The 106533-nt window shown below is 68.0% G+C and carries 139 protein-coding genes and 1 tRNA gene (1 of these 140 only partly in view); 62 read left to right on the top strand and 78 right to left on the bottom strand.

What is annotated here, in order from left to right:
• A protein-coding gene (locus ABZX37_RS20665; RefSeq protein WP_354741722.1) for a pyridoxal-phosphate dependent enzyme crosses the window boundary here: on the top strand, nt 1–374 show its final stretch. It extends 514 nt beyond the left edge of the window; 374 of the gene's 888 nt are visible here — the last part of the coding sequence; its start codon lies off the left edge, out of view; the stop codon is at nt 372–374.
• Nucleotide 375: 1 nt separating this feature from the next.
• Here ABZX37_RS20665 and ABZX37_RS20660 read toward each other — a convergent pair whose 3' ends face one another.
• Nucleotides 376–1392, bottom strand: coding sequence for a hypothetical protein (locus ABZX37_RS20660; RefSeq protein ID WP_354741720.1), 1017 nt, complete (start codon nt 1390–1392; stop codon nt 376–378).
• A 279-nt stretch (nt 1393–1671) separates the two neighbouring features.
• On the opposite strand from ABZX37_RS20660, the gene ABZX37_RS20655 reads away from it, so the two are divergent.
• From ABZX37_RS20655 to ABZX37_RS20610, 10 genes are all read left to right on the top strand, one after another.
• Nucleotides 1672–2697, top strand: a complete 1026-nt coding sequence (locus ABZX37_RS20655; RefSeq protein ID WP_354741718.1) for a Gfo/Idh/MocA family oxidoreductase — start codon at nt 1672–1674, stop codon at nt 2695–2697.
• On the top strand, nt 2694–3950 hold the full coding sequence (locus ABZX37_RS20650) for a DegT/DnrJ/EryC1/StrS family aminotransferase (RefSeq protein WP_354741716.1): 1257 nt from the start codon (nt 2694–2696) through the stop codon (nt 3948–3950). Before ABZX37_RS20655 ends, ABZX37_RS20650 begins: the two co-directional genes overlap by 4 nt.
• Before the next feature lie 6 nt (nt 3951–3956).
• Nucleotides 3957–4412: an NUDIX hydrolase gene (locus tag ABZX37_RS20645; protein WP_354741714.1), complete on the top strand. Its 456-nt coding sequence runs from the start codon at nt 3957–3959 to the stop codon at nt 4410–4412.
• 424 nt (nt 4413–4836) lie between these two features.
• On the top strand, nt 4837–5208 hold the full coding sequence (locus ABZX37_RS20640; protein ID WP_354741712.1) for a hypothetical protein: 372 nt from the start codon (nt 4837–4839) through the stop codon (nt 5206–5208).
• Between the two features lie 215 nt (nt 5209–5423).
• Complete coding sequence (locus tag ABZX37_RS20635; RefSeq protein ID WP_354741710.1) at nt 5424–6317, top strand: phosphotransferase; 894 nt, start codon at nt 5424–5426, stop codon at nt 6315–6317.
• 6 nt (nt 6318–6323) lie between these two features.
• Nucleotides 6324–6731: a hypothetical protein gene (locus ABZX37_RS20630; RefSeq protein WP_354741708.1), complete on the top strand. Its 408-nt coding sequence runs from the start codon at nt 6324–6326 to the stop codon at nt 6729–6731.
• Entirely contained in the window at nt 6718–7275 is a 558-nt protein-coding gene (locus ABZX37_RS20625) for a helix-turn-helix transcriptional regulator (RefSeq protein ID WP_354741706.1), read from the top strand. The genes ABZX37_RS20630 and ABZX37_RS20625 overlap by 14 nt, the downstream gene beginning before the upstream one ends.
• Before the next feature lie 133 nt (nt 7276–7408).
• Nucleotides 7409–7479: transfer RNA gene (locus ABZX37_RS20620), tRNA-Cys, on the top strand.
• A gap of 411 nt (nt 7480–7890) precedes the next feature.
• Nucleotides 7891–8751 (top strand): trypsin-like serine protease, encoded by an 861-nt coding sequence (locus tag ABZX37_RS20615; protein WP_354741704.1) that lies wholly within the window; start codon nt 7891–7893, stop codon nt 8749–8751.
• A 65-nt stretch (nt 8752–8816) separates the two neighbouring features.
• On the top strand, nt 8817–9323 hold the full coding sequence (locus ABZX37_RS20610) for a hypothetical protein (protein ID WP_354741702.1): 507 nt from the start codon (nt 8817–8819) through the stop codon (nt 9321–9323).
• Nucleotides 9324–9482: 159 nt separating this feature from the next.
• Here ABZX37_RS20610 and ABZX37_RS20605 read toward each other — a convergent pair whose 3' ends face one another.
• The 23 genes from ABZX37_RS20605 to ABZX37_RS20495 all read right to left on the bottom strand — a co-directional run bounded on the left by ABZX37_RS20605 (nt 9483) and on the right by ABZX37_RS20495 (nt 30378).
• The gene (locus tag ABZX37_RS20605; protein WP_354741700.1) at nt 9483–9818 is read right to left on the bottom strand and encodes a hypothetical protein; all 336 of its coding nucleotides are present in this window, start codon (nt 9816–9818) and stop codon (nt 9483–9485) included.
• A gap of 5 nt (nt 9819–9823) precedes the next feature.
• Nucleotides 9824–10768 (bottom strand): GH25 family lysozyme, encoded by a 945-nt coding sequence (locus tag ABZX37_RS20600; protein ID WP_354741698.1) that lies wholly within the window; start codon nt 10766–10768, stop codon nt 9824–9826.
• Between the two features lie 3 nt (nt 10769–10771).
• Nucleotides 10772–11191, bottom strand: a complete 420-nt coding sequence (locus ABZX37_RS20595; RefSeq protein ID WP_354741696.1) for a hypothetical protein — start codon at nt 11189–11191, stop codon at nt 10772–10774.
• Entirely contained in the window at nt 11184–11342 is a 159-nt protein-coding gene (locus ABZX37_RS20590; protein ID WP_354741694.1) for a hypothetical protein, read from the bottom strand. The genes ABZX37_RS20595 and ABZX37_RS20590 overlap by 8 nt, the downstream gene beginning before the upstream one ends.
• A 141-nt stretch (nt 11343–11483) precedes the next feature.
• Entirely contained in the window at nt 11484–11864 is a 381-nt protein-coding gene (locus tag ABZX37_RS20585) for a hypothetical protein (RefSeq protein ID WP_354741692.1), read from the bottom strand.
• Nucleotides 11861–12400: a hypothetical protein gene (locus ABZX37_RS20580; RefSeq protein ID WP_354741690.1), complete on the bottom strand. Its 540-nt coding sequence runs from the start codon at nt 12398–12400 to the stop codon at nt 11861–11863. The genes ABZX37_RS20585 and ABZX37_RS20580 overlap by 4 nt, the downstream gene beginning before the upstream one ends.
• A complete protein-coding gene (locus tag ABZX37_RS20575; protein WP_354741688.1) occupies nt 12400–13539 on the bottom strand; it encodes a hypothetical protein in 1140 nt (379 codons plus the stop codon). Before ABZX37_RS20575 ends, ABZX37_RS20580 begins: the two co-directional genes overlap by 1 nt.
• Nucleotides 13540–14724, bottom strand: a complete 1185-nt coding sequence (locus ABZX37_RS20570; protein WP_354741686.1) for a hypothetical protein — start codon at nt 14722–14724, stop codon at nt 13540–13542. It lies immediately after the preceding gene.
• A gap of 3 nt (nt 14725–14727) precedes the next feature.
• Nucleotides 14728–15024: a hypothetical protein gene (locus ABZX37_RS20565; RefSeq protein ID WP_354741684.1), complete on the bottom strand. Its 297-nt coding sequence runs from the start codon at nt 15022–15024 to the stop codon at nt 14728–14730.
• 29 nt (nt 15025–15053) lie between these two features.
• Nucleotides 15054–15998 (bottom strand): hypothetical protein, encoded by a 945-nt coding sequence (locus tag ABZX37_RS20560; RefSeq protein WP_354741682.1) that lies wholly within the window; start codon nt 15996–15998, stop codon nt 15054–15056.
• A 9-nt stretch (nt 15999–16007) separates the two neighbouring features.
• Entirely contained in the window at nt 16008–23084 is a 7077-nt protein-coding gene (locus ABZX37_RS20555) for a hypothetical protein (RefSeq protein ID WP_354741788.1), read from the bottom strand.
• A 6-nt stretch (nt 23085–23090) separates the two neighbouring features.
• Entirely contained in the window at nt 23091–23288 is a 198-nt protein-coding gene (locus ABZX37_RS20550; protein ID WP_354741680.1) for a hypothetical protein, read from the bottom strand.
• Nucleotides 23289–23536: 248 nt separating this feature from the next.
• Entirely contained in the window at nt 23537–23944 is a 408-nt protein-coding gene (locus ABZX37_RS20545) for a hypothetical protein (protein WP_354741678.1), read from the bottom strand.
• 35 nt (nt 23945–23979) lie between these two features.
• Nucleotides 23980–24183, bottom strand: a complete 204-nt coding sequence (locus ABZX37_RS20540; RefSeq protein ID WP_354741676.1) for a hypothetical protein — start codon at nt 24181–24183, stop codon at nt 23980–23982.
• An 89-nt stretch (nt 24184–24272) separates the two neighbouring features.
• Entirely contained in the window at nt 24273–24938 is a 666-nt protein-coding gene (locus ABZX37_RS20535; protein ID WP_354741675.1) for a hypothetical protein, read from the bottom strand.
• Between the two features lie 67 nt (nt 24939–25005).
• Nucleotides 25006–25383, bottom strand: coding sequence for a hypothetical protein (locus tag ABZX37_RS20530; RefSeq protein WP_354741673.1), 378 nt, complete (start codon nt 25381–25383; stop codon nt 25006–25008).
• A 3-nt stretch (nt 25384–25386) separates the two neighbouring features.
• Entirely contained in the window at nt 25387–25743 is a 357-nt protein-coding gene (locus tag ABZX37_RS20525; protein WP_354741671.1) for a hypothetical protein, read from the bottom strand.
• A gap of 6 nt (nt 25744–25749) precedes the next feature.
• The gene (locus ABZX37_RS20520) at nt 25750–26067 is read right to left on the bottom strand and encodes a hypothetical protein (RefSeq protein WP_354741669.1); all 318 of its coding nucleotides are present in this window, start codon (nt 26065–26067) and stop codon (nt 25750–25752) included.
• Complete coding sequence (locus ABZX37_RS20515) at nt 26058–26528, bottom strand: hypothetical protein (RefSeq protein ID WP_354741668.1); 471 nt, start codon at nt 26526–26528, stop codon at nt 26058–26060. The genes ABZX37_RS20520 and ABZX37_RS20515 overlap by 10 nt, the downstream gene beginning before the upstream one ends.
• A 9-nt stretch (nt 26529–26537) precedes the next feature.
• Complete coding sequence (locus ABZX37_RS20510) at nt 26538–27470, bottom strand: P22 phage major capsid protein family protein (RefSeq protein ID WP_354741666.1); 933 nt, start codon at nt 27468–27470, stop codon at nt 26538–26540.
• A gap of 75 nt (nt 27471–27545) precedes the next feature.
• Entirely contained in the window at nt 27546–28124 is a 579-nt protein-coding gene (locus ABZX37_RS20505) for a hypothetical protein (RefSeq protein WP_354741664.1), read from the bottom strand.
• A 67-nt stretch (nt 28125–28191) separates the two neighbouring features.
• Nucleotides 28192–29010, bottom strand: coding sequence for a hypothetical protein (locus tag ABZX37_RS20500; protein WP_354741662.1), 819 nt, complete (start codon nt 29008–29010; stop codon nt 28192–28194).
• A 3-nt stretch (nt 29011–29013) separates the two neighbouring features.
• Nucleotides 29014–30378, bottom strand: a complete 1365-nt coding sequence (locus ABZX37_RS20495; RefSeq protein ID WP_354741660.1) for a phage portal protein — start codon at nt 30376–30378, stop codon at nt 29014–29016.
• A 73-nt stretch (nt 30379–30451) separates the two neighbouring features.
• On the opposite strand from ABZX37_RS20495, the gene ABZX37_RS20490 reads away from it, so the two are divergent.
• Complete coding sequence (locus ABZX37_RS20490; protein ID WP_354741658.1) at nt 30452–31084, top strand: hypothetical protein; 633 nt, start codon at nt 30452–30454, stop codon at nt 31082–31084.
• Here the strand turns inward: ABZX37_RS20490 and ABZX37_RS20485 are convergent.
• Complete coding sequence (locus ABZX37_RS20485; protein WP_354741656.1) at nt 31067–32746, bottom strand: hypothetical protein; 1680 nt, start codon at nt 32744–32746, stop codon at nt 31067–31069. The genes ABZX37_RS20490 and ABZX37_RS20485 overlap by 18 nt on opposite strands.
• A gap of 166 nt (nt 32747–32912) precedes the next feature.
• Here ABZX37_RS20485 and ABZX37_RS20480 point away from each other — a divergent pair, with 166 nt between their 5' ends.
• Nucleotides 32913–33152, top strand: coding sequence for a hypothetical protein (locus tag ABZX37_RS20480; protein WP_354741654.1), 240 nt, complete (start codon nt 32913–32915; stop codon nt 33150–33152).
• 120 nt (nt 33153–33272) lie between these two features.
• Nucleotides 33273–33755 (top strand): hypothetical protein, encoded by a 483-nt coding sequence (locus ABZX37_RS20475; protein ID WP_354741652.1) that lies wholly within the window; start codon nt 33273–33275, stop codon nt 33753–33755.
• A 33-nt stretch (nt 33756–33788) separates the two neighbouring features.
• On the opposite strand, the gene ABZX37_RS20470 is transcribed toward ABZX37_RS20475, so the two are convergent.
• From ABZX37_RS20470 to ABZX37_RS20450, 5 genes are all read right to left on the bottom strand, one after another.
• Complete coding sequence (locus ABZX37_RS20470) at nt 33789–34004, bottom strand: hypothetical protein (RefSeq protein ID WP_354741651.1); 216 nt, start codon at nt 34002–34004, stop codon at nt 33789–33791.
• Nucleotides 34001–34222, bottom strand: a complete 222-nt coding sequence (locus tag ABZX37_RS20465; RefSeq protein ID WP_354741649.1) for a hypothetical protein — start codon at nt 34220–34222, stop codon at nt 34001–34003. The genes ABZX37_RS20470 and ABZX37_RS20465 overlap by 4 nt, the downstream gene beginning before the upstream one ends.
• Nucleotides 34219–34653, bottom strand: a complete 435-nt coding sequence (locus tag ABZX37_RS20460; RefSeq protein WP_354741647.1) for a hypothetical protein — start codon at nt 34651–34653, stop codon at nt 34219–34221. The genes ABZX37_RS20465 and ABZX37_RS20460 overlap by 4 nt, the downstream gene beginning before the upstream one ends.
• Before the next feature lie 63 nt (nt 34654–34716).
• A complete protein-coding gene (locus ABZX37_RS20455) occupies nt 34717–34938 on the bottom strand; it encodes a hypothetical protein (protein ID WP_354741646.1) in 222 nt (73 codons plus the stop codon).
• Nucleotides 34939–34956: 18 nt separating this feature from the next.
• Nucleotides 34957–35163 (bottom strand): hypothetical protein, encoded by a 207-nt coding sequence (locus ABZX37_RS20450; protein ID WP_354741644.1) that lies wholly within the window; start codon nt 35161–35163, stop codon nt 34957–34959.
• A 71-nt stretch (nt 35164–35234) separates the two neighbouring features.
• On the opposite strand from ABZX37_RS20450, the gene ABZX37_RS20445 reads away from it, so the two are divergent.
• Together ABZX37_RS20445 and ABZX37_RS20440 are read left to right on the top strand one after the other, a co-directional pair.
• Nucleotides 35235–35621 carry a hypothetical protein gene (locus ABZX37_RS20445; RefSeq protein WP_354741643.1) on the top strand — a complete coding sequence of 129 codons (387 nt, stop codon included), beginning with the start codon at nt 35235–35237 and terminating at the stop codon, nt 35619–35621.
• A gap of 291 nt (nt 35622–35912) precedes the next feature.
• Complete coding sequence (locus ABZX37_RS20440; RefSeq protein ID WP_354741641.1) at nt 35913–36230, top strand: hypothetical protein; 318 nt, start codon at nt 35913–35915, stop codon at nt 36228–36230.
• Nucleotides 36231–36578: 348 nt separating this feature from the next.
• Here ABZX37_RS20440 and ABZX37_RS20435 read toward each other — a convergent pair whose 3' ends face one another.
• Nucleotides 36579–36776: a hypothetical protein gene (locus ABZX37_RS20435; RefSeq protein WP_354741639.1), complete on the bottom strand. Its 198-nt coding sequence runs from the start codon at nt 36774–36776 to the stop codon at nt 36579–36581.
• A gap of 301 nt (nt 36777–37077) precedes the next feature.
• Nucleotides 37078–37356, bottom strand: coding sequence for an SAP domain-containing protein (locus tag ABZX37_RS20430; RefSeq protein WP_354741637.1), 279 nt, complete (start codon nt 37354–37356; stop codon nt 37078–37080).
• Between the two features lie 1265 nt (nt 37357–38621).
• Here ABZX37_RS20430 and ABZX37_RS20425 point away from each other — a divergent pair.
• The 17 genes from ABZX37_RS20425 (at nt 38622) to ABZX37_RS20345 (ending at nt 47837) form a co-directional block, all read left to right on the top strand.
• On the top strand, nt 38622–38765 hold the full coding sequence (locus ABZX37_RS20425) for a hypothetical protein (RefSeq protein ID WP_354741635.1): 144 nt from the start codon (nt 38622–38624) through the stop codon (nt 38763–38765).
• 77 nt (nt 38766–38842) lie between these two features.
• Nucleotides 38843–39154, top strand: a complete 312-nt coding sequence (locus ABZX37_RS20420; RefSeq protein ID WP_354741634.1) for a hypothetical protein — start codon at nt 38843–38845, stop codon at nt 39152–39154.
• A gap of 83 nt (nt 39155–39237) precedes the next feature.
• A complete protein-coding gene (locus tag ABZX37_RS20415; RefSeq protein ID WP_354741632.1) occupies nt 39238–39420 on the top strand; it encodes a hypothetical protein in 183 nt (60 codons plus the stop codon).
• An 86-nt stretch (nt 39421–39506) separates the two neighbouring features.
• Nucleotides 39507–39875 (top strand): hypothetical protein, encoded by a 369-nt coding sequence (locus ABZX37_RS20410; RefSeq protein WP_354741630.1) that lies wholly within the window; start codon nt 39507–39509, stop codon nt 39873–39875.
• A gap of 72 nt (nt 39876–39947) precedes the next feature.
• Entirely contained in the window at nt 39948–40262 is a 315-nt protein-coding gene (locus ABZX37_RS20405; RefSeq protein ID WP_354741629.1) for a hypothetical protein, read from the top strand.
• Nucleotides 40263–40347: 85 nt separating this feature from the next.
• Nucleotides 40348–40758, top strand: a complete 411-nt coding sequence (locus tag ABZX37_RS20400; protein ID WP_354741627.1) for a hypothetical protein — start codon at nt 40348–40350, stop codon at nt 40756–40758.
• A gap of 269 nt (nt 40759–41027) precedes the next feature.
• The gene (locus ABZX37_RS20395; RefSeq protein WP_354741625.1) at nt 41028–41588 is read left to right on the top strand and encodes a hypothetical protein; all 561 of its coding nucleotides are present in this window, start codon (nt 41028–41030) and stop codon (nt 41586–41588) included.
• Nucleotides 41589–41680: 92 nt separating this feature from the next.
• Nucleotides 41681–42700 (top strand): DUF932 domain-containing protein, encoded by a 1020-nt coding sequence (locus ABZX37_RS20390; protein ID WP_354741623.1) that lies wholly within the window; start codon nt 41681–41683, stop codon nt 42698–42700.
• 91 nt (nt 42701–42791) lie between these two features.
• Nucleotides 42792–43379, top strand: a complete 588-nt coding sequence (locus tag ABZX37_RS20385; RefSeq protein ID WP_354741621.1) for a hypothetical protein — start codon at nt 42792–42794, stop codon at nt 43377–43379.
• A gap of 85 nt (nt 43380–43464) precedes the next feature.
• Nucleotides 43465–44136, top strand: a complete 672-nt coding sequence (locus ABZX37_RS20380) for a hypothetical protein (RefSeq protein WP_354741619.1) — start codon at nt 43465–43467, stop codon at nt 44134–44136.
• Complete coding sequence (locus ABZX37_RS20375) at nt 44136–44654, top strand: hypothetical protein (RefSeq protein ID WP_354741617.1); 519 nt, start codon at nt 44136–44138, stop codon at nt 44652–44654. Before ABZX37_RS20380 ends, ABZX37_RS20375 begins: the two co-directional genes overlap by 1 nt.
• Nucleotides 44651–44896: a hypothetical protein gene (locus tag ABZX37_RS20370; protein ID WP_354741615.1), complete on the top strand. Its 246-nt coding sequence runs from the start codon at nt 44651–44653 to the stop codon at nt 44894–44896. The genes ABZX37_RS20375 and ABZX37_RS20370 overlap by 4 nt, the downstream gene beginning before the upstream one ends.
• 389 nt (nt 44897–45285) lie before the next feature.
• Nucleotides 45286–45570: a hypothetical protein gene (locus ABZX37_RS20365; RefSeq protein WP_354741614.1), complete on the top strand. Its 285-nt coding sequence runs from the start codon at nt 45286–45288 to the stop codon at nt 45568–45570.
• Between the two features lie 147 nt (nt 45571–45717).
• The gene (locus tag ABZX37_RS20360) at nt 45718–45927 is read left to right on the top strand and encodes a hypothetical protein (protein ID WP_354741612.1); all 210 of its coding nucleotides are present in this window, start codon (nt 45718–45720) and stop codon (nt 45925–45927) included.
• Between the two features lie 98 nt (nt 45928–46025).
• A complete protein-coding gene (locus ABZX37_RS20355; protein WP_354741610.1) occupies nt 46026–46646 on the top strand; it encodes a hypothetical protein in 621 nt (206 codons plus the stop codon).
• 270 nt (nt 46647–46916) lie between these two features.
• Nucleotides 46917–47495 (top strand): hypothetical protein, encoded by a 579-nt coding sequence (locus ABZX37_RS20350; protein WP_354741608.1) that lies wholly within the window; start codon nt 46917–46919, stop codon nt 47493–47495.
• A gap of 6 nt (nt 47496–47501) precedes the next feature.
• Nucleotides 47502–47837: a hypothetical protein gene (locus ABZX37_RS20345; RefSeq protein WP_354741606.1), complete on the top strand. Its 336-nt coding sequence runs from the start codon at nt 47502–47504 to the stop codon at nt 47835–47837.
• Between the two features lies 1 nt (nt 47838).
• On the opposite strand, the gene ABZX37_RS20340 is transcribed toward ABZX37_RS20345, so the two are convergent.
• A complete protein-coding gene (locus ABZX37_RS20340; RefSeq protein ID WP_354741605.1) occupies nt 47839–48012 on the bottom strand; it encodes a hypothetical protein in 174 nt (57 codons plus the stop codon).
• Nucleotides 48013–48054: 42 nt separating this feature from the next.
• Between ABZX37_RS20340 and ABZX37_RS20335 the strand changes: the two genes are divergently transcribed.
• The 4 genes from ABZX37_RS20335 to ABZX37_RS20320 all read left to right on the top strand — a co-directional run bounded on the left by ABZX37_RS20335 (nt 48055) and on the right by ABZX37_RS20320 (nt 49899).
• Nucleotides 48055–48471, top strand: coding sequence for a hypothetical protein (locus tag ABZX37_RS20335; RefSeq protein WP_354741604.1), 417 nt, complete (start codon nt 48055–48057; stop codon nt 48469–48471).
• A gap of 230 nt (nt 48472–48701) precedes the next feature.
• Nucleotides 48702–48998 carry a hypothetical protein gene (locus ABZX37_RS20330; protein WP_354741603.1) on the top strand — a complete coding sequence of 99 codons (297 nt, stop codon included), beginning with the start codon at nt 48702–48704 and terminating at the stop codon, nt 48996–48998.
• 84 nt (nt 48999–49082) lie between these two features.
• Nucleotides 49083–49553, top strand: a complete 471-nt coding sequence (locus tag ABZX37_RS20325) for a hypothetical protein (protein ID WP_354741602.1) — start codon at nt 49083–49085, stop codon at nt 49551–49553.
• The gene (locus ABZX37_RS20320) at nt 49546–49899 is read left to right on the top strand and encodes a hypothetical protein (RefSeq protein WP_354741600.1); all 354 of its coding nucleotides are present in this window, start codon (nt 49546–49548) and stop codon (nt 49897–49899) included. Before ABZX37_RS20325 ends, ABZX37_RS20320 begins: the two co-directional genes overlap by 8 nt.
• Here ABZX37_RS20320 and ABZX37_RS20315 read toward each other — a convergent pair.
• The 23 genes from ABZX37_RS20315 to ABZX37_RS20205 all read right to left on the bottom strand — a co-directional run bounded on the left by ABZX37_RS20315 (nt 49863) and on the right by ABZX37_RS20205 (nt 61156).
• Entirely contained in the window at nt 49863–50237 is a 375-nt protein-coding gene (locus ABZX37_RS20315; protein WP_354741598.1) for a hypothetical protein, read from the bottom strand. The two genes, ABZX37_RS20320 and ABZX37_RS20315, sit on opposite strands and share 37 nt — an antisense overlap.
• Nucleotides 50234–50941 carry a hypothetical protein gene (locus tag ABZX37_RS20310; protein ID WP_354741596.1) on the bottom strand — a complete coding sequence of 236 codons (708 nt, stop codon included), beginning with the start codon at nt 50939–50941 and terminating at the stop codon, nt 50234–50236. Before ABZX37_RS20310 ends, ABZX37_RS20315 begins: the two co-directional genes overlap by 4 nt.
• A gap of 106 nt (nt 50942–51047) precedes the next feature.
• Entirely contained in the window at nt 51048–51188 is a 141-nt protein-coding gene (locus tag ABZX37_RS20305; protein WP_354741594.1) for a hypothetical protein, read from the bottom strand.
• A gap of 11 nt (nt 51189–51199) precedes the next feature.
• Nucleotides 51200–51700, bottom strand: coding sequence for a hypothetical protein (locus ABZX37_RS20300; protein WP_354741592.1), 501 nt, complete (start codon nt 51698–51700; stop codon nt 51200–51202).
• On the bottom strand, nt 51678–51923 hold the full coding sequence (locus tag ABZX37_RS20295) for a hypothetical protein (RefSeq protein ID WP_354741590.1): 246 nt from the start codon (nt 51921–51923) through the stop codon (nt 51678–51680). Before ABZX37_RS20295 ends, ABZX37_RS20300 begins: the two co-directional genes overlap by 23 nt.
• Nucleotides 51924–51935: 12 nt before the next feature.
• Nucleotides 51936–52352, bottom strand: coding sequence for a single-stranded DNA-binding protein (locus ABZX37_RS20290; protein ID WP_354741588.1), 417 nt, complete (start codon nt 52350–52352; stop codon nt 51936–51938).
• Nucleotides 52353–52526, bottom strand: coding sequence for a hypothetical protein (locus tag ABZX37_RS20285; RefSeq protein ID WP_354741586.1), 174 nt, complete (start codon nt 52524–52526; stop codon nt 52353–52355).
• Entirely contained in the window at nt 52523–53047 is a 525-nt protein-coding gene (locus ABZX37_RS20280) for a hypothetical protein (protein ID WP_354741585.1), read from the bottom strand. The genes ABZX37_RS20285 and ABZX37_RS20280 overlap by 4 nt, the downstream gene beginning before the upstream one ends.
• The gene (locus tag ABZX37_RS20275) at nt 53044–53892 is read right to left on the bottom strand and encodes a hypothetical protein (protein WP_354741583.1); all 849 of its coding nucleotides are present in this window, start codon (nt 53890–53892) and stop codon (nt 53044–53046) included. The genes ABZX37_RS20280 and ABZX37_RS20275 overlap by 4 nt, the downstream gene beginning before the upstream one ends.
• Before the next feature lie 52 nt (nt 53893–53944).
• The gene (locus tag ABZX37_RS20270) at nt 53945–54766 is read right to left on the bottom strand and encodes a DUF6551 family protein (RefSeq protein WP_354741581.1); all 822 of its coding nucleotides are present in this window, start codon (nt 54764–54766) and stop codon (nt 53945–53947) included.
• A 14-nt stretch (nt 54767–54780) separates the two neighbouring features.
• On the bottom strand, nt 54781–55653 hold the full coding sequence (locus ABZX37_RS20265; protein ID WP_354741580.1) for a hypothetical protein: 873 nt from the start codon (nt 55651–55653) through the stop codon (nt 54781–54783).
• Nucleotides 55650–56042, bottom strand: a complete 393-nt coding sequence (locus ABZX37_RS20260; RefSeq protein ID WP_354741578.1) for an HNH endonuclease signature motif containing protein — start codon at nt 56040–56042, stop codon at nt 55650–55652. Before ABZX37_RS20260 ends, ABZX37_RS20265 begins: the two co-directional genes overlap by 4 nt.
• On the bottom strand, nt 56039–56425 hold the full coding sequence (locus tag ABZX37_RS20255; protein WP_354741576.1) for a hypothetical protein: 387 nt from the start codon (nt 56423–56425) through the stop codon (nt 56039–56041). The genes ABZX37_RS20260 and ABZX37_RS20255 overlap by 4 nt, the downstream gene beginning before the upstream one ends.
• Before the next feature lie 19 nt (nt 56426–56444).
• Complete coding sequence (locus tag ABZX37_RS20250) at nt 56445–56810, bottom strand: hypothetical protein (protein ID WP_354741574.1); 366 nt, start codon at nt 56808–56810, stop codon at nt 56445–56447.
• The gene (locus tag ABZX37_RS20245; protein ID WP_354741572.1) at nt 56807–57031 is read right to left on the bottom strand and encodes a helix-turn-helix domain-containing protein; all 225 of its coding nucleotides are present in this window, start codon (nt 57029–57031) and stop codon (nt 56807–56809) included. Before ABZX37_RS20245 ends, ABZX37_RS20250 begins: the two co-directional genes overlap by 4 nt.
• Nucleotides 57028–57666: an ERF family protein gene (locus tag ABZX37_RS20240; protein WP_354741570.1), complete on the bottom strand. Its 639-nt coding sequence runs from the start codon at nt 57664–57666 to the stop codon at nt 57028–57030. The genes ABZX37_RS20245 and ABZX37_RS20240 overlap by 4 nt, the downstream gene beginning before the upstream one ends.
• Entirely contained in the window at nt 57663–57908 is a 246-nt protein-coding gene (locus ABZX37_RS20235; protein ID WP_354741568.1) for a hypothetical protein, read from the bottom strand. Before ABZX37_RS20235 ends, ABZX37_RS20240 begins: the two co-directional genes overlap by 4 nt.
• A gap of 369 nt (nt 57909–58277) precedes the next feature.
• Nucleotides 58278–58571: a hypothetical protein gene (locus ABZX37_RS20230; protein WP_354741566.1), complete on the bottom strand. Its 294-nt coding sequence runs from the start codon at nt 58569–58571 to the stop codon at nt 58278–58280.
• A gap of 76 nt (nt 58572–58647) precedes the next feature.
• Nucleotides 58648–59037 (bottom strand): hypothetical protein, encoded by a 390-nt coding sequence (locus ABZX37_RS20225; protein WP_354741564.1) that lies wholly within the window; start codon nt 59035–59037, stop codon nt 58648–58650.
• Nucleotides 59034–59867, bottom strand: coding sequence for a hypothetical protein (locus tag ABZX37_RS20220; RefSeq protein WP_354741562.1), 834 nt, complete (start codon nt 59865–59867; stop codon nt 59034–59036). Before ABZX37_RS20220 ends, ABZX37_RS20225 begins: the two co-directional genes overlap by 4 nt.
• Nucleotides 59868–60100: 233 nt before the next feature.
• Nucleotides 60101–60397: a hypothetical protein gene (locus ABZX37_RS20215; RefSeq protein WP_354741560.1), complete on the bottom strand. Its 297-nt coding sequence runs from the start codon at nt 60395–60397 to the stop codon at nt 60101–60103.
• Nucleotides 60398–60408: 11 nt separating this feature from the next.
• Nucleotides 60409–60594, bottom strand: a complete 186-nt coding sequence (locus tag ABZX37_RS20210; RefSeq protein WP_354741558.1) for a hypothetical protein — start codon at nt 60592–60594, stop codon at nt 60409–60411.
• Between the two features lie 256 nt (nt 60595–60850).
• Entirely contained in the window at nt 60851–61156 is a 306-nt protein-coding gene (locus ABZX37_RS20205; RefSeq protein ID WP_354741556.1) for a helix-turn-helix domain-containing protein, read from the bottom strand.
• A gap of 415 nt (nt 61157–61571) precedes the next feature.
• Here ABZX37_RS20205 and ABZX37_RS20200 point away from each other — a divergent pair, with 415 nt between their 5' ends.
• Nucleotides 61572–62003 (top strand): hypothetical protein, encoded by a 432-nt coding sequence (locus ABZX37_RS20200; protein ID WP_354741554.1) that lies wholly within the window; start codon nt 61572–61574, stop codon nt 62001–62003.
• Nucleotides 62004–62135: 132 nt separating this feature from the next.
• A complete protein-coding gene (locus ABZX37_RS20195; RefSeq protein ID WP_354741552.1) occupies nt 62136–62378 on the top strand; it encodes a hypothetical protein in 243 nt (80 codons plus the stop codon).
• A 75-nt stretch (nt 62379–62453) separates the two neighbouring features.
• Here the strand turns inward: ABZX37_RS20195 and ABZX37_RS20190 are convergent, their stop codons facing one another.
• The 5 genes from ABZX37_RS20190 to ABZX37_RS20170 all read right to left on the bottom strand — a co-directional run bounded on the left by ABZX37_RS20190 (nt 62454) and on the right by ABZX37_RS20170 (nt 67044).
• The gene (locus tag ABZX37_RS20190; protein ID WP_354741550.1) at nt 62454–63827 is read right to left on the bottom strand and encodes a site-specific integrase; all 1374 of its coding nucleotides are present in this window, start codon (nt 63825–63827) and stop codon (nt 62454–62456) included.
• 353 nt (nt 63828–64180) lie between these two features.
• A complete protein-coding gene (pip, locus tag ABZX37_RS20185; RefSeq protein ID WP_354741548.1) occupies nt 64181–65128 on the bottom strand; it encodes a prolyl aminopeptidase in 948 nt (315 codons plus the stop codon).
• 10 nt (nt 65129–65138) lie between these two features.
• Nucleotides 65139–65867, bottom strand: coding sequence for an ESX secretion-associated protein EspG (locus ABZX37_RS20180; RefSeq protein ID WP_354741780.1), 729 nt, complete (start codon nt 65865–65867; stop codon nt 65139–65141).
• A 24-nt stretch (nt 65868–65891) separates the two neighbouring features.
• Nucleotides 65892–66677 (bottom strand): WXG100 family type VII secretion target, encoded by a 786-nt coding sequence (locus tag ABZX37_RS20175; RefSeq protein ID WP_354741547.1) that lies wholly within the window; start codon nt 66675–66677, stop codon nt 65892–65894.
• Between the two features lie 34 nt (nt 66678–66711).
• Nucleotides 66712–67044 (bottom strand): hypothetical protein, encoded by a 333-nt coding sequence (locus ABZX37_RS20170; RefSeq protein ID WP_354741545.1) that lies wholly within the window; start codon nt 67042–67044, stop codon nt 66712–66714.
• A gap of 184 nt (nt 67045–67228) precedes the next feature.
• Between ABZX37_RS20170 and ABZX37_RS20165 the strand changes: the two genes are divergently transcribed.
• The 6 genes from ABZX37_RS20165 (at nt 67229) to ABZX37_RS20140 (ending at nt 72880) form a co-directional block, all read left to right on the top strand.
• Nucleotides 67229–67816 carry a helix-turn-helix domain-containing protein gene (locus tag ABZX37_RS20165; protein WP_354741543.1) on the top strand — a complete coding sequence of 196 codons (588 nt, stop codon included), beginning with the start codon at nt 67229–67231 and terminating at the stop codon, nt 67814–67816.
• A 40-nt stretch (nt 67817–67856) separates the two neighbouring features.
• Entirely contained in the window at nt 67857–68423 is a 567-nt protein-coding gene (locus tag ABZX37_RS20160; RefSeq protein ID WP_354741541.1) for a TIGR03086 family metal-binding protein, read from the top strand.
• A gap of 395 nt (nt 68424–68818) precedes the next feature.
• Nucleotides 68819–70144 carry a hemolysin family protein gene (locus ABZX37_RS20155; RefSeq protein ID WP_354741539.1) on the top strand — a complete coding sequence of 442 codons (1326 nt, stop codon included), beginning with the start codon at nt 68819–68821 and terminating at the stop codon, nt 70142–70144.
• A complete protein-coding gene (locus ABZX37_RS20150; protein WP_354741537.1) occupies nt 70141–71184 on the top strand; it encodes a hemolysin family protein in 1044 nt (347 codons plus the stop codon). The genes ABZX37_RS20155 and ABZX37_RS20150 overlap by 4 nt, the downstream gene beginning before the upstream one ends.
• On the top strand, nt 71181–72086 hold the full coding sequence (locus tag ABZX37_RS20145; protein WP_354741535.1) for a 3-methyladenine DNA glycosylase: 906 nt from the start codon (nt 71181–71183) through the stop codon (nt 72084–72086). The genes ABZX37_RS20150 and ABZX37_RS20145 overlap by 4 nt, the downstream gene beginning before the upstream one ends.
• Before the next feature lie 107 nt (nt 72087–72193).
• Nucleotides 72194–72880 (top strand): hypothetical protein, encoded by a 687-nt coding sequence (locus tag ABZX37_RS20140; protein ID WP_354741533.1) that lies wholly within the window; start codon nt 72194–72196, stop codon nt 72878–72880.
• 256 nt (nt 72881–73136) lie between these two features.
• Here the strand turns inward: ABZX37_RS20140 and ABZX37_RS20135 are convergent, their stop codons facing one another.
• From ABZX37_RS20135 to ABZX37_RS20100, 8 genes are all read right to left on the bottom strand, one after another.
• A complete protein-coding gene (locus tag ABZX37_RS20135) occupies nt 73137–73925 on the bottom strand; it encodes an aldo/keto reductase (RefSeq protein WP_354741531.1) in 789 nt (262 codons plus the stop codon).
• A gap of 93 nt (nt 73926–74018) precedes the next feature.
• Entirely contained in the window at nt 74019–74489 is a 471-nt protein-coding gene (locus ABZX37_RS20130) for a hypothetical protein (RefSeq protein ID WP_354741529.1), read from the bottom strand.
• A gap of 17 nt (nt 74490–74506) precedes the next feature.
• Nucleotides 74507–76930 carry an FAD-dependent oxidoreductase gene (locus ABZX37_RS20125; RefSeq protein ID WP_354741527.1) on the bottom strand — a complete coding sequence of 808 codons (2424 nt, stop codon included), beginning with the start codon at nt 76928–76930 and terminating at the stop codon, nt 74507–74509.
• A gap of 19 nt (nt 76931–76949) precedes the next feature.
• Nucleotides 76950–77795, bottom strand: coding sequence for a formyltetrahydrofolate deformylase (purU, locus tag ABZX37_RS20120; protein WP_354741525.1), 846 nt, complete (start codon nt 77793–77795; stop codon nt 76950–76952).
• A complete protein-coding gene (locus tag ABZX37_RS20115) occupies nt 77792–78343 on the bottom strand; it encodes a sarcosine oxidase subunit gamma family protein (protein WP_354741524.1) in 552 nt (183 codons plus the stop codon). The genes purU and ABZX37_RS20115 overlap by 4 nt, the downstream gene beginning before the upstream one ends.
• Nucleotides 78333–81098 carry an FAD-dependent oxidoreductase gene (locus ABZX37_RS20110; RefSeq protein ID WP_354741522.1) on the bottom strand — a complete coding sequence of 922 codons (2766 nt, stop codon included), beginning with the start codon at nt 81096–81098 and terminating at the stop codon, nt 78333–78335. The genes ABZX37_RS20115 and ABZX37_RS20110 overlap by 11 nt, the downstream gene beginning before the upstream one ends.
• Complete coding sequence (locus ABZX37_RS20105) at nt 81095–81373, bottom strand: sarcosine oxidase subunit delta (RefSeq protein WP_354741520.1); 279 nt, start codon at nt 81371–81373, stop codon at nt 81095–81097. The genes ABZX37_RS20110 and ABZX37_RS20105 overlap by 4 nt, the downstream gene beginning before the upstream one ends.
• Before the next feature lie 8 nt (nt 81374–81381).
• Nucleotides 81382–82626, bottom strand: coding sequence for a sarcosine oxidase subunit beta family protein (locus tag ABZX37_RS20100; RefSeq protein ID WP_354741518.1), 1245 nt, complete (start codon nt 82624–82626; stop codon nt 81382–81384).
• A 71-nt stretch (nt 82627–82697) separates the two neighbouring features.
• Between ABZX37_RS20100 and ABZX37_RS20095 the strand changes: the two genes are divergently transcribed.
• The gene (locus ABZX37_RS20095) at nt 82698–83360 is read left to right on the top strand and encodes a GntR family transcriptional regulator (RefSeq protein ID WP_354741516.1); all 663 of its coding nucleotides are present in this window, start codon (nt 82698–82700) and stop codon (nt 83358–83360) included.
• Here the strand turns inward: ABZX37_RS20095 and ABZX37_RS20090 are convergent.
• The gene (locus ABZX37_RS20090) at nt 83357–84478 is read right to left on the bottom strand and encodes an aromatic ring-hydroxylating dioxygenase subunit alpha (RefSeq protein ID WP_354741514.1); all 1122 of its coding nucleotides are present in this window, start codon (nt 84476–84478) and stop codon (nt 83357–83359) included. The two genes, ABZX37_RS20095 and ABZX37_RS20090, sit on opposite strands and share 4 nt — an antisense overlap.
• Nucleotides 84479–84758: 280 nt before the next feature.
• Between ABZX37_RS20090 and ABZX37_RS20085 the strand changes: the two genes are divergently transcribed.
• Both ABZX37_RS20085 and ABZX37_RS20080 read left to right on the top strand, forming a co-directional pair.
• On the top strand, nt 84759–85076 hold the full coding sequence (locus tag ABZX37_RS20085) for a bifunctional 3-phenylpropionate/cinnamic acid dioxygenase ferredoxin subunit (protein WP_344273947.1): 318 nt from the start codon (nt 84759–84761) through the stop codon (nt 85074–85076).
• Nucleotides 85073–86230 (top strand): FAD-dependent oxidoreductase, encoded by a 1158-nt coding sequence (locus tag ABZX37_RS20080; RefSeq protein WP_354741512.1) that lies wholly within the window; start codon nt 85073–85075, stop codon nt 86228–86230. The genes ABZX37_RS20085 and ABZX37_RS20080 overlap by 4 nt, the downstream gene beginning before the upstream one ends.
• Nucleotides 86231–86355: 125 nt before the next feature.
• Here ABZX37_RS20080 and ABZX37_RS20075 read toward each other — a convergent pair whose 3' ends face one another.
• Both ABZX37_RS20075 and ABZX37_RS20070 read right to left on the bottom strand, forming a co-directional pair.
• Entirely contained in the window at nt 86356–86790 is a 435-nt protein-coding gene (locus ABZX37_RS20075; protein WP_354741510.1) for a L,D-transpeptidase, read from the bottom strand.
• An 85-nt stretch (nt 86791–86875) separates the two neighbouring features.
• Nucleotides 86876–87430 (bottom strand): HD domain-containing protein, encoded by a 555-nt coding sequence (locus ABZX37_RS20070; RefSeq protein ID WP_354741508.1) that lies wholly within the window; start codon nt 87428–87430, stop codon nt 86876–86878.
• A 93-nt stretch (nt 87431–87523) separates the two neighbouring features.
• Between ABZX37_RS20070 and ABZX37_RS20065 the strand changes: the two genes are divergently transcribed.
• The 10 genes from ABZX37_RS20065 (at nt 87524) to ABZX37_RS20020 (ending at nt 99944) form a co-directional block, all read left to right on the top strand.
• Nucleotides 87524–88288, top strand: coding sequence for a crotonase/enoyl-CoA hydratase family protein (locus tag ABZX37_RS20065; protein WP_354741506.1), 765 nt, complete (start codon nt 87524–87526; stop codon nt 88286–88288).
• Between the two features lie 537 nt (nt 88289–88825).
• Nucleotides 88826–89695, top strand: coding sequence for a glycosyltransferase family 2 protein (locus tag ABZX37_RS20060; RefSeq protein WP_354741504.1), 870 nt, complete (start codon nt 88826–88828; stop codon nt 89693–89695).
• Nucleotides 89696–89697: 2 nt separating this feature from the next.
• A complete protein-coding gene (locus ABZX37_RS20055) occupies nt 89698–90174 on the top strand; it encodes a hypothetical protein (RefSeq protein WP_354741502.1) in 477 nt (158 codons plus the stop codon).
• Entirely contained in the window at nt 90171–91268 is a 1098-nt protein-coding gene (locus tag ABZX37_RS20050) for a glycosyltransferase family 4 protein (protein WP_354741500.1), read from the top strand. Before ABZX37_RS20055 ends, ABZX37_RS20050 begins: the two co-directional genes overlap by 4 nt.
• Complete coding sequence (locus ABZX37_RS20045) at nt 91265–93532, top strand: DUF2206 domain-containing protein (RefSeq protein WP_354741498.1); 2268 nt, start codon at nt 91265–91267, stop codon at nt 93530–93532. Before ABZX37_RS20050 ends, ABZX37_RS20045 begins: the two co-directional genes overlap by 4 nt.
• Entirely contained in the window at nt 93529–94668 is a 1140-nt protein-coding gene (locus ABZX37_RS20040) for a glycosyltransferase family 4 protein (protein WP_354741496.1), read from the top strand. Before ABZX37_RS20045 ends, ABZX37_RS20040 begins: the two co-directional genes overlap by 4 nt.
• A complete protein-coding gene (locus tag ABZX37_RS20035) occupies nt 94665–96011 on the top strand; it encodes an oligosaccharide flippase family protein (protein ID WP_354741494.1) in 1347 nt (448 codons plus the stop codon). Before ABZX37_RS20040 ends, ABZX37_RS20035 begins: the two co-directional genes overlap by 4 nt.
• Nucleotides 95956–97134: a glycosyltransferase family 4 protein gene (locus ABZX37_RS20030; RefSeq protein ID WP_354741492.1), complete on the top strand. Its 1179-nt coding sequence runs from the start codon at nt 95956–95958 to the stop codon at nt 97132–97134. The genes ABZX37_RS20035 and ABZX37_RS20030 overlap by 56 nt, the downstream gene beginning before the upstream one ends.
• Before the next feature lie 110 nt (nt 97135–97244).
• Nucleotides 97245–98498 carry a polysaccharide pyruvyl transferase family protein gene (locus ABZX37_RS20025; RefSeq protein ID WP_354741490.1) on the top strand — a complete coding sequence of 418 codons (1254 nt, stop codon included), beginning with the start codon at nt 97245–97247 and terminating at the stop codon, nt 98496–98498.
• Nucleotides 98499–98738: 240 nt separating this feature from the next.
• Entirely contained in the window at nt 98739–99944 is a 1206-nt protein-coding gene (locus tag ABZX37_RS20020) for a glycosyltransferase family 4 protein (protein ID WP_354741488.1), read from the top strand.
• Between the two features lie 51 nt (nt 99945–99995).
• On the opposite strand, the gene ABZX37_RS20015 is transcribed toward ABZX37_RS20020, so the two are convergent.
• The 3 genes from ABZX37_RS20015 to ABZX37_RS20005 all read right to left on the bottom strand — a co-directional run bounded on the left by ABZX37_RS20015 (nt 99996) and on the right by ABZX37_RS20005 (nt 100858).
• A complete protein-coding gene (locus tag ABZX37_RS20015; protein ID WP_354741486.1) occupies nt 99996–100139 on the bottom strand; it encodes a hypothetical protein in 144 nt (47 codons plus the stop codon).
• 66 nt (nt 100140–100205) lie between these two features.
• Nucleotides 100206–100472: a hypothetical protein gene (locus ABZX37_RS20010; RefSeq protein ID WP_354741484.1), complete on the bottom strand. Its 267-nt coding sequence runs from the start codon at nt 100470–100472 to the stop codon at nt 100206–100208.
• A gap of 86 nt (nt 100473–100558) precedes the next feature.
• Nucleotides 100559–100858, bottom strand: coding sequence for a DUF4157 domain-containing protein (locus tag ABZX37_RS20005; RefSeq protein ID WP_354741482.1), 300 nt, complete (start codon nt 100856–100858; stop codon nt 100559–100561).
• Between the two features lie 422 nt (nt 100859–101280).
• On the opposite strand from ABZX37_RS20005, the gene lepB reads away from it, so the two are divergent.
• Nucleotides 101281–102165 carry a signal peptidase I gene (lepB, locus tag ABZX37_RS20000; RefSeq protein ID WP_354741480.1) on the top strand — a complete coding sequence of 295 codons (885 nt, stop codon included), beginning with the start codon at nt 101281–101283 and terminating at the stop codon, nt 102163–102165.
• Between the two features lie 336 nt (nt 102166–102501).
• Here the strand turns inward: lepB and ABZX37_RS19995 are convergent, their stop codons facing one another.
• Complete coding sequence (locus tag ABZX37_RS19995; RefSeq protein ID WP_354741478.1) at nt 102502–102957, bottom strand: nuclear transport factor 2 family protein; 456 nt, start codon at nt 102955–102957, stop codon at nt 102502–102504.
• A gap of 194 nt (nt 102958–103151) precedes the next feature.
• On the opposite strand from ABZX37_RS19995, the gene ABZX37_RS19990 reads away from it, so the two are divergent.
• Nucleotides 103152–103643 carry a hypothetical protein gene (locus tag ABZX37_RS19990; RefSeq protein WP_037814340.1) on the top strand — a complete coding sequence of 164 codons (492 nt, stop codon included), beginning with the start codon at nt 103152–103154 and terminating at the stop codon, nt 103641–103643.
• An 81-nt stretch (nt 103644–103724) separates the two neighbouring features.
• Here the strand turns inward: ABZX37_RS19990 and ABZX37_RS19985 are convergent, their stop codons facing one another.
• Together ABZX37_RS19985 and ABZX37_RS19980 are read right to left on the bottom strand one after the other, a co-directional pair.
• Complete coding sequence (locus tag ABZX37_RS19985) at nt 103725–104354, bottom strand: DsbA family oxidoreductase (RefSeq protein WP_354741476.1); 630 nt, start codon at nt 104352–104354, stop codon at nt 103725–103727.
• A 197-nt stretch (nt 104355–104551) separates the two neighbouring features.
• The gene (locus ABZX37_RS19980) at nt 104552–105409 is read right to left on the bottom strand and encodes an EamA family transporter (RefSeq protein ID WP_354741474.1); all 858 of its coding nucleotides are present in this window, start codon (nt 105407–105409) and stop codon (nt 104552–104554) included.
• A gap of 84 nt (nt 105410–105493) precedes the next feature.
• Between ABZX37_RS19980 and ABZX37_RS19975 the strand changes: the two genes are divergently transcribed.
• A complete protein-coding gene (locus ABZX37_RS19975) occupies nt 105494–106381 on the top strand; it encodes a LysR family transcriptional regulator (protein WP_354741472.1) in 888 nt (295 codons plus the stop codon).
• A 39-nt stretch (nt 106382–106420) separates the two neighbouring features.
• A partial coding sequence (locus ABZX37_RS19970; RefSeq protein ID WP_354741778.1) for a peptide-methionine (S)-S-oxide reductase occupies nt 106421–106533 on the top strand: 113 nt, incomplete at its 3' end.

The following is a 106533-nucleotide window of genomic DNA, read 5'->3' as shown; positions in this document are numbered from 1 at the left end:
CGTTCAGTGTCATTTGTTGCGCCTGCGGAACAGGTTGCACCCTTGCCGGAATCTCAACCAAGCTTCAGTCAGGGCAGCGTGCGATTGGGTTTAGCGTCCTGAAAGGAGGCGGCTTCCTGGAAGGCGAAGTTAGACGATTCCACGCGGAGGCCGGCTATGTCGGCAACCCCAACTTCTCCGTGGATACGCGGTTTCATTTCGGCGGCTACGCCAAGCGCACTGCAAACCTCGACGCGTTCATCGCCGAATTCGAGACCCGCCACGGGATCACGCTCGACTGGGTCTACGAGGCCAAGATGATGCACGGACTGTTCGAACGTATCGCAGCTGGCGACTTTCCTGCCCCTACGACGATCATTGCAGTATTGTGCTGAATCAGACCTTCTCGTGGTAGAGCCGCTGAGCCTGCTTGGATGCCCCCGCCTCCTGCCAAGTGAGATGCCACTCGCCAGAGTTGATGGTGAAGTCACGGCCGAATCCGAGCCACATTCCCCGCATTCTTCGGCCCGCCGGGTCCACGACCATTTGAAGAGTGCCATGGTAGACCGCTCCCTGGTAGTAGCCGGTCCGGGAAGTCTGCTCCCTCCAAGTGCCAGTCGCGACAGCTGCATCCAGCGCGAGTTCTAGCCTCAGCCGCGAGCCTGTAGAATGCGGCAAACTTTGCCCGATCAGTCTCTGCCCTTGCTGGCGCAAAACGACGTAATGTTCTCCGGTAAAAGTCTTTCCTCGCCCGGAACTCGGATAGATGTACCTGCTGTGCCAAATTCCCGAGAACGTGCCTCCCTCGGGAATCGGAGCCGTGACCGCGTGATCCGACTCCTCCGCTAGGGAAGGGCTCGCCGCGGCGAGAGACAATGCCGCACTAAGCTTGACCAGCAACGAACGTCGACTGACCTCGCTACCATTGGCTTTTGCCCAACTTGCGGCGATCTCGGCGACCTCGTGAACGTCGGATGACTGAAGACGCTCAACGAAGTTATCCAGTGACGCAGCTGGGCGTTCGAGCACCGCCAACTGCTGCTGACGCTGGTGCACCGCGTCTGCGGGGCGGTGATCCGCCACGTCCGCGAGGAGATCGGCGACACTGCATTCGTACAGTTCGGCGAGTCGGCAGAGAGCGTCCAAAGGCGGCGCATGACCGGTCGGCAAGGGCCAGAGTTCCCAGTACGAGAAGACCTTGTCCGTCTTCGCATCGGCCGGCCAGCGCGAATTCCACTGGTTCGCGGCCTCTCGCTGACTCCATCCTCGAACGAGACGAAGAGCAGTGCGCATGTTGACGCGGTAGCGCTCGGCGAACACCTGCGCGATCTCTGCCCACGTCTTGGAGTCTGCGCGGAGCCGCGCGGACAATGCTCGCTGCTCGCTCCGCACGCTGCGCGTCGCTGACGGCATGGACGGGCCTCCCCTTCTCAAAGCGTGTGGGGAACATACGCTCCCGCCAGCATAGGGGCGTTTCTCCCCGTTGAACAGGGAGAAGATGCACGGCAAGATCATGGTCTGGCGGGGTGGTATGCGGCCTTGACCTGCGGTTTCGTTAGGAGCTGCACCGCGGGAGCTTGGTCCCTGCCGAACCTCGACAGCCTAAGCCACCTTTGGTGCTCAGTCCTGAGGAACGCGAACCGGGTCCGGTAACGGAGCGCTGAACCCGGAGATGGCGACAGGGAGGTTGCGGTGATCAGACCAGACACAGGTAGCCGTGGGGGAAGGACGCTGCGCGCGGGCGTGATCGGCCTGGGCAAGCAGGCATTGGAGGACCACATTCCGGGCCTGCGTGCCGCGGACAGCGTCGAGTTGACTGCCGTGTGCGACGAAGATCCGCAGATCGCTGAGGAGCAAGGTCGCGCGCTTGAAGTGCCTTGGTATGCCGACGCCGGACTGATGCTCGCTGGCGAGAACCTGGACTTCGTGGTGATCTGCGTGCCGCACGATGCCGGCGCTCGGCTCATCGAGATGTCGGCCAAGCACGGCGTGCATGTGCTGAAAGAGAAGCCGTTCGCTACTTCTCTTGAGCAGGCCGAGTGGCTGACTGATCAAGTCGAGCAGGCTGGAATTCACTTGATGGTGACGATGCAACGTCGGTTCAACCCGATCTACACGAGCTTCCTCCAGCTTGTGGACCAGATCGGCCAGCCGTTCGTGATGGACGCGGCCTACACACTGCACATCGCGGACCCGTCGGAGGGATGGCGCGGGCACTCGGACCGCGCCGGAGGCGGCTGCCTGATCGACATGGGCTACCACATGGTGGACATGCTGCTTTGGTACTTCGGACTGCCCGACCGCGTGATGGCTGACGTATCGGTCGCCGCACGCCCCGACCTCGACTACGACGCTGAGGACACTGCGCTCGTACAGATCGGATACGACAGCGGGTTGTACGGGTCGATGTTGCTGTCGCGCGCGATCGGCCCGAAAACCGAGCGAATCCGAGTCACTGGAAGCAAAGGCATCGTCAGCTTGGAGCGTGGGCGGATCAGTCGGCTCACCAGCGACGGCGAGATCGTCGAATCGCTCGTCCGCGAACAGGCTTGGCCTGCGGCTAGCGTCAGTCAGATCAACCACTTTTCCCATGTCATCAAAGGAGAGCGGCCGAATCCGAGCAGGCCGGCCGACCACATCTCGCACTTGCGGTTCATACACGCCTGCTACCAGTCAGCGCGCACACACGCCGCAGTCACACCGATGGCGCTGGCATGAGCGCCCTGGCCGTCAACGGCGGCACACCGATACTTCGCAGCACGGAGGCTCATTTCAGCTGGCCTCCGATCACCCAGGCGACGGTCACCGCTGTGGGCCGACAACTGGCCGCCTCCGTGTCCATTTACGACCGATCCGGCGTGGTCGCCGAACTGGAGGACCGCCTACAGGAGTACTTCGGTGTTCGCCACGCCGTGCTCACCAGCTCGGGTACTGCGGCGGTTCACTCCGCGTACGTCAGCGCCGGCATCGGGCCGGGCGATGAGGTAATCGTTCCTGCTTACACGTTCCTGGCAACCGCGACTCCGTTACTGCACCTCGGTGCGGTCCCAGTGCTTGCTGACAGCGACGAGACCGGCAACATCTCGGTTTCCGATGTGGAAGCCCGCATCACCGACAAAACGACAGCGATCATGGCTACCCACTTGTGGGGAATCCCCGCCGACGTCGGTGGACTGCGCGAAGTTGCAACCCGACACGGCCTCGCACTGCTGGAAGACGGATCGCACGCGCACGGCGCGGAGTTCGACGGCCGCCGAATCGGCGGGTTCGGCATGGCGGGGGCGTTCTCGATGAACGGGCCGAAGCCGCTGTCAGCGGGTGAGGGCGGGTTCGTGCTCACCGACGATGATGCGGTCTACCACCAGGTGCTTCTGCACGGGCACTACAACAAGCGCTGCCGCAACGAGATCCCCGCTGGCGATCCTGTCTATCCTTATGGGGTAAGCGGAATGGGACTGAAGTTCCGCATCCACCCTTTGGCCGCGGCGATCGCGCTAGAACAGCTCGACCACCTTGACGAATACCTGGCCGGGCGAGCCGAGATCGCGACGTACCTCTGCGATCAGCTCGGCTCCCTTCCTGGCATCTCTGTCCCCAAGCTGGCTGACAGGACGCAGTCAGCGTGGTACGGGCTCCCGTTGATCTACATTCCCGAAGAACTCAGCAACCTGCCCATCGACCGCTTCCACGGGGCCTTGCACGCCGAAGGTCTGCGCGAGGTAGACCGCCCCGGCTCCACGTGTCCGCTCAACCGCCTGCCGTTGTTCCAAAACCCGAGTCCGGTGCTTCCGCACTACCCGAACCCGGGGAAGGTCTCCTACCGATCCGGTCAGTTCCCAGTCGCGGAACAAGTGTGGCACCACACCTTGAAACTGCCGGTTTGGCACCGTGCCGAAGACCTGCCGCTGGTCGAGTCGTACATTTCCGGGTTCCGCAAAGTCATCGAGCACCACAACGAAATCCTAGGCTAGGACACCATGATCACTGATTCTGTTCTCGGGCGGCTAACCCACCAAGCCGCCGAAGACGGCGTGCAAAAACTGGTCGTCGGAGCTGTCGTCGTCCAGGACGACGCCGTGCTGCTGCTCAAGCGTCGTCCGGACGACTTCATGGGCGGAATTTATGAGTTGCCCAGCGGCAACGTCGAGAGTGAGGAAACCCTTGACGCCGCCACTGCACGCGAACTCTCCGAAGAGACCGGACTGACTCTGGTCGACATCGTGGACTACATCGGCAGCTTCGACTACGACAGCAGCAGCGGCCGTCGAAGCCGACAGTTCACGTTCCTCGTGACAGTCGACCGCACCGAACGGATCGCGCTGACCGAGCACGATGCCTATCTCTGGGCACCACTTGACGGCGAACTGCCTGTCACCGAGGAGGTCAAGAAGCTCCTCGTCACGTGGCGTAAATCGCCCAAGCCCGGTGCCTGATCCAGATCCCACCGCCTCTCCGTCTGGAATCGCCCGCGTCCCCATCCGCTACCCCGAAGGCGTTGCCGTGCGGCGCGGACGGCAGTTCGGGGATATCGGCGGCAGGCGGGAGAGGTCGAGCCCGACGGTATGCCGGTCTCGCCCGGCAAGTGCGCCATCTGTCGTCCCTCCGTCCTTTCCCACAGTAAGGGTTCGCGGGCCGTTCAGTGGAGGGTCAACGCGACCTATGGCATCAAATGGCACTGAGTGGCACCGCAATGTCACTTCTGTGCCGCACGGCCAGCGGCAATCGTCGTCGGCATGTCCGGTGAGCTGATCACGGGGCCGACGACCAGCCGGATAGAGGTCGTCACCGACTTAGCGCAGCGATCCGCATCGCGCACATGAGTTGTCCAGCGGCCGTCCAGATAGAGGGGTTCACCGCATGACCGACGTCAGCGGACCATTCATGGCATTCTCCGAGCTTCACCAGCTCGCCGCTCCTTTGGAACCGATTCGAGCGGGCCATCCAGGCGTCGTCGTTGTGTGCTGCCTGCTGGTGGTCATTGTCGCGGTGGTGGCGTGGCTGCGGCGCGCGATGCGGCCGATTCCTCCTCCGCGTGGACGCCTCACTGTGGGCGCGCTCCAATCGCGGCTGGACCACGAGGTGCTTGCCGAGATCGAGCGAGCGCGGTTGGCCGAGTTCCAACGGCTGGCCGAAAAGGAAGCGTCGGAGCGAGCCACGGCGGACACGGTGGTGATCCCCGCGGTGGAGGGCACGCAGCCGCGGAACGAAGCTGCGCAGCAAGCGCGGTAGGTCTCCTCGTGACTTTGGTGCGGCTTGAGCTTCCCGCATGTTGCTCGCCGCACCTCCATGCCTGCCCCGGCCCGGCGCGGCGGCCGTCTCTCCCCCGAGGGGCTGGGGCAGGCCCTGATTTTCAGCTCCGGATCTTCCTGAAGTTCGGCGCGACGTTTCGACAGCTATGGGAGGGACGGAAACCGATGCACATCGCAGTGGGGAGAGGTTGGCGCGTGGGCAAAAAACGGTGGGACGACCTCACGTTGGAAGTTCATGACGGCGTGGAACAGCAGCTCGGCGCGAAAGTCGAAGAGGTGCAGGACTGTCCTGGCACCGCGGACTTCTCCGGTGTTGTGCACACCAAGCACGGAGCTGTCTTCGTGAAGGCGGTCAGCCAGGACGAGCACAGCCAGACTACGGCGCGGGCCGAGGAGCAGCGGCTGAACAAATTTCTTCCCGGCACGGCCCCGCGTGTGCTGTGGCTCAGGCAGAACATGAACTGGGCGATCACCGGGTACGAGTTTGTTCCCGGGCGGTGTGCGCGTCTTCAGCCCGGTTCGGGCGACGTGCGCACGGTGGTGAAACTGCTCGCCGATCTGGCCGTGCCCGAGGTGAAGGGCAGCTTGTACTTTGATTCGCTGGGTGCCCGCTGGTCGATCGAGTCGTCGTGGCGAACCCTGTCCACGAATCATATGCACAGGCTGACGGCGTGGGATCGCGAGAATATTGCGCAGTCCGTCGACATGGAGCTTTACGTCTGCGACGTGTTGTCCGCTGGAACCGGCATCGCGCACGGGGACGTGTCAGAGTCCAACATTCTGATTGACCGCAACGGGTTTCCCAGGATCGTGGGGTGGACGTGGGCGGCTCGTTCGCCCGCATGGGTCGACGCCGCTATTATCGCCGTGCGGCTCGTGGAGGCGGGATACACGCCGGAAGAAGCCGAGAGCATCGTGTCGGCAGTGCCGGCGTGGGCGTATGCCAGCGCGACCTCGCTGGACGCGTTCGCCGTTGCGCTGCTGGGGCGGTGGATACTCAAGAGTCGGCAGCCGAGTCTTACTGACGCGGCACGGCAGTATGCCCAATATCGCCTCTACGATGCACCCGGCGCGAAACACCGTGCGTAGGGCGACATGACGAACGACGTTGACTACCATGCCCTCGCCGCGTCGGCGGCGATCTTGCTTCTACCCATCATCTCGACCGCGCTGTCCCTCGGCGGGGCGTGGTTCATCGCGCGCCGCACGGAAAAGCGGGCCCGCGCAATGCGCAATGACGCCAAGCATTGGCGCGATGAGGCTTACGCGATATGGCAGAAGATGAACGCGGACGACACCGTCCAATTCCGAAGGTTGGGCGAACTGGGAAATACCTTCACGGTTCAAGACAAAACGATCGGCGGGCCGCCGGAACGGCGGGGACGGGACAGTGCTCGCCACCGTGTGCCCGGAGCGACGGCACGGCAGTGGCCGGAAGGCGATCCGGAGTCCCCGGATCGACTGACAACCAGGGAGAATCACGTATCGAATGGCCACCATTGAGGAGAGCGCGAAGACGCTGCGTGCGCTCGCCGAATCCGCAGGCGAAGTTGCTGGGTCGAAACCGTACGGCGAGCCAGCTTTCACCACCAAGGTCGAGGACGAGTTCACCACGATTCTCGGTACCTGGCTGCGCACGGCGCGAAAAAGCAAAAATATCCGCCTGGAGGACATGGCGCACGCGACCGGGCAGGCGCTAAATACCATCTCATGGCACGAGCGCGCCATGACGGCAATGCCCGTCGCTCGCTTCGTCCATTACTGCATTACATATGGCCTGTCTCCCGGAGCCTTGCTCGATCGCGCACTCGAAGAAGCCACCGGAGTGCGGCCCGAGGACACGGTGACAGTGGACTTGCATAAGCTGGCCCAGAGCGGAAATCCGCTAGCGTCCTGGGCGGAAGCCTGGTTGAGAAACCTTCCCCCGAACATGAACGGCCGTCTGCGTCTTCCCCGGCCGGCGCAGGACCAGATAGCCGAACTGTGCGGGTGGAACCGGGAGCAGCTGCTAAAACTGCTGGAGGCAAACCCATTGCTTCCGCAATAGGTTTTGTAGCTGTGCGGCAACAGGGCTGGGTTCCCTCGGGCCGATGTCCCGTCATAATGGCTTGCCGTCCGAGCCTAGCGGGAAACATAGCCGCATGGCGAAAGCTCGGGATACGGGACAACCTCCCGAGTGATGCCCCATGGTGTAACTGGAAGCGCGAGGGACACAATCCTATCGGTCCGGGTTCGATTCCCGGTGGGGCAACATGACGGCATCTTGGCGGTTGGAAACAATCGGAGACGTGATCGCCGGGCAGGCGCTGGACGAGGGCCTTTCCGCAGATGCAGATTGGGTTGAGGGACCGGGTGACTGCATGGAAGGGCTGTTCATTCCTCGGCGTCCGAACAGGTTCGCGGCGTGGGAAGCGCTCGAATGGTATGCGCATGGTTTTACGGCGAGCGAGTGCGGCGAGAAGGTACGCGCTCCTGCTTGCACCGTCACTTCCTGGATGCGCCGCATCGGCGCGCCGACTCGCCCGCATCACGTCAGCCGGAAGCTGCGCCGGGACAGGCTCCAGTCCGACGCCGCGCACGCGATCAGCCAGGCGTGTCCTTGGTCCCCGCTCCGGTCACTCCCGACCGGATGCGGTTCGTGTACACGAAGAGAAGGGAAAACATGCGTTCTAGAAAGATCGCAGCAATCGGCGTTGCCGCCATCGTGGCGACCGCGGTACTCACCTCCACCGCTTCGGCGTCCGAGTCCGACGGGAGCCCCGGTCCCAGTGCGCGGCTCATCGGCGGCGAGCCCGCACCGGCCTCGGTCAAGTTCGTCGGGGCGTTCCTGTTCGACGCCGAGCACGAGGGCCTGCGGGACGCGTTGACGTGCGGATCGGTCGTGGTGGGACGCCAATGGATTCTCAGCGCCGCGCAATGCGTCGTGGATCTCGGCATCCCGGGTGAGATCCCGGTCAAGGACAAGCGATTTCATGTCCGGGTGGGGCTCGACCGCACCGTCGGCGGTGCCACGGCGAACGTCGACGGACTCTTCATCAATCCGCACTGGACCGGCGAGGTCAAGCCTCCCCGGAAGGTCGGCGACGTCGTCATGATTCACGTCGACCGGCCACTGAAGGCTCCGATCGTGCGGATGGCGTGGTGGTCGCCGGCACCGGGCAGCGTGCAGCGGACGTACAGCTGGGGTGCCACCGTGCCCACCGCGCATCCCGACCGTGACAAGCTACCGACGAAGCTCCAGCAGTTGGACCTGACCGTGCTGCCGAAGTCCGAATGCACGGACGCGGGGATCAGCGACGGCGAGTACTGCACGAACCACAAGAACAACACCGGTGCGGCGATCGGCCCCGCCTACGGCGACGCGGGCGGCCCGGCGATCTTTTACGACTGGCACGGCAGGCCGTGGGTGACCGGGATCGACTCGCGCGGGGGAAGCCCTGTGCCGGGGCAGTCGAACACCGCTTTCACCGACGTTTCCGCCTACAGGGACTGGGCCGAGGGCGTCATGGACGACCGTTCCTGATCGATAGCCGGTGCGGAGCCGCATGCGCGCGGCTTCGCACCGTCCCGGATGCTCGGAGCGGAATCTTGGCGAACCCAACCCCTATCGTCCTGGTGCCTTCGGCGGCGCGGTTCCTGAAGGACAACTCGATCGAGTTGCGCAGGGAGCTGGCCGTGCGCACTCCCTTGAATCTCCCGTGCGTCCGCGAGACCTGGGTCATGATCCTGGAGCGAACCTACGAGATCGGCTTCCCGGATCACCTGATGTGGCTCCACCTCGAAGTCCGCGAGGGCGGGGCCTTCCGCTGGGACGAGGCTGTGTACGACTTCGCCCGCTGCGCCCGGCTCGGGACACTGTCCTACGACGAGTACGTGGCCCGCGAGGCAGGCCGCTCTCCGGACGTTGTCCTCACGCTGGACCACCACGAGAAGTGGACTGAGTGCGTGAACCGGTTTCACGCAGTCCGGAAGTTCCTGAACTGGGACCCGGTGATGCTCGGACGATTCTTCGAGATGGCCCGGCCCCTGCGAGCCCCGGAGATCGGTCCGGCGGAGGAATCCAGCGGTGGGCCTCCGCCGGGCGAAGCCTCGTGAGTACGGCGAAAGGCGTCACGAGCGGTCCAGCGGGCCGCAAGCGCACAAAAAGGAGGCCCCCGGCACCGAAGTGCCGGGGGCCTCCTGCCCCACAGTTGTGGGGAATACGGCTCGCTCTGTATCGGGACGATCCACCCCCGCTGAAGCGGGGACCACAGGTCAGGCGGTCGTGAGACCGCGTTCGGGGGTGTTGCGGACCGCGTACACGAGGACGGCTCCGCCGAACGCGGAGAGGAGCTGCCACCAGCTGGTGGAGCTGTCCGCGGCGACGATGTTTGCGGCGGCGGTGAGGCCGGTCATGATCGCGGCGAGGGCGGCTTTGGTGACGGATGCGCCGGGGACGTTCGGCGCGGTGAACACGGCCGCGGCCGTGGCGATCGCGATCAGGATGTTCACCCATTCCAGGGGGCTGATCGTCTGGTCGCCGGTGAGGGCAGCGAGCGCGGCGGATGCTCCGGCGGCGAGGACTGCGGCGGCGGCTTTGGCGTACTGCATGGGGTTCACCGGACGCTCAGGCTGGCGCTGCGCTCGGGGTGGTCCGCGGCGTAGCTGTAGATGAGGCTGCCGTTGGTCGCGTCGGGTGCGACGGCGATCTTCCACGGGCGGAGCCGGTCAACCCGGTAATCCTGCTCGTAGCTCCATTTGTAGTCGAAGTCGGTGCCCTTCGGCAGTCCGTCTCCGGCCTGCCAGATTCCGTGGACGATCATGTAGTCCATCGGGCAGTTGATGCGGATCGTCTTGGCTCCGGCCGGGATGTCGAACGAGACTGACCGGCGGGTGCCGGGGTCGAGCTTCATGTGGGTCTCCTCGTCGTCGATGAGGCGGGCGGTGGCGGTCGGCGGTGGGCCGGAGGAGAGCTGGAGCGCGGGGAGGTTGTCCGTGTAGCTGAGGTCCACGGAGCCAGCGGTGCCGCCCGGGATGCGGCCGTTGCTGGTGTATTGGTGGAGGTCGACGCGTCCGCCGTAGTAGCGGACCGCGTGCCGGGTGCCGTCGTTGACGTTGTATTCCGCGGCCCAGGTGACGTCCCAGTCGTAGGGCCAGGTGTCGGGCCGCAGAGCGGTGAGCCAGCTCGTGGAGGCGTAGAGCGCGACGCGCGAGTAGCTCTGGTGCACGCGCTCCAGGAACGCGCGGGCGAAGCCGGCGCGCGCCGCGAGCGGGATGCCTCCGGATTCCAGATCGAGAGCGGGCAGCAGCTGCCCGCCGTAGCGGCGGTACATCGAGACGAGCACGTCGGCCTGGCGCACGGGGTCGCCGGGTTCGGCGAAGTGGTAGCCGCCCCAGGGGATTCCGGCGTTCTTGCATCCGCTGACGTAGGCGTCGGCGGTGACCTGGGCGGGGCCGTTGCCGTCGGAGTACTTGATGTATGCGCCGTCCACGGCTGCTTTCAGTGTGTTCCAGTGCGTGACGGCGTTGTACTTCTGGTAGAGGTCGACGATCAGGGCCATGGCTCACTTCCCGATCTGGGAGCAGTCGCGGTCCGCATAGGCGGTCTGCATGTAGGTGCGGAACTCTGCGATGTGCTGTTTCCGTTCTGCGGTAGCGTTTTCCGGGGATTTGGCGACGGTGTCCAGGACGTAGTTCCAGAGGTTCCGGCTGGCGTTGCGGGTGTCGTTGCTGGCGGTGCAGGTGTCGATCTGGGTCTGCCGGTTGGCGGCGGCGAGGTCTCCGGCCCGGTTCGCCGTGACGGCGGCGATGATGACGCCGATGGTCAGGAGCACGTCCAATGCAAGGGAAATCGCGAGTCCGACGATGAGGTGCCGGTTGCGTCGGCCGTAGGTGCGCAGGCCGCTGATCTCCTCCTTTAAGTCCACAACGGACTCTTGGAGGCGGGAGGCGGCGGCGATGGCGGGGTTCTGCGGTTCAGTCATCCTTGATCCCGTATGCGCTTTTGAGCATGGTGGACAGTTGCTTCACGACCACTTCGAGTTCCTCGACCACCAGGTCTGCCCGTGCGGTGAGTCGGGCTACCTCTGCGTCGTAGGAGGCGGCACGTTCGGGTGCCGTGTTGTTGTCGGGCACGCTTTTCCCCCACCTCATCCTCATCGGTTGTCGGCTCCGAGGCTTCGCAGGCGGTCCGACATCTCGGTCATGACCTGGTGGAGTTCTTCGAGCAGCTCGGCCGCTTTCGTCGTGAGGGCCTCAACTTCCTCGGGCGCGTACTCACGAGGTGCGTTTGCCGCGTCGTCGCTTTGCCTTGGGGTCACTCGAAACCTCGCTGGATCGGATCAGCTCCTGAAGGATGGGGATCATCTGCTGAAGCGCCTGGAGCTGTTGCAGGACAGGCATGAGCGCCCGTGTCGTGGTGATGAAGTCGCCGACGACGGGCAAGAGGCGTTCTTGCAGAACTTGCGCCATGGCGTCGCGCTGGGCGTCGGCCTTCTCGCGTTGCTTGATGGCGCGATCGCGCTCCTCGATCAGCTTGTCGACCGACGGCTTGGTCCAGATCCATCCCGTGATCAGGCTGAGGACCACCAGGCCGAGGACGCCGAAATTGACCCACGTCGTGACGTCGGTCAGCTGGTTGCTGTCTGCCAGGTTCATCGGGAGGAGAGGAATTGTGCGGTCATCTCAGTGGGGATGACGGCGACGCCCATTGCGGCGAGCGTTCCACCGGAGGCGGACGTGTAGTTGTTCCAGTAGATCTTGTCCCCGGCGGAGAGCTGGATTCGTGCCCGGAAGCAGTTCTGGACGGTGCCTTCGGTGCCGGTGCCGCTGGGGACCACGCGCAGATCCGTGGCAATCGAACTCGCAATTGCCGCGCCGTTCCGGAGGATCTTGCTCGCGGCGACCGCTCCGGCCGCGAGTCCGGTGGTGTTGCTGTGGTAGGTGAGCTGGTAGTAGCCGTCGAGGCCGACGGTGATGTAGCTCGGGGTCGCCGCGGTGAACCAGCCGAACGGGTCCTCCAATGCCTTCCACACGCCTGGCGCGAACGAGTCCCCGGACGGGAGGCCGACGTTGGCCGACAGCGCGACGCGGCACGCGGGCATGGCCGGCGCTTTCCGGCTGAGTTCGGCGACCTGGCGGCGGAGATCGGCGAGCTGCTCGACGAGCGAGCCCGTTCCCGGCGGCTGGGTCATCAGATCACCGCCAACGTCGTTTGGATGTCCAGGGCTACTGTGCTTTCGGATTCGTTGCTGAATCCGAGGATTCGCCGCCGGTACTGGCCGTCTTTGATCCACGGGTGGCCGGAGACGCCGAAGACCGGGGCGTCGCCGAGAGCCCAGCTGCCCAGCGTCGGCGACACGGCACGGCCGCGGCTGGTGGTGCCGTCCACCCGCACGGAGCATTTCCAGGCTTCCTCGGGCGCGCTGAACTGGGCGAGGTCGGCGGCGGCGTAGGCGTCCAATGTGGACTTGATGACCACGGACGTGTGTTCGTTGTCGACGTAATCGGTCGGCGGGTAGCCGAGAGAGATGAGGGTGTCGTTCGAGGCGTAGCCCGCGAGCATCGTCCGTTCGGTGCCGGACCCTTTCACCCATGCTTTGGTGCACGGCGAGGCCGCGCCGTTGACGTCCACGTCGATCTGCCCCAGCGCGGCTCCGTAGTCCCACACTCCCGTCGAGGTCTGGTTGCCCAGCGTGGGGGAACCGATGGCCAGTTCCCAGCGGATCTTGGTGCCCGCCGCGGTGATGTAGGGCCGGAAATCGAGTTCCGGTCCTTTGTCCACCTTGGACAGTTCGTCGAGCCGGTCCCACACGGTGGCGAGGTCGTAGCCGAAGTACGTCCTCGTGTTCGTGCCGGTTTCGGGTGCGGGCACGTCGATCGGCAGCCCGTAGCCGACCTGTGCGAGGTTCGCATTCACGATCTCGCGGGCGATGCCGCGCAGCGTGAAGTTGTTCAGCACCAGGTCGTTGCCGATGTGGACGATGTTGTTCGCCGGACCGGCGGGGTTGCGCAGGACCCGCCGGGCGAACAGCCCCTGGATGCCGGTGCCCGACACCGAGAGGTTTCTGGTGTTGTTGTCGTACTGGTAGGTGAAGACCGGCCCTGCTTGGCAGATGTAGTCGTCGGCCAGCACGATCCAGGTGTAGCGGCCGGCGTCCACATAGGCGTGGAGGTCTACGGCCGAGTTCGCGCGGTCCTCGGGCAGGACGTTGACGGTCCAGCTGCCCTTGTCCGTGAGGCGGCGACTGAACGAGGGCAGGTCGCGCGGGGTGACGTCGGACAGGAGCGTGCCGGTGACGGTGTCGGCGATGAGGACGCGCCAGGTCGCCATCTACACCGCCGGTGGCTGTGTGGTGGCCGGGAAGACGAGGCAGTTCAGCGTGTTCGCGCCGACGTCGTTGCCGCGGTAGCCGAAACCGGAGTTCTGGTTGACGTTGTCGCGCATCCCGACCGACAGCACGATGTCGACGTTCCCTGTGATCGGCCCCCAGTGCGTGGGCGCGACATTGGGGACGTTGAGCTTGTCCGCGGTGCTGCCGTAGGTGTGGAACCGGGTCCACTGGATGATCGCGCCGTCTATGGAGCCGGTGGTGACCCGGAGGTCGGCAGCGCACCCGCCGGTCATCGTGATGGACGCTTTTCCTGTCGGGAAAACGAAATACGGCACGCCCGGGTCCTGGATGGTGACGCGGCAGATCTCCCGGGTAACTCCGTATCCGGCGGTGAAGCTGTACTCGCCGGGCGGCGCGGCGGCGAAGTAGCGGACACAGTTGAACGCTCCGCGCCAGCCTTGCTGTGCGCCGTAGTAGACCTGGTGCTGAAAGCCGGGTGCGTGCACCCAGCGCTGGTCCCCGGGGTAGGCCCCGGGTTCCGCGAAGGCCGCGCTTGCGGTCTTGGCATCGTCGCCGTAGAGCGCGCGCATCCCGCCCCGCGCCACCAGTCCGGGGCCGCGGAGATCCTGGATGGTCGCGGCGGTCAGGGATGTCGCGTTTTTGCCGACGGTGACCGCCGCGAGCGGAGTCCATCCGTTGGTCGGCGTCGGCGTCGGCACGGTCGGCGTGCCGGAGGAGTAGTCGCCCTGCCACACCTCGACGGTGAATTTCCGGACGCCTGAGGCGCTTCCGATGGCGGTGTTCAGGTCGTCGTAGACCCTGGCCACGATGAGGTCGATCCGGTTCTGCGTCGAGCTGGCCGCTGCGAGGTTCAGCGTTTTCTGACCGTCGAGCGCGCACATGTACGCGCCCTGACCGGGGCTGTTGATGACGCAGTTGCCCATCTCGACCGTGACCGACAGGGCGTTGGCGACCGGCGCGACGCGCATCGCCATGTGAGTGGGGGTTCCGGTCGCGCCGCTGTCGCCGGAGGCCATGACGCCGCTGCGATAGTCGATATAGGACAGATTCGGTCGCGGCATGAGCACGCTGTCCAGAGCCAGCCGTGCATCGGCCAGCCCGACGCGGGACTGCACGGCCCAGGGGTCGAACGCGCTCTGGGCCACGGCTCCCTGGGAAACCATGAATTACGCTCCTGCCGTGGGGAAATTGTCGAGGACCGGTCGGAACTGGGATGCGCGCAGTACTTCGTCCGTCATCGGGGTGGTCCCGTTGAAAAGCCAGTCGCCGATGTTGAGCTGGTAGTAGCCGAACCAGCGGACGGTGGTGCCGTCGATCCGCGCGTCGGTGTCGCCGCCGAAAGCGAAGTTGATGCGGTCGATGAACCAGGCCGCTTGCGCCGGGTCGGTGTACTGGACGCAGTCGTGGGTGTCCACGACCTGGTAGTAGGACGGCGGATCGGGCTGGTTGGAATACACGCCCATTGCGCGTTTCTCCTTGCATTGCAGTGGTTTTAGAACCAGCTGGCGCGGTAGGTCGCGGTGACGTACCCGCCAGCGTTGGGCGTCCCGGAGTGGGACAGGCCGACGGTCAGCGATCCCGGCGTTCCCGCGGCGGACGGCGGGATGTTGAACGCCTCGAAATTGGCCGGGTACAGCAATTCGCGCCGCGTGGTCGATCCGTTGAGGATGACGGCGGGCGCGGCCGGGTCGATGGTTACCCAGTCCGTGGACGAGAGCGTTCCGTTGTACCGCAGCGAATATCCGGTGCTCGTGGTCAGCGTGGGCGTGGTGAGCGGCCCGTAGAGGGTGTAGACCGGCGTGGCCGGTGCGGTGCCCGGGTTGTTGAGCACCATGAAGCCCGAGCCGTTGAACGTGCCGAACGCCAGACCGGTGGTCGCGGAGCCGAGTCCGAAGAACAGGCCGGGGTTGGTGTCGGGGCTGACGACCTGGTTGAAATCGAGCCCGTCGCCGGTGTCCTGCGGAAGGCCGGCGTTCTGCGTCTGGGTTTCCGGGCTGTATTTGCGGGGGTCGGGTGCCACCAGTTGAAGGGAGAACTCGATGCCGGGTTCGGACACGATGTCCAGCGGGGTGCAGAGGATCGCGTCGTCGAGGTAGACGTCCAGGCTCAGGACGCCGATTTCGCTGTAGCAGGTGAGTTTCCCCGGCGTCGTGGGGTCCGACAGCAGGCCGAGGACGTTCGCCTCGGCCTGCCGCAGAACCGCGTAGTCGGGGTGGTAGCACCGTCCGGTCAAGGAGACGATGCGCTCCTTTTTCCATCCGGGGCCGCGGAACATGCCGTGTTTGTTGAGGCGCGGCGAGAGGGCGGCGTTGGTGCCCGGGGCACCCCAGAATCCTTCCTCTTTGGTCAGAATCCATTGCACGCCTTGGGGATCGCGAACCTGGTAGGAGTGGTGGAAGGTGAGCCAGTCGAGCGTCCACACCTGACCGCCGAGCATTGCGCCTCCCTAGAGCCTTGCGCCGATGGACAGGTGGCGGTCGATGACGTGGGCGATGTGCTCGGGGCTGGCGTCGGTGCGCGCGTTGACGGTGACCGACCGCCCGCCCCCGCCGCGCTGGAGCCCGGCCATGGACGTGAGGGAGTTCCACTGGTCCTGGGTCAAAACGGCTTCCGGTTTGCCCGTGTGGTTGGCCACAGTGGAGTAGCCGGGCGGGAGCCATCCGCCGTCGTCGTACCAGTGCGGGCTGCGCGAGAGCCATTGCGCGTAAGCGGCTGCGGGACTGCCGTAGTCGGGCCGGTCCCGGATGTAGCCCAGGCCCCACAGGATCTGGGTGGCGGCGTTGGTGCGCCAGTCCGGCGCGACGCTGCTCATTTTCTCCGGCGGCAATGCCTGTGGGATGCCGTACGCGCCTGAGGAGGCGTTGCGCGCCAGGTAGTTCCAGCCGGATTCGCCCTGCCACAGCGCGATCAGCGGGGCCATCTGCTCCGGCCCCCACCCGAACCGCGGCAGCGCGCTGCGGGCGAAGTTCTGCGCTGCGGCCACGGCAGGGCCGCCGCCGACTGTGTTCGCCGAGATCCGCTCCACGGCGAGCTTCTGGAGACGGTCCGCGCCGTAGGCGGCTTCCCCGGCACCGCTGCTCGCGGCGATGTTGCCGGGGAACTTTCCGCGCAGGGCCTGGATCATCCCGAGCGTCTCCGCGAACGCGGACGCGACCAACGCGGCCGGGTCCCAGGTCGCGCCGCCGCCGGAGACGAACTGCCCGCCCACGACGGGAAGCGAGGACTGGACGGTGAACTGCGGGTCGTCAGCGCCGTGCGCGTCGCCGCCGAACCGCACGTGCGTGCCGGTCGACTCGGCGTTGACACCGCCGAGCGTTCCGGCTGTGTGCACGGGGCTGGCCCCGAGCGCCCACGCCGAGCTGAGGCCGCGCACGAATCCGGGCCAGGGTTCCGACGCTGCGACGCCGAGGCGCTTGTACGGCGTCGGGGCGTCGAGAAGCACGTTGGTGATCGCCGACGCCAGGCCGGAGCAGTCGTAGCCGCCGGGACCTGTGCCTCCCCAGATATAGGGCTTTCCCTGTTGTGCGGCGGCGAACGCCTGCGCCTTCGCGACTTTCGCGTTCAGCGCGGAGCCGGTGTCGGCGACGATGCCGCCCTGGGCGTACCCGGCGGCCTGGAGCGCTTCGGCCTGCCCGGAGCGCAGCGCCTCCAGGAACGGGTAGATCCGCTTCGTCAGCCAGGCGGGCAGGACGTATTCCCCATTGGACAGTCGCGTCAGGATCGAGTCCGACGTTCCCGTCCCGGGTCCGCGGACCGGCCCGCCTTCGGCGAACGCGATCGGCACCGGCTGGAGGTGATGGTTCAGCCCGAACGATGAGTCCAGGTAGTTCCAGGCCGCAATCAAACCCGCGTTCATCGGGCCGGCGAGGGTGTCCACGACCGGCCCTCGGGTGTAGGCGCGGATGGCCGACCAGGAGGAATTGACCCATCCCGCGGTGTCGGCGAACGCCTGCCCGGTCTGCTGGAGACCGGTGCGCAGCGTGGCCAGGTAGCCGCCCATCTGCCCCACGGAGGCTGCGGTGGACGCGGTCATGCTCGCGGTCGAGCTGGCGACCGTGGCGGCCGTGGCCGTGAACGCGGCCCGCACCGGCGGATGCAGTGCCATGAGCGCGGTCAGGGCCGGGTTCACCGCACCGTTGATCTGCCCCACCAGCGGGACGAGCGCCGACGCGGTGCACGCAATCACTGCGGTCTGGAGCGCGGCAAGCCCGGCGGAGAGCACGGCGGCTTCCTCGGTGGCGGCCTCCATTGCGGCCGTGAGCGCGGCGAGCTGGTCCGCCGACATCGGCAGCGCCGACGCCGTGTCCGGGCTCGCCGCGGTGGCGGGCGCGGCCGGGGTCGTCACGGCCCCGCTGGCGAACCCCAGCACCCCGCCGAGCGCCATCTGCGCCAGCGGGGCGAGCAGGAATCCCATCCTCTGCGCGGTTTCGCGCAGGATCGCGACGGATCGCGGCGAGTCGTTGACGGGGATGTACGCCTCGTCGCCGTCGGGCCGGTCGCCGATGACACGCCAGGAGTTCGGCGGGACGATCGAGGCGACCTTGGCCGACATCGCCTGTACACGGCGGAAACCGCCCCCGGCGTAGAACTCCATCAGCGCACCGGATGCGTTGTGGAACGGCAACGGCGGCGCGCCTGGCGCATTCGGGTCCGATGTGGACGGTTTCGGCGTGAACACCCCGATGCCGGAGAGGTAGTCCTCCATCCACGTCCGGTACGCGGACAGGGCGTCCTTGGCGGGCTGGGTGTCCGCGTCCAGGATTGCGGTGCCCTTGGTGTGGTCGGCCGCGTCCTTCCAGACAAGGACCTTGCCGTCCGCCGGGTCCTTGTACGCGTCGAGGGTGGTTTCGGCCTTCGTGCCGTCCGCGTTGACCTTCCAAATCGTGACTTTGCCGGTGGCCGGGTCGGTGACGGCGTCGAGCTGCGCCTTGCCGATGGTGCCGTCCGCGTTGCGCTGCCAGAAGATCGTCTCGCCGGTCGCCGGGTCGCTGTCTGCGTACAGGGTCAGCGTGCCCTTCTGGCCGTTGGCGTAGATGACGGTCGTGTCGATCTTCGTGCGCGCAGGACGGTCGTCCGCGTCGATCTTTATTTCGGTGCCGTCCGGCAAACGGACGATCGCCTTGCCGAAGTCGTCGATCGTCGCCGTGAACCCGGCCGCCGACGCAGACGCGAGGTCCATGCCCTTGATGCTGTCCTTGATCGCGTCGGGCAACGGACCTTTGTACGTCCGCACCAGGTCCAGCAGGGCCTTGTTCCGTGCCTCGGTGGACTTCGCTTCGCGCTCAAGCTCGGGCAGAGCATGGTTGCGCGCTTCGGCTTCTCGCTGCGCAGCGTCCAAAAGGGACAGAATCGAGTGCTCTTCGGACCGGCGGGCGTTCGTCAGCTGGTCGGCCGCGTCCCGCGCCTCTTTGCTGTCGGCGCTGTGGTCTTTGACCGCCGCGTTGTAGTCGTCCTGCGCCTGAGCGATGGCCTTCTGACTCTGCTCAAGATCAGCTTGCGCATCGCGCAATGACAGGCTGGCCTCCGCCAATTCCTTGGTGGTGTCACGGAGTTTCTGCTGCGCCTCCCACTGCTTCACGGTCTGCGTGGTCACTTTGCTGGCAGCTGATTCGAGCAGCAAGTACGCGGCGCGGGCGTCGCGATTCGCCCTGATCTGCTCGCCGACCGCGCCGACGCCGTCGAGGATGGCCCGAACTTGCGCCGTTTGTTCCTTGTTCAGTCCGGAGACCGTGTTGCCCCAGTCGTCGAACGTCTTCGTCGAATTGCGGACGTCCGTCTCCAGCGAGCCGTAGTCCTTGCCCGCGTTGAGGGCTTCGTGTCCGAGCGCCGCGAGCTTGTCCGCCTGCTGGTCGGTCAGCCCGGCGCCGTGGACGATCGAACGGAGCGCGGCGTCGGACGCCTCGGCGACTTTGCCGAGAGCCGTGGTGTTGCCGTTCGCGGCTGCCGCGTACATCTCGAAGCTCGAACCGGCGACGCGCGCATTGTAGGCGGCGTTTTTGTCAGCAAGCGCTTTGTTGTTGGTGTTGATGATGTTCTGGTCGAAGATGCCGTTCGACTGCTTGTACGCCTCGGTCAGCGAATCGACGCCACGCCGGTAGTCTTCCGCTTTCCGGGCGGCCTCCTGCTGCTTGTCGATTAGTGCGCCGAGCAGCAGCGTGGCACCGGTGATCGCGATCCCCCACGGGCCGCCGAGCGCGCCGACCAGACCCGAAACCGCTCCCGTCAGTCCCTTGCCGATGGCGCGCGCGGTTCCGCCAGCTGCCCCGGCAAGCCGGTTCAGCCCGCCCTCGAACGCATCGGCCGCACGGGTCATCCCGCTGCGCACGGATTCGCTGGCGCTGGTGACCGCAGTGGACAGTCCCTCGCGGATGCGGGTTCCGATATTCGCGGTCGCTCCGGACACGACGCTAACGGCGTTAGTGAGTCCGTCCCGGACTGCGGGGCCGAGGCCGCGGACCGCGTTCCCGGCGACCGTGACCCCTGTCGACAGCCCCGTGCGGACGGCGTCGGCCATGCGGGCGGCGGCACCGGTGCCCTGGTCGAGCACGGCCGCGGTTTCGCGCACCGGCGGGTTGAACGCACCGCGCAGCTTCGCCCCGGCGCTCTCCATGCCGGTCGCGACCCGTGCCATGGCCCGGTCGAGCAGATCCGCCGGGTTGCGCGCGGCTTCGAGCCCGTTGACGAGCCGGATGCCGAGGGCCGAGGTCGTGCGCGAGACAGCCGCGCCGACGTCGTCCATGCGCTCCACGAGCGAGACGGACGCCGGGCCGATCCGGGTCAGGATCGAGTCGGCCGCCGACGACGCCGCCGCGCCGACCCGGACGGCCATGTTCTGGGCACCGGTGGCGAACTCGGCGATGCGGCTGCGCATCTGGTCGACCTGACGGGCCTGGGCAACCAGCGAAGCGCCGGAATTGCTCCCGCCGCCGGCTGGAGTCGCGTTTGCCGCGGCCTGCGTGCTCATCCACTGACGCGTGGCGCGGTCGCCTTCCCTGTAGGCGTCCGCCAGGCTCTGGGCAGCCTGGCGCAACTTGCCCGTGGGGTTGATGGCCGCCTCGGCGACGCCGGACCAGCGGCCGGTCCCGTCGGCAGCCTTCCTCAGCCCGATACCCAGCCGCTGGAGGCCGGTCTTGCCGGAATCGATCGCGCCGAAGACGCCGCTGACGGAGCGTCCGAGCAGGATGAGCGCCGTCGCAGCGAGGCCCGCGCCGGCGAAGAGATTGGTCAGCAGCGGGTGCGCGTCGGTGAAGGCACTGATCAGCTTCGCGAACTCGTCGACGATCTTGACCAGGCCCCCGCCGAGCGGAGCGAGCGCAATGGCGAGGTCGTAGACCGCCTTGCCCACGTCGAACAGGAACCGCCCGACGTCCTTCAGCTTCTCCCCGGCGTCCGACATGAATCGCGACAGCTCGCCGGTGGACCGCTTGCCCTGGATGAATTCGTCAAATGCCCTCGCGCCGGTCGCGGCGAGCTGCGCGAAATTCCGCATGACCGGACCGCCCGCGACCAGAATGGACCGGAAGGCGTCCGCAATGGACAGTCCAGCGCCGCCCAGGTCGTACATGACCTGGTTGTTGTCCCGCATGATCGTGGCGAAGTCTTTCCGCCACGGCCCGGACGTCATCATCCGCGAGCCGCGCAGCGCGAGGTCCCCGAGCACGTTGGCCGTGTCGGTCAGGCCCGCAGTCAGCTCCGGTGTCAGCTCCAGGAGGTTGCGCCACGCCACGGTCAGCTTCGGCAGGAGCGCTGTCTGCACCGCGTCGCCCATGTCCTGGAGCGCGGGCTTGGCTTCCTTCTGGAGAAACGACACGAACGACTGCCCGGCGGGGCTCAGCTTGGACATCGCCAGGGCGAACTTGTCCATGGCGGACGAGCCGTCCTGACCGGTTTTCTTTGCTGCCGCGGCGAGGTTGCGCTGTGCGTCGGCGAGTCCGCGCTGAGCGTCGGCTACTGCCTTCGTCGCTGATTGGTTGGCCCACGCGGCATGCTCTTGTGCCTGCGATACAGCTTTGGCCGCGCTTGCGGCCTGGGCCTGGGCCTGCGCGACTTCGCGCGCTCCGTCGGACCTGGCCTGTGTCAGGGACCGTTCCGCGTCCTGCGCGCGGGCCGTTGCCTGCTCGGATTGCTTGTGGGCGGCGATGACCGCCTTGTCGCCCTCGACACCGGTCGCTGCGGCGTGCTGGGACTGCTTCTGAAGGTCGGCGTAGCGCTGACGCACCTCGTCGAGAGACTGTGCGGCCTGGCGGGCGGCGATGTCCGCCTCGCGATAGTCCAAGGAGGACGGGCCGAGACCGGCGTTCTTCAGCGCCTGGAGCTTCGCCTGCGCCCGCTCCAAGGCGATCGAGGCGGATTCCTCGTCCAGCGCAGCGCCTTTGAGTGACAGCTTGAGGTCTTCGATGCGCTGCTTGGCGTCCTCGCGAGCCTGGTTGAGCGCGTCCTGTGCGTCGCGGGCACTGGCCTGCGCAGCGGTCAGCGTGCGTTCGGCGTCCTGCACGCGACGCAACGACGTCTCCTGCGCCCGTGCAAGGGAGTCTTGCGCACGAGCGGCGGATTCCCGCGCTGCGGCAACCTGTTCCGCGCCGGTGACGGCGGCGTGGTCGGCAGCGGTTTCCGCTGACGCGAGCGAGCTGCGGGCCGACGCGAGAGCGCTCTGCGCCGCCGCGACGGAGTTCGCTGCCGAGACGCGCGCTTTCGCGTTCGTGCTCGCCTTGCTCGCAGACTCGTCGTCCGCGGCCTGGTAAGCCTTGAGGGCTGTCCCTACGCCGTTGAACGCGAGCAGCGCTGCCCCGACGCCCTGAGTGAGCCCGCCGAGCGCTGCGGGGATGGTGGCCAGCGCGGCGGCGGCGGCCGGAGCGGCGTAGCCGACTGCCGCGACGCCCGCGGTGAGCAGGGCCATGATGCCGATCGCGCGGGACGCCTCGCTGGACTCGACGTTGATTTCGGCTTTGTGCCCGTTGAGCCTGGAGATCTCGCCGTCGAGGGCGGACAGCTGCGCTTGTGCTGCCGCTGTGTCGGCGTCGGCCTGGATCTCCACTCGGCCGCGTTTGGCCTCAAGCGCGGCGATGCGCGCTTCTGCGGCAGCGGTCTGGAGATCGATGTCCACGCCCATCTCGGGCGTGCGGCTCTCGAACTCCGCGAGCTGGGCACGCGCCTTCTCCAGGTCGAGATCGACCTGTGCCAGCAGCGAAATCCGCTTGGCCGCCAGTTCGCGTGCTTTGGCGTCGGCGAGCGTGGTGTCCAGGTCGGTGGGCAGCTCGACTTTCTGGCCCTTGCCGACGCCGGAGAGCTGCTTACCCACATTGGACAGATCAAGCGTGGGCTTGCCGAGGTCAACCTGTGTCTCCTTCGCGGCGCGTTCTGCCGCGCGACGCAAGTCGGAGCCGAATTCCTTCGCATCGATGCGCGCTGGAATGTCGATTGGCCGCATCCGGGACACGAATGCGTTGACGCGCCGCTGCGTGTTGTCGAACGACGGGACCACGTCGATGAAGGCGCGGCCGATCTCGTATCCGCCTTTGGCCACCGGGGGTCACCTCCCCCCGGTCATCCGATTCACGATCTCGTCGAGGCGCGACACCCGTTGGCGGGATTCGATGCGCTGAATTGCGGTCTCAGGTCGGGGTGCCCGGTTCGGGCGGTGCATGGCGCTGCGCTTGGAGGAGTGGACGGCGACGAGGGTTTCGTTCACCGCGTTCACCGCGTCGAACAGGTTGTCGAGGCGGGCCACGACATCGCTGTAGCCGGTGAGGGGAACGCGCGGCTCCGGCGCGTCGTCGGGTTTGGGCAGTGCGGCGGCGATTTCGGCGAAGGACTCGTCGTTGTCGATCGCGGCTTTGTAGTGGGAATGCCGTGGCAGCCGGGCAATCAGTCGGTCGAGCTGCCCCCACGGCTTGCGGCCCCGGAAGTAGTCGAGCAGGTCCCATCCGCGCTCGAACAGGTCGGCTTCGATCTCCTCGCCGAAGCGGTCGAGCAGCTCTATGCGGCGTCGGAGTTCGTGCGCGGCGGCGAATGCTCCGGCGTGCTTGCCGCCGGGTCCGGGGATTTTCCCTCTGCCACCGCGGTTTCGTCGTCTTCGTCGTCGGCCTCGTCCTCGATGAAGCCGAACTTGCGCATCACGTCGATAAGGAAGAGATCGAGCACGTAGGCGGGAGCGTCTTCGGAGATTTCGGCGACGCGGCGGCCCGCTTCGTCGCCGAGGAGCGCGACCAGGAGCGCGTCCATGTCGCCGGTGTCCTGGGCGGCGCGGATCTTCTTGCCCTGCCGACGCGTGGGGTACTTGATGATGTACGTCTCGTCGGGGGTGAGGGGCAGTTCGATCGAGCGGTCGTCGTTGTCGGTCTTGGCTTCGGCGACGTAGGCGTCCCAGCCTTGGAGTTTCTTCATGGGTGTTCCTTGGGTGGTGTCGTTGGTCGGTGTCGTCAGGCGGTCTTGTCCGGGCCGGAATCCGGGGACGGCGCGGGCGCGGTCTTCGCGGGCTTGGCGGGCTTCGCCGGTGCGTCGGCGGCGGATTCGTCGGCGGGCCGGTAGCCCTGGCCGTAGCGGAGCGTGTTGTATTCCGCGGGCGAGCGGGCGATGAATTCCCGCCCGTCCGGCGCGACGAGGCGCGCGGCAAAGTTCTCCATGGGTTCTCCCGGAAAGTCGTTGCGGTGTATGGGCGGTCGGGGCGTCGGGGACACCACCCGTGACGCCGACGCCCCGACCGGGTCTTCTGTCAGGGCGTGGGCGGCGTGGTCGCGAAGCCCATGTCCGCCAGCAGCGGAGCGATTCCAGGACCGCCCCACATCTCCCGCATCGCGTATCCCGCCGTGTCGTCCACATAGGCCGTGAACGTCAGCGGGTAGCGCAGCTCGTCGCCCTTGGTCCACGGCTGCTCGGCGAAGTCCGTAATGGACGCTCGCGGACAAAAACGCGCGAAATAAATGGTGTCCGCGCCCTGACCGTCGCTCGCGACGGCGAGCAGCCGCCAGTACCGGGTGGACGGAGTCCGGCTTCGGTTGAACGCAATTTCCTTGGTCGTCGCATCCGGAGTGACGCCACTGAGGTCGACGTTGTGGAACATCTCCAGGGACAACGCCTTGGTTTCCTGCGCCAGGACAACGAGACCGGTGACGTCGGAGCTGATGTCACGCCGCGTCGGCTCGCTGGAACCGTGCGAGCGGACGTCGTCGGAATTCACGTCCCGGGTCCAGTTGATGCCGTCGGATTCGGTGTGGTGGCCGAGAGAACGCCAGGCCGGCGGAAGGGCGACCAGGTCACCGGACGCGCCGTTGGTGATGGCCTCGACAACCGCCGCCGATTCGGGAGCGGCGAAAATGGCCGCGTCCTGAGCCTTGCGGATGAGCTTCTGCTGCCGCTTGGCAATAGTCGCAATAGACATAGGTAGCCCCCTTCGTGATCGGGCTGAGAGAGCAGCCCCGGGCAGGGGCTGAGAACGGCGGACCGGATCAGCGGACGCGGCGCAGCGCGAGACGGTAGGTCGCCGTGCAGCGCTGGCTCGCCGGGTCGCCGTAGGGCACGAAAACCGGTGCCGACTCGGTCCAGGACTGATCGATGCTGGTGTGGTCGAAACCCGTTGCGGGGGAGGCAATCACGAGCTGCCTGCACTGCTCGGCCAGATCCGCCGCCTGGCGGCGGGTGGCTCCGTAGCAGTCGACCTGAATGCGCGGAATGTCGGTGATCGCGTCATCGGACCCGCCGGTGCGGCGGATGACGACGAGCGGCGGTGCGATCACCTCGGGTGTGGCGAGCGCTGTCGGACCCGCGGATTCCAACAGCGCCAGGGCGAAATCTTCGATATCGGGGAACGGGCTGAGAAGCTCCACGGCTCACCCCCGGTGCTTCCGGGCCTGCCCGGGGTCGGCGTCCTCGATCCGGTCGAGGATCTTGGTCAGCGGACGCGGTGGGACGTCAATGTCCTTCGACCCGATTTCCAGGATCGCCGCGTAGCGGGTGTTGGCCGCGATGACCACGCCCGCGCGGGGCAGGCCGTTGATCGTGACCGTCACGGGCTCGACGGTGATGGAGTCGACGTATTCGCCGGTGTTGCGATCGAACAGCGTCGGGGCGAGTGCGCGAAGCTCGTCCGCCCAGTAGCGGCCCACGACGCCGGTCATGTGCCGGGAGACACGGCGGCTGGTGGCCAGCCGGGTGAAGCCCGCGCCGTCCGGCTCGTATCTGGCCATGAGCGCTCACCCCGTGATCCGGCGCAGCGACACCACCAGGTGCGGCGACCAGCCGCCCCAGGGCGACTCCCACCGTTCGGGCTCGCCCTCGACCTGGTAGACGGTGCCCTCGACCTCGATTTCGTCGGACGGCTCGATCGTCGCGGCGGCCGGTACGAACAAGCGGGCGTCGGCGGTGACGGTCGTGGACCGGTCTTCGGCCTCGGAGCTGCTCCGGGGCGCGAAGATGCAGTCGCCGACCCTGAATGCGCCGGTCAACTGGCGGTCGCCGTAGCGGTCCTTGCGGTACCGCTTGACGCTCACCATGTGCCGGTTCACAGCCATGGCTTGTCTACTGTCCCGACGGGGAACAGCTCACAGCCGAACTGGTCTTCGGCGTAGAGCGTGCTGTCCCAGTGCTCGCCGCGCGTGGTTCCCTGCGTCCACAGTCCGGTGGTTTCCTTGCGATACCGGCGGACGATGGCCAGCTCCGGCGGAGTGAGATACACCCCGACCTCCGCGGCCTTGAGCGTGCGGGCGAACGGGCCGAGCGTCTGGGAGATCTCTGCATCGGGGTTGCGATAGGTCCGCAGCGCCGCCCCGAGGACGACCCGGACAAGCGGAGCCGGTGCGGCGACCTCGCCCGTGAGCGGGTCCACCCAGTCCTGCCGGGTTTCCTCGCGGACCAGCGCCGAGGCGTCGTCCAGCGCGGCCTGTGCTCGCGACTTCTCCGGCCCGGCAAGGGTGTCCGGGTCGAGCCCGAGGCGGGCTTCGAGGTCGCCGAGATCGGCGAGCGCAGGGAGCATGACGCCTCCTTACGCAGCGGTGATCTTGATGGCGCGGACGAAATCCGGGTTGGCGTCGGTGTCCGGGCCGTCCGGGCCGTCCGCGATGATGTTGGTTCCGACGTAACTGTCCACAAGGGAGCGATCCTGGACGTTGCGGAAGTCATAGTCCCGCAACCACCTCATCGCGAGTCCGGCATACGCCTGGCTCCGGCCGTAGCTCGCGCCGTCCGGAATGGCCGGTGCGCGCATCGACAAAACATACGCCGTGCGGTGGAAGCAGAAACCGACGTTCGGCGGCAGAGCGTTCGACACGTAGATGTTGCCGAAACCGGCGATGCGGCCGATCACCGCGTCGCGCAGAGCACTGTCCGAGCCGGACTTGTCCGCCATCGAAATGTGCTCGGACTTCAGGAACACGCCTTCCAGGTCTGCGCCGACAACGCACGTGCGCTCGGACATGGGCACGTTGCTCTTGTTGAGCGCAACCCGCGCGTCCACCAAGGTCTTGTACGGGTCGGCGGTGTCGAGGGTGAGCGTGGTCGCGTAGGTCGCGCCGGTCATCTCCGCGGCCAGCTTGTTTTCCAAGCCTTCCGCGACCGCACGCACCTGCGGCGCGAGGATCTGCGCCCCGAAGTTGGTGATGTCGAGGGTCAGTTCCTCGTCGGTGATCGGGATCGCGCTGTAGACGTCCTCGTCCAAGGTTACGTCGACCTTGGTTTCGGTGAGTTCGTCCATGGTGATGATGCCCGCGCCCTCGGACGTGGTCGGGCGCGCGCCGCGGAGAGTCCGGGTCCGCGCGGTGGTGCGCGCCGGGACACGGATCGAGATCGTGTCCCCGGCTGCTTGGGCGAAATCGCCGGCCGCGTCGCGCCAGACCAGCGCAGGGAGAACGATCTCCCTCTGGAGCAGGCCCAGCGCTGCCGCGGCGATCTTGTTCGCCTTGAGAAACGTGTTAGCCACGTTGACCTCCTTAGGGGTCATGGACCGCCAGCGGTCCGCGCGGCTCTCCGTGCGTTGCGATCGTGCGAGTCGAGATCAGTGGCGGCCGATGGAGTCCGCGAGCTTGCGCGGGTCCATTTCCTCCGGCTCGTCGTCGGGATCGCCGCCTCCGGACAGCCGTTCCCGCGGCTTCCCTGGCGGTTCTTTCTTGATGGTTTCCTGGTGCGGGGCGAACAAGCCGAAAAGTTCGTCGCAGTCGGCCTCAAGCTCTTCTTCGGTCTCGCCGGAGATCCGCTTGGCCACGGCCTTGATGTGCGCGAGGCTCGCGCCCTCGGGGGCGCGGTCGAGAGCCATCTGCAACTTCGCGGCGTTCGACTCGGCCCGTGCGGCGCGCGTCTTCGCCTCGTCAGCGGCCTCCTGAAGGCGCTGGGATTCGGTCTTGTCCTTGTCTTCGTATTCCTTCAGCTTGTCGAGCAGCTGCTGCCGGTCCTTGCGGGCCGCGTTGCGCTCCCGCTTCATCGCGTCCAAGGCGCGCTTCCCGGCGTCGCCGAGCTTCTCGGCGTCGCCGTCCTTGTCGGATTCCTGCTCGGCACGCTCCGGCTGGTCGGCCGGCTTCGTCTCGGAAGTCTCGTCCGGCTTCTCGTCGGCGTTGTCGATGCCGTTGCCGTCGTCCATTCGGCATGTCCTTCCCATTGCGGGATGGCCGCGGGTCGTTGCGACCGGCGGCCGGGATGGATGGGGGTCAGCGCTGCGCGCGCTGTGCGGGGATCTCGACGGACCCCCGGGCTTCAAACAAGGACCGGAAGACGTTGACGGTCTTCCGGCCGCTGGTGTCCTCTTTGGCCGTCTCCCACAGCTGGTTGAGGTCGCGCATCGGTTGCGGCCACTCGTCCTTGGGCAGGTGGCGGAACAGCGGTTCGACCTGGCACATGCAGTAGTCGTGGTATTCCTTGCCGGGGCCGCGCTTGCTGCGCGCGGTGGTGCGGTAGGCGACCTCGGCGGACCGGTAGACGGGTCCGCGCGAGGCGAGCATGGCGCACCAGTAGCAGGGTTTCGGGCCGAGGACGCGTGCGTACCCGACGGCCTGTTTGTCGGCGTGCACGGCCTCGTCGATGGCGTCGCGGCCTCCGCCGACAACCAGCCGTGTGCCCGCGCCGGAGACTTCCGCCATCGCGGCGCTCGCGATGGCGTCGATGTCGTGCCCCGTCGTCATGGTGTCGTGCTTGATTTTCGCCGGACCGGTAGCGATGAGCGACGCACGGATCTGCTCCAGGTTCGGGATCACGACGTCGCGCAGGAAAGCCGCGTGGAAGATGCCGTGGTCGGTCTCCGCGTCGCGGAACTTGTCGTAGTAGGTCAGCGACAGCGTGACGGACTTCGCCCGGTACGCCAGGACGAGATCGGTCATGAGGTCCAGCCATGCCCGCGCGGTGGCGTCCAGGCGCAGCGGGTCCAGAAGCGGCCAGATCCGGTGCAGTTCCTGAAGAAACTGCGCGCGCAGGGCGAGCTGGTCCCTGCGGTAGCGCCGGGTCAGCCGCTGGCCGGCGATCGTGTCGGCCATGGCTCACCCCGCCGGGGATGCTTGGTCGGCAAGGGTTTTCGTCATCCGCGCAACCGGGTCGGCGTGTTCCGCCATGCGCTCCCACTCGTCCACGTCGGACTTTTCGACGCCGGGCAGCCGCTGCCAGAGAGCCTGCACGGGAACCTGGAGCATGGTTGCTGCCTTGCCCCACGCATCCACAGCCTGGGAGATAGAACGGACCTCCATGTCCTGCCACGTGACCCGCGCGAGCACGTCACGGGCCTCGTCCTCGTGGCCTTCGAGCAGGGCGGAGAGCCGCAGCGTCTGCCCGTGGCTGCGCCCGAACGATTTCTGCCGCTCCGCGACCTTCTGTGTCAGGCCGGCGCGAGCGGCGGCGAGGGCTTCCGCGGAGAGGTTGACCAACTGCCCGGTGAGGGTGTGCGTCGGCGTCTGCGTGACGGCTGCCAACGCCTCCACATCGGACCGCCACGAATCGATGAAGCCCGTCAGCGGCGACTCGTCGAGGGTGCCGAATTTAGTATCGGGGTCTTCGGCGACGAGGAGGTCTTCCTGCCGCAATTGGAGTTTCTTGCGGTTGGCTTCCTCTTCGGTATCCGGCTGCGCCATCCCGGAGACCGTGCGCACCTTCCACGAGGAGAAGTGCTGCGTGACCAACCGATCGAACGAGGTCTTGTTCACCCGCGCGGCGGCCGGGATGAACGGCTCCACCTCGCCCGTGCTGCGCCCTTCGAGGTCGAGCATGTTGGAATAGCGGATGAACGGGGTCACTCCCGCGCCGTGGGTTTCCGCGGAGATCCATTCCGGCTTGGACGTGGAGCTGTCCATGCTGACGTAATGAACGTCTTCCTCGTCAAAGAGAGAGATCAGGTAGCCGCCCTTGTCGGCCTTCGCCACCTGGATGACGTACATGGGCCAGTCGTCGTCAGCCGGGTCCTGGTACAGCGCATAGCACTTCCGCGGCGAAACACCGCGCATCACGGAGCGCTTGCCTTCGTGGTCCTCGCCGGGAAGGACGCGGACGTAGGAGTATCCGTAGGCCAGCGCGGCGCGGTGAATAGCGATCTGCCGTTGATCAAAACCATTGGCGTGCCACGTTTTCCATGCCGGAGAGACCTCGCCGTCCGGGCGAGCCGAATCCAGCGTCGGGGATCGGTAGCCGTCCACGTACATGCACTGGCTGACCGAGGTCACCACCAGACCCAGCCAGGGGATCTTGCTCATCTCGGCGAGCGCCCGCAGCTCCGGCGTGGCCCGGCGGGGCAGCTTGATGTCGTCCTGCTTCCACCGGTACCAGCGGTCGATCCGGTCGAGCCTGTCCCGCTCGTCGTGCCAGGCGGGGAACATCTGGTCTTTGACGAGTTCGACGACAGCCTTGCGGCCCAGCATCGCGCCTCCTTTGCGTGCAGAGGTCGTGGATGCAATGGGCTGGTGTGGCGCTTAACGCCAGTAGGATCGGGCGATGTCTCAAGCTCAAACAGCGCTGGTCAGCGCGATCACAGCGGCATTCGTCACGATGGTCATCGAGTACCTTGCGAAACCGCAGCTGGAAGCGCGCAAGGACCGCATCGTCGCAGCAAACCGGGAACGTCGGGAGGCGATGGCGAAGCTTGAGTTGCTCCCACCTTTTTATTTCGATCTCGTGTTGCTAGCGGATCTAAACCACGGATCGGACGTGGGGATCACCGCTTTGAACGTCGCTCGCGATGAGGTCGACGCGTTGCTCCGAAGTCTCCTGAAGTTCGAGCACCTGCTTGGCAAACGGCAGAGACGACTCGCTAGAGAGTTCGAGAAGAGCATGTCAAGCAAGCTAGGGCGGCTCGGGGTCATCGAGATGATGCACGAGGAGGGCTATCTTCTGACTAGTGCATTTATCTTCGCGGCAAGGCGCGCGTTGCTCGAAAACGTATCCGGGGTCAGCGACCTCCTGGCTTTGCGTCCATATCGGCCGTGGTCCTACTTTCGCAAACTCAGGGAGCTGAGAGAATCTCTCGAACAGTCTGATCAAGCTATCGACAACATCCCGGCGCTTGAGCACCGACGTACCGAGCTGGATCGGGACAGATTGGGTGCGTCATCACCAGACGCGCCCTGACCGCTTCCTGCGCCGACTGGGGTTGTTGAGCACCAGGCGGCGCACCATGCGTGCGCCGACCATGCAGACGGCGAGGTCGACCTTCTTGCGGGATTCGCGGTGGCCCTTCCACAAGGAAACCCCGTACCTGTTGGGAAAGCGTTTTGCGTTGCGTGCGTGGGCGCGCAGGCGGCCGTCGCCTTCGTGCAAGAGCGTGTGTTCGCCGATCTCCAGGGCGCACCGTTCGGCAGCGGCGGTGAACTGCGCTGTCCTTTGCGGACTGGTCATGTCCCACATGACCGAGTGGCCTTGCCGCTGGCCGCCTTCGGCCCACAGTTCGAGCTGTGCTCCGTACCGACGGTGCCATTCGTCGAAAAGCGCGTCCCAGTAGCGCTCCTGGGTCTCGTCGTCGAGAGTGTGGGACGGGTCCCCGAAGAACGCGACAACGCGGTAGGTGGAGAACGCGGCGTCCACGGCCTGGTCCACGGATTCGCGCGGCGCGAGCCACCCGTCACCGCGACTGCCGGGCGGGCGCTGCCACATGCCGACGACGCCGACCAGTCCATCGGACAGGCGGCAGGCGACGATGCCGGTGGCGTCATCCGATTTGGACATGTCGGCGAAGAGGGTGACTTCGTCGCCGGGTGCGAGCGGCGGAACGTCCTCGCCGGCCTGGCAGAGATCGAAGTCCTTGAGGTCGGTCCATGCGTCTTCGGCCGCAACGATCTGGTTGTACCAGAAGCGCCGCGAGCGGCTGGGCGGGCTCCGGCGGTCGGCGATGGCCGCGACGATGCGATCCGTGGAGAGCCAGTAGGAATCGCCGCGCACGGCTTCGACAACCGCCGGAGCCGCTTCGAGGGTCAGCGGGGCTTCCGGCGGCGCTTCCAACGAGTCGTACAGGATGCCGTGGGCGAGCCCCATGGCTTCGGCTTCCTCGTACGCCTCCCGGGCTCGCTGGGCAACGCTGTCTTCGGACGGTTCGTAGGCGTTGGTGATCGCGATCGGACGTGTGCTGCCGTCGTTGGACTTCGTGGCGTTCCGGTCGATGACGGCATCCATCTCGTGGCCCTCATTGGACAGAAGCCAGTGGTGCGTCTCGTTTTTCACCACGCTCGTGGGACGACCGCCCTCCAGCGCTCGCGGCGAGGAGGTGACCGCTTCGATGCGCGCTCGGCCGTGGTCGGCGTAGATGATCTCCTTGCCGAGATCGATCCGGTAGCGCTGAAGTGCCCGCTTGGTGAAGATCTGCGGGAACAAAGTCATGGTGTTGCGGGTCTGGTCTTTGCTGACTGCGGCGATTTGGACCCACGCCTCGGGATGCGGCTTCGCGACCGGTTCCCCGTCGTCGTCGAAATGCGAAAACCGGCACGGGCCAACGAATTCCACTGCCGACCAGGTGGCGAGAAGCGGGTCTTTCCCCCAGCCCTTGAGCCGCTGCACGACACCGTCTCGATAGACGAAGCGGCCATTGGGGTCAATGGCGTACCACCAGAGCGTGAGCCGGGCCTGCTCGTCGGTGTAGCGCCACGGGCGGCCGTCGCCGTGCTGGAGCCAGTCCGCGGTCCACCCGAGGATCTGCCAGCCGAGAGTGAGTTCAGGAAGGATATATCGACCGTCGTTGTCTCGACGCCAACTCGGTCCGATCTTGACCGGCGAGTAGGAGGGGGCGTCGAGGGCGGTCACGGAGGATCACCCCGCATCCCCCGTTTGGAGTACGAATCGGAGACGGGAAACGCCCCTGCGAGCAGCGGAAACGCTGCTAGCTTGGAGCGCCCCGGAACAACCTGGAGGACAGTCGAAGATGTATCCCAATGGCGAAAAGATGTTGGCTGAGGAAGAACTCAGGCGCGTGGCCAGTGACATCCGCGACGCGATCTTGCGGTGGAAGCGGGAAACGCCGGCCGCCGATCCGAATCACGTGAGCGACCTGAGGTTTCGGGTGGCCTCGGGTTTGCTGATTCCGGAGGAGGAGCCGTCAGCGCCCGGCGAGGGCGTGATCGCGTTCAAGACTGCCGGGGACATCACGGAGTTGACGATCACCCGGGAACTGGCACAGCGCCGCCACTGGCGAGCCAAGCTCACCTACTAGTCGACAGGTCTGGCCGGAACGCTCCGCCCACGCTGCCAACACTATTGACTGTCCACCTGAACGTAGAGGTTTCGTATGGCTTCGGAATGGATCGCTGGCGCAATTGGCGCAGGAGGGGCTGTGATCGGCGCGGCAGCGACGCTGACGGCGAACTGGATCACGGCTCGCAGCCAACAGAAGGTCGAAACGTCCAAGCAGTCTGCTGCGAACACGGAGGTGCGGCGGTCGGCCTGCGCGGAGTACCTGGCAACGCTCTACGCGCTTCAGGACAACATGCGAGAGGTGATCCGCATATGCCGCAATGTCCGTGAGGAGCAGCAAGTGGAGGACTCATACCAGGAGTACTTGACGACGTGGAAGGCATTGCACGAAAAGTGCGCTCCTGTCGTGCTTGCCGGACCGGCGGCATTGGCCGATCTTGCGAACGACGCCCGGCAGAAGATCGCGGAGCCAGCGGGCGCAGTCGATGATGTCTACTCGGCTTTCAAGCGAGGTGCGCAGAAGTTGCACACTGACAAGTACTTCATCGCTGCCCGTGGGGCGGAGGAGGCAGTGAACAAGTTCGCCACAGCGGCCATGGACGGGCTGAACCCCCGGAGTTGAGACCCGGGGCAACCGGCGGCCCATGCCGGTCGGCTAGTCGATGAAGACGGCCCTCGTCGCGCCGTCGTGGCCGTGAACGGCGAGGGCTGACTTCAGGTCCGGCCAGATGACGATGCTGGCGTGTTCGCCGCGCCAGGCGATGGTGACTTTTCCGTCCGGCCAGACGACCCCGTCGGCGACGCGGCCGGTACCGGAGACGCCGGTGACGTCTGCGTCTCGCTCCAGCGCGAATCGCCGCGGCTCGGTCATTCGGACTCGGTGAGCTGGAGTGTGTAGGGCTTGTACTCGAACTGGTCTGCGACCGCTCCTTGCACGGTCATAGTGAGCGCCAGCGAAGGTGTCTCGTCTCCCCACTCCAGGTTGACGTTGCTGGAGTCATCGACGAGGAACTGCAAGGCCACGAACCGGTCCTCTCCTTCGCCTCCGTTCTCCAGCTTCTGCGTGCACTTCACTTTCGCGGTGATCATCCGGTGATCCTCTTCTTGTATTCGTTGATGGCGGTGACTCCGGCGTTGTCCTGCTGTGTGGGCTGTGCCCGCTGGAGTTCGAGCCGGAGCCGGCGACGAGATCCCTCGGTGGACAGCAGTTCCGACGCCGCGCTCATCACGGCGGCGAACATCTGCGCGCCCATCGACGCGCCGCGCTGGAGGTGCTGGTGCATCGCTTCGGCGACGTAGCGAGCGGTGGCCCAGTCGGACGGTTCGAAGAACTGGGACTGGCCGGATTCGCCGAGGCTCTCGAACCACTCCTTGGCGATCGGATGCCAGGTCGGGTCTGCGTCTGGAGCGGGAACCTGCCCCGCGGCGACGGCGACTTGTTCGCGTTCGGCGAGTTCGGCCTTCGTCTTGTGCCCCATGATTTCGTCGGTGCGCTTGCCGACCGGTCCTCGCTGGCCCATTGCGGTGCCCTTTCGTTGCTGCGCAACGGTTGCCGGTGCGCGGTGATGGTGAGCGGATGTCTCTTAAGCCTTGTCGCCGGGGGCATGGCCCGGGGTCGCTCCGGTGGCCATGCGATGCAGGACGTTGCACATTCCCTGCGGGTCGACCACGTACTTGCCCAGGTGGTGCACACAGCGCTGGAAATCGCCGGGAGTGTTCCAGCGGATCTTGGCGGCACCCTTGCCGTAAGCCCAGAACTCCTTGAGGTGCTCGCCGTCGCCGGGGTGATGGTCGGGCGCGGCCATCGCGGACCTCCTTCGCGGTCAGTCTTCGAGCAGCACCCCGCCGCGACCGTTGGGCACGTACGTGCCGATCCGGACGTAGAGCGCCTCGTAGCTGCCGGGCTCCCGGCCAGCCCGCGGCGGGTCGTGGAGGGCGTAAACCGCACCGGTTTGGCCGATCCAGCCGACTTGCGCCAACGCGGCGTCGGCGGAGCGGAAGGCCGGACCGTGCTCGGAAAGAGCGAGCATGAAGTTCCCCTCGATCGTGGAAATGGCGGTGGCAGCGGCGAATTGCGACGATTCGCGACTACGCTGGGCTGATGGATTCAGAGTTGAGCTGCGACCGGTCCTTGATCCATCCGGGCACATGCCGAGGTCGCGTTCACACGTACGACTACAGGGGCGAAACGGGCGGTCAGGGCAAGGCGTACTACCTGTGCGAAGGCCACGCGCAGAAGATGCAACGCGAGCTGCCCGACTGCTGGTACCTCGTTCGCCGTGAGGACGTCGAGATTCCGGAACTGCCTCCCCGGCAGGCGCACGGCGAGAGCGACGCGGCGAACCGGCTGCTGTCCCGCGCGAAGAACGCGCTCCGCGGGGACGGGCTCTACCCGGGTCATCACGCTCGCGCGGGCGTGGAATGGGACGACCGCGAAGGAAAGTTCAAGGCCGTGATCGAGCTGTTCCCCCACCCGGACGACGCCTGACCGGAGACGGCCCGGGGTTACGCGGAACCGCCGGGCCGCGGCACGACGGCCAGGATCGGGGCGCGGTGGGTCGAGCTGCGCGAGCGCGCGGAAGTGCGCAACTCTCCGACCAGCGGAAAGTCTCCTTCGCTCACCGGCGGGAGACGCAACCTAGGTTGACAGTCAGCCGAGCCGATCCCACGGTGCGCCGCTCCGCCGATCGGCGAGCGCTACCGGGACAATGAGCGCCAGGACGACGACGAGGAACAGCATGGTCAACCCCTTGGCCTGCGGATACGAAAGGCGAAGCCCGTGGACCCCGAAGCCTTCCTCCGCCACCTCGAAGTGGGTCTGTTCATCCGCCAGCTCGGCATGGACGCGTCGGACCTGCCCGAGGCCCCGGACGGGGACGCCGGTCCGTTGATCGTGCACCGCACCGAAGACGAGGTGCACCGTTGCTTCGTCTGCGGCCAACGGGCCGCAGTGGCCTTTCTCGTGGAGACCCAGAAAGACGATCGGCGCTGGCTGGACCTGTGCGTGCGCAACGCAGAGCGCCTCTACGCCTGGGCTCTCGAACGCGCAGGAGAGCGCGCGGACACTGGCCACCTGTTCCCCGAGGCGGAGCAGTGACCTACCAGAGCAGAGCTGCTGGCGGCGAGTCCACTCGCCAGCGGATCTTCAGCGCGGCAGCCGAGCACGGTTGGACGGCGACGGAAGCCAGCGCGGAACGGGTCCGATTCCAGTGGGACAGCCGACCCGGGGTGCGATACCGCCTTGAGATCGGGTTCGGAGAGGCTGGACGTCTGCGAACCGCCGTCGTCGGCGGAAGCCGTCCCTTGCCGGGGCCGCACTTCGCGAGCCTGTTGGAATCCATCCTCGATGCACTTGACAAGCAGGCCGGCGCATTCCGCCGACAGTGGCCGGAAGCGAAGAGCCGATGAGATGCCCCGGTACAGCAGGGCAAAGCTCTCCGAACCGCTAGGCCAGGTTCGCCTTCCGCTCCGCGGCTACCCAGTCCCGGAACTCGCGCAGCTCCTCGTCAGTCTTGAAGATGCCCTCGCGTGCCCAGTCGTCCACCGACCGGATCGGCTGCGCATCCTTCTCCGCGAACAGCGCATCCCGCAGGGAGGGGCCGTCCAGCCCCTCGTGCGCTGACTGCTCTCGATCGCTCACCACGAAGGCATCGTACCTCGATCACGGCAGCCGGCCGCGGCGCGGAAAACAGCGTCATCTGATCCCGTTTTCGGGCGCGCACAGCGTCGGCCAGCGGTTCTTAGGGTTCCCTATGTCGGTCGAAAACCCGGGAAGAGCCGGAGATGCATTGCCGACCGGTCAGCGTTTCCGCTGGCAGGGGGCCTCCCCCCACCTGTTTCCGCTGGTAGGATCTTGATCATCTGCTGTCTGTCGTGTGTGGACGGAAAGATCGGTTGGTGATTGACCGGGGATCTTTCTGTCGGGTGTGGAGGGTGGCGGGCGGTCACGCGTCCTGGTGTTCGGCGATGCGGGCAGCAATGGCGGCTTTGGTGCCCCAGGTGGGGAGTCCGAGCGCGTCCGCTTGCGTCTTCAGTTCGGCGAGGGTGGCCGTGTCCGGGTCGGGGGTGTCGTCGGGTGCCGTGTCGGTGGCCGGTGCGTCCGTGGCCGTGTCGGCAGGGCGCGCGTGTCCGTGATCGATGAGCCATGCGGCCTCCGTGTCGGACAGTTCGCGCGTGGTGCCCGTGCGGTGCTGCCCTAGGCGGTGCGTGTAGGTGACGCGCATGGCGCTATCCCTTCCGTTGGTCGAGGGGGTGCGATTCGGCCGGGCGCAGTCGTGCGCGCCGTTGGGTCGCGCGTGCCTCGACCCCTTCGCGTGAGGACTTGTGTCGGTGGCAGTAGGGCGCGGTGTCCTGATGAATGGGCGCCAGGTTCGCTAGCGAGTGGTCGTCGCCCGGTCGTATGTGGTCGATCGCGTCGGCACCGGTGCCGCCGCAGACGTGGCAGCGGCGTCCGTGAGTGCGCATCACGTAGGGCACAACCCGGCTAGCCCAGTCGCCTGGGAGTCGCGCGTTACGGTCCGATCCTTCCCAAGCCAAAGTCTCTGACCTGCGCTTTCATAATCTCAAGGTAACGGGTAGATAACGACCGTACATATTTGTGAAACGCGTAAGGCTGTTATGGCGACGTTGTCTGCGTACGGCGCTTCACCCCGGGCCGAACGGGAGCCCCGGACCGGCTGACGGAAGTCAGCCCCCGGCAATCCCCGGACCCCCGCCGAAGCACCGGACACCAAGACCCCGTAACCGGCGAGTCCCAACCTTCCGGTGTCGGAGAAGTACAGAGCAGCTATCAGGGCGTCGGCGCGTGTGAAGTAGCGCGAGTGCGCGAGGGCTAGAGCCCGTGGGCCACCACGGGAATTCCGTCCCGTTGCGCGCGTGAAAGACAGTGAGCGTTGACGGGAAATTGGCTGATCCACGGAACTGCGGAGGTTCCAGCCCGTGAGGGTGTATGGCCCATCCTTGATAGCGACGCACCCCGAGAGGATTGGTGCGGAAAGCGTGACGCGGTGGAACCCGTTAGATCACGTAATAGTTCGCCAGAAGATACAGGCCGCACGGGACCACCTTCTCTATGCCCGTGCGGTGGCGACGCTTAGGGAACCGGGCGGTCAGGGGAAGCTGACCGGACCCGCATACGCGTGCGTTAAGAGGCACGCGCCTAGGCAGGGAACGCAAACGGCGAGCGGCTGGACATCCGTCCTTACAGGGCAAAACTGTCCCGCCGGTGCCGGGGCGTGCTGTGACAGAGCACGCCCGGCAGGCACCCGGCGCGAACGTCCTACGTACCCGATTCACCGCTAGATCATTGGCCATTCTGGCGAGACGTTGACCCGAGCGCGCACCGGTTGTGCGCGCGTCCGTCTCGCGAGCCGTCCGCTGAATCGTCAGGTGTATGGACTAGTGCGCCGTATCCGCAATCGACAACGGTGGAGCACGGGTCTTCCCGTGCTCTCGCCGTGTCCGTTGTGGACAAACGAAGGGAAGAACCATGGGCAGATTCATTCTGGTGTATGAGAACTACGGCATCGTCGTCTACCACTGCGCGGGCAGCACGGGCTACGTGGATTGGGTGGTGTGGAGCACGGACGGGCAGTGTCTGGCGCGGCACCGCGAACCGGCCCCGGAATGTTGATAACGCGCAACGGTGCGGCACGGGCAAACCCGTGCCGCGCCGTGTCCGTTGTGGACAGACAGAGAAGGGGAATCATTATGACGCGCTCAACGATCTCCGCTGACATCCCGGTCGCGGAGTCCATGACGAACGGCCGGACGTACCAGCCCGCAGATGTCTACGGGGCGGGGAAATTCAAGGCGTTGCGCGACTTGGGCTACCGGTTGGGACTGGCATGGTTCCAGGCCGCTGCCATCGCCGCATACATCGTGGAACACCACGCGGACGTGGCGCTGAACGTGCTCGAAAACCGCTACGGGCATTACAAGGATGAGGCTTGGTACGACCGGAACAGAGGGCTGTTTTGGTACGACTACTACGCCGCTCAACCGTCGCGCAAACGCTACTGACCTAGAAGCTTTGGTGGCGCACGGGTTTCCCGCGCGTACGCCATGGCCGCTAGGCCACAGTGGACGGATTCGAGGGAGTAGAGATGTCTGGACAGTTCGCGTTGGACAACGTGCGTAGCCACCGCATCACGCAACACGGCGACACGGTGACGCTGGTGTTCGCGGACGGCGACCCGATGGACGAGAACGTCACGTCCGTTCAGGTGGAGATGACCGTAGAGGGGTTCGCGGGTTTCCTCCGGGACGCACTCGGGGCCACCGCGTAGGGCTAGCTATTTCGGTCGCGCGTACTCGAAGTGCGCGCGTGCCGTGGCCGCTAGGCCAGGAAATAGGCACAGGGAGGGGAAAGGCTGTGGATCTTAACGAGCGTATGGAGTTCGGGCACGTGATCCAGGTGCACGAGGACAGCTCGATCACGGACGCGGACGGCATGCACGCGCCAGAGGTGTACGTGACCACTGATGCGGATGGGCAGATTCTCGACGCGGACGAACGGGAGATGACCGCAAGCGTCGAGGCGCAAGGGTGGGAGCTGATGACCGGATACACCGGTCAGTACGGCTACCGAGGGCCGACCATGCACCCGTCCGAGTACGTGGGCGGCGGACTCGAACAGGACATATTCGCGGAACCCGGTTACTACGTCGCGTGCGTAGTGGAAGTACTCGACAACGCGGAAGGCGACCCTGCCGGGTGGGTTGTCGCACGCAAGGACGGCTAGCGGTTTCGGTGGCGCGCAAGGGATTGCGCGTGCGCCGTGGTCGCTAGGCCAGACGAGAGAGGGAGAACCGTTATGGGTAAGCCGGATTGGTCGAATATGCACACCGTCGCGGAGATCGGGACGCCGGTCTACGTGGACGAGTTCCTGGGCGGATGGGTGCCGGGCAAGGTCACGGGCTACACGCCCGACGGTGAGGTGCTGGTGACCGCATCCGCCGATCGGCCGGGATACAAGCGCGGCACGGAATTCCCCGCGAGACCCAATGCAGTGACGCCCCGAAAACACCGCTACCTCAAGGGCGGGAAGTACTACGTCCGGGGTTCGTGGGAGTTCGCCGGACTGCCTGCGGAACATCAACCGCGATGGGCTTCGCCGGACGACATGTGAAGCCCGTGCGCCATCGGTGACCACCGTCCCGCATGGACGGTGGTTCGCCGTGACCGCACGGTCAACCGAGAGAAGGGGACGAATCTTGAACGGCAATGACTGGCCCGAATGCCCGACATGCAACGGCAACCACGACGTGATCGGCAAGTGCCGCACGTGCGGACATCCGGTCTACCGCGATTGTGAAGGCGACATCTTGCACGCCGACTTCGCGGAAGTGTTCACGCGTGACCACGGCGATCATCTGCCGGAGATCACCGTAGTGGCTATGCAGTGGTGGCGGGACTTCAACGGTGACTCTCCCGCCTGCGGCGAGCAGGACGCGGACCGGGCAGACATCTTCACCGAACCCGGCGACTACGTCGCGACGTTGTACCGCGCGGATTCCTCCAGCCGGTGGACGGATGTCCGGCCGGACGAGGTCACCGGAGACACCATTCTCTGGCGCGACGTCGAAACGTACGTGTCCGACAAGGACGGGGCGAACCTTGGCTAGCGCGGCAGAGCGCGCGGAACGGCTCGCCTACGCGCTGGTGATGGGGCACGTGAATGGCGACGACGCACGGGGGCAGCTTCGGACGGCGCTCCGCGAACGAGCAGTCACGGCCGACGCGGACGCACTGAGGCAATTCCGCACCGGTTCGCCCGTCTGGGCATGGCCGCAAACCGCCCCATGGTCCGGTTTCTAGAGCGCGCGCCATCGGTGGGGAGCGTCCTTGCGGACGTTCCCGCGCCGTGACCGCACGGTCAACGAAAGGAAAGCTCATGCAAAGCACAACATGGACTGTCAGCGTCGTCCGATTCGACGACCGGCCGGACCATCGCGGTCTGCCGCGCAACACGGGGCACCAGTTGCCGCCGTTTCTCGTGCAAGGGCCGGAAGATCAGGCGTTCGCGAATGCCCGATCGATCGCGATGCGCAACGTCGACCACACGAGAGCCCGGGTCACGATCCGCGACGCGGACGCCGAGGACGCCGACCCGATTTGCCGGACCCTGTACGCGGACGGGTGGAGTGAAGAGTTTGTAGAGCACGTCACCTCACGAGTGACGCTGTCGCACGTGATCGCGGGAGTGGTTCAGTCCGGCGGGCCGCACGAGGAGGACGAGCCGGATACGGATTCCGTCCGCGCTTTCTTCGCTGACGGCACTTGCCTGGCGGAACTGGTGAGGACCGCGCGTGGGTCTTGGCGGATCGGCGATTCCGACTACATCGGGAACATGTCCGCGTCGGCGCGCAACACGCGTTTTCGGGATTGGCTGGAGGCGCTGGGATTCATCGCCCGCCACAACGGAACCGCGCTCGTCGTCGAAGACGCGGAATGACCTTGCGCTGTCCGCGGGGAGCGTCCGGATCGGACGCTCCCGCGCGGTCGCCGCACGGCCAACCCATGCGGAATACAAGAAAGGGACGAATCATGTCTAAGGAAACGTTGCAGTGGCTGAACAACAACACGCTCATCGGCTTCACTGACAAGCGCGGCCACGCGTGGCACTATCGCGCGGCGGACCAGGGAGAGCAGTCCAACCACTACACCGGCGCTGTCCCCGTGGAGGACGTGATCTCGCGCCTGTTCTACTGGCAGGCCGCGAAGGGAACCGCCAAGGCCACCTGGATCACGGACGAGGGGGTGACCAGTCGCGAGGACAACAAACGGTTCCCGGTCGGCAGAGTCGACACCGGGGACATCTTCGGGTACTTCGCGGACGGCTACGAAATCCACCAGTACCGCGAGTGGCTCGTCAATCAGGTTCAGAACATCCTTGACGACGGCTTGGGGATCGGTTCCGCCGGACTGCTCAAGAACGGTGCGCAAGCGTGGGTGAGCGTCGAAGTGCCGGACACCGTGCGCACGCCGGAAGGCGTCGAGTTCCGGCCGAACCTGTTGGCCTGCACGAGTCATGACGGAAGCATCGCGACCACGTACAAGCGAGTCGTGACGAACGTGGTGTGTGACAACACGATGGCGGCCGGGCTGTCGGAGAACGGCCAGCAAATCAAGGTGAGGCACTCGCGTTACAGCAAGCTGAAGCTCGCCGAGGCGCGGGACGCGCTCGCGATCATGCACACCGTGGCCGACGACTTCGCAGCGGAAGTGAAGGCCCTGTGCGAAGTCGAGGTCAACGCGAAAGAGTGGTCACGTTTCCTGGACGTCTACGTGCCGACGTCGGACGCGGACTCCAAGACGAAGCAGACCACCGCGGCGAATAAACGCGCCGCGCTGTCGCGGCTGTGGAACAGCGACAACCGGGTCGAGCCGTGGAAGGGAACCGCGTTCGGGGTTCTGCAAGCGGTGAACACCTACACGCACCACGAAGCCACAGTGAAGAACGCGTCACGTCCCGAACGGAACATGTCCAATGCCGTGCTCGGCAAGTTCGACGCGCTTGACCTGGACACCGTGAAGACGCTGGACCGCGCGCTCGCGTCGCTCTGACCGTGCGCACATGGTGGCGGGCACCGAGCGGTGCCCGCACGCCATGGCCGTACGGCCAATCCCAACAGACGAAGGGAAGTAGGAAATCTCAATGATCACCGAGATTGTTTGCCCGGTCACCTGTCCGCCGCTCGCGCCGGAAGTCGGGAAACTGGTGTCCGGCGACACCTTGGGCGACAGCATCATTGTCGAGTTCGGCGACTTGGAAGAGCACGGGGTCTATCACTGCTGGGAATGCGGCAAGGCTTTCATCAGCGGACAAACAGGCCCGATCGTTCGCTACGGCGGACCGGACGACGACCCGGCAGACCTCCGCGGGTTCCACGAACGCTGCGCCGAGCGATACCGCAAGCGCTGTGTTCCGCTGGTGGTCACCGTCCATCCGGACAGTACCGCGAGCGCGACCGGCCCAGGCCGCGACGCTGGCCAGGCTGACAGCGTGACCGTCCGGATAGAAACACCGATCCTGTTCGTCGCCGTGCTGAGCTACCGCTACGGGGAGTTCGTCTTCACCGCGGCAGGAACCTCCGCGGCCGAAGCGTTGGAACTCATGCGCCAACGATGGGAAGTGTTCCAAGGCGAGACCGTGGCGGAGATCGCGACGGAGGCGTTCGACTCGCTTCAAGATCAGGTCGACATCCACGAAATGCAACCCGGCTACATCCGACTGGACTGTTAGCCCGCGCGCCATCGGTAGTCACCGTCTGTTGTGGACGGTGATTGCCGTGACCGCACGGTCATCCCCCTAAACGGAAGGAGAAAACATGGGCGCATCCACCGAAGCCGCACCGTCTGAAGATCCGGCGTTCGCAGTCGGGGATGACATCGGCGATGGCTTTAAGGTCGTCGCGGTCGTTGAGGCTGTGGGAGCGCGCGGGCCGATGTGCTGGTGCGCCGACTGGCAATGGAAGCCGCACGCCCGAGCCGAGTACGGCACGATCCGGCCGGGAACGGAGATCGTCTACGCCGCGCGTGCAACAGACCCGTTCACGGTTGTGGCCTTCCATCCATGGTGCGTAGAGGACCACAGGAGCTTCAACGATCCGATCGTGCGGGCACCGTGGGGCGTTGTGGTCACCGGATACCGGACTTTCTCCCAGGCCTACTACTGGGACAACACCAGGGCCGGAACTCGTAAATGGGTGGACGACCGCCCCGGCGTCACCGTGCAAGCGTGGCTGCGGTGTTTCACCAACGACCGTCGTCGTCAAAACGATCCCGACTATCTGTACGTGGAAGACCCGGCTAACCCGCTGTGCGAAACGACGAACAACGCGGGCATCCCGTGCATGGAACCTGCCACGTTCCGGCTGGAGTTCACGACGGGCTTGGTCGCGAACGTTTGCTTGGGATGCCACACCTCGATATCGGCCGCCGTGAGCGGAACCCTTTACACCGAAGCGTTCATCCAACGCGCCTCCCAGAAGGAAGCCTGATGGAACAGCCCGGACACACAACTGACGAACTACTGGCTCGCCTGCGTGGCCTGCTCGCCGAACTCGACGCGCCGAACCGCTCGCGCAGCGCGCTCCGCGGTTCGTTTGAAGCCTTGGACGCAGCACTCGCGTCGGGCGCACCGATCCCGCACGCCTGGCGGTGCGCCGCAGGCGACGTCGTGCGGCACACGGCACCGGCACCCCCGCCTCCGGCGGTGAGAGTCGAGCCGAAGACGGAAATCGGGCCGCTGGTCGTCGTGACGACGGGCAACCCGCACGACCGCGAAGTCTTCGACTGCTGGTACTGCGACGGGGTATTCCCGGACAACAGCGTCGCAATCATCGCCCGCTACCCCAATGAAACCGTCGAAGAAGCTCCGTACGCATTGCACTCGACGTGCGCGGAACGAGTCCTCGACAGCGACCGGCCCATCGTCGTCACACTGCACCGGGACGGCACCGCATCAGTGACCGGCCCCACCGGCACTGCGGTGACCGTGGTCGTGGAAACCGCATGACCGACGAAGCGAGCGGCGCCCGGGACTTCTTGTTGCTGGCGAGCCTCAAGGTGTCCGGGAACCTCAGGCACTCGGACGGCCGCTGGGAATACCTCGGCCACCACTACCTGCGCGGCGAACGTACCCCGGCCTGGCTGCCAGCGAACTCGACCGCGGCGACCGGATACGACCGGCTCCTGAGCGACGGCCTGATCGCCCTCTGTCCTGAGGGCAACGCCCAGTTCGTCGACTGGCCGAACTGATAACGACGCCCGTGCGAGGCATGGTGCCAGGCGTTTCATACAACGCCTGGACGCCACGGTCGCGCGGCCGGTCCTAATCAATGCCTAGAGAAAACGAGGAGGGCTCAGTCATGCCCGAAAACCCGCACGGTTCAGTGCCCAACGAGGTATGCCGAACTTGCTTCGTGCCCCTGAACCGCTGGAAGCCGATGGGAGCGCCCGACTCTTCGGCGGAATGGCGACACCCCCGTCCGCCTGCTGACGGGCACGCGCCGGACCCGATGCCTCGCGCCGACGCGCCATACGTCGTGATGGTATGTGACTTCTGTTCAGGCGACGGAGCCCGCTGGGCGTACGCGACCGGTCGAGAGGTCACGAACACGTTGGCCGTCGCCGAATGGAGCGGTCGAGTGGTTGAGCACAAATTTGCTAAGCGCTGGAGTGTCCCGAAACCGGTCCTCGAAGGAACGATCGACCTGGCAGCCCAGGTCTTCAGCGACCGGTGGACGGCCTGTGATCCGTGTTCCGATCTGATCGAGAAGCGGGATCTGGAGCGGCTCATCACCAGGGTGCGAAGACTCGACGAACAACGGCTCGGAAAGCCGCAAGGGCCGCGGTCGGCATACCGGGAGCACTTCGCGAAGTTCTGGAGCCTGGTCCGGGACCGCGAACCGATCGACGTGCGCCGCAGCTAGGCGGCTCGGACGCTCGCGCGGCTTCGCTCGCGGCCGATCCTGCGGGGTCGGCCGCGTGTCGTGGCTACACGGGCGACACGAAGCGGTGACATCGGCGAAAGCCGTAACGTTTGGTCGGCACCGGTGCCGACCACGGTAAGGAGAAACATGGAGATCAAATACCCCGACAAGGACTACCCCGGACTGTCCCGCGACGAGGTCGTGAAGTGTGCCACGGAGATCGAATGGAGAAAGCTGATGCTCCGGGAGGCCCGCCTTCAGACTCTGCTGCTGGAGCAGCTCGTGAGCGCGGTCGGCGGCAACGGCGAGAAGCTGGAGCAGGTCCGCGAGCATCTCGCACACTGGGAGGTCCAGTGACAGCGGCCGGGCAGCCCGGAAGCCACCACCCCGCCGGCTGAGGGACCTCCCAGCCCTGGCACACCCGCCCTCGACGGGCGAGAGAAGGAGAAAGACGGTTGGCAAGCAAGGCAGTACGCATCAACGAGGGCATCCTGGCCTGGCTCACGGAGAGCGAAGCGGGCGTCGCGGCACAGGATTCGTACCGGGAGGGCGAGGACCCCGCGGCGACGCTGTACCGGCATCTGAACGCGCTCAAGCGGCAGAGTGACGGGTCCGTGCTCGCGGCTGGGCTCACGTCCGACGAATTGGAGACGCTGCGCGACGCGGCCGACCGGATCATGAACCCGTCGGATGTGCGTGAGGGCGAGACGCCGCCGTCGCGCGGGCTGCGGAACTCGGCACGGGTCCTCATGCGCCAGTGCGCCCAGGCGATCGCGGCCGGGCCACCGCTGGTGTCCTCGATCAACCCCGAAGAACAGGGGCCGCTCGTCGTCGAGATCGAGCAGGATCCCCTGGTCGCCCTGCTGGCTGCGGCCGACAAGCAGGTCGAGCAGCTGAAATACGCATTGGCCCTGGCGGAGGAGCAGAAGCGGGAGATACGCCGTTTGAGGGACGAAAAGATCGCGCATCTTGCCGAGAACAACAAGCCGACGCAACTCGGGAAGAGGTTCAACCTGAAACCCCCGCAGGTCAGCCGCATAATTTCTGACCGCCGCGACGCGGAGCAGCAGGGGTGACCTGTCAACCTCCAGATGGGGTAGCCCGCACGGGAGACCGCGACAGGGCTGGGTGTATCACTCAGGGTAGTCGGCCGAACCACCGGAATGGCGCAGCCTGTTTCGGTAGAAATTTCCGAGATCAAGTTCTAACGTCGCGTTGCGAGTCGAGTTTCGACACAGGGCGACTTTCCGCGACTGGCGCGGGGGTCGGTGCGACGGGGGCGCGGGGCGATGACGCCCCTGCTTCTTGTTGCGCAGAAACAATATTCCGAAAGAAATGGAGAGTTCATGACGGCCGCAGTCGTGGAGACCGAGTACCCGAGCGCGGAGCGGATTCAGTTCATGGGCCAGGAGCTGAACAAGCGCATGGGACAGATGGGCCTGACCTACAAGAGGCTGGCCGACCGCTGGAACGTCAGCATCAACACGGCGCGGAACACCGTGTACTGGCCTGTGGACGGGGTGAACCCCCCGAAAAGGCTCCCGGCGCTGGAAACTGCGCTGAAGCTCCCGAAAGGCAGCCTGCTCGACCAGTACTTCGCCGAAGACGTCGACCCGGCGTACTGGGAGAACGCCGCCGACGAACCGAGGCCGAAGCCGAATGCGAAGAAGCCGACGGCGCAGCGGTCGGCGACGAAGATGTACGCGAAGACCACCTCGCCGCTTGCCGTTTCCTCGCCGCGCACGTCGAAGGACACGCCGGCCTTTTCGCTGCCTCCCGTGTCCGCGAGGCCCGCGGACGGCGGCCTGCTGAAGCAGCGCGTCGCCCAGTTGGAGCGCGTTGTCGAAGCGCTGGTCGAGCAGCTGGCCGAGCTGTCCGGAGCCGACCCGGGGAAACTCCTCCGGGACCGCGGCATCGAGGTGTAGTCGACTGTGAAGAGAGCCGTGCTGTACCTCGCGGCGCTGGCCGTGCTCGGATGGTGTCTGGGAAGCGCGTTGCTGAAGACGGACACGGTGACGATGTCCGGCCATGTCTGGGCCTCGTGCGCGGAGCTGGCGAACCGTCCGGCACCGGCGGTGTCCGATGAGGACGGGACGGGGCTCGGCGGGTCGGCGAGCATGGACGTCACCACGACGCCAGGCGGATGCGTCGGGCGGTTCGTCGTCTCTGGTGTGCCGGAGAAAGAGCGGTACATAGTCGCGGTCGGGCGGATTTCCGCACCCGTGCCGCGCGGGTCGGTCGGCACGGTGGAACTGTCCGGCCGGTGACTCAGCCGGGCTCTTCGCCCGGCAGCACTGACCACGTGGGACGCGGCGGGCGGAAACCAAGCTCGAACTGGCCTCCCGCCGCTCCGTGGTCGGCCTCGGTGCCCTCGTCGGGCTCCGCACGGCACCACGCGACCGAAATCAGTTCAATCCCCAGGACGGCGATCGTCAGTCTCATGTCGACGCCGCACCCGCTTTCTCAGCGCAGGAACGGAGAATCATGACTAACTCGGCGAACGACAAGGACGAGTACCTGGCCAGCATCCCGTTCGAGTGGCTTTTCTGCCGGGGCTGGGGGCACGACGTCGACAAGCCTTCAGTGCGCCGCCGAAAGCTGCGCACCGGCGGTTTCCTGGAGCGGCTCAGGGGCCATGCTCGGGCTACCCACTGCGTGAAGTTCCATTGCCACAACGGGTGCGGATACTACGTGCGCCAATTGTTCTACGTGAGCCCGAGGCTGAAGAAGTTCGAGGAACTTGACCCGGAGGTGCGCTACGACAACCCCGACTACAACGTTCGAGGGTTCCGGGTGACGCGCGCAGAAGCTCGTGAATTCCTGCTGCGGCACGAGCTTGACCGGGTGACGACCACGCTGTCCGAGGCCGGGCGGTCCCGCGAACTCTCGGCGGTGGGCTGAGCAGAAAGAGGCTTTCTGCCGACCGGCGCGGGGGCGTCGGCGCAGCACCTCGGGGGAGACTGAACAGGGAGCGTCCTGGGCGATTTTGCGCAGGGGGTGTCTGGGCGAAACGGTACCATCGTGCACACGCCCGCGCATTGCCCGGCTCCCGATTTCCTTTGCCACGGAAGCGGTTTCCGTCATTCTTCGTCGCAATGCGACGCATTTCATTTTGCTATCGGAGGCCGTCCATGCCTGGCCGTGTCCAGGACCCGCTTCACAAGACCAAAGCCCGCCTGAGATGGCTGGAGGCGATCGCGCGACGGGAGTACTTCACGGTTCTCTCGGAGGTGAACGGCCGTCGCCGGTGGATGCCCGCGGGCGTCGGCGTCGCCGCCGACACCTGGCTGACGCTGCCGGAAGTCGCGCCGCTGTGGACGTCGGAACGCACTGTCCTGCCCGAACGCGAGCGGCTCTACCGCATGACGCTGACGTCGGCGGGCGAGAGCCTCCTTTCCCAGTGGCGGGACATGAAACCCGCCGGGTGACGCGCCGCACCCGGCTGCCCGGGTGGCACCCGGTCCCGTAGGGGGCGACCGGGTGCCACCCCTCACACCGAACGGAGCGACACCATGAATCTGGAGGATGCGGCCGAGCGGAAGGCCGGCGCGACCGGCGACCGCCGGCCGACAATGCTGTGCCATTCAGCGCGGGCACTGCCGTTGCTTCCGAGCAACGCTCGTACGTGCGCGGAGTGCGGGACAGGGATCTGGGTGAGCATGAGCATGACGCCGCGCGTGGACCGCGGCGAGATCCGCCCCTTGTGTCCGCTGTGCATGAGGCGGGTGATGGATTCCGCGTCGGACATGGAGTTCGAGATCCCCTCGGAGCAGGCTTCCGAGCTGGCCGCCGTTGGCGCGTTGGGGGCCGCTGATCAGCTCGTCGCCGCGCTGAACGCCAAATATCGCACCGGTCCGCGGTTCTACTGCCCGAAGTGCGGGCGGGTGTCGTCGCATCCGAAGGACGTCGCGGAGGGATACTGCTGGCACTGCCACGATTGGACGGGCCGGCGCGGGGAAGGGCGGGAGGGCTTCAATGGCTGAGCTGGTGACCCGCCGCGAGTGGCTGCGGCGCTGGTGCACGGCAGCGGGGTTGCCCCAGTCGCTCGCCGAAGCCGCTTACGCCCAGGCTGACGACGACGGGCATTGGTCGGGCTACTGGGACGAGCTGGTGGACGCGGACAGCGGGCATCGCCCTGCGGGTCTGCTGCGGTGGGTGCGGCGCAACGAGGACAAGCCGCATCGCTGCCCGGAGTGCCATCGGGTGGTGACGTGGGATCGGGAGGCGTACGGGCCGCGCACCCGGCTCAGGTGCGTGCGGTGCGGCGTTCAGTGGCGGGCGGGCCGCCGGGTCTACCCGTGGCCTTTGCGCGCCCTGCGGCGGCGCTGAGCGGTCTCGAACGCGCGGAGGTCGGCGACCCGGTACCGGGGGCCGTCCGGCGTCGGGGTGACAGGCAGTCCTTTCTCGCGCCAGGCGTAGATGGTCCGCCGGGCGACGCGCATCTCCTCGGCCGCCAGGTCGGCCGTGAGCAGGTCCATGGGCTCGTGGATGCTCGCGGCCGGAAGGACCCACGCCTGCCCGACGGCGGCCATCTGAGCGTCCATGCGGGAGCATTCCTCGGGAGCTTCCTTCGCCAGGGCTTGGCGGTATGCCTGCGCGACCCTGCGGGAGCGGTCCAGGACGGTGTCAGCGGGCCATGGCCACGCTTCGGGCTCGCGCGCGGTCACGCGACGTTCATCCGGCGGTCGGTGAGTGCGAGGCAGAGCGTTTCGTACTCGCTCCAGGTGTAGCGGCGGGCGCAGTCGCGGCACTCGATGAGTTCCGACCCGTCCTCGCGTTCGAGCGCCATGGCCTCGCACCGGGGACACGGGACGGGCAGCTTGTGCACCAGCCGCGTCTGTCCCAAGTAGACGCGCGCCTTGTACCGCAGGCGCAGCATCTCCAGCGCGCCGTCCAGGCCGTCGCGGGTGACCTGGACACGGCGGCCGTACTCCCAGCGCACGTGCTTTTCCTCGCGCAGCGCCAAGAACGCCGATTGGGCGCCGACGAGGAGCTTGCAGGAGCGGTCCAGATACCAGCCGGGCCGGACGCGGCCGACGAGCCGCCATTCGACGTTGAGGACGGCGGCGACGCTGCCCGCCCACAGCCCGGTCTCCGTGACCATCTCCCGCTGAAGCGCTTCGACGTGCGGGCGCAGGGGGATCGGCAGTTCCCGCGTCATGCGCACGGGCTCCCCGCCGACGGTCGACCCCTTCCCCAGGATGAGGTTGAGCGCGGCGTAGTCGGCGGGGAGTTCGGCGATGGCGCGCTCCACCTGACGGGCGCAGGTGTCGCACAGTCCGCTGGCCGGATTGATGTGCTTCCCGACCCTGCGGCCATCGGCTTTTTCGTGGTCGGCGCAGAATTCGCCGCGGTAGCATCGATGCTCCATTTCGCCCTTCCCCGGTTGTCGCGTAACGTCGGCACCGGACGGACGTCTATGGCTGCGTTCCTGTCGAGAGGCCCCCGGCTACCACGGGGGCCTCTTCTATTTTCGGCTAGTTCGCATCGTCGTCAGTCGCATTCGATCGCACCCAGCACAGAATGGTCACGGTGAATCCGAGCACCATCCACATCACCTGATGGTCGAGTGTCCAGAGGAACAACCCGATCATGGCTGCGGCGAAGCCGATCGGCAAGGCGCATCCCTTCACGCCGATTCCGCGTATGTGGGGGTGCCGTATCCGGCGCGGAGGAGCAGCGGCACCAGGTGCTGGAGCTGGAGCCGGACGGGAATGACGACCGAGCTGCGGCGCAGCGGGCTGCCGAGGTCGCGGGTGGCGAGCTGCCCGAGGTCGCCGATGGGCAGGTACGCCCACCAGCGGGCAGGGTCGGCTTTGCCGGGGCGGCGGTGCACGAGGATGCCGTAGTCGGCTCCGGCCGCCACTGCCTGTGTCTCGGTGTCCACGAGTGCCGCTTCGATGTCCGCGTCGCTCATGTCGGCCAAAGCCTTGCACTGCCACACCAGGCCCGGGGTGCCCCGGATGTCGCCGAAGTCCGCGGATTCGCGGTCGGAGGTTTTCCATCCGGTGACGACCGCGCGTTCGGCGCTCGGCCACCAGATGCGCAGGAATCTGGCCAGGTCGCGTTCGGCTTGCGCGCCTTTGTTCCGGCTGGCTTTGCCGATCTCAGCTGCTGTTCGTGTCGGCATCGCTTGCCTCCTTCGCGTCTTCCAGCACCCTGACGACGGCGTGCGCCCACCTGTCGCGGGCGAGGTTGCTGTCCCTGAGCGCGTCGCCGATTCCGTGGAGCGCGCGGGTTGCGGCGACCACACCGGTGTTCAGGCTCCGCAGGTGCTCCGCGATTGCCTCGGTGTGCCGCTCGATGTCGGCGAGTGCGCGGGCTTCCGCGCCGCCGGGAGTTGTCTTTGTCATCGACTGTCCTATTTAGAACGGCGGATCGCCGGCTGGGGTCGTCCAGGCGTCGTCCTGCGCGCCCGAGCGCGCGGCTTTCTGCACTTTCACCGTGGCGTAGCGCAACGACGGCCCGATCTCGTTGACGGTCATCTCCACGACCGTGCGCTTGTCCCCGTCCTTCTCGTACGACCGTTGGCGGAGCGTGCCGCGCGCCACGACGCGCGAGCCCCGGACGAGGCTCTCGGCCAGGTTCTCGGCTTGCTGGTTCCAGACCGCGCAGCGCAGGAACAGCGGCTCGCCGTCCTTCCACGTGCCGGATTGGCGGTCGAGGGTGCGCGGGGTGGAGGCGATGGTGAAGTTCGCGACGGCGGAGCCGGAGGGCGTGAACCTCAGTTCCGGCTCCGCGGTCAGGTTCCCCACGACGGTGATTTCCGTTTCGCCCGCCACTTAGTTGTCCTTGGCGGCGCGGGCGGCGGCGACCTTGGCACGGAACTCCGGGTCGTCGGCCATCTCCCGGAAGGTCTCGCGGACGCTCTTGGCGACGGTCAATCCGATGCTGACCCCCATCAGCACCGCGTTGAGGAGCCTCACGATGTCGGTGGCCTGCTGGATTTTCTTCATTGCTGTCCTTCCTGGTCGGCGCGGGCCAGCTCGACCCGCGAGGGATGGAGATCGCGGATCTCCACGTACTGGCCGCGCCGGTGCCCGCGCGCGAGCTGGCGCGTGCACCGGCGGCCGGCTGCGGCGTGGCAGTACGGGCACGCGTATCCGAGCGCCGCCGCGTCCTGCGGGGACGCGCGCCGGGCGACCCAGCCGAGCCGCGCGGCGAGGTCGCGGATGACGGCGCGAACGCGGTCCGGGTTTGCCGGGGTGATCGGCGAGACGGGGAGCTGGGCGCGCGTCGGCGGCTGGCTCCGCGTCGTGCGGATCGCCGCCGTGACGTGGCCGGGCATCAACCATTCCGTCGAGCTGGCGTAGTGGTTCAGGATCGCTTCGCGCGCTTCCGGGAACGTCCAGCGCGCTCGTCGTGCGGCCTCGTGCCAGGCCATGACGGTGGCGGAACCGGGCTTGCGGTTGTCGTAGCTCATGGCGATCGCCAAGAGCTGGCGTATTTCGTCCTCAGTGGTCACTTGCGGGGTCATCTGGTTTCTCCCGGGGGAAGCAGTCCCCCTGGCGGTTGCGGCGGTCCTGGGCCGCCGGAGCCGCGCAGGAACTCGACAATGCGGGCGTCGGCGTCGGCGCGAGGGCGCGGCGGAGACGGGTCGTCTTCCCAGCACCCCTGGTTGAGCCAGGTCGCCGGGTGCTTCGTGTACTGCGGGTTTTCGCCTGCGCGTTCCTCGGCGTAGCGCTTCGCGCCCGCGATCATCGCGTCGGGTTCGCCGCCGCTGCGGAGGGCGCGCTGCCAGGCCGATTCCGCCGCCTTCCGGCCGACGTGCTTGGGGTAGGCCGCGTAGAACTCCTGGAACGCCGGATCTCCCCGGCTCGTCTTCGGCTCGGCTCTGCGCCGCGTCGGCGGCGAAGAGGAGAGTTCTCCGTCAGGAGAACTCTCGGGTACGGGATCGGGGTTGCGAACGTGCGGCGAACGTGCGGCGAACGTTCGCGAGGTGTTCGCGGGTGGTTCGCGCGAACCATTCTCGTCGTGACCGGCAATTATCGAAGACGCTCGTCGTTGTGCGCGCAGGTTTCGCATCCGCTCGCGAGCGGCTTTCCGCTTGCGTTGTGCGTCGTCGCTGTTCGGGTTGTAGTCGGCCCAGTCGTGGAACAGGAATCCGCCACGGGTTCGCCTCCACAGTCCTACGGCCGCCAGCTTTTCGGCGTACGCCGGTCCGTCCGCATCCAGCCGCGGCAGCACGTAATCTGGCACGAATCCGTCAGTGAGATTCGCGCTCGACCACGAGCCCGCGAGTGTCCAAAGACCGATCGCCGCTGCGCCTGCCGCCAGCGCTTTCGGGTGGGAGTTGAACCCGTCGTCAACCTTGAACCACACCACCGGTCGTCCTCATCCCTTTCGTAACTGCCGGTCGCGTGCCGTGCGTGAGTCAGGCGGCCATGAGCCTCCAGTCGGGAATCCGCCGTGTCTTGCGGCCCTTGTTGACCATGGAGACGATGACTTCGGCCATGGCGTCGCCGATGCGGCAGCTGCGGAGTTTTTTCAGCTGGCGGGCGTCGCCGATGACGCCGACCGGGCCGCCGTCGTGCTTGGCCAGTTCGACGGTGAGCTTGCGGAAGTCCAATCCCTCGCCGTAGGAGAGGATCACGAGCCCGATGCCCTCGATCAGCTCGGCGCGGACCGCGTCGGAGTTGTGGCCCCAGGCAGTGGTGAGGGCGTTGATCAGGGTGTCGCAGGCGGCGGCCTGGCCGCCGTCGAATCGTCCCGCGCCGTTGTAGATCTTTTCGAGTGCGTTGACCGCCAGGAAAAATCCGGTCCCGGACGCACCGGTGACCCGCCAGCCGTAATCCTCCAACATGGAGTTCAGGAGAACTGCGGTCTCATCGCCCTCGATGACCCGCACGCGGAATTTCACGACGGGTCGCATCTGTCGCGTGTCGTTGTACAGGCGGAAAAGCTCTGCCTCTTCGCTGAGCGAGAGCCCGGAGAACACTTTGCAGTCCATCGTTTCGTCGCCGAGGCCGCGTTGCATCATGGCTGCGGCGCGGTGCTGCCCGTCCACGATGTGATGGGTGCCGTCGTCGCGGAGGGACACGATGATCGTGCCGAGAGCATTGCGGTTGAGGTTGTCGGCGATCTTGCGGACGCGGTTGGGGTCGAGGCTGCGCTGGACCTGCGGGTCGACGCCGAGGTGATCGGCGCGCAGCTGCTTCAGCACGGGCGGGTTCGGTTCGGTTTTCGGCGTGGGCATGGCTGCATGTCCTTTCAGTTGTCGACGGTGTCCTTGATGAGCCTGCGAATACGGGTGAGGGCTTGGATTCCTTTCGTCATGGACCGCACCCAGGCCGCGCGCTCGTCGGCGGTTGCCTGGGGGTCGACGGCTTCGATCTGCTTGAGCGCCACGTCGAATCCGGCCATGTCGACGGCGATGCGGTCGAGCGCATCGGCGGAGATGACGCGGGCGTCTGTCGGCCGGGGGCGGCGCTTGGCGGTGACCGCGGGCGGCGCGGGCGTTTCGACCGGCGGCGTCTTGGTCGGCACGGCTTGGCTCGGTGCGATGCCCCGGTCGATCCGCTGAACGAACGTTTCCTGTTCGTCCGCGTCGAGGTCGGCGACGCGGACCGCCGTGTACAGCGGAACCCGGCCCTCTTCGGTCATCTTGTTGAGGGCTTCGCTGCCTTTGGCCTGGACCCGGCGGGCGCGCTGGACGGCGACTTGGGAGACCTGGAGCAGGTCGGCCGCGTCCCGCCGGGTCGGGGACGCCTCGGTAATGGAGTCATATGACGCCTTTTCCGAGGGCCGACCCGGCAGGCGGGCGGCGAGCCTGCCCGCGACCATGGCGCGCTGGGTGTCGGTGAGGTGCCGCCGGTGGAGGTTCGCCGAGATCACGTAGCGCCACGGGTCGCCCTTGTAGGTGGCGTAGCGGGGTTCCACCCCCGCTTCCGCGCACGCGAGGTACCTGTTGCGGCCGTCGATCAGCGCGCCGTCCTGATCGGTCGTCAGCGATTCGAGGAGGCCGTTTTCCTTGATGTCCTGCACGAGTTCGGCGAACCGGTCCGGGGCCATCATGGGGAAGATCTCCGCGGCCGGGTGGATCTTCACGTGGTCCGGCAGGGAACCCGGCATCGTGGCCGTCATGCTGCGCCCCTTTCGTAGATGCGTTCCGCTTTCAGCGCCCCGTAGACCAGGTCCGGCAGCTCGACCGGGCTGGCGGTGCCGTCGTCGTGGAGCCACACGTAGATCCGGCCGTGCTCGGTGGTGAGCCACGCCGGCATCTCCGCGGGATTGCGCGGCTGGCGGACGCTCCATCCGTTGGCGTAGGCCGTTTCCGGGTGCTGGTGGATGAGCCCGTGGCAGCCGTCGGTGTTGCCGTGGCCGCAGACGTGCAGGAGGTTGGACAGATCCCACGTGCCGCCCTGGGAACGGTTCTTGCGGTGCTGCGCCTCGCGGGCGGGGCGCAGCCCGCACACCTCGCACCGGCCCCCGGAGCGCGCCAGGAGCTTCTTGCGCGCGAGGCCCGCCTTCATTCGCAGGCGGCCTCGATGTCCGCCGCGCTGTCGACCAGCTTCCTCAGATGGCCCCTCATCTGGTCGTCCAGGACGGCGTGCGCGCGTCGCGCCGTGCCCACGACGTTGAGGGCTTCCGCCCGAACTTTTGCGGTCTCGGCCTTCGCCGCTTCGAGCCGGACCCTGAGAGCTACGTTGTCTTTGTTGGCGCTCTTGAGCTTTTCGGCGAGCGCCTCGGCTTCGCGGCGCGCTGCGAGGGCTCCCTGATGATCCTCCATGATCTGTTCGGCGATAGCGGGGTTCATCGCGGTGAAGATCGGTACTTCGTCGAAGGAGCCGTGCACTCGTGCATAGCCGTGGATGCTGTAAGTCGTTCCGAGACGCCAGTCCCGAGTGTCAGACATGATTTTTTCCTTGTCTTGTCTAGAGTTCTGCGCGGCCTTCGGCATGCATCCGGTCGACTTCCCGGGCGCTCGTGACCAGGGTCCGACCGTTGGCGTTCTGCTCGCGCAACTGCTTCAACTGTTCTTTGTGGGCGTCCGCTTTTGCTGCCGTGACAAGGCGTTCGAGGTAGAGGGCCGCGACTTCGCCGTCCGCTTCGGCGGTGGTTTCGGCGGTGGCGTGCGAGACGCGTTCGCCTTCCGCCTGGGTCCGGAGGATGGCTTTCGCCCTCGCGGCCTTGTGTGCCGCTTCGGCTTTCGCCGCCGCGATGGCCACGGGCTCGTACTCGGCAGCCTTGATCTGGTAGGCGCGGGACACGTTTCCGAGGCGTGCCAACGGTTCGGTCACGGTTCCTCCGGCGAGAGGATCACCAGCCCCCGGGGGCGATAGTGGTCTCGGCGGATGAACCCGAGGTCTTCCAAGGTCCGCAGGTGGTGGTGAACGGACGACACCGACCTCAGATGCACGCCGTCGGCGATCTCGCGGACGGTGGGCGGATAGCCGATGTCCTTGATGTGCGCGCGGATGAAATGCAGGACGGCTTCCTGGGTCTGAGTGAGGACGGTCATGCCGTTTCCTCCTCGCGGAGGCCGTGTTCCTTCAGGTCCGCGAGGTAGGCGGCCAGAATTTCGTCCCCGGCTCCCTGGATCTCTTCGCCCGTTCTGGCCGCGAAGTCGGCCATCACGGCGTGCAGGTCGAACCCCTGTTCCGTGGCGTGCTCGCGGATCTGGTCGAGCAGAGTCGTCGCCTTCGGCTCGCCGCGTTCGTAGCTGTCGTGGTCGGGATCGCGTTCGCTGGTCGGCAGGCACAGGGCCTGGATGAGCGCGGTCCGCATGGCCACGGACATGGCTTTGGCGGTGCCTTTGTCTCCGACGTCGAGGGACTCTCCGGGGGCCTGGATGTCGAGGTGGTCCCCGCCGGGGCCGTAGACGCGGTACGTCACCAGGACCGTGCATTCGCGCATCGGTTTACCGTGGGCGGACGTGATGTCCCGGTACCGCACTTCGACGCAGTGGGGGACGATCGCGACACCGCAATCGCGCAGCGCGGGGCCGACCGCGTTCATGACCGCGTCGATGCCGCGAAAGTTGAAACGCTGCTGGTCGTTCCAGTCTCCCTTGGAGACGGAGCGGACCTGGGCCATGACCTCGGCGAGCGCCTGGACGACCGTGATGTGCTGCTCTGTCGTGTCGGCGGCGGTCATTCGGCACCGTCCAGAAGGGACGGGCCGGCGATCTCGTGCCACCGTTCGGCGATGATCTCGGTCGAGCCGCGCTCGGCGCGGTAGGAGATGTGCGGGTTTCCCTCGGTGAAGCCGATCCCCGGCACGATCTCGCCGGTTGCGGGGTCGACGGCTTCACCGTGCCGTTTGGCGGATTCCAGGATCTTGTGCTGGAACGCCGGGCGGACGTCGCGGAAGGTCTCGTCGGGGTGGTTCTTCTCCACCCAGGCAAGGAACTCCGCTCCGTCCTGGACGCAGGGGTTCGTCCGGCCGCGGACCTTGGTGAGCTTGCCCAGGGTCGTGCCGTCGTCCAGGGTGGCCGCTTTGCTGTCCCCGGTGTCGAGGACTGCTAGGAACTCTTCGCGGATCTCCGTTTCCAGGTCGTTGATGCGTGCTTTGAGAACCCTCAGGACGGCGTACTTGACCGCGAGCGCTCGGGTTGATTCCTGTAGCTGCGTTGGTGATCCCTGCCTGCTGGTCGAGATGGGCCGGTATGCACCGGCAATCGGTAGGGGTGGCGTTGACGCCCAGGTTCCACGCCTGGGCGGGGAATCCGCAGACGCTGCATGGGATTCCGTAGGCCGGGTAGAGCGTCACTCGTCCGTCGCGAAAGGAAGCGAGACCTCGCCGGTCCGGTTTTCTCGCTGCTGTTCGAGCAACTCGCGCGCGGTTGCCCATCCGTTCGAGCCTTGCGGGCAGGCTTCGATGTCGTCGATGGAAACGGTCAGCGCGACCCGGCCACTGGAGTGGGCAACGGTTTTGCTCAGGGACACGGCCGCCACGATCATGTGGCCGTCGTGATATCCATCGAGGATCGCGTCCGTGAGTGCGGCGAGTCCGTTGTGGCTGGTGCCCGGCAGGGTGCCGGACAGGGTGATCGTGGCCATCGTGCTTCTTTCGTGTTCTTGCGCGAGAGTGGAGGCGGGACGCGGGTGTCGGGGTGTCCGCGCCCCGCCTCCGGTCTTATGAGCCGACTGTCACCATGGCGGCGGCGTGCGCGGCCGGGACGGACACAGCCGGGCGGAGGCTCTTGCCCGGGACGTGCTCGATGTCGATGCCCCAGTCGCGGAGGATGCGGTGCGCCTCCACGATGTTGAGCTGAGTCCAGGCGATCATCGGCTCTCCGCACGCGATGTACACAGTGGACACGCGAATGAAAGCCGTGCGCTCCAGGAACTCGACGTGCGTCCCGAACCTATCTGCGATCCGCACCACGTCGTCCAGCCGCGCGTGATGCAGGCGGATGCCGATCCCTTCTCCGGGGCGGATTTCCGCGCTGATCGGGTCCGGCAAGCCCGGAAAGTCGATGAAGAGCTGCCGGTACGCGGCGGCGCGCTCGGCCTGAAGCGTCATGCCGCCACGCGTTCCCGCGCCTGGGCAGCTTCAGGAACGGCGATGTCGATCCAGAGGTTGATCGCCTCGTGAGCCCGGCCCAGCAGCTTCCCCGTCATCGAGCGGTCGGCGCATCCGCTGACGTATGTCACACCCGCGCACTCCGGGACGTCGCCGGTCGGAGCCGCGAAGTGCTTGGCCGCCTTCTCGTACAACGCCTCCGCAACCGTTGCGAAGTCGTCCAGGGTCGCAAACGGCTGGAAACCGCCGTTGTGCGGCTGACTCCACGCAGGCTTCGGCGTGACGAGCGAGGGCAACCGGCGCACGGTCGCCCGGACGTCGTGCACGATTGACGCCGCGAGGCTCGTCATGGGCGCTGCCGCGAGCCGCACCGGCGGGCAGGACGGCATCGGCGGCGTGCGTCCCTCGGCGTGCGCCGTGGCAATCGTGATGGCGTCGCGCATGGTCCGGAGGTCCATCTCTTGGATGCCGTCGGACAGCGAGCGCTTGAGAAGTTCCGCAGTCCATGCCCACCCCTGGCGCATGTCGAGCTTCGGCGCGTCGACTGTCCTGTGGGCCAGGCGCAGCACCTTCACCGAGCACGGCGAGCAGAGGACTTTGACAAGTCCGGTGGTGTCCGGGTCGATTTCCATGGTGGTGTGCGTGCAGTAGCGGTCGTTGACGAATTGCACCATGCGGGCCAGCGGGAACGGGCTGCACGACGGGGTGTCCGAGATGGGATTGTCGCCGTTCTCCCAGGAGATGACATTCATGCCGCACGCGTAGGTACGGCTTCGGGGGTGACTGCCCACGGCGAGCCGGGGCGGGGTGCTGAATTCCGTGATGGGCATGGGTGGTGTCCCTTCTAGCGTCGTTTGTTGCGTGGCAACGGGTTGGCGTCGTACCAGGCGTGGGCGTCGTGCATCGCCGCGGCGTGAGCCTCGGTCTTGCGTCGGTGATGTCGCCGGATGGCGTCCCGATAGGACTCGGGCAGCGCGTACCAGCACGCGCGACACGCGAATCGATGTCGCGGTACCTGAGTCCCACACCCTCCGGGGCATGAATGGGTGCGGCTCACAGGCTTCTATTCCCGGACGGGCGCTTCCGGAGTGCTCGCGGGTTCCTCGTCCGGCGTCGGCGAGGCGTCGGGTTCCGCTTCCGGTCCGGAGTCGGGCTGCGGCGGCTCGTTGCTCTCGGGCACGTCGGGCTCCGCGGTCGCGCCCGGCCACCGCATATTGCGGAGCTGGGAGACTGCGCGGCGCTTGCGACGCAGAATCTCGTTGAATGTCGGCGTTTCCGGGTCCTTCTTGAGCGTCTCGGCCAGCGGCCGTTCGGTCACGCCGGACAGGTCGATCGCGGGGAATGCCGTTGCGGCAGTCATTTCATCCTCTCTCACAGGAACAGCAGAGCGCCGAGCGCAACCAGGTTCACGGCGAGAACCAGGGCCGCGGCGCAGAACATCAAGAGGGCGTACTGCCCGACCTCGGTGTAGCTCGCGTCGGCGACCTTCGTCCGGAGCTTGTCCAGGGTGCGCAGGCGACGACGCGCGGTCTGGCTGATCCGATTCCCCAACCTCACAGGTAGACCCGTTTCCGCTGGGGCTGCCGGGCGTGACGCGGGGAATAGTTCCGGAGGCCGAGGTTCTCGATCGGCCACGGGTCGGCACCGGGATGTTCCTGCGCCCACAGGAATTCCACGCATCGGCTGAGCGCTTCGCCGGGGAGCCTGCGGTGACGTCTCGGTCGCCTGAAACACTGGATCTGGGTCATCACAACGATTCCTTGTGGTGATCTAGTGCGGCCGGGCGACAGTGGTCGTCGTCCGGCCGTGCGGACTAATTCGCCCGGCGGGGACGGGGCGTCCTCTTGCGCGCGAGGACCGCGGCCTCTTTGCGCGCCCTCTCGATCTCGGCGTCGCGGAGCTTGATCAGCTCGGGAACGGGCACGTACGTGCGCTTGAGGAACCTGACCCTGGGAAGGTCTCCGACCTTCATCAGCCGGAAAACGGTGGCCCTGTTGACCTTCAGCACTGCCGCCGTCTCGGGGACGGTCATCAAATCCTCGAAAATCTCAGCGCTTCGCGCCTCAATCTTCGCGTCGTTCACGTCGGGGACGCCGGTGTCGTCGGCGGTTGCCAACACGTGGCCTCCTCTGCATTCGCGTTTGTCGGATTGCGTCAAGTCGCAAGTGGACGGTCGCTGTGGACCGCGCGTGCGCTGTGGCGGGAGTTCCGTCGCAACTTGCGCTTCGGGTGGTGCACGACCGACCTTGCCCCCGCGACACGCCGAAGCTCAAGGGTTTCGGAAAAAAATTCCGAAAGTGCGATATAGGGCGACAAATGCAGGTCAGAACGCGACTCTCGGAGTGCGCTCTGTGATCACTGGCTACACTCGATTGAGAGCTTTCGGCACGGGCGGCCACGGAGCGATGCTTGAGGGGACCGAGACGGCACGAGCTGCGAACTTGATCATCTTGGTGTACCTGTTTAGCGGTACCCGAGCACAGTCGGGGATGCTAGTGGACCCCGGCTCTCCGAGCGGGAGGGCGGCTGCACCCATGGACAGCATTTCGAGGAAGCCCGCAGTCGATGCGGAGCCCGCGCGCCGGGTGCCCGGCGAAGGTAACGGCCTCAAGCACGTGCGCGGCCTCTTCCAGTCCAGATACCCCGACCCCTTCCCGTGGCCCAAAGGGTTCCTGACGAAACTTGCGAATGAGCGCGGCGTTGAACCCGACGTGGTGCACCGCGTCTTCCGGACGAACCCGGGATGGACCACGATCCCGCGGGAAAAGGTGATAGAGGATCTGGCGAATGCGCTGGAGGTCCCCAACTGTCTGGTGGTCTTCGCGTTCATGGCTGACCTCTATCCGGCTACGTGCGATGAGGTCATGTACCGCACGCTGGAGCGCGTGGCCCAGATGCACCCGGCCCAACTCAAGGCGATGGGCGGCAGTGCACGACGCGCGACCCGTCCCGCGCCGCGACGCTGAGGCCGCGAAACATTTTCACTTGTGTGGTATTCAGGGTGGCGAGTGTCCATTTCGGAGGCTGCCCGGCGTCACCGCCGCAAATGCCGGACGGCTGCGGAACCTGCCTCATGCAGGCGGGTGGAGGAGGGCGCAGTGCCGTATCACCTGGAGATGGGAGGACGGGACCAGCAAGGCTGGCTGTACGCGACACAGGACTACACCGCGGACGGTGACCTCGTGGTGCTGCTCAAGCCGAACACCGCCCTCGACGAGGGAAAAATCGAGTTGTTGCGCGACATGTTCGGCCCCAGCGACATCTTCGAGGTAGGGAAGAAGCTCACCGAAGCTGACCTGAAAAGGCTCGCGGGCAGCTGCCCTGCTGCTGGAACGGGTTAACGGAGCGGCGGGGGGCCGCTGCCGAACCCTCCGGGAGAGGCCGGTACCCAGACCCCGTACCGGCCCCTCATGCGTCTAGCTCGCGGCGGCAAACACCGGCGGTGCGCCCTCCGTTCCGGTCACGGTCTGGAGCATGGCGACCATCGCGTTCCACTGCGCCGCGGACACGACGACGGAGCCATCGGCGAGGGCGGTCGGTGCCGCGGCCTCCGCCGCTGGCCGCCGCCGTGCCCGCTCGTTGTACAGGTCGATGATCTCGGCGTTGGCCGCGTCCTGGACCCGGGCGGCCCACTCGGCTTCCCGTTCCAGGCTCTTGCGGATGTACTTCATGGTCACGGCGGGCGACTTGTGCCGCATCCGCCGCATGATCACCTCCAGCGGGGCATCGGCCTCGGCGAGGTTCGTCGCGCACGCGTGGCGGAGATCGTGGAATTTCGCCCGCTCGCCGGCCAGCCCGACGAGATCCCAGACCTCGCGCATGATTTCGCCCGGGTCGATGGGCGAGAGGAGAGTCCCGTTGAGGTTCCGGAAGACGAAATCGTCCGGCCCATCGTCCGGCCGCCACTGCTGGAGGACTCGGAACGCCTCGACGCACCGAGGCGTGAGGGAGACCGTCTGCGTGATCTTCCCCTTGGGGTAGGACCGCAGCGTCTTGTCGGGCTCCATCACGTCCCGGACGGTGACCTGCGGAATTTTCGCGTCGAGGTCGATGCGCATCCAGCGGAGGCCCGCGACCTCGGCGGCCCGGAGTCCGCAGTCGTAGGCGAGCAGGACGGCCGCGTAGAACCAGAACGGGACGTAGTTGCTCAGGAGGCACAGCTCCTGGTCGGTGAGGATGCGGGGCTCCCGCCGCCGCTCGACTGAGACCGCGATTCCGTCGGTGCAGTCGTCTTCGATGTACCCCTTCACCTGGGCAAATCTCTGGATCTGCCGCATGTACACCACGCGGCCCTCGATCGTGGAGGACGACATGCCTCGCTCCTCCTCCTGGTCGAGGTACTCCAGGAACTTCTCCTGATTGACCTGCCGGATGTCGTACTTCGCGAACGCGCGCGAGAGGACGTTCACCGCGCTCTTGCGGGCATTGCGGGACTGGTAGGTGCCGCCGCGTTCTTTCGAGCCGCGCTTGCCGGGCTGCTTCTCCCGGTGGACAAGCCACTCTCGGGCGACTTCGGGGAACGGGTGGAGGAACCCCTTCCGGTCCTGCGGGTCGCCAAGCTCGTCGTAGACCTCTTCCATGCGGTGGTAGAGGGCGACCTGAGCGGCCTCGGCCACCCACTGCTCTTGGAAAACCTCGGTGCCGTCGTCCGGGTTCGTCGCCCAGACCTTCGCCTTGCGGTGGCAATCCCAGACATAGGCGCGCCAGCGGCCAGAGGGGAGCTTCTCAGCTTTGGCGAGCCGGGGCGTGGCGGAAGCGGTTTTCTTCTTCGTCGCGGTAGCGGTCGTCATCGTGCGGGCTGCCTTCTCGTGTGCGCACGCGCGGTGTCCCGGCTGGGGACGCTAGCCCGACGGCCGGAGGTGGATCAAGCCGACGTGGGAACAACGTCCCCTAGCGCCGATTCTCGCGAGTCGTTCAAGATCCGTTTCCGGGCCTCTGACCTGCGATTACGATTGATCCACTTCTGGTCGGTCGGGTGCTGCACGAGTAAGATGCCTTGACAACCACCCTCAGACCGCATTTTGGCTTCGTATCGGGGTGCGGGGGTGGGCTGGGTGCCTCGATAGCTGGGTGTGCTGGCTGCGGTTTCGCGGGTGGTCCGTGAGGGGAACCCTGGGGGAATCAGAGTCCCTCAGGGTTCCCCTCACGGACGGGTGGCGAATTTGTCCGTGGCTGCGATTAGGGCGTTTTCCATGTCCGGGACTGCTGTGGTGTGGCCTGCGCCGCCTACCAGGATTAGTTCTGCGTCCGGGATTGCGCGTTCCAGCAGCCAGGGGGTGCCTACGAGGCTGCTCAGGTCCAGGATTCCCTGTACCAGGACTGTGGGGATTCCGGCCAGTTTGCCCGCGTTGCGGAGGATTCCGCCGTCTTCCAGGAAGCAGCCTTGGGAGAAGTAGTGGGTTACCAGGCGGGTGAAGGCCAGTTTGAAGCGGGGCTCTTCGAATTTCGGGGACGGGGGCACGCCGGGGAGCATGGCGGATTCCCAGTCGCTCCAGGCCTGTGCGGCGGGCTCGTGGACTGCTGGGTCCGGGTTGGTGAGGAGGCGGTAGTAGGCCGCTGCCAGGTCGCCGTCTCGTTCGGTTTCCGGTACGCCGTCACGGAATCGCGCGTAAGCCTCGGGGAACATTCCGGCTAGGCCGCCGGTCAGCAGGTCGATCTCCAACTGGCGGTCGGTGGCCAGGCCCATCATGACGATTTCCGTCACTCGGTCGGGGTGGCGTTCCGCGTAGGCCAGGCCTAGTACGCAGCCCCACGAGCCGCCGAAGAGTTGCCAGCGTTCGATGCCCAGGTTTTCTCGTAGCAGTTCCAGGTCCGCGATCAGGTGGCTGGCGGTGTTCGCCTTCAGCGCTTCGACGGTATCGCCCGCGTGAGGGGTGCTGCGGCCGCAGCCGCGTTGGTCTACAAGGACTATTCGGTAGCGCGACGGGTCGAAGAATTGGCGCATGCCTTCGCCGCAGCCGGTTCCCGGGCCGCCGTGGAGGACGGCGACCGGTTTGCCGTCCGGGTTGCCGCAGGTTTCCCAGTACACGTGGTGGCCGTCGCCGACGTCCAGCAGGCCGCTGTCGTACGGTTCGATTTCCGGATAGCGCAAGAGCGTTCCCCTAGTTCAGGGTGCGCTCCAGAGACCGCAGCGCACCGCACAGCTCGGCCGGGCCTGCTGGCCCGATCCGGATTTCCGCGTCCGGCCCGGCCCCGACGGTGTAGCTCAGGTACCGGCCCCAGTCCGTGTCCGCGTAGTGCAATGGTTCTTCCAGCCGGACGTACCGGCCGACGTCGTCGCGTCGTCCCGCATACAGCTCTCCGCTGCCGTGCACCGGACGCTGCACCAGAGTTAGCACGTCCGACAACACCGGGTCCAACGGAAAAGCGTCCTCGCCTCGGCGCGCGGCTTCGGTGAGGTCCGCGACGCGCACGGTGCGTACATGCCCTCCGCCCGGGCCGACTGCGGGCAGTTGCGCGACGAGCGTTTCCAGCACGCGTTCGCGGTCGATCTCCTGGACGCCGACGTGTTCTCCGTCCGAGACCGCCAGCACTGCTTGCAGTCCGCTGGCCGCGGCGAGCACTCCATACGTCCGATCGCCGGTCGCGACCCAGCCGTAGTACTCGATTACCGGGCGCACGAGCAGCGGGAGCCAGTCGAGGAAGTCCACTGTGGCCCGGCCGCGCGAGTCGACCAGGCCGGCCAGCGCGAGCGCGTCGTCCACTCGCTTGGCCGCTTCGTCGCGTTCGGTTTCCGACAGCCAGGCCGGATCCGGGCGCAGCGTCACGTGCAGCCGGCCCACCTGCTCGCGTTCGGCCAGCGCCGCGAGCGCTTCGACCGGGACGTCCACTCGTCCCGCCGGATCGGCCACCGGCTACTCCTCCTCGTCGCCGAGAACCGGCAGGGTCGCCGAACCGTCCACGCCGAATGCGCCCTCCGGATCGGATTCGAGGAGGTAGTCCGGCCGTCGGTGCAGGCCGTCGCCCGGGCCGCCTTGAGCGACCGGGGCGCCGCCGACCGCCGCGCCGGAGCCGCGTTGGGCCGGTTCGCTCATCGGGGTCGGCAGCACGGCGGGACCGGGGCCGTTGCGGTCGTGGCCCGTGGCGGCTTGCGTGCTCGTGCTGTCCGAACAGGTCCGGCGGATCGCGGCGCTGTCGGGGACGATCGGGCCGTATTGCCGGGGCAGCACGCGTTTCGTGTTCGCGGTGACGCCGTGGTACTGCTCCATCACCCGGACGTTGTTCTCGTTCGCGCCGTGGAAGCGGTCGATTCCGTCCTGAAAGGACACTGGCGCGGCCGACGCGGGCAGCACCGCTTGCAGCGGCCCGGCCCACGGCTGCGGCCGCTCCGGGCGAGGCGGCACGTCGACGACCGAATGCCGGGAGCTTTCGAAGCTGCTGGCCTGGGTGTCCATCGACGCGCTGGTGAGGTCGAGCGGGTCGGCGGACTCCCGGAACCCGGCCTCGACCGGTCCCGCGCCCGCTTTCGCCGCGTCCGCGGAGTCGCCGGTCCACGAGCGCGCCATCCGCTCCTGCAGGTCTTTCACGCTCTGTGCGCGCTCCAGGTAGGCCGCGGAAAGCTCCTGGACCTTCGCCGCGGCGGCACGCAGGCCGGACGTGTCGCCGCCGCGGAAGTTGTCGAAGATCTGCTTGCCGTCCACCTGGTTCCCTTCGTGCGCAGCCGGGGTCGTCCGCTTACCGGCCGCGGCCGAGCTCGGCGCCGGCCTGGTCCGCCTCGGCCGTCCGGTCCCGCGCGGCGCGCAGCTTCTCGAGGTATCCGGCGGCGTACCGGCGCAGCGCCTCGTTCTGGTCGCGCAGCGTGCGCAGGGAATCCGCGCCCGCGGCGGCGTACTCCGCGCTCGCCGGGTCGGAGCCGGGGGCGGCGAACACCGCGAGGATCTCGTCGATCGCGCGGCCGTCGGCCCCGATCTTGCCGAGCTGGTCCTCCCACAGCCGGATCACGGCGGTCAGCTCCGCCGCGTCCATGGCGAAGCCGCCCCGCGCACGGCCCGACTCGCCGATGACCAAGGCCGCTCCCTTTCCCGGTGCTCACGTCGTGACACGCCAGTCGCGATGTGCACAGCGTAGTCAACCGGCCCGGTCGTGTCAGCCGGGAACCCGGCAGTGTGACGGCGCGCATGCGTTCCGCCGTCTCGTCACAGTACGTACGTACGGATTGCGAGAACCCGGTCCTCGATGTCAGGATTTCAGGATGCCACGGGTCAGCCAGGATCACCTCGACGCACGCCGGCGCCAGATCCTCGACGGCTCGCGCGTGTGTTTCGCACGCTACGGCTACGAGGGTGCCACGGTTCGCCGCCTGGAAGAAGCCACCGGTTTGTCGCGCGGGGCGATCTTCCACCACTTCCGCGACAAGGAGTCGCTCTTCCTCGCCCTCGCCGAGGACGACGCGGTGCGGATGGCCGACGTCGTCGCCGAACAGGGCCTGGTCCAGGTCATGCGCGACCTGCTGGCCGGCAACAGCGAGCACCCGGCGGACTGGCTCGGCACCCGGCTGGAGGTGTCCCGGCGGCTGCGCACCGACCCGGAGTTCCGCGGCCGGTGGGCGGAACGCTCGCAGCAGCTGACCGAGGCGACCCGCGACCGTCTCGAATGGCAGCGCAAAGCCGGCAACCTGCGCGACGACGTCGACGTCAGCGTGCTGACCGCGTTCCTGGAACTCGTGCTGGAGGGGCTCGTGTCGCACCTCGCGATGGGGCTTCCCGGCGACGATCTCGGCCCGGTGCTGGACCTGGTCGAGGAGACCGTGCGGCGGCACCGGCCGGGCGCGCGGACCTAGCCTCCGACGCGATCGGGCAGGTTCGTGTTCAATGTGCCCCGTGGATCTCCTCGCCGCCCACGGCAGCGCACTGGACGTGTTCGACGCAGCCGTGCGCGCCGCCGGCTCCGGCGACTGGACCCGCGCCACGCCGTGCACCGACTGGTCAGTACGCGATCTGGTGAACCATCTGGCCGTCGAACAACTCTGGGTACCGCATCTGCTCGCCGGGGCGACGCTCGACGAGGTCGGCACCCGCTACGACGGCGACGTCCTCGGCGAAGACCCGCTCTCGGTCTGGGAGAAAGCCTCGACCGCCGCGCGCGAAGCGTGGCTCTCCCCCGGCGCGCTGCGCCGCACCGTGCACGTCTCGTTCGGGCTGGTGCCCGCCGAGGAGTACTGCTGGCAGATGACGCTCGACCTCGCCGTGCACGGCTGGGACCTCGCCACCGCGCTGGGCCGCCCGAATCCGGTGCCGGGCCCGCTGGCCGGACGGCTGCTCGACGTGCTGCGCCCGATGATCGACGACTGGCAGGGGCTCGGGCTGTTCGACCCGCCGGTCGCGGTGGGCCGCACCGCCGCGGCTCCCGACCGGCTCGTCGCTCTGCTCGGCCGCCGTCCGCGCTGAACCACCACAGTGGACAGAGCGCCCCAATGTGGCATTGGGTGCGTCAGATGCACCCAATGCGGCGTTCGGTGCGTCCCACGCACCCAATGTGGCATTGGGGTGGTCCGCACCGCCCAGGCCGAGCCGGGCACCGCGTCCGGGCCGAAACATCGCTGGCCGAGCGGCAGCCCTTGCGGTGATGTGAGCGAAAAACCGGCGCCAGGTTCGCGTCCTGTCGCGGCCCGGCTGCCGCGACCCGGTACGATTGTCGGCATCGTCGCACTACAAACCAGTTTTGCCGAGGAGTGACTTCCATCCGTGCGCGCTGCGCCATCGCCCGGTGACAGTACCGGGCCGGGTCCCGCCCGACCCGGCTTCCCGCCCGCCGTCCGTTCCAGCGTCCCGGACGGTGCGCTGTGATCCACGTCCTGCTTTCCGTGCTCGGCGTGCTGCTCTTCCTTCTTCTCACGATCGGCACCGGCCTCGCCGTGGCCGCCGAGTTCTCGCTGACCGCGCTCGAGCGCAGCACCGTCGACGCGGACGTCCGCCAGGTCGGTGACAAGCGTTCGCGCACCGTCCAGAAGGCCCACCGCACGCTGAGCTTCCAGCTGTCCGGCGCGCAGGTCGCGATCACGCTCACCACGCTGATCACCGGTTTCCTCGCCGAGCCGCTCATCGGCGACCTGGTTCGCCCGCTGCTCGACGCCATGGGCCTGCCCGAATCGGCGGCGTCCGGGGTCGCGGTGGCGGTCGCGCTGGTGCTGGCCACCTTCCTGTCGATGATCCTCGGCGAGATGGTGCCGAAGAACCTCGCGATCGCCCGGCCGCTGCCGACCGCCCGCGCGGTTTCCGGCTACCACGCCCGGTTCTCCGCGCTGTTCCGCTGGCTCATCACGCTGATGAACAACAGCGCGAACTTCCTCGTCCGCAAGTTCGGCATCGAACCGCAGGAGGAGCTCCGGTCCGCGCGCTCGCCGCAGGAGCTGGGCTCGATCGTCCGCTCCAGCGCGGAAAGCGGGAAGCTCGACACGTCCACCGCGGAACTGCTGGACCGCTCGCTGCGCTTCGGCGACCGCACCGCGGACGAGCTGATGACGCCGCGCGTGCAGGTCGAATCGCTCACTGTGGACGACACGATCGACGACCTGATCGACATCTCGCGGCGGACCGGGTTCTCGCGGTTCCCGGTCTACACCGAGGATCTCGACGACGTCCAGGGCGCGGTGCACGTCAAGCAGGCGTTCGCCGTCCCGGCCGCCGACCGCGCGACCACCCGGATCCGCTCGGCGATGCGCCCGGTGCCGACGGTGCCGGAATCGCTGCCCGGCGACGATCTGCTGAACCGGCTGCGCGATTCGCGCTACCAGCTCGCGATCGTGGTCGACGAGTACGGCGGCACCGCCGGGCTCGTCACGCTGGAGGACGTGGTCGAGGAGATCATCGGCGACGTCCGCGACGAGCACGACGACCGCGAGGCCCCGGCCGCGCAGCAGCTCGGCGCGGACCGCTGGCTCGTGTCCGGGCAGCTGCGCGCGGACGAGGTCCGCGACATCACCGGCTTCCGGATGCCCGAGGGCGACTACGAAACGATCGCCGGGCTGATCCTGGAGCGGCTCGGGGCGATCCCGGCCGAGGGCGACGAGGTCGAGGTCGACGGCTGGCGGCTCGCGGTCACCAGCATGGACCGGCACCGCGTCGCCGAGGTCCAGGTCCGCCCGGCCGAACGCGAGGTGACCGCGTGAGCGACTGGCTGAACATCGCACTGGTCGTGGTCCTGCTGCTGGCCAACGCGTTCTTCGTGGGCGCGGAATTCACCCTGATCTCCTCGCGCCGCGACCGGCTGGAAGCGTTGCTGGAGCAGGGAAAGACGCGCGCGCAGATCGTCATCAACGCGAGCAAGCACGTGTCCCAGATGCTCGCCGGGGCCCAGCTCGGGATCACGATCTGCTCGCTGCTGCTCGGCCGCTTGGGCGAGCCCGCGGTCGCGCACCGGCTGTCCGGGTTCTTCGACCTGCTCGGCTTGCCCGACCAGCTGCTGCACCCGATCTCGTTCGCGATCGCGCTGGCGTTCATCACCATGCTGCACGTGCTGATCGGCGAGATGGTTCCGAAGAACCTCGCGATCGCCGAACCAGAGCGGCTGGCGCTGTGGCTCGTGCCGGTGCACGTGGCGTGGGTCAAGGTGGCGAACCCGATCATCGCGTTCCTCAACTTCGTCGCGAATTCCTTGCTGCGCCTGATGAAGGTGGAGCCGAAGGACGAACTGGAGACCGCGTACAGCTCCGACGAGCTCGCCGAACTGCTCAGCGAATCGCGCCAGGAAGGGCTGCTCGAGCAGTCCGAGCATCAGCGGCTTTCGCAGACGCTGTCGTCGGTCGCCAAGACTGTCGCGGACGTGCTGGTGCCTACTTCGGAACTGACGACGCTCCCCTGCGGGCCGACGCTCGGCGATGTCGAGCGAGCGGTGTCCACCACGGGGTTCTCGCGATTCCCGGTGTGCACAGAGGACGGTTCGCTGACCGGCTACATCCACGTGAAGGACGTTCTGGATCTCGTCGGCCAGGACCCCAGCACAGTCGTACCGGACGACAAGACGCGGCCGCTCACCGAATTGCGGTCGGACGCTCGGCTGGACGTCGCGCTTTCGGCCATGCGCAAGGAAGGCAGCCACCTCGCGCGGGCGCTCGACGCTTCCGGCGCGGCGGTCGGCGTGGTGGCCTTGGAGGACCTCGTCGAGGAGTACGTGGGGACCGTTCGCGACGGCACCCACGTGGCGGCATGACCGCGCAGGTCGTGCTCGCCGAGGCGGACTGGCAGGCCCGGGAGCGAGCGCACGCCGAGCGGATGCGCGCGTGGACCGGGCCGCACCAGGAACGCCGGGCGCGGGACGAGAAACATCCCGTGCTGGATTTCCTGTTCACCTATTACTCGCATCGGCCGGGGCATGTCGAACGCTGGCAGCCGGGTCCGGGCGTGGCGCTCGCGGGCGAGTCCGCGCGGCGGTTCCTCGAACGTCCGGCTTACGTCGAGACCGACGCCGGGGTGATGCTCGACCCGGCGGCCTTCACCGGCCGCCGCGCGCGCACCGCCGAGTTCGTGCTGAAGCTGTTGTCAGCCACGGCGTCCCGGTCGCCGCGGCTGAGCTGTTTCGGGCTCCACGAATGGGCCATGGTCTACCGCGAGCCCGCGGACTCGGTGCGGCACGCGCAGGTCCCGCTGCGGCTCGGTTCGGCGGGGACCGACGAGGTCGTGGAATCGATGGACATCCGGTGCGGGCATTACGACGCGTTCCGGTTCTTCACCGACCCGGCGCGGCCGCGCAACACACTCGCGCCGACGCGGGAATCGCAGGTCGAGCTGGAACAGCCGGGCTGCTTGCACGCCAATATGGATTTGTTCAAATGGGCTTACAAGCTCGATCCGTTCGTGCCCGCCGAACTGGTCGGCGACTGTTTCGCGCTCGCCGCGGACGTCCGTGAACTGGACATGCGGGCCAGCCCGTACGATCTAGCGGACTACGGCTACCGGCCGGTGCCGATCGAGACCCCCGAAGGGCGGGCCTCCTACGCCCGCGCCCAGGCCGGATTCGCCGAGCGGGCCGCGCCGCTGCGGGCCCGTCTCATCGGCCTCTGCCGCGGGCTTCTCGCCGACCCGGCGAAGCCGCCGGAGTCGCCCGAATACTGAGCCGACAACTCTGCGTAACAATATTCACCGCAGGTCGCTGGCCTGATAGAGTGATAACGGTTTGGTTGCATGACAGAGCGTGTTGTGCACATCACGAAAGGACAACGATGGGGCGTCACAACCTGCCCGAGGAGCCGGTGCCGCACCCCCTCGATCCGCCGAAGCGGCCCGTCGGCCGCAGCGAGACGACCGGATCGCACCGGATCGTCGCCAAGAAGGCTCCCCGCAGGCGGATCGCGAAGTGGCCTCTCGTGGCACTCGGGCTCGTGGTGCTGGCGACGCTCGGCGTCGTTGGGTGGAACTGGGCCGACAGCGTGCTCAACAACCGGGCCGAGGCGCAGGCCGCCAGCTGCAACGGCGGCCGCACCGACATCCGGATCGTGGTGACCCCGCAGATCACCAAGCCGGTCGAGGCCGCGGCGGCGCGCTGGAACCAGGACCTCACCCAGGTGCACGGCAGCTGCGTGCACGTGGCCGTGCAGAGCAAGCCCGCGTCCGACGTGCTCAACGCGCTCACCGGCAAGTCCTCGCTCGACTCCATCGGCGGCCTGCCCGACGGCTGGATCCCCGAGTCGTCGTACTGGGTCTCCCAGCTGTCGAAGGCGAAGCCGGACGTCATCGGCTCCCCCGCGATGCCGATCGGCTCCGGCCCGCCCGCGGACTACCCGTTCGTCGGCCTGTCCGGCACGTCGATCGACGAGGTCCAGCAGCGCGGGACGCAGAGCTTCCGGGCGTTCCTCAAGGAACCGGCCCAGCTGGCCGACTTCGCGGCGGCGGGGATTCGCGCTTCCTGATCGTTCGTTCTCGGCACCGCCTCAGTCCAGGCTTGGGCTGGGGCGGTGTTGTGTTTTCGGGGCACGCCGCCTAACCGCGCCCTGGCCGGACGGCTCCGGCGCACGGGCGGGAGCTAACGGCCCGGCTGTCGGCTTCGCGGCGGTGGGGATGCGTGCTTCCCTGACCGCGTCGTGAGTGGCAATCCCGCTCAGAACTGGCATGAACACTCACGAGGCCCTGCCCGCGCTGGCCCGTGTGCGTCGCCGGCGCCGCCGCTCAGGAGTCGAGTTCGGCCAGCGCCAGCAGGTCGTCCTCGGCGAGTTCGAAGTCGAACACCGCCGCGTTCTCCCGGATCCTCGAGGGCGTCGCGGATTTCGGGATCGCGATGATCCCCAGCTGCAGATGCCACCGCAGCACGAGCTGGGCGGGCGTCTTTCCGTATTTCGCGGCCAGCGACGTGATCACCCGGTCGTTCAGGTGCCTGCCCCGGGCCAGCGGGCTCCAGGCTTCGGTCGCGATGCCGTGCTCGGCGTGGAACGCGCGCAGCGGGGCCTGCTGCTGCCACGGGTGCAGTTCGACCTGGTTGACCACCGGCACGACGTCGGTCTCGTCGAGCAGCCGGCGCAGGTGGTCGATGCCGAAGTTCGACACGCCGATCGCCCGGACGCGGCCCTCGTTCAGCAGCAGTTCCAGCGCGCGCCAGGTTTCGACGTAGCGGTCCAGTTCCGGTTTCGGCCAATGGATCAGGTACAGGTCGACCGGGCCGACCCCGAGCGCTTCGGCGCTGCGGTCGAACGCGCGCAGGGTGTTGTCGTAGCCGTGGTCGGTGTTCCAGACCTTCGTGGTGACGAAGATGTCCTCGCGCGGCAGCCCGGACTCCCGCACGGCGGTGCCGACCTCGGCCTCGTTGCCGTACATCGCGGCGGTGTCGATGCTGCGGTACCCGGCTTCGAACGCGGTCGCGACGACCTTCGCGACCTGGTCGGGCCGGACCTGGTACATGCCGAGTCCGAGCTGCGGGACGGTGACGGAGTTGTTCAGCGTGAGCAGGGGCGGCACAGCCATGCGGCGATCCTCACTGCGGTGTCTGCGGTGTTCCGGGGAACGGGTCTCCTGAAGAACACCGCAGATCTTGCCATTCCCCGGACGCCGCCGCTTTCACACCCCGCTGTGCGCGCCCGAGCGCACCGCCTCCGTCACTCGTGCGGCCCGTTCGGCCACCGCATCGGCACCGGCTGCGAAACCGTTTCGCGATTCGACCGCGACAGACGCTGTCCGCGCGGAAGAACCAGCCATTTCGGCGGCTGCGGACACGTCGACCAGTGCCGCTGGGTCCACAGTGGACAGCAAGCGTTCCGCCACTCGGACCACCTCCCCCGCCGCCGCGACGACGTCCGCGGCGGGCTGGGCTCGGTCGGGCACGTCGTGGGTGACGGCGTGGGCGTCGATCTCCGCCAGCCGCAACGCATGCCGGGTGAGGTGGTCCGCCTCGGCGTCGCCACCAGCGGCCCGGCTCAGCAACGCCGCGGCTTGCGCGAGGGCGAGAGCCGCGACCGTCGCCCCGGCCGGAGCCGGGAGCGCGGGCCGGGCGAGGGTTTTCAGGAAGTCGCTCACGATCTGGTCCCGCATGGCTGGTTTCCTTCCGCTCAGCGCCGGATGCGCTCCATCCCGGGGTCGACCAGCGGTTCCGCGGCCACCGTCGCGGGGACTCGCCGGCCGAAGTATTCGATCTCCACCGTGTCGCCGATCGCCACCGAGCCCGGCAGCCAGGCGTACGCGATCGGGCGGCCGATTGTGTAGCCGTAGGCCGCGCTCGTGACGTATCCCGCCGGGGCGCCGTCCACGAACACCGGTTCCTTGCCCAGTACGACAGTCCGGCCGTCGTCCACGGTGAGGCAGCGCAGCCGCCGGGCCGAGGTTTCTTCGCTGCGGCCGTCGATGGCTGCCCGGCCCGCGAACTCGCCCTTCGCCGGGCGCACCGCGAAGCCGACTCCTGCCTCGTACGGGTCGTGCTCGGTGGTCATGTCGGTGCCCCACAGCCGGTAGCCCTTCTCCAGCCGGAGGCTGTTGAACGCGCCGCGCCCGGCCGCGATGGCGCCCAGCGGCTGCCCGGCGCGCCACAGCGCGTCCCACAGGCGCTGGCCGTTGTCCGCGGACGTGTAGATCTCCCAGCCCAGTTCGCCCACATAGGACAGTCGCAGGATCGTCACCGGGACCCCGGCGATCCGGGCCCGGCGGCCTCGGAAGTACTTGAGCCCGGTGTGCGAAAGGTCTTCCGCCGACAGCGGTTGCACCAGGTCGCGGGCGAGCGGGCCCCACACGCCGATGCAGCAGGTGCCGCCGGTGGTGTCCTCCACCCGGACGCCTTCCGGGGCGCGGCCGCGCAGGTAGGCGACGTCGATGGTGCCGTTGATGCCGACCTGGAACAGCTCCGGTTCGAGCCGTGCCACGGTGATGTCGCTGCGGACTCCCCCGGCGTCGTCGAGCATCAGCGTGTACGTCACCGAGCCGACCGACTTCGCCAGCTGGTTCGTCGTGAGCCCCTGCAGGAATTCCAGGGAACCCGGTCCGCTGACCTCGACGCGTTTGAGCGGGGTCATGTCGTACATCGCGACGCGGTTTCGCGTGTGCCAGGCCTCGGCCGCCACGATCGGCGAGTGGAATTGCCCGGCCCAGGCGTCGCGCGCGGGCGGGAGGAAGTCGTGCGGCAGGTCTTTCAGCAGCGACGCGTTGGCCTCGAACCAATGCGGCCGTTCCCAGCCGCCCGCTTCCAGGAACACCGCGCCCAGCTCCCGCTGCCGCGCGTGGAACGGGCTGACCCGCAAGTCGCGCGGCGAGAGCCGGGGCTGCAGCGGGTGCAGCACGTCGTAGATCTCCACGAAGTTCTGCTGCGCGGTTTCGCGGACGTACTCCGGGGCGAGCTGGATGTCCTCGAACCGGTGCACGTCCAGTTCGTGCAGATCGGTCTCGGAGCGACCGTCCGCAATCGACTCCGCGACCGCCTTCGCGATGCCCGCGGAATGCGTGACCCAGATGGCCTCGGCGATCCAGAATCCGCGCACGTCGGAGGATTCGCCGACCAGCGAGCCGCCGTCGGGGGTGAAGGAGAAGATGCCGTTGAAGCCCTCCTCCGCCTTGGTCTGGCCGAGCGCGGGCAGCAGGAGCTTGCTTTCCTCCCACGACGGCGCGAAATCGTCCTCGGTGAACGGCAGCATCGACGGCATCGCGGACGCGGTGACCTCGCCGGGTTCGGCGAATTTGTCCACCGGCATCGGGCGGTGCGCGTACGAGCCGATGCCGAGCCGGTCGCCGTGCTGGCGGAAGTAGAGGTCCTGGTCCTGGTGGCGCAGGATCGGCAGCGCCGGGTGCACCGGGTCGGCTCCGGCCAGTTCGGCCAGCTGACCGGTCTTCGCGTACTGGTGGGCCAGCGGCAGCAGCGGCACGGTCATGCCGACCATTTCGCCGATCTCCCGGCCCCAGAATCCGGCGCAGGACACCACGATGTCGGCCGGAATCACGTCGTCGGCGGTTTCGACGCCGGTGACGTGGCCGTGCGCCTGTTGGATGCCGGTGACCCGGGTCGAGCCGACGAACCGCGCGCCACGCGAGGAAGCCCGTTTGATCAGCTCGTCCACCGCGCGCGAAGCGACCGCGAGCCCATCGGTCGGGACATACAGCGCCCCGTAGATCTGGTTTTGGTCGAGCATCGGCCAGCGGCGGACACATTCGTCCGGGTCGATCAACCGCGCCTCGACGCCCCACGACGTCGCCCAGCCGTGCTTGCGTTTCAGGTCCTCCCAGCGCGCCGCGGTGCTGGCCACCTCCATGCCGCCGACCTGCTCGAAACAGCCGAGGTCGAGCAGTTTCGCGACGGTGTAGCCGGCGAATTCGGTCATCGCCTTCGACGGGTTGGTCTGGAACACCAGTCCCGGCGCGTGCGAGGTCGAACCGCCGGTCAACGGCAGCGGGCCCTGGTCGAGCACGGTGACGTCGGTCCAGCCGCGCAGGGTCAACTCGTCGGCGAGGTTCGCGCCCACGATTCCGGCGCCGATGATCACGACACGGGTCATGAGAACTCCCTGGGGTAGGTCAGCGGAAGACGACGGTCCGGGTGCCGTTGAGGAGGACACGCCGCTCGCAGTGCCAGCGCACCGCGCGGGAAAGGGCGAGCGCTTCGGCGTCACGGCCGACGGTCGCGAGGGCGCGCGGCGAGTGCGAGTGGTCCACTCGCTGTACTTCTTGCTCGATGATCGGGCCTTCGTCGAGTTCGGGGGTCACGTAGTGCGCGGTCGCGCCGACGTACTTGACGCCCCGGTCGTAGGCCTGGGCGTACGGTTTCGCGCCCTTGAAGCCGGGCAGGAACGAGTGGTGGATGTTGATCGCGCGGCCCTGCAGCTTCTGGCACAGCTCGTCCGAGAGGACCTGCATGTACCGGGCCAGCACGACGAGGTCGATGTCGTGCTCCCGCACCAGGTCCAGCAGCCGCTGTTCGGCCTCCGGCTTGGTCGCGGGCGTCACCGGGATGTGCACGAACGGCAGTCCGGCGGCCTCGGCCATCGGGCGCAGGTCCTCGTGGTTGGACGCCACGAGCACGATTTCCGCGCCGAGTGCGCCCGCGCGCCAGCGGAAGAGGAGGTCGTTGAGGCAGTGCCCGGCCTTCGACACCATCACCAGCAGCCGGTCCGGGGTGCGGTCGGAGAACCGGTACCGCATGGCGTAATCGCGGGCGACGAGGTCGAACTCGCGGGTGAGATCGTCCGCTGTGGCCGGTCCGGCGCAGGCGAATTCCGTGCGCAGGAACAGTTCCCCGTGCACGTCGTCGTCGAACTGCTGGTGCTCGACGATGTCGCAGCCGTTGCCGACGAGGAACGTCGTCACGGCGTGCACGATCCCGGAGCGCTCGGGGCAGTGCAGGGTCAAGGTGAACTGGGTCAAGACTCCTCCTCTCGGTATTCCAGTGCCGCGTCGGCGAGCCAGGCGGCGAAATAGGGGGCGAACGACTGGCGCACGAGCACGGTGAACTCGTCCGCTTCCCGCACCAGGAGGACGATCCCGGTGCGGGCGAGCAACGTCTGCACGCAGGTGCCCGGCAGAGCGGCCTTCGGGTGGAGATCGATCGCGCAGCCGTGCGCCAGGACGTCGCGGGCCGCCGGTCCGCCGAGCCGCACGGTGGTGCGCTGAGCGGACACATCGGTGACCGCACCGACGGTGATCGCTTCTCGCAGCGCTGCTTCGGTGCCTTCGGGAGCGCCGAGCACGAGGTACTCGTCGGGGCCGAGCCACAGGACGTCGCCGATTCCGCTGGTGAACTGGCAGACGTCCGGCAGCTCGGTGCCGAGCACGGCTGCCGCGGCGTCGTGGCCTTCGCGGATGCGGACGTTGAGCTGCGAGACGAACGGGCGTTCTTCGGCGAGCACGGCCGGTGCGCAGCCGGCGAGCAGGCCCGCGTGCTCCGCGAGCGGAGACAGGGTCTTAGCCGTCACGGCGGGTCCCCTCCTTGTCGTAGAGCACGGTTTCGGTCACCGTCACCGGCACGACCTCGTCGCCGACTGGGACGTACAGCGTCTCCCCGATCCGTTCCCGGCCGGAGCGGACGACCGCGAGCGCGAAGGTGCGGTCCAGCGCGGCGCTCGGGTAGCTGGAGGTGACGTGGCCGAGCATGCGCACCGGCGGGCGCGGGACGTGCGCGGTTTCGATGATCTGCGCGCCTTCCGGCAGCAGCACAGTGGGATCGACCGGCAGCAGGCCGACGAGTTGTTTCCGGTCCGGGCGCAGGTTTTCCGCCCGGGAGAAGGACCGTTTGCCGAGGAAGTCGGCCTTCTTCTTGGACACCGCCCAGCTCATGCCGAGGTCGTGGGGGGTGACCGTGCCGTCGGTGTCCTGGCCGATGATCGGGTAGCCCTTCTCGGCGCGCAGGACGTGCATGGTTTCAGTGCCGTACGGCGTGATTCCCCGCTCCGCCAACGCTTCCCAGAGCGCCAGGCCGTACCAGGACGGCACGTTGATCTCGTACGCCAGCTCGCCGGAGAAGCTGATCCGGCACACCCGTGCGGCGATTCCGGCGACCTCGGCGTCGCGCCAGGCCATGAAGCCGAACGCGTCGTTGCTGACGTCCAGCTCCGGTGCGAGCCCGGCGAGGATCTCGCGCGAGCGCGGGCCGACGAGCGGGACGGTGGCCCAATGCTCGGTGACCGAGGTGGCGAACACGCGCAGGTGCGGCCACTCGGTTTGCAGCCACTCCTCCATCCAGTCCAGCACCATCGCGGCGTTGCCGGTGGTCGTGGTGACGAGGAAGCGGTCCTCGGCCACGCGGATGACGGTGCCGTCGTCGATGACCATGCCGTCGACGCCGCACATCACGCCGTACCGGATCCGGCCGACCTTCAGCGTGCTCATCAGGTTCGTGTAGAGCAGGTCGAGAAATGCGGCGGCGTCCGGGCCTTGGACGTCGATTTTGCCGAGGGTGGAGCCGTCCATCATCGCCACGTCGGTGCGGGCGGCAAGGCACTCCCGTCGCACCGCCGTGTGAAGGTCCTCGCCCGGCTGCGGGTAGTACCAGGGGCGCTTCCACTGGCCGACGTTCTCGAACTCCGCGCCGTGTTCGACGTGCCAGGAGTGCAACGCGGTGACGCGGACCGGGTCGTGCAGTTCGCCGCGGTTCCGCCCGGCCAACGCGGCGAAGGCGACGGGCGTGTACGGCGGGCGGTAAGTGGTCGGGCGGCGGTCGGCGAGGTCGACGCCGAGGGCTTCGGCGGTGATCCCGGCGGCGAGCATGCCGGAGGTTTTGCCCTGGTCGTGCGCGGTGCCGATGGTGGTGTAGCGCTTGACGTGCTCCAGCGACGTGAGGCCAGCGCCGGTCGCGCGGAGCACGTCGGAGACGGTGGCGTCGCGCTGCAGGTCCACGAAACGGGTGTCCACATCGGACTCCGGGCCGGGGATCTGCCATTCGACGGCGGGGGCCAGCTCGCGCGGCCGAGCGTCGGAGACCGGGAGCGGGATCTCCACTGGTGCTTTCGCGGCGGCGGCGCGGCCTTCTCGCACGCAACCGGCGAAGTCGAAGGTGCCGTTCGCGCTGCCTGCCACCCGTGCGTTCGGGAGTTCTCCGTCGGGGAGATACGCGCCGAGGGCGGGTTCGTAGCGCAAGGCGCCGCGCAGCTGGCTGAACAGGTGGACGGCGGGGGTCCAGCCGCCCGAGACCAGGAGCGTGTCGCACGGGACGAGTTCCCCGGCGACTCGTACGCCGGTGACGCGCTCAGTGCCCTCGGTTCCGGTCACCGCGGCATCAGTGCGGACCTCGATCCCTCGTTCCGCGCAGGCCGCTGCCCAGTTCTCCGGGGCGGCCGGGCGAACGTCGACCACCAGCGGGACCTCCACGCCAGCGTCGGCGAGGTCGATCGCGGTGGCGTAGGCGGAGTCGTCCATGGTGAACACGACCGCGCGGCGACCGGGCAGGACGCCGTACCGGTGCAGGTAAGTCCGTGCGGCGCTCGCGAGAAGGATGCCGGGGCGGTCGTTGTCCGGGAACACGATCGGGCGTTCGTGCGCGCCGGTCGCGAGGACGGTCTGCTGCGCGCGGATCCGCCACACGCGCTGCCGGGCCGCGCCGGAGGTCCGGTTTTGCACAGCCAGGACAAATCCGTCGTCGTAGGCGCCGAACGCGGTGGTCCGGTCCAGCACATGCACGTCCGGGGTCGCGCGGAGTTCGTCGGCGATCGCGCGGGCCCATTCGACGGCGGGTTTGAGATCCACGTACTCGTTCGAGCCGAGCAGCGAACCGCCGGGTTCCGGTTGGTCGTCCACCAGCACGACTCGCGCTCCGGCCCGGGCCGCCGTGCGGGCGGCGACGAGCCCAGCCGGTCCCGCGCCGATGACCAGCACGTCGCAGTGCAGGTGCTTCGCGTCGTACCGCGCCGGGTCCGGTTCGGTCGCCAACCGGCCTTGGCCGGAGAGGCTGCGCGCGACCAGGCCGTCGAACAGCTCGACGGTGGTGGCGGTCTGCATCGGCTCGGGGAACGGCTTTTCCAGCTGCACCACCGCGTTCGGCTCTTCGACGCCCGCCGCCATGATGCCGCGCGGGCGGCCGAGCTTGACGCTCCTCGCCACCTGGTGCACACCGTTCGCGAGCAGCGCGGAGGCGAGCGTGTCGCCCGGGTGCCCACTGAGGACACGGCCGTCGAAGGTGAACTGGAGCTGGGTGTCGCGGTCGACGTGGCCGCCGCTGGGGAGGCGGAAGGTCATGGGATCACCGGCCGGGGTTCGTCGAGGCGGTAGACCGCCGCGAGTTCGTGGGTGCGGGTGTCGCGGACGGCGTTGAACCAGCGGCGGCAGCCCGCGCTGTGCGTCCAGCGCTCGGCGAGCGGGCCGCTCGGGTTGGCGCGGAAGAAGACGTACTTCGCCCAGTCCTCGTCGGACAGCGCGGCCGACTCCCGCGGGTACGCGACGTGGGCTTGGCCGCCGTAGTGGAATTCGGTCTCCTCGCGGGGACCGCACCAGGGGCAGGGAATCAGCTGCACAGTGGCTCCTAATGCGCGACGGCGGCGGCGCCGTGCTCGTCGACGAGCGCGCCGGTGGTGAACCGGTCGAGGGTGAAGGGTTCGGCGTACGGATGCGGTTTGCCCTTCGCGACGGTGTGCGCGAAGCAGTCGCCGACGCCTGGCGTCGCCTTGAACCCGCCGGTCCCCCAGCCGCAGTTGAGGTACAGGTTCTCCACCGGGGTCAGGCCGACGATCGGCGAGGCGTCCGGGGTCACGTCGACGATGCCCGCCCACGTCCGCAGCAGGTGCGCCCGCGCGAAGACCGGGAACAGCTCCAGCGCGGCGGCCATCTGGTCCTCGATGATGTGGAACGCGCCGCGCTGGCCGTAGCCGGCGTAGGAGTCGATGCCCGCGCCCATCACGAGTTCTCCCTTGTGCGCCTGGGAAACGTAGACGTGCACGGCGTTCGACATCACCACCGTCGGGTGCACCGGTTCGAGCAGTTCCGACACGAGCGCCTGCAGCGGATGCGACACCAGCGGCAGGTCGATCCCGGCCATCTTGGCCAGCACCGAACTGTGCCCGGCCGCGCACAACGCGACCTTCCCGGCGGCGATCCGGCCCCGGCTGGTTTCGACCGCGACCACCTTGCCGTCGCGCGTCTCGATGCCGGTGACCGCGCAGTTCTGGATGAGATCGACGCCCATCTCAGCGGCCGCGCGGGCGAAACCCCAGGCGACGTAGTCGTGTTTGGCGATTCCGGCGCGCGGCTGATAGGTAGCGCCCAGGACCGGATAGCGGACGTCCGGCGAGGTGTTCACGATCGGGCAGAGTTCCTTGACCCCGTCCGCGTCGACCCACTCCGCGTCGATCCCGTTGAGCCGGTTGGCGTTGACCCGGCGCACGCTGTCGCGGACGTCCTGCAGGCTGTGCGCGAGGTTGAGCACGCCGCGCTGGCTGAACAGGATCGGGTAGCCGAGGTCTTCTTCGAGGCCCTCCCACAGCTTCAGGGAGTGCTCGTAGATGCCGGAGCTTTCGTCCCACAGGTAGTTGGACCGGATGATCGTCGTGTTGCGGGCCATGTTCCCGCCGGCGAGCCAGCCTTTCTCCAGCACCGCGACGTTGGTGATGCCGTGCACCTTGGCGAGGTAGTACGCGGTCGCGAGGCCGTGCCCGCCGCCGCCCACCACCACGACGTCGTACGCGCGCCGCGGCTCCGGGTCCCGCCACAGGAAATCCGGGTGCTCCGGCAGGTCCGCGCCTGGGGGACGCGGCTGGTCCGTCGTGGTCATTCCGGCTGGCCTCCCGTATCGGACAACTGGTCGACTACTGATATATCAATCTTCGCGGTAGAGTAGGCCGGGTGAGCACCCCGGTCAACCACGTCATCCCGGCCGCCGCCCCGTCGCTGGCCGAACGCGCCTACGAGTTCCTGCGCGACCGCCTCGTCATGCTCGACATCAAGCCGGGCGACCCGATCAACGAGGAATGGGCGGGCGGCGTACTCGAGATGGGCCGCACGCCGATCCGCGAAGCGCTGAAACGGCTCGAGACGGAACGCCTGGTGGTGGCGTACGCGCGCCGCGGCACGTTCGCCACCGACGTCAACATCTCCGACCTCGCGCACATCTCCGAGGTCCGGCGCACCCTCGAGCCGACGGCCGCCGCGTCCGCCGCCACGCGCGCGACCGACGCGGATCGTGCGCGGCTGGCGGAGCTGCGCGATCAGCTGGATTCGGCCGCGCAGAAGGAAAACGCCGACCTCCTGCGCATCGACCTCGAGCTCCACCGCGCGATCTACCAGTGCGTGCACAATCCGTTCCTCGAGGACACTCTGATTCATTACGACAACCTCGCGACCCGGATCTGGTGTGTGTTCCTTCCCCGGCTGTGCGGGATGGCCGGACACGTGGACGAGCACTCGCCGCTGCTGACGGCGATCGTGGAGGGGGACGCCGACAAGGCGTCGGAGCTGACGCTCGACCACGTGACCGGCTTCGAGAAAGCGATCCGCGCGCTGATCTAGTCCCCGGCCTTCGCCCGCACCCACTCGTGGAACTCGCCTATGTGGTGTTCGCTCGGCACCAGCACCCCGCCGCGGGCGTAAACGCGGGAGCCCATCGCCTGCTGACACCGTTCGCACGCCTCGAAATCCTGCTGGTTCACCCGATGGAACAGCTCCACCGAGCGGTCGAGGTCCACGCCCGACTCGACCACCTCCGGCAGATACAGCCAGTCGCAGCGAACCAGGGTGCGGTCCGGGGCCAGCGGGAACATCCGGTGCACGATCACGTGGTCCGGCACCAGGTTCACGAACACCTGCGGCCGGATCGTGATCGCGTAGTACCGCCGGTCCTGATGCTCGCCGACGCCCGGCAGCCGCTGCAGGCCGTCGCCGCCGTCCACAGTGAACCCGGTGACGTCCGAGCCGAATTCCGCGCCGTGGCCGACGAAATACTGCGCCGCGTAGCCGTCCGCGAACTCCGGGAGCACCTCGGTGAGCTCCGGATGGATCGTCGCGCAGTGGTAGCACTCCATGAAGTTCTCGATGATCTGCTTCCAGTTCGCGCGCACGTCGTACTCGATACGGCGGCCCAGGGAGAGATTCTCGATGCCGTACGCCTCGATTTCGCCGGGCCCGCCGAGCCGTTCGCTCACGTCGGCCTGCACAGTGTCCGCAAAGGATGGTGCATCCTCGGCGAGGCAAACCCAGGCGTAGCCGAGCCATTCGCGCAGATGCACCTTCGTCAGGCCGTACTCGACACGGTCGACGTCGGGCATCCCGGTCAGATTCGGTGCGGCGACGAGCTTTCCGTCGAGGCCGTAGGTCCAGGCGTGGTACATGCACTGGAAAGCGCGCTTCACCGAACCCTTCTCGTCGGTGCACAGCCGCGCGCCGCGATGGCGGCACACGTTCAGGAACGCGCGCAAAGCCCCGTCGCGGCCGCGCGCGATCAGCACGCTTTCGCGGCCGACCTGCACGGTCTCGAACGAGCCGGGCGACGGCAGGTCGGCGCTGCGGACCGCACAGAACCAGCCCGCTTCGAAGATCCGCTCCTGCTCCCGGGCGAAGATCGCCGGGTCGGTGTAGTGCGGCCCGGGCAGAGTCGGCAGCAGGCTCTGCGGGAGGTCGATAGCGGTCACCGGCAGGGCTCCTCTCGAACACATTCGATGTTGCGTATTACGCGTCTTGTTGCCCTCTCCGGAACAAGATGAGGCTCAGCCGGGGCGCTGTCAAGCACCCTCCCCGGCACCGCACCCGTTCGCCGGAACCGCCTTCGACCACGGCTTTCACCCGGAACGGCGCTCCGAAAAACTCCACCCCGGAACCTCTTGACGGCACCCCTCCGGCGCGCTCAAACTCTGTTGCGTATCACGTCGAGTGTTCCTCAATACGCAACAATCCCCAGCTTCGGAGGAATCAATGCTGCGCGCGTGCTCAGTGGACGAACTGCCCCCGGGCGAGTCCGTCCGGATCGCGGGGCCGGAGCCCATCGCCGTCTTCAACGCCGACGGCGAGCTGTACGCGATCGGGGACACCTGCACTCACCAGGACGCGTCGCTGGCCGACGGCTGGCTCGAAGGCTGCTTCGTGGAGTGCCCGCTGCACGCGGCGCTCTTCGACCTGCGCACCGGCCTGCCGTCCTGCCTGCCCGCGAAGCAGCCGGTGCGCACGTATCAGGTGCAGGTCGACGAGGGCGTCATCTACGTGCTCGCCGACGCCGCCGAGGACGCTGCGTGAAAACGGTCGCGATCGTCGGTGCCTCGCTCGCCGGCGCCCGCGCCGCGCAGGAGCTGCGCGCACAGGGGTTCGACGGTCGCGTGGTGCTCATCGGCGAAGAGCCGCACCTCCCCTACGACCGGCCGCCGCTGTCGAAAGCCTTCCTCGCCGGAACCGCGTCGCGTGAGTCGCTCGACCTGCTCGATGCCGACGACCTCGCTTCGCTGGACGTCCGGCTCAGCACGCGCGCGGAACGGCTCGACCCGGCCACCGGCCGCCTCGTCCTCACCGGCGGCGAACTCGCCGCCGACGGCGTCATCCTCGCGACCGGCGGCCGGGCTCGTGCCTTGCCCGGCACGGAATCCGTTGCCGGAGTTCATGTTCTGCGCACCCTCGACGACGCTCTCGCCCTCCGCGAGGAACTGGTCCCCGGTGCACGGGCAGTGATCGTCGGCGGCGGATTCATCGGGGCCGAGGTGGCTTCGACGTGCTCCGGCTTGGGCCTCGATGTCACGGTCCTGGAGGCATTGCCGACCCCCATGGCGCGCGTGCTGGGCCCGGAACTCGGCTCGATCTGCGCGGGTTTGCACGGACGGAACGGCGTCACGCTCCGCTGCGGCACTGCAGTCGCCGGGCTTTCCACGCTCTCCGGCCGGGTCACTGGAGTGCAGCTGGAGACCGGGGAGAATCTGCCCGCTGACGTGGTCGTCGCCGGGATCGGAATGGTCCCGGCGGTCGAGTGGCTCGACGGCTCGGGGCTGGAGATCGGCAACGGCGTCCGTACCGACACCGGCCTGGTCACGTCTCTGCCGAACGTGGTCGCGGCGGGCGACGTCGCGGCGTACGGACCGGCGGGGACTCGCCACGAGCATTGGACGAACGCCACCGAGCAGGCCTCAGTCGCGGTCGCCAACCTGCTGGCCGGGCAGGTGGTCCGGGAGTACCAGCCGAGCGGTTACGTCTGGTCGGATCAGTACGCGGGGACGCTCCAGCTCGCCGGGCACCCCTCCCCCGGCGACGAGGTGCGCTTCGCCGACGGCGGCCCGGACGACGAGTCCTTCCTCGCCACCTATCACCGCGACGGCCAGACCGTGGCCGTGTTCGGGCTCAACAATCCGAGGGGGTTCGGCCGCCTGCGCAGACAAGCGCTGCGACGGCCGATGCCCGTCGGGTGATCAGCGCAAGCACCCTTACCCAAGTCCAAGGGCCTGCGCGCGGGCCACACGTACGTGAGGGGAACCCTGAGGGAATCAGATTCCCTCAGGGTTCCCCTCACGGACCTCAGCCCTCGCAATCGCGATTACCGCACGACCTGCACCACATCGCCCGGCTGCAGCGTGTTGAAGAACGCCACCGCGTCCGCGTGCGACAGGTGCACGCAGCCGTGCGACTGGACCTTCAGGCTGCCCTGATGGAACGCCACCCCGGTGTTGGTGAAGAAGACCGAGTACGGCATCGGGCCGTGGAACTGCTTGCTGTAGTGGTGAAGATCCTTGTACTGCACGCGGAACGTGCCGACCGGCGTCGGGTACGCGGGCTTGCCGACAGTCACGCGCACGCCGCCGCGGGTGACCTTGCCGTTGTTCATCAGCCACGCCGTGTTCGCCGACAGCTTCAGGCACGCTTTCGCCTGCGCGCCGCACGGAGGTCCCGCCGCCTCCGCGCTCGCCGCGAATCCGATCGTCGCCGCCATCGCCGCGATACTGGCCAGCATTGCCGTGAGTTTCCGGTTCATCCTGTGCCTCCCCGAGATGGTCGTACTCCGGATCTTTCCCAGAGAGGACAGTCTTAAACCAGAAGTGCGCCCATGTGGGTGATCCCTAACGAGACCGCCAGGCCAGCGGCGACGTCGCCAGCGCGGCCTCGGCGACCCGCCGGGCGGTTTCGGTGAAGAGCCCGGCCTGCGCGGACGCGACCCATTCGTCCACTGTGGAGACCCCGGTCGCCCGGTATTCGAGCGCCTGGAAGAGCATTTCGAGTTTGTCGGCGTCTTTCGCGCAGCGCGCTTCGGGCGACTCGCGAGTTTCGTACTCGTCTACCGCCGCCCGCACGGTTTCCGCCGACGCGCGCGGCAATCCCGCGGTCTGGTCCGCCGTGATCGCCCGGGGTTCCGGCTTCGTCAGGTACGGCGCGGCCGTGTGCGGCAGGTCGCCGGTGCGGGTCTCCTGGGTGTCGTGCCACAGCGCGAGAAACGCCGCGCGCTCGGGAACCGCGCCTTCCTCCGCGGCGAGCAGCGCCGCCAGCTGCGCCGCCCGGAGGCTGTGCTCGGCCACCGATTCGGGGTCGCGGACGCCCGCCTGCCACCAGCCCGCGCGGCGGACCCGCTTGAGCACTCCCAGCTCGAACCCGAACGCGGCCAGGCTTTCGGCGTCCATCCCGCAGCTCCCTTCCCGTGCCGATCTGCCGGCCGGAGCCTACGGGGCGTGGCATGCTGCCCGGACACCCGCTTCTTCGGCAGGAGGCCCCGCGTGAGCACTGTGCTGGTCGAGCACGACGGTCCGGTCACCACCATCGGCATCAACCGGCCGGAGCGGCGCAACGCCGTCGACCGCGCCACCGCCGAGGCATTGGCCGACGCCTTCCGGGAATTCGACGCCTCGGACGCCTCGGTCGCGGTGCTCCACGGCGTCGGCGGGACCTTCTGCGCGGGCGCGGACCTCAAGGCGGTGAGCGAAGGCCGCGGCAACCGCACCGAGCCGGACGGCGACGGTCCGATGGGGCCGACCCGGCTGCGGTTGCGCAAGCCGGTGCTCGCGGCGGTGTCCGGGCACGCCGTCGCGGGCGGATTGGAATTGGCGATCTGGGCGGACCTCCGGATCGTGGAGGAGACCGCGGTATTCGGCGTCTTCTGCCGCCGCTGGGGCGTTCCGCTCATCGACGGCGGCACTTTCCGGCTGCCGCGGCTGATCGGGCGGAGCCACGCGATGGACCTGGTGCTGACCGGACGTCCGGTCGGCGCGGAAGAAGCGCATCGGATCGGATTGGCGAATCGCGTCGTGCCTTCCGGGCAGGCATTGCCCGCCGCGATCGCACTGGGCCGGGAACTCGCGGCGTTTCCGCGGACCTGCCTGCGCGAGGACCGGGCCGCATTGCTGGAAAGCGAGTCCTTGACCGAGGAATCCGCATGGGAAAACGAATTCCGGCACGGGATTCAGTCATTGAATGCCGACACCATTGCGGGAGCGACGCGATTCGCCGAGGGCGCGGGCAGGCACGGCTCGTTCGGGAACTAGTCGCGTCCGATTACCGTTGCACGGCAAGGCATATACTCGCGTCCAAGCAGGCCCGAACGGCATGCGGACATAGCAGGCATACGGCTCGATGCCGCCCTTTCGGCCCGGTCACCCGCTTTTTCCGGACTAGGCCGAACGAGTGAAACCGCACGCGAATACCTTTCGGCTTTTTGCGCACCGGTCACCATTACCTGCGACGACCGTTCATAATCGCGGTCGCATTCAGCACTCCCCCGATCGAGTGAACGAAAAATTCGCTAAACGCACGTAGCGCCCAGGCCCTCGGCATCGATACAGATACGAGGCCGGGCGCCGAAGCGCGCTCGCACGGCCGCGAGGCCGTTCGCACCGCCCGCCTCTACAACAGCAACCCCCGCCCCCCGACCCGTCGCCGGCAGGCTCTCCGCCGGCGGACGCCGACCACCCGGCCTGACGAGGCCGGGCAATCGGTGCTTCCCGCCTCCGGATCCCGCCGTGCTCCCGTGCTCTTCTGCTCTCTTCCCCCGCCGAGCACAAGACAAGAACCGAGGTTCTTCCATGACGTCGAACATCGAGCGTTCCAGCTCCTCGCCGTCGGACGACACCACTCCCCGCGCGGCCTCCGGTCCCTGTTGCGGCCTCCGGGTCGCCAGCCGCGGCACCTGCGGCGCAAGACCGGGCCCGCGGACCTTGTCCATCGTCATCCCCGCCCTCAACGAGCGGGTCAACATGCCCCGGGTGCTGGCCACGATCCCGCACTCCGGGCTCGCTTCCCTCGGCTACGAGATCGAGGTGATCGTGGTCGACAACGCCTCGACCGACGGGACCGGCGAGGTCGCCGCCGCCCTCGGCGCGCGGGTGATCCTGCAGCCGCGTCGCGGGTACGGGCACGCCTATCACGCCGGTTTCGCCGCCGCGACCGGCGACGTGATCGCGACCGGCGACGCGGACTGCACCTACCCGTTCGACCACCTGCCCGGGCTGCTGTGCACGATGGCGGACCGGCGGCTCGATTTCCTTTCCACCAACCGGCTCGGCCACGAGAACCGCGAGGCGATGAAGCCCTCCCACCTGATCGGGAACCGGGTGCTGACGCTGATCAGCCGGTTCTTCTTCCGCTCGCCGTTCCGCGACTCGCAGTCCGGGATGTGGGTGTTCCGGCGGCACGTGTGGCAGCACCTCGACATCCGGTCCGGCGGGATGCCGTTCTCGCAGGAGATCAAGAACGACGCGTACGTCCGCGGTTTCCGGTGCGGCGAAACGCCGATCGAGTACCGGATCCGCGGCGGCGAAGTGAAACTGCACGCCGTGCGCGACGGACTGCGCAACCTTTCGCAGCTGGCCGCCCACCGGGCGCGCACCGTCCGCGGGCCGGCGAACGTGCTCTGCACCGGCGAAGCCGAGTGCGTGCTGGCGATGGCGGACTGAGCGTGGACGACTCCGCGGGAGAAGACCGGGGAAACGGCCGCGGCTGGCTGAAGTTCGCCGGCGCGGTTTCGGCGGTGGTGGTGCTCGGGGTCGTGACGGTCCTGGTGTGGCCGGCCGCGCGGGTGCTGTTCCGGCAGTCCTTCACCGAGCAGCCCGAGACCTACACCGAGCTGTATTTCGTCGGCACGCCCACGTTCCGGGACGGAACTGTCACCGCCGAGGTCGCGCTCGTGCGCCACGGTCCCGCGCACGCGGACTACACCGTGGTGGCCGCGCTGGAGACCTCGTCGGCCGACCGGCTCGCCGGGGTGTCGCGGCGGGTGACCCTCGAACCCGGCCAGTTCACCACGCTCGACTTCCGCCTGCCGGTCCCGCCGGGGCACGTCGTGGACGCGATCGCGGTGAATGTCGCGGGCGGCATGGAAAACCTTCGTTTCCGCCTGCCGGGCAACGCTTCCGCCACCAGAGGCAGACCGTGACGCCCCGCCGGATCGTCCAGATCACGCCCTACTACCCGCCGCATCTGGGCGGGATGGAAGCGGTGGTGCAGCACTTGGCGGTGGAGCAGGCGCGCCAGCACGACGTCACAGTGCTCACCACGACCGTCGGTGCCCGCGATTCGCCGCGGCGCGAGCGGGTGCGCGACGTCGACATCATTCGGGCGCTCGCGCTCGACGTCGCGCACACGCCGGTGTCCGCCGGTCTCGTTCCCGCGTTGCTGCGCACGCCGAAGACGTCGGCGTGGCATCTGCACGCCGCACACGCGGTGCTGCCCGAGCAGGTCGCGCTCGCCGCGGCCGCGCGCCGTCAGCCGTTCCTGCTGCATTTCCACCTGGACGTCGACCAGTCCGGGAAGCTGGGATGGCTGTTGCCGCACTACAAGAAGCACGTCTTCAGCCGCGTTCTGCGGGCTGCGGCCGGGGTGCTGGTGCTGACCGAGGCGCAGCGGGAGTTCGTCCGCACCGCCTACCGGGTCGATCCGGCGCGGGTTTTCGCGGTGCCGAACGGGGTGTCCGATGAATTCTTCTTGCCGCCACGCGCGCGACGGGAACCGGTGCTGCGCTTGCTGTTCGTCGGACGGCTCAGCCCCCAGAAGAACCTCGCCCGGCTCCTGCACGCGCTGACCCTGGTGCGCCAGCCGGTCGAACTCGACGTCGTCGGGGACGGGGAACAGCGGCAGCAGCTTGAAGAAACCCTGCGGCGGCAAGGGATTCCGGATGTGCGGTTCCACGGTCGCCTGCACGGCGGCGAGCTGCTGCGGCGGTACGAACAAGCCGATCTGTTCGTGCTGCCGTCGGATCGCGAAGGGATGTCGCTCGCCGCGCTCGAGGCCATGGCCGCGGGACTGCCGGTGCTCGCGACCGACGTTCCCGGGAACTCCGAACTCCTGCGCGGCGTCGGAGCCCTCGCCCCCGCCGATCCCACCGCCCTGGCCGCAAGGATCGACGAATTCGCGGCGGACGAGGGCTTCCGGCAGCGGACCGCCGCAGCCAGCGCGGCGGCTGCGCGGAAGTTCACCTGGGCCGAGGTGGCACAGCGGGTCGAGGACGTCTATGCCGAGGTTCTGCCGTGACGAGACCCAGCCAGCGCACCGTCGTGCTCGGATCGGTGCTCGTCGCCTGTGCCGTGGAGCTGAGTCCGTGGCGACCGGCCGTGCTGGTGACCGTCGCCGGTCTCTGGCTGCTGATCGGCGCTCCGGCCTGGCTGTGCCGCCGGATTGCCACCAGGACCGTCTCCGCTCGGGAAGCCCAATGGTTGCTGGGCCTCGGTTTCGCGGTGCTGGCCGCGATGGTGGCCGCACTGGCGGTCAACACCGTGCTCTCCTGGTTCGGCGTCTCGCGCCCGCTCACGACTGCGTCCCTCGCCGTGGCCCAGACCCTGACTGCGGCGGGGCTCGCATTCTTGGACCGACGGCTCACCGGCGCCTCGCCGCCGGTGCGTGCGCCGCGGTTGATGCCGGTGCGCGACGTCGCGCCCATCGCTGTCCTCGGAGTTCTTTCCCTGGTGGTCGCGATCGCCGGGGCCGTCCGCCTGAACAACGGGTTCACCGGCGCGACGAGCCTGATCGCACTGGTCCTCGTCGCGGCGCTGCTCGGGTTCCTGGTGCTCAAGGCGGGCCGTTACGGCGACGGGGCCATCGCGTTCGGAATCCTGTGCGCGGCAACGGCCTTGCTGCTGCTGACCTCGCTGCGCGGCTGGTACGTCAGCGGACACGACATCCAGCGCGAGTACCTGCTCTTCCAGCTGACCTCGACCAAGGGCTACTGGGATATCTCCGGCTATCCCGATGCGTACAACGCCTGCCTCAGCATCACCCTGCTGCCCACGTCACTGGCCGAGCTGACCGCGTTGCCCGGCTTGGCGATCTTCAAAGTCGTGCTGCCGATGCTGTTCGCCGCGGCGCCGGTCGCGGTGTACCGCACGACGCGCAATCTCACGTCGAAACGGGTCGCGCTCCTCGCCGCGGTCTACTTCCTCGCGTTCCCCACGTTTTTCACCGACATGCCGTTCCTCGGCCGTCAGGAGATCGCGTTCCTCCTGCTCGGCTGCGCGGTCCTGGCGCTGAGCGACCTTTCCGCCCCGCGACGGGCGCGGCGGATCGCGTTCACCGTCCTGTTCGCGGGCGTTGTGCTGTCCCACTACTCCACTACCTACGTGCTGATCGGCGTGCTGCTGCTGGGCAAGCTCGCGAGCGGCGTCATCCGGGTCGTCCCGCCGCTGCGGCGCCGGCTCGCCGAGCGGGCGCCGAAGGAAGCCACCGACTTCGTCGCCTGGCCGATGATCGGCATCGCGGTCCTGTGCTCGGCGCTGTGGACCGGGCCGGTCACCGGCACCTGGCATCAGCTCCAGCACACCGCCGCGGCCACCGCGCAGGACCTGTTCCACCCGGGCGAGGTGCAACGCGGTTCCTCCGACACCGCTTACGGCATCTTCAGCTCCGCCCGGGTCAGCCCGCAGCAGCGGTTGCGCGACTACGCCGATTCCACCCGGTCCCGCACCGGCGGCGAACCCCCGACCGCGTTGAGCTCGGCGACCGCCCAGGTCGCCCCTGCCGACAACCTGCCGCTCACCGCGGCAGGTTCCGTCCTCGACCGTCTCGGCCTCGACGTCCCCCGGATCAACGGCCTGCTCCGCACCTTGTGCGCGGACGGGCTGCAAGTGCTGTTGATCCTCGGGTTGGCCGGGACGCTCATCGCCACCGCGACGCTGTTCCGCCCGACGCACGACCTGTTCGTGCTCGCCGCCGGCGGCTTGGGCGTGCTCGCCGCCGAGATCGCCGTGCCGCAGCTCTCGGTGGACTACGGACTCCTGCGCACCTTCCAGCAGGGGCTGTTCGGGTTCGCCCCGTTCATCGCGATGGGGTCGGTCTGGGCGCTGTCGTGGCTCAGGAAACGGTGGCGGATGCCCGCCGCGACCACCGCGGCACTGCTGCTGTTCCTCGACCTCACCGGTGCGCTGCCCCGGCTGTTCGGCGGCTATCCCGCGCAGCTGCACCTGGACAACGCCGGGCAGTACTACGACATCTACTACGCCCATCCCCAGGAACGCGCCGCCATCGCCTGGCTCGAACAGCACACCGCCGCACAGCGGATCCAATCCGACCGCTACACGCTCAGCCGGCTCCAGACGCTCATCGACGGGCGCCCTGGCGACGACATCTATCCGACGCTCGTGCAGCCCGGCTCGTTCGTCCTCCTCGGCTACCCGACTGTCCGCAAAGACGAGGTCACCGTGTTCTACCAAGGCGATCTCGTCACCTACAGCTATCCGCTGCGGTTTCTCGACGCCACCAAAAACAAGGTCTACAGCAGCAACGGAACGAGTGTGTACCGATGACGTCTTCCCGTCCGCTCCGGATCCTGCTCGTCTCGCACTACTACCCGCCGCACGTCGGGGGGATCGAGAACGTCGCCGCCCAGCAGGCCCGGACGCTCGCCGCCCGCGGCGCCGAGGTGACCGTGCTGACGAGCGCCGGGCCGCCGCTTCCTGACGACGGTGTCCGGGTCGTGCGCGTTCCGGCCTTCAACGGGGTGGAAAACCGGACCGGGGTGCCGTTTCCGGTGTTCGGGCCCCGGCTGGGCCGCGCCGTCCGCGAATGGGTGCGGTGGGCGGATGTCGTCCACCTGCACGACACGCTCTATCAGTCCTCCTGGAGCGCGGGACTGCGAGCCGCGCGAACCGGCACGCCGCTTTTCCTGACCCAGCACGTCGGGGTCGTCGAGCACCCGTCGGCGCTGGTGCGGGCCGTCCAGCACGCGGTGTACCGGTCCGTCGGACGGCGGCTGTTCCGGGCCGGTCGCGAGGTCTTCGTGGTCAACGATTCGGTCGCCGCCTTCGTCCGCCGATTCCGGGGCAGCACCGTGGAACTGCTCCCCAACGGCGTCGACACCGGCCAGTACCGCCCCGCCTCGGCCGGGGAACCGGCGCTGCTGCGGAAACGCTGGCGGCTGCCCGACGACCGGGTCCTGGTGCTGTTCGTCGGACGGCCGGTGCCGAAGAAGGGATACGACCTGCTCCTCGCCGCCCGCCACCACGACTACGACCTGGTGTTCGCGGGTGATCCGCCCAGGCACGTCCCCGCTGATCTCGCCGTCCATCACCTCGGCGCGCTGAGCCCCGCCGAGATCAGCGACCTCTACCGCGCCTGCGACGTCTTCGCCCTGCCCTCCACCGCGGAAGGATTCCCGCTGACTGTCCAAGAAGCCATGGCCTCGGGCCTCCCGGTCGTCACCACCGACGACCCGGGATACGCCTCCTACGGACTCGATCGGACCCAAGTCGCCCTCATCCGCCGCGACCCGGCCGTCCTCCGCGCGACACTGCGCTCCCTCGCCGCCGATCCCGCGCGCCGCGAAGCCATGGGCCGCTACTCCGCCGGTTTCGCCGCCGCGCGGTTCTCCTGGCCGAAACACGTCCAGCGCCTCGAACAGGCCTACCGCGAGGCGCTCGACCCCGCCGAGGTCCGGGCATGACCGCACTCGCCGGGCCCGTGCCGTCCTTCGCCGCCCGGCTGAAATCCGACCCGCTGGTGCGCAACTCGTTCTTCCTCATGGCCACGACCGCGCTCGGCGCCGGGTCCGGGTTCGTGTTCTGGATCGTCGTCGCCCGGCTGTACCCGCCCGCCGAGGTGGGCTGGGCGAGTTCGCTGCTCTCCGCGGTGACGCTGCTGAGCTACTTCAGCGGGCTCGGGCTCAGCTCCAGCCTCGTCCGGTACCTGCCCACGACGCTGTCCCGCAGCGCGCACGTCAGCACCGCGCTCACCTCGGTGGCCGTCACCGGCACCGTCCTCGGGGCCGGATTCGCCCTCGTCGCGCCGCTGGTCTCGCCCGGATTGTCGTTCCTCAGCGGGTCGTTCCCCGAGGTCGCGCTGTTCGCGCTGCTGGCGATGGCGGTCTCGCAGAACCTGCTGACCGACTCGGTGTTCGTCGCCCTGCGCGCGGCGAAATACAACATGCTCCTCAACGGCGTTCTGATGAGCGTGGTCAAAATCGGCCTGCCGATCGTTTTCGTCGGCGCGGGCGCGATCGGGATTTTCCTGTCCAGCACGGTGGCCTCCGCCGTCGCCGCCGTCGCGAGCGTTGTCGTCATCCGCCAGCGCCTGCGCATTCCGGTGCGGCCCCGCCTGTACCCGGCGACGCTGCGTTCCACGCTGTCGTACTCGCTCGGCAATTACGCCTCCAGCTGCCTGAATCTGGTGCCGCTGCTGGTGATTCCGCTGCTCGTGCTGAGTTCGCTCGGCCCGGAAGCGTCGGCGGCCTACTTCGTGGCGTTCCAGATCGCCAACTTCGTCAACGCCGTGCCGTTCGCGGTCGGCGAAGCGCTGTTCGCCGAAGGCTCGCACGAGCAGGAAGACCTCAAGCACCTCGCGAAACGGTCGGCGCTGCTCATCCTCGCGATCGTGGTGCCCGCCGTCAGCATCACCGCCGCGCTCGCGAAACCCGTGCTGACCCTGTTCGGCGCGAGCTACGCCGCCGACGCCCGGAACTGCCTCGTCGTCCTCGCGGTCTCCGCTTTCGCGGTCGCTTTCAACACGTGGTCCGGGTTTCTGCTCAAGGTGACCCGGCAGCTGCCGGCGATGAATCTGTCGAATCTGGTCTACGCGGTGGTCACGGTCGGCCTCGCCGCGCTCGGGGCGCGGCACAGCCTCGTCTGGATCGCGGCGGCCTGGGGCGTCGGCAATCTCGCGTCCGGGCTCGTCGCGGTCGCCGCGCTGGCACTGCGCGGGTTCCGCTTGGCTCCGAGCGACAAGGGAGGTTCGGATGAAGATCGCGCACATCGTCAACGTCGGCTTCGAAGCCGGCGGCGCGGAGCGTAGCGTCCGCCTCGTCGCCGACGGGCTGCGCCGCCGCGGGCAGCAGGTCCTCGTCATCGCGACCGACCATCTGCTCGACGACCCCGCCGTCAGCGACCGGGAGGTCTTCGCCGACGTCCTGGTGCCCGCCATCCGCGGAGGTGCCGCCCGCCGCTTCGCGGGGTATTTCTGGCATCGCCCCGCCTACCGGCAGGTGTCCGCCGCCCTGCGGTCTTTCGGGCCCGATGTGGTGCACCTGCACACCATCGGCGAGTTCAGCCCGGCCGTGCTCAGCGCGTCGGCGGCCTATCCGCGAGTGCTCACCGTCCACGGACCGGAGGACTGGACCGGACAGCTGCTGTCGTGGAACCTGCGCAGCCGCACCGAAGGCCGCGCCAGGTTGTCTACAATAGACACTGCGCGGCTGGCCTATTTGCGTTTCCTGCAGCGACCGGCTTACCTGCGCCGCCTGCGCACCGTCGACCGCGTGCTCACCCCGAGCCGGTTCCTCGCCGACGCCGTACTGCACGATCTGCCGCGGACACCGATCCACGTCGTCCCGAACGGCGTCCCGCTGCGGGCGGCCGAACCGGTCCCCGACGCCGCCCACGCGCTGTTCGCCGGACGGCTCGAACTGGTGAAAGGCGCGCACGTGCTCGTGGACGCCTTCGCGACCGTCGCCCGCCGCCTGCCGGACGCCCGGCTGACGCTCGCCGGAGACGGCACCCAACGGGCCGTACTGGAAAAGTCCGTCAGCGAACACGGTTTGGCCGACCGCGTCCGGTTCGCCGGCTGGCTCGACGGGCCTGAACTGGCGGCCGCGTACCGCGCGGCTTCGGTGGTGGTGATCCCGTCGGTGTGGCCGGAGAACTTCCCGACTGTCGCGCTGGAAGCCCTCTGCGTCGGGCGGGCGGTCGCCGCCACCGACGTCGGCGGCATCCCCGAACTGGTCCGCCCGGGCCACAACGGCGTGCTCGTCCCGCCGGGCGAACGCCGCGCCCTCGCCGACGCACTCTCCCGGCTCCTCGGTGACACAGCACTGCGCCGGGCGATGGGTGCGCGATCGGCCGGGCTCGCGTGCTGCCACAGCCTCAGCACCTTCCTCGACCGGCTCGAGCAGCACTACCAGGAGGTGCAGCCGCTCTAGCCGCCCCGCCGCCTGCTCAGCCCGCTCGCCCCGAACCACCACGCCAGGAGGCCCGCCATGCACCGCACCCCGCCAGTCCCACCGGAGCACCGCCGCCAGGAGGCCCGCAGATGACCCGCGTCCTCGTCGTCAACGCGTTCGAACGCGGCAACCGCGGCGACGCGGCCCTGCTCAGCGTCCTGCTCGACCAGATCCGCCGCGCACTGCCCGGCGCGCGGATCGCGATCGCCGGTTTCGAGCATCCCGCGCGATGGCCGGAGTTCGAGGGCGTCCCCAACCTCGGTTCGTTCCGCCGGTACTCGGGCGAGGAGAACATCCCCCGGCACCGGCGGATCCTGCGCAAGCTGAGCCTGCTGCCCGTCGTCGCCCTCGCCGCCGCCCGGCTTCCGCGCCGCCTCCTGCTGGCCCTCGCCCGGCTGCTGCCCGCCGAACCGCGCCGCGAACTGCACGCCCTCGCGACCGCCGACCTCGTCGTCTCCACCGGCGGGGGTTTCCTGCACGGACGTCCGGATTTCGCGTCCGACCTGAACATCCTGTTCCTGCTGCTGCCGCTGTGGCTGGCCGAGCGGTTCGGCGTCCGGGTCGTGACCGGTCCGCAGTCCTACGGCCCGTTTCCCCGCCGCGTCCAGCGCATGCTGGTCCGCCACGTCCTCGGCCGCGTCGACGCCGTCCTCGTGCGCGAGGACATCAGCCGCGACCGGCTCACCGAAATCGGGCTGCCGCCGCGCCTGCTCACCCGCGGCGTCGACAGCGCCTTCGCCTTCGAAACCCGCTCCGACCGCGACTGGCGCCCCGCTCTCGGCATCCCCGCCGACGCCCGGATCGCGATGGTCACCGCCCGCCAGTGGCTCGACGACGCCGGGCAGCACCGGTACGAACACGCCTTGACCGCGGGCATCCGCCACTTGCTCGGCCGCGGGTACCACGTCGTCCTGGTCCCCCAGGTGACCTGCGCGTTCCAAGGCGACGACGACCGCAGGGTCAACACCCGTCTCGCCGCCGGCCTCGACCACCCCCGGCTGCGCGTCCTCGGCGACGACACCTTCGACCACCGCGACGCGCGCGCCCTCTACGCCGAGGCCGACCTCGTGGTCGGCACCCGCTTCCACTCCGTCATCTTCGCCCTCACCGCGCACGTCCCGTGCCTCGCGGTCGAGTATGAGCACAAAACCGCGGGCATCATGCGCGACCTCGGGCTCGAACAGTGGGTCGTCGGCATCGGAGAAGTCCGGGACACCACGTTGCCCGCGCTCCTCGACCGTCTCATCGACCACCGCGAGGACTACCGGCGGCACCTGCGCGAGGTGCTTCCCCCTTACGCGCGCCGGGCCCGCGACCTGAGCCCGCTGCTCCGTGCCGCCTGACCCGGGGTCAGCCCCGCTTCAGCCACCTGAACCGACGGCAGCCGCACCGCCCGCAGTCGGTGCCGCCGCGCAAATGCTGGTGCTCGCTGCGGTCGTGGCCGCACGCGCGGCAGCGCGCCGTCGCCCACGGCATCCGGATCCCGGACATCCTGCGCCTCCTCGAATTCCCCCGTGTCCCGGACCCAGACCATCACATCCGCACGCGCCCAGCCAACCGGACCAATGAGGACAGGAGCCTCCGTGAGCCGCGACCGAACCGTCGTTTTCGTGACGCCGTACTACCCGCCGGACGTCGGCGGCGTGCAAACCTACGTCCACAGCCTGGCCGCCGCGCTGCGGGAAGTACCCGGATGGCGGCCCGTCGTCGTCACCGCCAGCACCAACGCCCGCTCCGGCGACGGCTTCCCGGTCTACCGGCTCCCGGCGCTCGCCAAGCTCTCCAACACCCCGCTCGACCCGCGCTGGCCGACGCAGATCCGCCGCATCCTGCGCACCGAACAGGCCGATTACCTGAATGTGCACACACCCGTGCCCGGATTGGCCGACGCCGCGACGATGGTCGCCGGTCGCGTCCCCGTCGTCGTGACCTATCACGCCGCCGCTCTGGCCAAGGACGGTCATCCCGTCTTCAACACCGTCGCGCGCGCCTATGCCGGGGCCGAGGGCTTCATGCTCCGGCGGGCCGACCTGATTCTCGGTGTTTCCGATTATGTCGCCGACAGTTTCCGTCCCCGCTACGGTGGCAAAGTCGGGGTGCTGGAAAACGCGATCGCTCCCGGGGTGTTAGCTGATTGCGCGGTGGCGGGCCGTCCCTACGCCGCCGCCTTCCTCGCCCGGCTCGCCCCGACCCACGCGTGGAAAGGCCTGGATCAACTCCTGCACGCGATGCGCCTTTACCTCGCCCGCTCCGCGCCGACGGCTCGTCTCCTGGTGATCGGCGACGGGGCCGCACGTCCCGGATACGAAGCGCTCGCCCGAAAACTCGGGATCGCGGACAACGTCACCTTCGCCGGAAACCTCAGCGGCGACGCGAAATTCCGGGCTCTCCGCAGCGCCAGATCGCTCGTGCTCTGCCCGACCAGCCCGAACGACGCCTTCCCGACAGTGCTGCTCGAAGCGTGGGCGAACCGGGTTCCCGTCGTCGCCGCCGCGGTCGGTCCGCTTGCCACGCTGGTGGACGACGGCGTCAACGGGCTGCTCGCCGCGCCGCGTTCGCCCGAGGCGTTGGCCGAAGGACTGCGCCGTCTCGAGAACAGCCCGGCTCTGGCGGACACGATCCGGGACAATGCTTATGAATTGGTGCGCAGCCGGTACACCTGGAGTCATCGGGTCACGGAGTTCCTTCAGCAGCTGGCCGCAGTCGGGGGCGAGCCCGGAGGGCGCCGAGCAGGTGCTGCGCGGCGGCCCGGTGCTGGCGCGCGCGGGCCTCGAGCTCGTCAATGGTGATCGTGCCGTCCTTGTTCGCATCGAGTCCGGCGTTTTTCGCGTAGGCCTTCTTCAGCCGTTCGTCCGCGTCGTCGACAGTGGCGATGACGCCTCCGCGGAATCCATCGTCGACGGCAGGACCATGAACTGGTAGATGCGGCCGGCGCTGGTGAAAGTGCCCTTGCCCGGCAGCAGGAACTTCCGCACGTCGTCCATCTGCTCGGTGGCCGACCGCGTGCGACTCCAGGTTCACGCTCCCCGGCCCGACGCCTCCTTCGGCCGTCATGCAGGAGAGCAGGTCGAGCCGACGTCCCGGCACGCGGATTCCAGCGCGGGCAGGAAACTGTTCTCCACCGGGTGGAAATGGAGCCGGAAATCCAGCCACCGCTGTTTGTCGACCTTGGTCATGTCGTCGTCGGTGACGCTGGCGGGGTCTTCCGTCGCTTTGCTCGCGACCTCGATCAGCGGCCGAACGGAGGCGTACTTCCGGAGTTCGGCGAGTTTCCCGTGCGCGCGCATCAGTTTGAGGACGGCGGCGATGTCGCGCATGCTGTAGCCGTTCAGCTCTTCGACCGCCTGTTGGGCTTCGGCCGAAAGCCGGCGAGCGCCGGGCGCACCGGCTCGGGCAAGCCGGATTACTGCGCGAAGTGGGTCATCTCGTGCGCGAGGAGACGGCGGCCCGCCAGGGTTTCCGGGGCGTACTGGCCGGAGTTGAAGACGATGTGGTTGCCCACCGCGTAGGCCAGCGACGAGAGGGCATCGGCGGATTCGGCGGCCGCGTGGTCGGTGTGCACCCGGACCTGGCTGAAGTCCTGCTCGAAGCGCGGTTCGAGCCACGCCCGGATCCGCGGGTCGAGCGACTCTCCGGGCTGGCTGAGGACCCCCTCGACCGCTTCGGGAGCAGCCCGGCGTTGCGGACGAAGGTGTTCTGCCATCGGGCGGGTTTAGCAGAAGCACCGTCACCGCGGTGTCACCGCTTCGCTGAAACCGGGACCCGCGCGCAGTACGTCGGCCTCCGCCGCGCCGTCCCCCGCCTGATTCGCCATTCCCCATCGCCTGGCACGCCATGCCCCCGCCGCATGCCGTCCGCTGAACCCCGCACGCGCCCTACCCGACACACCAAACCCGCTGCGCCGCTTCACATCCACTTCACCTCACCCCCGGCACTGCGGCTTCCACCGGATCCCGCGCCCGGGCCGCCTCCCCGGCCGGATTCCGAATCGCTCCCCCGGTTCCGGCCCGTTTTCCTTCCCCGCGGGCGAAACCTCCGGTTGCCGTCCCGCTCACCGGCACGACCCCCCGATCGTGGCCGCCCGCGGTGCGCCGTCCGGCGGGCGGATCTGGGTAGCCTGGCGACGTGGCCGACCCGATCCCCCCAGTCCCCGCCCCCGGCGAGCCCGGATCCGAGCGTCCCGGCGCGGACGAGCCGCCCAAGAAGGGCCGGCGCAAGCGTCCGTTCTGGCAGGAGCTGCCGATCCTGATCGGGATCGCGCTGGTGCTGACGATCCTGATCCAGCAGTTCGTCGCGAAGGTGTTCCTGATCCCGTCGGCGTCGATGGAGACGACGCTGCACGGCTGCGACGGCTGCTTCGGCGACCGGGTCGTCGTCGACCGCGTCACCTACGATTTCACCGATCCCGCCCCTGGCGACGTCATCGTCTTCCGCGGCCCGCAGCCGTGGACCGCGAACGAGATCGCCCCGCAGGAATCGGGCAACGTCTTCACGAAGGCGTTGCGCGGCCTCGGTTCGCTCGTTGGCTTCGCGCCGCCGGACGAGCGGGACTTCGTGAAGCGCGTCATCGCCGTCGGCGGGCAGACCGTCCAGTGCTGCGACCCGAAGGGCCGTGTCCTGGTCGACGGCAAACCTCTCGACGAGCCCTACATCCACTGGCTCGACCAGCCGCCGTCGGTGCGGCAGACGTTCCCGCCGGTCACCGTCCCGAAGGGCAGCCTCTGGGTGATGGGCGACAACCGCGAGAACTCGTGCGACTCCCGCTGCCAGGGCGGCGGCGGGGTCAACGGGACCGTCCCGGTGGACGACGTCATCGGCAAGGCCCGCGTGATCGTCCTGCCGCCCTCGCGGTGGGGCGGCGTCAGCGACCACGACCCGCAAGCCGCACCCGCCGCGCTCGGCGCCCCCGCGTGGCAACAGGGAATCCCGCTCGGGGCGGGCGCGTTGCTGGCGTTCCCGACGCTCGCCGCCGGGCGGGGTGTGCGGCGGAAGCTCAGCAAACAGGACTGACCGCCGCCTCCCGACCACTGCCCCGTGCCGTATGGGCTCATAAGGCACGGGGTTTTTCAACAGAGCTGTGTGCGGCCTTGCTTCGGCGATGCGGAGCGCCGGACGGCCCCGCGACCTCCCTGCCTCCCCGCCGAGGTCCGCAGACAGGGCGAGAACCCCCGCGCGATACGGAAAACCTCGTGGGGCGGTCCGCAGCCGCCGGTGAGCGGCCTGCCGCGACCAAGCTCCAAACTGGAGCCGCCCGCTGTCGCCGTTACCGGCCGGAGTCCGTGCCGCCGGTTCCGAAGTCCGCACTGCCGGTCTCAGCCGCGCACGCCGTCACGACGCGACCGCGAGTCACTGCCCGGAACCGGCCGCCCGCACGACGTCCAGCCGGAGATGCCGCGTCAGGTCCCCGGTCATCTGCAGCACCGGCGTCCGCTCCGCGAACAGCCACTCGGCCCCGCGCCGGACGAACCGGTCGTCGTAGTGCCCGGCGGCGATGGGCTGCAGCGGAAAGTCCGCCGTCGCTTGGAAAACGGTGAAGTAGCTGTGTGCCGAAGCCGTGTCCTCCTCGGCCGTGATCCGGACGTTGGTCGTCACGTGCCGGGTCCTCGGCGTGCCGTCGGGATGGAGGATCAGGATGTCGCGGAACCAGCTCTCCACGGCCTCCCGACCGGTCCGGCCGCCGCCGCTGTGCAGGGTTCCCTCGCGGAACAACTCGCCCACCCCGGCCAGATCGCCCGCGTCGATGCACGCGGCGTAGGTCATGATCAGGTCCTGGATCGCCCACCGGGCCGAGTCTGCCGACATCCGGCCAGCATAGGAGTTCCACTGTGGACAACGGCGGGACAAGAAGCGCCTCCGGAGCCCGAAACCGCGCGCGGACCTGTGACCTGCGGTTCTCCCGTACACCGCCCTCCCGCCGCAGCGCGGTCCGGCGACGGTGGCATGATGCCCGCACGGTCCCGGCCGATCGGACCGCTCGCCGAGGAGGAGGGTGACGCTTGAGCACGCGCACTACCCAGGTGGACGACCTCCGGCTGGTGGCGCAGCCGAGCGCGGTCCCGTGCACCGAGCTGTTCGTCCGCCTGATCCTGACCGACTGGTCCCTGATGCCGATGCTGGACCAGGTCACGAACGCCGCCGTCCGGCTGGTCGGCGACGTCGTCGACCAGAGCAGCCCGTCCGCGCCCGCTTTCGTGACTGTCCGGCTGCAGCTGCGCGGCGACCGGCTCGTCATCGAGGTCGACGACGACCTGGTCGCCCCGACCCCGCCGCGCGACGAGCGGATCGGCGTGCGCCCCGGCGAGCGCGGCGGCCGCACCACGTGGTGCGAACTGGCGCTGCCCGGCGGGATTTCGGCGGGCCAGGTCCGGCTTCCGCGCCGGGGCGACCGCCGCACGCTCGTGGACGAGCCCGTCTCCGGCGAACCGGTCACCGCGGACCCGCAGGTGCTCGAACGGCTTCTCAACCGCCTCAGCACCTGGTCCGAGTAACCGCTCCGAGCGGGACGCCCGGCCGCTTTCCGGCGGCCGGGCCGATCTCAGCGGCGAAGACCGCCGGACGCCGCCAAGACCTCAGCGTCCGGCGGAAGCCTCCCAAGCCTGTTCCAGCGCCTGCGCGAACACCTCCACCGACTGCCCGCCGGAAACCCCGAACCGCCGTCCCAGCACGAAAAACGGCACCCCGCCCGCGCCCAGCTCAGCGGCCTCGCGCTCCTCGGCCCGGACGGCGTCCGCATACCGCGACGGATCGGCCAGCACCGCTTCCGCCTCCGCGCGCGGCAATCCGGCTTCCTCGGCTACGTCCGCGAGCACTTCGCTGGTGAACACCGCCCGAGCCTCAGCGAAATTCGCGCGGAACAACGCCGACACCATCTCGGTCTCCAACCCCTTCTCGCGCGCCAGATGCAGCAGACGGTGCGCGTCGAAGGTGTTGCCGATTTCCCGGCCCGTCCGGTAGCCGAGGCCTTCCGCCTCCGCGAGCCCGGCGACCCGCTGCTCCATCTCGCCGGCCTGCGGCCCGTACTTCGCGGTGAGCATGTCCAGCAACGGCTCGGTCCCGGTCTTCCCGGGGTCCAGTTCGAAGGACCGGTACGTCACGGTCACCTCGTCCCGGTGCTCGAACCCGGCCAGCGCCTTCTCGAACCGCGCCTTCCCGAGGTAGCACCACGGGCACACGACATCGCTCCAGATTTCCACCTGCATGCCGCCAGCGTAGAACGCGCCGCCGAGGGCGTGCCGGAAAGTCCGGCTCGGTTGCCGGGAGGCTGCCGAAGGTGCCGCGGTTCCAGTCGAGCCCAGCCGATCAGCGGTCTCGCTGCCGCACAGCCGACACCAGCGGAAGCCCGGCAAGCGGACGACCTGAGGTTCTGCCCTTGGTCAGGAATCTTTATCAGACCGCCCTAGACGGCGGTCTTCACCGGCTCCCGCGCCCCCGTGCGTTCCGCGCCGATGCCCGCGGCCACCACGAACGCGATCCCGGCCACCGCGGCAGGATTCGGCACCTGGTGCAGCACGATCAGCCCGAGCACCAGCGCGATCGCCGGTTCCAGGCTCATCAGCGTCCCGAACGCCGACGCCGTCAACCGCCGCAGCGCCAGCATTTCCAGGCTGAACGGCACCACCGGCACGAGCACCGCGAGTCCGAGCCCGGCGAGCACCAGCGGCCACGTCAGGTCGCCGACCACTGCCGGGGCGTGCACCACAGTGGCGACCAGACCCGCCACCGGCATCGACACCGCCAGCCCGCGCAGGCCCGAGACCTCGTCGCCGACCCGTTGGGTCAGCACGATGTACGCGCCCCAGCAGACTGCCGCCGCGAGCGCGCAGCCGAGGCCGATCAGGTCGGTCCCGCCCTGCCACGGCTGGGTCAGCAGCACGACTCCGGCCGCCGCGAGCACCGGCCAGACCCGGTTTCCGCCGCGGCCGCGCACGATCGCGACAGTCAGCGGGCCCAGGAATTCCAGCGCGCTCGCCGTGCCGAGCGGCAGCCGGGTCGCGGCGACCATGAACAGGATCGTCATCCCGGCCGTCGCGAAGCCGAGCGCCACGCACGTCAGCAAAGCCGGGCGGCGGAACGCGGACGGCCGCGGCCGCACAAGCACCAGGAGCAGCACACCGGCCCACGCGAGCCGCAGCCACGCGACGCCGGTCGGCCCGATCTGGTTCGCGATAGTGACCGAAACCGCCAGTCCGAGCTGGACGGACAGCATGGCGCCGACAGCCAGGGCGACACCGACGCGGGGAGTGGAGGGAAGCACGTTGTCCAGGAGAACGTATCGGGACCGTTCGTGTCCACATGCCAATCCTGGACGTACCGTCCGGATATCCTGGACAATAGGCGGATGGAGACTCGCAGGCTGCAGTTCCTCCTCGAACTGTCGCGGCTCGGCTCGATGCGCGCGGTCGCCGACGTGCTCGAAACCACAACGTCGACCGTCTCGCAGCAAATCTCGGTGCTGGCCAAGGAAACCGGCGTCGCGCTGCTCGAACCGGACGGCCGCCGCGTGCGCCTCACGCCCGCCGGGCGGCGGCTCGCCGAGCACGCCGTGACGATCCTGGCCGCCGTCGAGGCCGCCCGCGTCGATCTCGATCCCGAAGCCGAACCGGCCGGAACCGTGCGCGTCGCCGGGTTCGGGACCGGGGTGCGGCACGCCGTGCTCCCGGTCGCGGACCTGCTCGCGCAGCGGCATCCGCGGGTCCGCGTGGTGATCAGCGAGCACGAACCCGCAGAAGCGCTGGCTCAGCTCCGGACCGACGACATCGATATCGCGCTCACCTACGACTACGGCCTCGCGCCCGCGACCCACGATCCCTCGCTCGCCGTCCGTCCGCTGTGGACGGCGCCGTGGGGCCTCGCCGTGCCGCGCCCGGAAGCGAACCGCGTGCGGGGCACCGGCGCGCTGGCCGTTGTCTCGGCGTTCCGGGAGCACGACTGGATCGGCAACTCCCGCAACGGCGCGGACGAGACGGTCGTCGGGGCGCTGGCGTCCATGGCCGGGTTCTCGCCGCGCTTCACCCACCGCGCGGACAACCTCGACCTGGTGCAGGACCTCATCGCCGCGGGCGGCGGGGTCGGCCTGCTGCCCGAATCGTGGCCGACCCGGCCCGACGTCACCGTCCTGCCGCTGACCGGCCCCGACGTCCGGCTGCGGGCTTACGCGTGCACCCGGCGCGGACGGGACGCGTGGCCGCCGCTCGCCCTCGTCCTCGGGCTGCTGCGCGCCGACTAGCATGGCGGTCGAGGCGGGTTCGAGCACGGAGGAGGCGACATGGCAGCGGAAAAGGCAATCCTGGCCGGCGGGTGTTTCTGGGGCATGGAGGAGCTGTTCCGCCACCAGCCCGGCGTGACCGCCACCCGCGTCGGCTACAGCGGCGGCGACGT

Source organism: Amycolatopsis sp. NPDC004079 (assembly GCF_040610415.1).
GTDB classification, from domain to species: domain Bacteria; phylum Actinomycetota; class Actinomycetes; order Mycobacteriales; family Pseudonocardiaceae; genus Amycolatopsis; species Amycolatopsis halotolerans.
Note: the sequence above shows the minus strand (reverse complement) of the source record. Positions and strands in the feature narration are given on the sequence as shown.

What these genes read in the sequence shown, in the direction of transcription:
- ABZX37_RS20110 (WP_354741522.1), bottom strand. Translation starts at nt 81,098, where the DNA reads ATGACCTTCCGCCTCCCCAGCGGCGGCCACGTCGACCGCGACACCCAG.
- ABZX37_RS20125 (WP_354741527.1), bottom strand. Translation starts at nt 76,930, where the DNA reads ATGACCCGTGTCGTGATCATCGGCGCCGGAATCGTGGGCGCGAACCTC.
- ABZX37_RS20565 (WP_354741684.1), bottom strand. Translation starts at nt 15,024, where the DNA reads ATGGGCGTGTATTCCAACCAGCCCGATCCGCCGTCCTACTACCAGGTC.
- ABZX37_RS20490 (WP_354741658.1), top strand. Translation starts at nt 30,452, where the DNA reads ATGTCTCAAGCTCAAACAGCGCTGGTCAGCGCGATCACAGCGGCATTC.
- ABZX37_RS20215 (WP_354741560.1), bottom strand. Translation starts at nt 60,397, where the DNA reads ATGACTGCCGCAACGGCATTCCCCGCGATCGACCTGTCCGGCGTGACC.
- ABZX37_RS20505 (WP_354741664.1), bottom strand. Translation starts at nt 28,124, where the DNA reads ATGGACGACGGCAACGGCATCGACAACGCCGACGAGAAGCCGGACGAG.
- ABZX37_RS20360 (WP_354741612.1), top strand. Translation starts at nt 45,718, where the DNA reads ATGGAGATCAAATACCCCGACAAGGACTACCCCGGACTGTCCCGCGAC.
- ABZX37_RS20145 (WP_354741535.1), top strand. Translation starts at nt 71,181, where the DNA reads ATGACCGCGCAGGTCGTGCTCGCCGAGGCGGACTGGCAGGCCCGGGAG.
- ABZX37_RS20280 (WP_354741585.1), bottom strand. Translation starts at nt 53,047, where the DNA reads ATGACCCCGCAAGTGACCACTGAGGACGAAATACGCCAGCTCTTGGCG.
- ABZX37_RS20445 (WP_354741643.1), top strand. Translation starts at nt 35,235, where the DNA reads ATGGATTCAGAGTTGAGCTGCGACCGGTCCTTGATCCATCCGGGCACA.
- ABZX37_RS20465 (WP_354741649.1), bottom strand. Translation starts at nt 34,222, where the DNA reads ATGATCACCGCGAAAGTGAAGTGCACGCAGAAGCTGGAGAACGGAGGC.
- ABZX37_RS20255 (WP_354741576.1), bottom strand. Translation starts at nt 56,425, where the DNA reads ATGTCTGACACTCGGGACTGGCGTCTCGGAACGACTTACAGCATCCAC.
- ABZX37_RS20625 (WP_354741706.1), top strand. Translation starts at nt 6,718, where the DNA reads ATGGCCACCATTGAGGAGAGCGCGAAGACGCTGCGTGCGCTCGCCGAA.
- ABZX37_RS20200 (WP_354741554.1), top strand. Translation starts at nt 61,572, where the DNA reads ATGGACAGCATTTCGAGGAAGCCCGCAGTCGATGCGGAGCCCGCGCGC.
- ABZX37_RS20580 (WP_354741690.1), bottom strand. Translation starts at nt 12,400, where the DNA reads ATGACCCAGCCGCCGGGAACGGGCTCGCTCGTCGAGCAGCTCGCCGAT.
- ABZX37_RS20230 (WP_354741566.1), bottom strand. Translation starts at nt 58,571, where the DNA reads ATGGCCACGATCACCCTGTCCGGCACCCTGCCGGGCACCAGCCACAAC.
- ABZX37_RS19995 (WP_354741478.1), bottom strand. Translation starts at nt 102,957, where the DNA reads ATGTCGGCAGACTCGGCCCGGTGGGCGATCCAGGACCTGATCATGACC.
- ABZX37_RS20330 (WP_354741603.1), top strand. Translation starts at nt 48,702, where the DNA reads ATGCCTGGCCGTGTCCAGGACCCGCTTCACAAGACCAAAGCCCGCCTG.
- ABZX37_RS20165 (WP_354741543.1), top strand. Translation starts at nt 67,229, where the DNA reads ATGCCACGGGTCAGCCAGGATCACCTCGACGCACGCCGGCGCCAGATC.
- ABZX37_RS20350 (WP_354741608.1), top strand. Translation starts at nt 46,917, where the DNA reads ATGACGGCCGCAGTCGTGGAGACCGAGTACCCGAGCGCGGAGCGGATT.
- ABZX37_RS20535 (WP_354741675.1), bottom strand. Translation starts at nt 24,938, where the DNA reads ATGTCTATTGCGACTATTGCCAAGCGGCAGCAGAAGCTCATCCGCAAG.
- ABZX37_RS20430 (WP_354741637.1), bottom strand. Translation starts at nt 37,356, where the DNA reads ATGCGCGTCACCTACACGCACCGCCTAGGGCAGCACCGCACGGGCACC.
- ABZX37_RS20390 (WP_354741623.1), top strand. Translation starts at nt 41,681, where the DNA reads ATGTCTAAGGAAACGTTGCAGTGGCTGAACAACAACACGCTCATCGGC.
- ABZX37_RS20325 (WP_354741602.1), top strand. Translation starts at nt 49,083, where the DNA reads ATGAATCTGGAGGATGCGGCCGAGCGGAAGGCCGGCGCGACCGGCGAC.
- ABZX37_RS20010 (WP_354741484.1), bottom strand. Translation starts at nt 100,472, where the DNA reads ATGCGCGACATCGCCGCCGTCCTCAAACTGATGCGCGCGCACGGGAAA.
- ABZX37_RS20100 (WP_354741518.1), bottom strand. Translation starts at nt 82,626, where the DNA reads ATGACCACGACGGACCAGCCGCGTCCCCCAGGCGCGGACCTGCCGGAG.
- ABZX37_RS20070 (WP_354741508.1), bottom strand. Translation starts at nt 87,430, where the DNA reads ATGGACGCCGAAAGCCTGGCCGCGTTCGGGTTCGAGCTGGGAGTGCTC.
- ABZX37_RS20135 (WP_354741531.1), bottom strand. Translation starts at nt 73,925, where the DNA reads ATGGCTGTGCCGCCCCTGCTCACGCTGAACAACTCCGTCACCGTCCCG.
- ABZX37_RS20130 (WP_354741529.1), bottom strand. Translation starts at nt 74,489, where the DNA reads ATGCGGGACCAGATCGTGAGCGACTTCCTGAAAACCCTCGCCCGGCCC.
- ABZX37_RS20375 (WP_354741617.1), top strand. Translation starts at nt 44,136, where the DNA reads ATGGAACAGCCCGGACACACAACTGACGAACTACTGGCTCGCCTGCGT.
- ABZX37_RS20245 (WP_354741572.1), bottom strand. Translation starts at nt 57,031, where the DNA reads ATGACCGTCCTCACTCAGACCCAGGAAGCCGTCCTGCATTTCATCCGC.
- ABZX37_RS20470 (WP_354741651.1), bottom strand. Translation starts at nt 34,004, where the DNA reads ATGACCGAGCCGCGGCGATTCGCGCTGGAGCGAGACGCAGACGTCACC.
- ABZX37_RS20295 (WP_354741590.1), bottom strand. Translation starts at nt 51,923, where the DNA reads ATGACAAAGACAACTCCCGGCGGCGCGGAAGCCCGCGCACTCGCCGAC.
- ABZX37_RS20415 (WP_354741632.1), top strand. Translation starts at nt 39,238, where the DNA reads ATGTCTGGACAGTTCGCGTTGGACAACGTGCGTAGCCACCGCATCACG.
- ABZX37_RS20060 (WP_354741504.1), top strand. Translation starts at nt 88,826, where the DNA reads ATGACGTCGAACATCGAGCGTTCCAGCTCCTCGCCGTCGGACGACACC.
- ABZX37_RS20405 (WP_354741629.1), top strand. Translation starts at nt 39,948, where the DNA reads ATGGGTAAGCCGGATTGGTCGAATATGCACACCGTCGCGGAGATCGGG.
- ABZX37_RS20420 (WP_354741634.1), top strand. Translation starts at nt 38,843, where the DNA reads ATGACGCGCTCAACGATCTCCGCTGACATCCCGGTCGCGGAGTCCATG.
- ABZX37_RS20240 (WP_354741570.1), bottom strand. Translation starts at nt 57,666, where the DNA reads ATGACCGCCGCCGACACGACAGAGCAGCACATCACGGTCGTCCAGGCG.
- ABZX37_RS20460 (WP_354741647.1), bottom strand. Translation starts at nt 34,653, where the DNA reads ATGGGCCAGCGAGGACCGGTCGGCAAGCGCACCGACGAAATCATGGGG.
- ABZX37_RS20385 (WP_354741621.1), top strand. Translation starts at nt 42,792, where the DNA reads ATGATCACCGAGATTGTTTGCCCGGTCACCTGTCCGCCGCTCGCGCCG.
- ABZX37_RS20220 (WP_354741562.1), bottom strand. Translation starts at nt 59,867, where the DNA reads ATGCCCATCACGGAATTCAGCACCCCGCCCCGGCTCGCCGTGGGCAGT.
- ABZX37_RS20660 (WP_354741720.1), bottom strand. Translation starts at nt 1,392, where the DNA reads ATGCCGTCAGCGACGCGCAGCGTGCGGAGCGAGCAGCGAGCATTGTCC.
- ABZX37_RS20645 (WP_354741714.1), top strand. Translation starts at nt 3,957, where the DNA reads ATGATCACTGATTCTGTTCTCGGGCGGCTAACCCACCAAGCCGCCGAA.
- ABZX37_RS20630 (WP_354741708.1), top strand. Translation starts at nt 6,324, where the DNA reads ATGACGAACGACGTTGACTACCATGCCCTCGCCGCGTCGGCGGCGATC.
- ABZX37_RS20600 (WP_354741698.1), bottom strand. Translation starts at nt 10,768, where the DNA reads ATGGCCCTGATCGTCGACCTCTACCAGAAGTACAACGCCGTCACGCAC.
- ABZX37_RS20450 (WP_354741644.1), bottom strand. Translation starts at nt 35,163, where the DNA reads ATGCTCGCTCTTTCCGAGCACGGTCCGGCCTTCCGCTCCGCCGACGCC.
- ABZX37_RS20540 (WP_354741676.1), bottom strand. Translation starts at nt 24,183, where the DNA reads ATGGAGAACTTTGCCGCGCGCCTCGTCGCGCCGGACGGGCGGGAATTC.
- ABZX37_RS20335 (WP_354741604.1), top strand. Translation starts at nt 48,055, where the DNA reads ATGACTAACTCGGCGAACGACAAGGACGAGTACCTGGCCAGCATCCCG.
- ABZX37_RS20370 (WP_354741615.1), top strand. Translation starts at nt 44,651, where the DNA reads ATGACCGACGAAGCGAGCGGCGCCCGGGACTTCTTGTTGCTGGCGAGC.
- ABZX37_RS20225 (WP_354741564.1), bottom strand. Translation starts at nt 59,037, where the DNA reads ATGACGCTTCAGGCCGAGCGCGCCGCCGCGTACCGGCAGCTCTTCATC.
- ABZX37_RS20560 (WP_354741682.1), bottom strand. Translation starts at nt 15,998, where the DNA reads ATGCTCGGCGGTCAGGTGTGGACGCTCGACTGGCTCACCTTCCACCAC.
- ABZX37_RS20500 (WP_354741662.1), bottom strand. Translation starts at nt 29,010, where the DNA reads ATGGCCGACACGATCGCCGGCCAGCGGCTGACCCGGCGCTACCGCAGG.
- ABZX37_RS19985 (WP_354741476.1), bottom strand. Translation starts at nt 104,354, where the DNA reads ATGCAGGTGGAAATCTGGAGCGATGTCGTGTGCCCGTGGTGCTACCTC.
- ABZX37_RS20035 (WP_354741494.1), top strand. Translation starts at nt 94,665, where the DNA reads ATGACCGCACTCGCCGGGCCCGTGCCGTCCTTCGCCGCCCGGCTGAAA.
- ABZX37_RS20395 (WP_354741625.1), top strand. Translation starts at nt 41,028, where the DNA reads ATGCAAAGCACAACATGGACTGTCAGCGTCGTCCGATTCGACGACCGG.
- ABZX37_RS20300 (WP_354741592.1), bottom strand. Translation starts at nt 51,700, where the DNA reads ATGCCGACACGAACAGCAGCTGAGATCGGCAAAGCCAGCCGGAACAAA.
- ABZX37_RS20015 (WP_354741486.1), bottom strand. Translation starts at nt 100,139, where the DNA reads ATGGACGACGTGCGGAAGTTCCTGCTGCCGGGCAAGGGCACTTTCACC.
- ABZX37_RS20525 (WP_354741671.1), bottom strand. Translation starts at nt 25,743, where the DNA reads ATGGCCAGATACGAGCCGGACGGCGCGGGCTTCACCCGGCTGGCCACC.
- ABZX37_RS20005 (WP_354741482.1), bottom strand. Translation starts at nt 100,858, where the DNA reads ATGGCAGAACACCTTCGTCCGCAACGCCGGGCTGCTCCCGAAGCGGTC.
- ABZX37_RS20515 (WP_354741668.1), bottom strand. Translation starts at nt 26,528, where the DNA reads ATGCTCCCTGCGCTCGCCGATCTCGGCGACCTCGAAGCCCGCCTCGGG.
- ABZX37_RS20520 (WP_354741669.1), bottom strand. Translation starts at nt 26,067, where the DNA reads ATGGCTGTGAACCGGCACATGGTGAGCGTCAAGCGGTACCGCAAGGAC.
- ABZX37_RS20085 (WP_344273947.1), top strand. Translation starts at nt 84,759, where the DNA reads ATGCTGCGCGCGTGCTCAGTGGACGAACTGCCCCCGGGCGAGTCCGTC.
- ABZX37_RS20640 (WP_354741712.1), top strand. Translation starts at nt 4,837, where the DNA reads ATGACCGACGTCAGCGGACCATTCATGGCATTCTCCGAGCTTCACCAG.
- ABZX37_RS20310 (WP_354741596.1), bottom strand. Translation starts at nt 50,941, where the DNA reads ATGGAGCATCGATGCTACCGCGGCGAATTCTGCGCCGACCACGAAAAA.
- ABZX37_RS20545 (WP_354741678.1), bottom strand. Translation starts at nt 23,944, where the DNA reads ATGAAGAAACTCCAAGGCTGGGACGCCTACGTCGCCGAAGCCAAGACC.
- ABZX37_RS20585 (WP_354741692.1), bottom strand. Translation starts at nt 11,864, where the DNA reads ATGAACCTGGCAGACAGCAACCAGCTGACCGACGTCACGACGTGGGTC.
- ABZX37_RS20025 (WP_354741490.1), top strand. Translation starts at nt 97,245, where the DNA reads ATGACCCGCGTCCTCGTCGTCAACGCGTTCGAACGCGGCAACCGCGGC.
- ABZX37_RS20040 (WP_354741496.1), top strand. Translation starts at nt 93,529, where the DNA reads ATGACGTCTTCCCGTCCGCTCCGGATCCTGCTCGTCTCGCACTACTAC.
- ABZX37_RS20260 (WP_354741578.1), bottom strand. Translation starts at nt 56,042, where the DNA reads ATGAAGGCGGGCCTCGCGCGCAAGAAGCTCCTGGCGCGCTCCGGGGGC.
- ABZX37_RS20320 (WP_354741600.1), top strand. Translation starts at nt 49,546, where the DNA reads ATGGCTGAGCTGGTGACCCGCCGCGAGTGGCTGCGGCGCTGGTGCACG.
- ABZX37_RS20140 (WP_354741533.1), top strand. Translation starts at nt 72,194, where the DNA reads ATGGGGCGTCACAACCTGCCCGAGGAGCCGGTGCCGCACCCCCTCGAT.
- ABZX37_RS20605 (WP_354741700.1), bottom strand. Translation starts at nt 9,818, where the DNA reads ATGCAGTACGCCAAAGCCGCCGCCGCAGTCCTCGCCGCCGGAGCATCC.
- ABZX37_RS20595 (WP_354741696.1), bottom strand. Translation starts at nt 11,191, where the DNA reads ATGACTGAACCGCAGAACCCCGCCATCGCCGCCGCCTCCCGCCTCCAA.
- ABZX37_RS20340 (WP_354741605.1), bottom strand. Translation starts at nt 48,012, where the DNA reads ATGAGACTGACGATCGCCGTCCTGGGGATTGAACTGATTTCGGTCGCG.
- ABZX37_RS20495 (WP_354741660.1), bottom strand. Translation starts at nt 30,378, where the DNA reads ATGCTGGGCCGCAAGGCTGTCGTCGAACTCGTCAAAGACCAGATGTTC.
- ABZX37_RS20380 (WP_354741619.1), top strand. Translation starts at nt 43,465, where the DNA reads ATGGGCGCATCCACCGAAGCCGCACCGTCTGAAGATCCGGCGTTCGCA.
- ABZX37_RS20570 (WP_354741686.1), bottom strand. Translation starts at nt 14,724, where the DNA reads ATGGTTTCCCAGGGAGCCGTGGCCCAGAGCGCGTTCGACCCCTGGGCC.
- ABZX37_RS20265 (WP_354741580.1), bottom strand. Translation starts at nt 55,653, where the DNA reads ATGACGGCCACGATGCCGGGTTCCCTGCCGGACCACGTGAAGATCCAC.
- ABZX37_RS20425 (WP_354741635.1), top strand. Translation starts at nt 38,622, where the DNA reads ATGGGCAGATTCATTCTGGTGTATGAGAACTACGGCATCGTCGTCTAC.
- ABZX37_RS20030 (WP_354741492.1), top strand. Translation starts at nt 95,956, where the DNA reads ATGAAGATCGCGCACATCGTCAACGTCGGCTTCGAAGCCGGCGGCGCG.
- ABZX37_RS19975 (WP_354741472.1), top strand. Translation starts at nt 105,494, where the DNA reads ATGGAGACTCGCAGGCTGCAGTTCCTCCTCGAACTGTCGCGGCTCGGC.
- ABZX37_RS20190 (WP_354741550.1), bottom strand. Translation starts at nt 63,827, where the DNA reads ATGACGACCGCTACCGCGACGAAGAAGAAAACCGCTTCCGCCACGCCC.
- ABZX37_RS20615 (WP_354741704.1), top strand. Translation starts at nt 7,891, where the DNA reads ATGCGTTCTAGAAAGATCGCAGCAATCGGCGTTGCCGCCATCGTGGCG.
- ABZX37_RS20575 (WP_354741688.1), bottom strand. Translation starts at nt 13,539, where the DNA reads ATGGCGACCTGGCGCGTCCTCATCGCCGACACCGTCACCGGCACGCTC.
- ABZX37_RS20650 (WP_354741716.1), top strand. Translation starts at nt 2,694, where the DNA reads ATGAGCGCCCTGGCCGTCAACGGCGGCACACCGATACTTCGCAGCACG.
- ABZX37_RS20285 (WP_354741586.1), bottom strand. Translation starts at nt 52,526, where the DNA reads ATGAAGAAAATCCAGCAGGCCACCGACATCGTGAGGCTCCTCAACGCG.
- ABZX37_RS20270 (WP_354741581.1), bottom strand. Translation starts at nt 54,766, where the DNA reads ATGCCCACGCCGAAAACCGAACCGAACCCGCCCGTGCTGAAGCAGCTG.
- ABZX37_RS20455 (WP_354741646.1), bottom strand. Translation starts at nt 34,938, where the DNA reads ATGGCCGCGCCCGACCATCACCCCGGCGACGGCGAGCACCTCAAGGAG.
- ABZX37_RS20075 (WP_354741510.1), bottom strand. Translation starts at nt 86,790, where the DNA reads ATGAACCGGAAACTCACGGCAATGCTGGCCAGTATCGCGGCGATGGCG.